The sequence below is a fragment of the Nocardioides sp. FY1077 genome (assembly GCF_058681775.1).
Genome location: NZ_JBZWDB010000003.1, coordinates 1,016,867 through 1,128,787, shown reverse-complemented (window position 1 = coordinate 1,128,787; position 111,921 = coordinate 1,016,867). Strand labels below are relative to the sequence as shown.

102 protein-coding genes (2 of these 102 only partly in view) are annotated in these 111,921 nt (G+C 75.2%); 50 read left to right on the top strand and 52 right to left on the bottom strand.

Translation table 11 applies throughout. The features are described 5' to 3' along the window. Window positions 1-466: the 3' end of a WD40 repeat domain-containing protein gene (locus AC4OR8_RS14970; RefSeq protein ID WP_492166358.1), read on the top strand. Its footprint begins 665 nt before the window's first position; 466 of the gene's 1,131 nt are visible here — the last part of the coding sequence; its start codon lies beyond the left edge, outside the window; it ends in the stop codon at window positions 464-466. A gap of 9 nt (window positions 467-475) precedes the next feature. Here AC4OR8_RS14970 and AC4OR8_RS14965 read toward each other — a convergent pair whose 3' ends face one another. After that, on the bottom strand, window positions 476-1,135 hold the full coding sequence (locus tag AC4OR8_RS14965; protein ID WP_492166357.1) for an endonuclease: 660 nt from the start codon (window positions 1,133-1,135) through the stop codon (window positions 476-478). A gap of 20 nt (window positions 1,136-1,155) precedes the next feature. Beyond that, window positions 1,156-3,306 (bottom strand): hypothetical protein, encoded by a 2,151-nt coding sequence (locus AC4OR8_RS14960; protein ID WP_492166356.1) that lies wholly within the window; start codon window positions 3,304-3,306, stop codon window positions 1,156-1,158. Between the two features lie 190 nt (window positions 3,307-3,496). Here AC4OR8_RS14960 and AC4OR8_RS14955 point away from each other — a divergent pair, with 190 nt between their 5' ends. Together AC4OR8_RS14955 and AC4OR8_RS14950 are read left to right on the top strand one after the other, a co-directional pair. Further along, window positions 3,497-4,780: a T3SS (YopN, CesT) and YbjN peptide-binding chaperone 1 gene (locus AC4OR8_RS14955; protein WP_492166355.1), complete on the top strand. Its 1,284-nt coding sequence runs from the start codon at window positions 3,497-3,499 to the stop codon at window positions 4,778-4,780. 91 nt (window positions 4,781-4,871) lie between these two features. Continuing rightward, window positions 4,872-5,855, top strand: a complete 984-nt coding sequence (locus AC4OR8_RS14950; protein WP_492166354.1) for a nuclease-related domain-containing protein — start codon at window positions 4,872-4,874, stop codon at window positions 5,853-5,855. Window positions 5,856-5,879: 24 nt separating this feature from the next. Here AC4OR8_RS14950 and AC4OR8_RS14945 read toward each other — a convergent pair whose 3' ends face one another. Further along, window positions 5,880-6,551 (bottom strand): hypothetical protein, encoded by a 672-nt coding sequence (locus AC4OR8_RS14945; protein WP_492166353.1) that lies wholly within the window; start codon window positions 6,549-6,551, stop codon window positions 5,880-5,882. Between the two features lie 892 nt (window positions 6,552-7,443). Then, window positions 7,444-8,187: a hypothetical protein gene (locus AC4OR8_RS14940; protein WP_492166352.1), complete on the bottom strand. Its 744-nt coding sequence runs from the start codon at window positions 8,185-8,187 to the stop codon at window positions 7,444-7,446. A gap of 193 nt (window positions 8,188-8,380) precedes the next feature. On the opposite strand from AC4OR8_RS14940, the gene AC4OR8_RS14935 reads away from it, so the two are divergent. Next, window positions 8,381-9,976, top strand: a complete 1,596-nt coding sequence (locus AC4OR8_RS14935) for an alkaline phosphatase D family protein (RefSeq protein ID WP_492166351.1) — start codon at window positions 8,381-8,383, stop codon at window positions 9,974-9,976. Between the two features lie 89 nt (window positions 9,977-10,065). Here the strand turns inward: AC4OR8_RS14935 and AC4OR8_RS14930 are convergent, their stop codons facing one another. Further along, entirely contained in the window at window positions 10,066-10,464 is a 399-nt protein-coding gene (locus tag AC4OR8_RS14930; protein ID WP_492166350.1) for a VOC family protein, read from the bottom strand. Window positions 10,465-10,801: 337 nt separating this feature from the next. Here AC4OR8_RS14930 and AC4OR8_RS14925 point away from each other — a divergent pair, with 337 nt between their 5' ends. The 3 genes from AC4OR8_RS14925 (at window position 10,802) to AC4OR8_RS14915 (ending at window position 14,296) form a co-directional block, all read left to right on the top strand. Next, the gene (locus AC4OR8_RS14925) at window positions 10,802-11,368 is read left to right on the top strand and encodes a C40 family peptidase (RefSeq protein ID WP_492166349.1); all 567 of its coding nucleotides are present in this window, start codon (window positions 10,802-10,804) and stop codon (window positions 11,366-11,368) included. Window positions 11,369-11,533: 165 nt separating this feature from the next. Then, window positions 11,534-12,979, top strand: coding sequence for a hypothetical protein (locus AC4OR8_RS14920; RefSeq protein WP_492166348.1), 1,446 nt, complete (start codon window positions 11,534-11,536; stop codon window positions 12,977-12,979). An 87-nt stretch (window positions 12,980-13,066) separates the two neighbouring features. Continuing rightward, entirely contained in the window at window positions 13,067-14,296 is a 1,230-nt protein-coding gene (locus tag AC4OR8_RS14915; protein WP_492166347.1) for a fatty acid desaturase family protein, read from the top strand. 107 nt (window positions 14,297-14,403) lie between these two features. Here AC4OR8_RS14915 and AC4OR8_RS14910 read toward each other — a convergent pair whose 3' ends face one another. After that, window positions 14,404-14,892 (bottom strand): DUF4383 domain-containing protein, encoded by a 489-nt coding sequence (locus tag AC4OR8_RS14910; RefSeq protein WP_492166346.1) that lies wholly within the window; start codon window positions 14,890-14,892, stop codon window positions 14,404-14,406. A gap of 109 nt (window positions 14,893-15,001) precedes the next feature. On the opposite strand from AC4OR8_RS14910, the gene rlmC reads away from it, so the two are divergent. Continuing rightward, the gene (gene rlmC / locus AC4OR8_RS14905) at window positions 15,002-16,147 is read left to right on the top strand and encodes a 23S rRNA (uracil(747)-C(5))-methyltransferase RlmC (RefSeq protein ID WP_492166345.1); all 1,146 of its coding nucleotides are present in this window, start codon (window positions 15,002-15,004) and stop codon (window positions 16,145-16,147) included. Between the two features lie 22 nt (window positions 16,148-16,169). Then, complete coding sequence (locus tag AC4OR8_RS14900) at window positions 16,170-17,165, top strand: aldo/keto reductase (RefSeq protein WP_492166344.1); 996 nt, start codon at window positions 16,170-16,172, stop codon at window positions 17,163-17,165. A gap of 309 nt (window positions 17,166-17,474) precedes the next feature. Here the strand turns inward: AC4OR8_RS14900 and AC4OR8_RS14895 are convergent, their stop codons facing one another. Then, the gene (locus tag AC4OR8_RS14895; protein WP_492166343.1) at window positions 17,475-19,100 is read right to left on the bottom strand and encodes a catalase; all 1,626 of its coding nucleotides are present in this window, start codon (window positions 19,098-19,100) and stop codon (window positions 17,475-17,477) included. Between the two features lie 211 nt (window positions 19,101-19,311). Here AC4OR8_RS14895 and AC4OR8_RS14890 point away from each other — a divergent pair, with 211 nt between their 5' ends. Next, complete coding sequence (locus AC4OR8_RS14890; protein ID WP_492166342.1) at window positions 19,312-19,773, top strand: winged helix-turn-helix domain-containing protein; 462 nt, start codon at window positions 19,312-19,314, stop codon at window positions 19,771-19,773. Window positions 19,774-19,818: 45 nt separating this feature from the next. On the opposite strand, the gene AC4OR8_RS14885 is transcribed toward AC4OR8_RS14890, so the two are convergent. Beyond that, a complete protein-coding gene (locus AC4OR8_RS14885; RefSeq protein ID WP_492166341.1) occupies window positions 19,819-20,439 on the bottom strand; it encodes a hypothetical protein in 621 nt (206 codons plus the stop codon). Between AC4OR8_RS14885 and AC4OR8_RS14880 the strand changes: the two genes are divergently transcribed. The 4 genes from AC4OR8_RS14880 (at window position 20,438) to AC4OR8_RS14865 (ending at window position 22,849) form a co-directional block, all read left to right on the top strand. Continuing rightward, on the top strand, window positions 20,438-20,785 hold the full coding sequence (locus AC4OR8_RS14880; protein ID WP_492166340.1) for a hypothetical protein: 348 nt from the start codon (window positions 20,438-20,440) through the stop codon (window positions 20,783-20,785). The two genes, AC4OR8_RS14885 and AC4OR8_RS14880, sit on opposite strands and share 2 nt — an antisense overlap. A 10-nt stretch (window positions 20,786-20,795) precedes the next feature. After that, a complete protein-coding gene (locus tag AC4OR8_RS14875; protein ID WP_492166339.1) occupies window positions 20,796-21,461 on the top strand; it encodes a SprT-like domain-containing protein in 666 nt (221 codons plus the stop codon). Between the two features lie 134 nt (window positions 21,462-21,595). After that, entirely contained in the window at window positions 21,596-21,931 is a 336-nt protein-coding gene (locus tag AC4OR8_RS14870) for a TraR/DksA family transcriptional regulator (protein WP_492166338.1), read from the top strand. 93 nt (window positions 21,932-22,024) lie between these two features. Beyond that, window positions 22,025-22,849 (top strand): hypothetical protein, encoded by an 825-nt coding sequence (locus tag AC4OR8_RS14865; protein WP_492166337.1) that lies wholly within the window; start codon window positions 22,025-22,027, stop codon window positions 22,847-22,849. 59 nt (window positions 22,850-22,908) lie between these two features. On the opposite strand, the gene AC4OR8_RS14860 is transcribed toward AC4OR8_RS14865, so the two are convergent. From AC4OR8_RS14860 to AC4OR8_RS14850, 3 genes are read right to left on the bottom strand one after another with little or no spacing between them, the layout of a single operon-like run. Beyond that, a complete protein-coding gene (locus AC4OR8_RS14860; RefSeq protein ID WP_492166336.1) occupies window positions 22,909-23,313 on the bottom strand; it encodes a DUF2237 family protein in 405 nt (134 codons plus the stop codon). Window positions 23,314-23,352: 39 nt separating this feature from the next. Further along, the gene (locus AC4OR8_RS14855; protein ID WP_492166335.1) at window positions 23,353-24,645 is read right to left on the bottom strand and encodes a DUF1501 domain-containing protein; all 1,293 of its coding nucleotides are present in this window, start codon (window positions 24,643-24,645) and stop codon (window positions 23,353-23,355) included. A 5-nt stretch (window positions 24,646-24,650) separates the two neighbouring features. Next, on the bottom strand, window positions 24,651-26,114 hold the full coding sequence (locus tag AC4OR8_RS14850) for a DUF1800 domain-containing protein (RefSeq protein ID WP_492166334.1): 1,464 nt from the start codon (window positions 26,112-26,114) through the stop codon (window positions 24,651-24,653). A 431-nt stretch (window positions 26,115-26,545) separates the two neighbouring features. On the opposite strand from AC4OR8_RS14850, the gene AC4OR8_RS14845 reads away from it, so the two are divergent. Next, complete coding sequence (locus AC4OR8_RS14845) at window positions 26,546-27,151, top strand: DUF4234 domain-containing protein (RefSeq protein ID WP_492166333.1); 606 nt, start codon at window positions 26,546-26,548, stop codon at window positions 27,149-27,151. 106 nt (window positions 27,152-27,257) lie between these two features. Next, window positions 27,258-28,388 (top strand): NADH:flavin oxidoreductase/NADH oxidase, encoded by a 1,131-nt coding sequence (locus AC4OR8_RS14840; RefSeq protein WP_492166429.1) that lies wholly within the window; start codon window positions 27,258-27,260, stop codon window positions 28,386-28,388. Between the two features lie 87 nt (window positions 28,389-28,475). On the opposite strand, the gene glgA is transcribed toward AC4OR8_RS14840, so the two are convergent. Beyond that, window positions 28,476-29,684, bottom strand: a complete 1,209-nt coding sequence (gene glgA / locus AC4OR8_RS14835; protein ID WP_492166332.1) for a glycogen synthase — start codon at window positions 29,682-29,684, stop codon at window positions 28,476-28,478. 60 nt (window positions 29,685-29,744) lie between these two features. Here glgA and AC4OR8_RS14830 point away from each other — a divergent pair, with 60 nt between their 5' ends. Next, a complete protein-coding gene (locus AC4OR8_RS14830; RefSeq protein WP_492166331.1) occupies window positions 29,745-30,107 on the top strand; it encodes a DUF427 domain-containing protein in 363 nt (120 codons plus the stop codon). Here AC4OR8_RS14830 and AC4OR8_RS14825 read toward each other — a convergent pair. Beyond that, window positions 30,074-31,138 (bottom strand): aminoglycoside phosphotransferase family protein, encoded by a 1,065-nt coding sequence (locus AC4OR8_RS14825; protein ID WP_492166330.1) that lies wholly within the window; start codon window positions 31,136-31,138, stop codon window positions 30,074-30,076. The genes AC4OR8_RS14830 and AC4OR8_RS14825 overlap by 34 nt on opposite strands. Before the next feature lie 161 nt (window positions 31,139-31,299). On the opposite strand from AC4OR8_RS14825, the gene glgC reads away from it, so the two are divergent. Then, the gene (glgC, locus tag AC4OR8_RS14820) at window positions 31,300-32,544 is read left to right on the top strand and encodes a glucose-1-phosphate adenylyltransferase (protein WP_492166329.1); all 1,245 of its coding nucleotides are present in this window, start codon (window positions 31,300-31,302) and stop codon (window positions 32,542-32,544) included. A 269-nt stretch (window positions 32,545-32,813) separates the two neighbouring features. Here the strand turns inward: glgC and AC4OR8_RS14815 are convergent, their stop codons facing one another. The 4 genes from AC4OR8_RS14815 to AC4OR8_RS14800 are packed head-to-tail and all read right to left on the bottom strand — an operon-like array spanning window position 32,814 to window position 37,357. Next, window positions 32,814-33,416, bottom strand: coding sequence for a mismatch-specific DNA-glycosylase (locus AC4OR8_RS14815; protein WP_492166328.1), 603 nt, complete (start codon window positions 33,414-33,416; stop codon window positions 32,814-32,816). A 12-nt stretch (window positions 33,417-33,428) separates the two neighbouring features. Further along, window positions 33,429-34,736 (bottom strand): phosphodiester glycosidase family protein, encoded by a 1,308-nt coding sequence (locus tag AC4OR8_RS14810; protein WP_492166327.1) that lies wholly within the window; start codon window positions 34,734-34,736, stop codon window positions 33,429-33,431. 18 nt (window positions 34,737-34,754) lie between these two features. After that, window positions 34,755-36,389 (bottom strand): alpha/beta hydrolase family protein, encoded by a 1,635-nt coding sequence (locus AC4OR8_RS14805; protein WP_492166326.1) that lies wholly within the window; start codon window positions 36,387-36,389, stop codon window positions 34,755-34,757. 59 nt (window positions 36,390-36,448) lie between these two features. Continuing rightward, on the bottom strand, window positions 36,449-37,357 hold the full coding sequence (locus AC4OR8_RS14800) for a matrixin family metalloprotease (RefSeq protein ID WP_492166325.1): 909 nt from the start codon (window positions 37,355-37,357) through the stop codon (window positions 36,449-36,451). 57 nt (window positions 37,358-37,414) lie between these two features. Between AC4OR8_RS14800 and AC4OR8_RS14795 the strand changes: the two genes are divergently transcribed. Further along, window positions 37,415-38,617, top strand: coding sequence for a site-specific DNA-methyltransferase (locus AC4OR8_RS14795; RefSeq protein ID WP_492166324.1), 1,203 nt, complete (start codon window positions 37,415-37,417; stop codon window positions 38,615-38,617). A gap of 3 nt (window positions 38,618-38,620) precedes the next feature. Here the strand turns inward: AC4OR8_RS14795 and AC4OR8_RS14790 are convergent, their stop codons facing one another. Continuing rightward, window positions 38,621-40,027 (bottom strand): WS/DGAT/MGAT family O-acyltransferase, encoded by a 1,407-nt coding sequence (locus AC4OR8_RS14790; RefSeq protein WP_492166323.1) that lies wholly within the window; start codon window positions 40,025-40,027, stop codon window positions 38,621-38,623. Between the two features lie 331 nt (window positions 40,028-40,358). Here AC4OR8_RS14790 and AC4OR8_RS14785 point away from each other — a divergent pair, with 331 nt between their 5' ends. The 4 genes from AC4OR8_RS14785 to AC4OR8_RS14770 all read left to right on the top strand — a co-directional run bounded on the left by AC4OR8_RS14785 (window position 40,359) and on the right by AC4OR8_RS14770 (window position 43,467). Next, window positions 40,359-40,787: a hypothetical protein gene (locus tag AC4OR8_RS14785; protein WP_492166322.1), complete on the top strand. Its 429-nt coding sequence runs from the start codon at window positions 40,359-40,361 to the stop codon at window positions 40,785-40,787. Between the two features lie 8 nt (window positions 40,788-40,795). Continuing rightward, entirely contained in the window at window positions 40,796-41,176 is a 381-nt protein-coding gene (locus AC4OR8_RS14780) for a hypothetical protein (RefSeq protein ID WP_492166321.1), read from the top strand. Between the two features lie 69 nt (window positions 41,177-41,245). Then, window positions 41,246-42,346 (top strand): FUSC family protein, encoded by a 1,101-nt coding sequence (locus tag AC4OR8_RS14775; RefSeq protein ID WP_492166320.1) that lies wholly within the window; start codon window positions 41,246-41,248, stop codon window positions 42,344-42,346. Then, on the top strand, window positions 42,343-43,467 hold the full coding sequence (locus tag AC4OR8_RS14770) for a DNA polymerase IV (protein ID WP_492166319.1): 1,125 nt from the start codon (window positions 42,343-42,345) through the stop codon (window positions 43,465-43,467). Before AC4OR8_RS14775 ends, AC4OR8_RS14770 begins: the two co-directional genes overlap by 4 nt. Before the next feature lie 72 nt (window positions 43,468-43,539). Here AC4OR8_RS14770 and AC4OR8_RS14765 read toward each other — a convergent pair whose 3' ends face one another. From AC4OR8_RS14765 to AC4OR8_RS14750, 4 genes are all read right to left on the bottom strand, one after another. After that, window positions 43,540-44,670 carry a glutamate--cysteine ligase gene (locus AC4OR8_RS14765; protein WP_492166318.1) on the bottom strand — a complete coding sequence of 377 codons (1,131 nt, stop codon included), beginning with the start codon at window positions 44,668-44,670 and terminating at the stop codon, window positions 43,540-43,542. A 47-nt stretch (window positions 44,671-44,717) separates the two neighbouring features. Then, window positions 44,718-45,254, bottom strand: a complete 537-nt coding sequence (locus tag AC4OR8_RS14760; protein WP_492166317.1) for a DUF402 domain-containing protein — start codon at window positions 45,252-45,254, stop codon at window positions 44,718-44,720. 178 nt (window positions 45,255-45,432) lie between these two features. Continuing rightward, window positions 45,433-46,275, bottom strand: coding sequence for an SDR family NAD(P)-dependent oxidoreductase (locus AC4OR8_RS14755; RefSeq protein WP_492166316.1), 843 nt, complete (start codon window positions 46,273-46,275; stop codon window positions 45,433-45,435). Then, window positions 46,272-47,831: a flavin-containing monooxygenase gene (locus AC4OR8_RS14750; RefSeq protein WP_492166315.1), complete on the bottom strand. Its 1,560-nt coding sequence runs from the start codon at window positions 47,829-47,831 to the stop codon at window positions 46,272-46,274. The genes AC4OR8_RS14755 and AC4OR8_RS14750 overlap by 4 nt, the downstream gene beginning before the upstream one ends. A gap of 49 nt (window positions 47,832-47,880) precedes the next feature. On the opposite strand from AC4OR8_RS14750, the gene AC4OR8_RS14745 reads away from it, so the two are divergent. Next, window positions 47,881-48,483 (top strand): TetR/AcrR family transcriptional regulator, encoded by a 603-nt coding sequence (locus AC4OR8_RS14745; protein ID WP_492166314.1) that lies wholly within the window; start codon window positions 47,881-47,883, stop codon window positions 48,481-48,483. A 20-nt stretch (window positions 48,484-48,503) separates the two neighbouring features. Here AC4OR8_RS14745 and AC4OR8_RS14740 read toward each other — a convergent pair whose 3' ends face one another. The 4 genes from AC4OR8_RS14740 to AC4OR8_RS14725 form a co-directional block, all read right to left on the bottom strand. Further along, complete coding sequence (locus AC4OR8_RS14740) at window positions 48,504-50,402, bottom strand: ArnT family glycosyltransferase (protein ID WP_492166313.1); 1,899 nt, start codon at window positions 50,400-50,402, stop codon at window positions 48,504-48,506. A 253-nt stretch (window positions 50,403-50,655) separates the two neighbouring features. After that, a complete protein-coding gene (rocD, locus tag AC4OR8_RS14735) occupies window positions 50,656-51,882 on the bottom strand; it encodes an ornithine--oxo-acid transaminase (protein ID WP_492166312.1) in 1,227 nt (408 codons plus the stop codon). Window positions 51,883-52,133: 251 nt separating this feature from the next. Beyond that, the gene (locus AC4OR8_RS14730; protein WP_492166311.1) at window positions 52,134-53,666 is read right to left on the bottom strand and encodes a sensor histidine kinase; all 1,533 of its coding nucleotides are present in this window, start codon (window positions 53,664-53,666) and stop codon (window positions 52,134-52,136) included. A gap of 11 nt (window positions 53,667-53,677) precedes the next feature. Further along, a complete protein-coding gene (locus AC4OR8_RS14725) occupies window positions 53,678-54,388 on the bottom strand; it encodes a response regulator transcription factor (protein WP_492166310.1) in 711 nt (236 codons plus the stop codon). A 124-nt stretch (window positions 54,389-54,512) separates the two neighbouring features. Here AC4OR8_RS14725 and AC4OR8_RS14720 point away from each other — a divergent pair, with 124 nt between their 5' ends. After that, window positions 54,513-54,878 (top strand): hypothetical protein, encoded by a 366-nt coding sequence (locus AC4OR8_RS14720; RefSeq protein WP_492166309.1) that lies wholly within the window; start codon window positions 54,513-54,515, stop codon window positions 54,876-54,878. A gap of 41 nt (window positions 54,879-54,919) precedes the next feature. Here AC4OR8_RS14720 and AC4OR8_RS14715 read toward each other — a convergent pair whose 3' ends face one another. Beyond that, window positions 54,920-55,375 carry a GNAT family N-acetyltransferase gene (locus AC4OR8_RS14715; protein WP_492166308.1) on the bottom strand — a complete coding sequence of 152 codons (456 nt, stop codon included), beginning with the start codon at window positions 55,373-55,375 and terminating at the stop codon, window positions 54,920-54,922. A gap of 97 nt (window positions 55,376-55,472) precedes the next feature. Between AC4OR8_RS14715 and hrpA the strand changes: the two genes are divergently transcribed. From hrpA to AC4OR8_RS14695, 4 genes are all read left to right on the top strand, one after another. Beyond that, window positions 55,473-59,471 carry an ATP-dependent RNA helicase HrpA gene (gene hrpA, locus AC4OR8_RS14710; RefSeq protein ID WP_492166307.1) on the top strand — a complete coding sequence of 1,333 codons (3,999 nt, stop codon included), beginning with the start codon at window positions 55,473-55,475 and terminating at the stop codon, window positions 59,469-59,471. Window positions 59,472-59,516: 45 nt separating this feature from the next. Then, the gene (locus AC4OR8_RS14705) at window positions 59,517-60,113 is read left to right on the top strand and encodes a hypothetical protein (RefSeq protein ID WP_492166306.1); all 597 of its coding nucleotides are present in this window, start codon (window positions 59,517-59,519) and stop codon (window positions 60,111-60,113) included. A 188-nt stretch (window positions 60,114-60,301) separates the two neighbouring features. Then, on the top strand, window positions 60,302-60,805 hold the full coding sequence (locus tag AC4OR8_RS14700) for a type II toxin-antitoxin system PemK/MazF family toxin (protein ID WP_492166305.1): 504 nt from the start codon (window positions 60,302-60,304) through the stop codon (window positions 60,803-60,805). Window positions 60,806-60,967: 162 nt separating this feature from the next. Further along, a complete protein-coding gene (locus AC4OR8_RS14695) occupies window positions 60,968-62,293 on the top strand; it encodes an ABC transporter substrate-binding protein (RefSeq protein WP_492166304.1) in 1,326 nt (441 codons plus the stop codon). 54 nt (window positions 62,294-62,347) lie between these two features. Here the strand turns inward: AC4OR8_RS14695 and AC4OR8_RS14690 are convergent, their stop codons facing one another. Both AC4OR8_RS14690 and AC4OR8_RS14685 read right to left on the bottom strand, forming a co-directional pair. Continuing rightward, window positions 62,348-63,676 carry an HRDC domain-containing protein gene (locus tag AC4OR8_RS14690; RefSeq protein ID WP_492166303.1) on the bottom strand — a complete coding sequence of 443 codons (1,329 nt, stop codon included), beginning with the start codon at window positions 63,674-63,676 and terminating at the stop codon, window positions 62,348-62,350. Beyond that, on the bottom strand, window positions 63,676-64,302 hold the full coding sequence (locus tag AC4OR8_RS14685; protein WP_492166302.1) for a DUF3000 domain-containing protein: 627 nt from the start codon (window positions 64,300-64,302) through the stop codon (window positions 63,676-63,678). The genes AC4OR8_RS14690 and AC4OR8_RS14685 overlap by 1 nt, the downstream gene beginning before the upstream one ends. 71 nt (window positions 64,303-64,373) lie before the next feature. On the opposite strand from AC4OR8_RS14685, the gene hemE reads away from it, so the two are divergent. Continuing rightward, a complete protein-coding gene (gene hemE, locus AC4OR8_RS14680; protein WP_492166301.1) occupies window positions 64,374-65,435 on the top strand; it encodes a uroporphyrinogen decarboxylase in 1,062 nt (353 codons plus the stop codon). 28 nt (window positions 65,436-65,463) lie between these two features. Here the strand turns inward: hemE and AC4OR8_RS14675 are convergent, their stop codons facing one another. Next, window positions 65,464-66,324: an NYN domain-containing protein gene (locus tag AC4OR8_RS14675; protein WP_492166300.1), complete on the bottom strand. Its 861-nt coding sequence runs from the start codon at window positions 66,322-66,324 to the stop codon at window positions 65,464-65,466. Window positions 66,325-66,387: 63 nt separating this feature from the next. Continuing rightward, window positions 66,388-67,392, bottom strand: coding sequence for a DUF4349 domain-containing protein (locus tag AC4OR8_RS14670; protein ID WP_492166299.1), 1,005 nt, complete (start codon window positions 67,390-67,392; stop codon window positions 66,388-66,390). Window positions 67,393-68,036: 644 nt separating this feature from the next. Here AC4OR8_RS14670 and hemG point away from each other — a divergent pair. Together hemG and hemQ are read left to right on the top strand one after the other, a co-directional pair. Continuing rightward, window positions 68,037-69,515, top strand: a complete 1,479-nt coding sequence (hemG, locus tag AC4OR8_RS14665; RefSeq protein ID WP_492166298.1) for a protoporphyrinogen oxidase — start codon at window positions 68,037-68,039, stop codon at window positions 69,513-69,515. A gap of 7 nt (window positions 69,516-69,522) precedes the next feature. Next, the gene (gene hemQ, locus AC4OR8_RS14660) at window positions 69,523-70,233 is read left to right on the top strand and encodes a hydrogen peroxide-dependent heme synthase (protein ID WP_492166297.1); all 711 of its coding nucleotides are present in this window, start codon (window positions 69,523-69,525) and stop codon (window positions 70,231-70,233) included. Window positions 70,234-70,283: 50 nt separating this feature from the next. Here the strand turns inward: hemQ and AC4OR8_RS14655 are convergent, their stop codons facing one another. The 3 genes from AC4OR8_RS14655 to msrB are packed head-to-tail and all read right to left on the bottom strand — an operon-like array spanning window position 70,284 to window position 72,367. Beyond that, complete coding sequence (locus tag AC4OR8_RS14655; RefSeq protein ID WP_492166296.1) at window positions 70,284-71,183, bottom strand: aminotransferase class IV; 900 nt, start codon at window positions 71,181-71,183, stop codon at window positions 70,284-70,286. Continuing rightward, window positions 71,183-71,917, bottom strand: a complete 735-nt coding sequence (locus AC4OR8_RS14650; RefSeq protein ID WP_492166295.1) for a sulfotransferase-like domain-containing protein — start codon at window positions 71,915-71,917, stop codon at window positions 71,183-71,185. The genes AC4OR8_RS14655 and AC4OR8_RS14650 overlap by 1 nt, the downstream gene beginning before the upstream one ends. A gap of 42 nt (window positions 71,918-71,959) precedes the next feature. Continuing rightward, window positions 71,960-72,367: a peptide-methionine (R)-S-oxide reductase MsrB gene (msrB, locus tag AC4OR8_RS14645; RefSeq protein ID WP_492166294.1), complete on the bottom strand. Its 408-nt coding sequence runs from the start codon at window positions 72,365-72,367 to the stop codon at window positions 71,960-71,962. A 112-nt stretch (window positions 72,368-72,479) separates the two neighbouring features. On the opposite strand from msrB, the gene AC4OR8_RS14640 reads away from it, so the two are divergent. From AC4OR8_RS14640 to AC4OR8_RS14630, 3 genes are all read left to right on the top strand, one after another. Continuing rightward, window positions 72,480-73,553 carry a ferredoxin reductase gene (locus tag AC4OR8_RS14640; RefSeq protein ID WP_492166293.1) on the top strand — a complete coding sequence of 358 codons (1,074 nt, stop codon included), beginning with the start codon at window positions 72,480-72,482 and terminating at the stop codon, window positions 73,551-73,553. Window positions 73,554-73,634: 81 nt separating this feature from the next. Beyond that, window positions 73,635-74,861 (top strand): fatty acid desaturase family protein, encoded by a 1,227-nt coding sequence (locus tag AC4OR8_RS14635; protein WP_492166292.1) that lies wholly within the window; start codon window positions 73,635-73,637, stop codon window positions 74,859-74,861. Continuing rightward, window positions 74,861-75,319, top strand: coding sequence for a hypothetical protein (locus AC4OR8_RS14630; protein ID WP_492166291.1), 459 nt, complete (start codon window positions 74,861-74,863; stop codon window positions 75,317-75,319). Before AC4OR8_RS14635 ends, AC4OR8_RS14630 begins: the two co-directional genes overlap by 1 nt. A 3-nt stretch (window positions 75,320-75,322) precedes the next feature. Here AC4OR8_RS14630 and AC4OR8_RS14625 read toward each other — a convergent pair whose 3' ends face one another. Next, window positions 75,323-76,600 (bottom strand): GNAT family N-acetyltransferase, encoded by a 1,278-nt coding sequence (locus AC4OR8_RS14625; protein ID WP_492166290.1) that lies wholly within the window; start codon window positions 76,598-76,600, stop codon window positions 75,323-75,325. A gap of 70 nt (window positions 76,601-76,670) precedes the next feature. On the opposite strand from AC4OR8_RS14625, the gene AC4OR8_RS14620 reads away from it, so the two are divergent. From AC4OR8_RS14620 to AC4OR8_RS14580, 9 genes are all read left to right on the top strand, one after another. Further along, window positions 76,671-77,768 carry a DNA polymerase domain-containing protein gene (locus tag AC4OR8_RS14620; protein ID WP_492166289.1) on the top strand — a complete coding sequence of 366 codons (1,098 nt, stop codon included), beginning with the start codon at window positions 76,671-76,673 and terminating at the stop codon, window positions 77,766-77,768. Continuing rightward, entirely contained in the window at window positions 77,765-78,304 is a 540-nt protein-coding gene (locus tag AC4OR8_RS14615) for a hypothetical protein (protein WP_492166288.1), read from the top strand. Before AC4OR8_RS14620 ends, AC4OR8_RS14615 begins: the two co-directional genes overlap by 4 nt. Continuing rightward, window positions 78,301-78,567, top strand: coding sequence for a DUF4031 domain-containing protein (locus AC4OR8_RS14610; RefSeq protein ID WP_492166287.1), 267 nt, complete (start codon window positions 78,301-78,303; stop codon window positions 78,565-78,567). The genes AC4OR8_RS14615 and AC4OR8_RS14610 overlap by 4 nt, the downstream gene beginning before the upstream one ends. 159 nt (window positions 78,568-78,726) lie before the next feature. Next, complete coding sequence (locus AC4OR8_RS14605) at window positions 78,727-79,515, top strand: helix-turn-helix transcriptional regulator (protein ID WP_492166286.1); 789 nt, start codon at window positions 78,727-78,729, stop codon at window positions 79,513-79,515. Between the two features lie 60 nt (window positions 79,516-79,575). Further along, window positions 79,576-81,120 (top strand): sugar transferase, encoded by a 1,545-nt coding sequence (locus tag AC4OR8_RS14600; RefSeq protein WP_492166285.1) that lies wholly within the window; start codon window positions 79,576-79,578, stop codon window positions 81,118-81,120. A 47-nt stretch (window positions 81,121-81,167) separates the two neighbouring features. Then, window positions 81,168-81,602: a UDP-N-acetylglucosamine--LPS N-acetylglucosamine transferase gene (locus AC4OR8_RS14595; RefSeq protein WP_492166284.1), complete on the top strand. Its 435-nt coding sequence runs from the start codon at window positions 81,168-81,170 to the stop codon at window positions 81,600-81,602. Then, complete coding sequence (locus tag AC4OR8_RS14590; protein WP_492166283.1) at window positions 81,599-82,147, top strand: glycosyltransferase; 549 nt, start codon at window positions 81,599-81,601, stop codon at window positions 82,145-82,147. Before AC4OR8_RS14595 ends, AC4OR8_RS14590 begins: the two co-directional genes overlap by 4 nt. A 75-nt stretch (window positions 82,148-82,222) precedes the next feature. Beyond that, on the top strand, window positions 82,223-85,351 hold the full coding sequence (locus AC4OR8_RS14585) for a PKD domain-containing protein (RefSeq protein WP_492166282.1): 3,129 nt from the start codon (window positions 82,223-82,225) through the stop codon (window positions 85,349-85,351). Then, window positions 85,348-86,286 carry a sulfotransferase domain-containing protein gene (locus tag AC4OR8_RS14580; RefSeq protein WP_492166281.1) on the top strand — a complete coding sequence of 313 codons (939 nt, stop codon included), beginning with the start codon at window positions 85,348-85,350 and terminating at the stop codon, window positions 86,284-86,286. Before AC4OR8_RS14585 ends, AC4OR8_RS14580 begins: the two co-directional genes overlap by 4 nt. A 33-nt stretch (window positions 86,287-86,319) precedes the next feature. Here the strand turns inward: AC4OR8_RS14580 and AC4OR8_RS14575 are convergent, their stop codons facing one another. Together AC4OR8_RS14575 and AC4OR8_RS14570 are read right to left on the bottom strand one after the other, a co-directional pair. After that, entirely contained in the window at window positions 86,320-87,231 is a 912-nt protein-coding gene (locus AC4OR8_RS14575) for a glycosyltransferase family 2 protein (RefSeq protein WP_492166280.1), read from the bottom strand. Continuing rightward, window positions 87,228-88,562: an O-antigen ligase family protein gene (locus AC4OR8_RS14570; protein WP_492166279.1), complete on the bottom strand. Its 1,335-nt coding sequence runs from the start codon at window positions 88,560-88,562 to the stop codon at window positions 87,228-87,230. Before AC4OR8_RS14570 ends, AC4OR8_RS14575 begins: the two co-directional genes overlap by 4 nt. A 161-nt stretch (window positions 88,563-88,723) precedes the next feature. Between AC4OR8_RS14570 and AC4OR8_RS14565 the strand changes: the two genes are divergently transcribed. Next, the gene (locus tag AC4OR8_RS14565) at window positions 88,724-90,370 is read left to right on the top strand and encodes a GumC domain-containing protein (protein ID WP_492166278.1); all 1,647 of its coding nucleotides are present in this window, start codon (window positions 88,724-88,726) and stop codon (window positions 90,368-90,370) included. After that, window positions 90,367-91,317 (top strand): sulfotransferase family protein, encoded by a 951-nt coding sequence (locus AC4OR8_RS14560; RefSeq protein WP_492166277.1) that lies wholly within the window; start codon window positions 90,367-90,369, stop codon window positions 91,315-91,317. The genes AC4OR8_RS14565 and AC4OR8_RS14560 overlap by 4 nt, the downstream gene beginning before the upstream one ends. A 108-nt stretch (window positions 91,318-91,425) precedes the next feature. Here the strand turns inward: AC4OR8_RS14560 and AC4OR8_RS14555 are convergent, their stop codons facing one another. Further along, on the bottom strand, window positions 91,426-92,328 hold the full coding sequence (locus AC4OR8_RS14555) for a hypothetical protein (RefSeq protein ID WP_492166276.1): 903 nt from the start codon (window positions 92,326-92,328) through the stop codon (window positions 91,426-91,428). Continuing rightward, a complete protein-coding gene (locus AC4OR8_RS14550) occupies window positions 92,325-93,689 on the bottom strand; it encodes a hypothetical protein (RefSeq protein WP_492166275.1) in 1,365 nt (454 codons plus the stop codon). The genes AC4OR8_RS14555 and AC4OR8_RS14550 overlap by 4 nt, the downstream gene beginning before the upstream one ends. Before the next feature lie 318 nt (window positions 93,690-94,007). Here AC4OR8_RS14550 and AC4OR8_RS14545 point away from each other — a divergent pair, with 318 nt between their 5' ends. Further along, on the top strand, window positions 94,008-95,468 hold the full coding sequence (locus tag AC4OR8_RS14545; RefSeq protein WP_492166274.1) for a lipopolysaccharide biosynthesis protein: 1,461 nt from the start codon (window positions 94,008-94,010) through the stop codon (window positions 95,466-95,468). Between the two features lie 76 nt (window positions 95,469-95,544). On the opposite strand, the gene AC4OR8_RS14540 is transcribed toward AC4OR8_RS14545, so the two are convergent. The 6 genes from AC4OR8_RS14540 to AC4OR8_RS14515 all read right to left on the bottom strand — a co-directional run bounded on the left by AC4OR8_RS14540 (window position 95,545) and on the right by AC4OR8_RS14515 (window position 101,807). After that, window positions 95,545-97,245 (bottom strand): glycoside hydrolase family 16 protein, encoded by a 1,701-nt coding sequence (locus tag AC4OR8_RS14540; protein WP_492166273.1) that lies wholly within the window; start codon window positions 97,243-97,245, stop codon window positions 95,545-95,547. Window positions 97,246-97,548: 303 nt separating this feature from the next. Beyond that, window positions 97,549-98,178 carry an HD domain-containing protein gene (locus AC4OR8_RS14535; protein ID WP_492166272.1) on the bottom strand — a complete coding sequence of 210 codons (630 nt, stop codon included), beginning with the start codon at window positions 98,176-98,178 and terminating at the stop codon, window positions 97,549-97,551. Window positions 98,179-98,304: 126 nt separating this feature from the next. After that, window positions 98,305-99,195, bottom strand: coding sequence for an oxygenase MpaB family protein (locus tag AC4OR8_RS14530; protein WP_492166271.1), 891 nt, complete (start codon window positions 99,193-99,195; stop codon window positions 98,305-98,307). A gap of 86 nt (window positions 99,196-99,281) precedes the next feature. Then, window positions 99,282-100,481 carry a phosphoglycerate dehydrogenase gene (gene serA, locus AC4OR8_RS14525; protein WP_492166270.1) on the bottom strand — a complete coding sequence of 400 codons (1,200 nt, stop codon included), beginning with the start codon at window positions 100,479-100,481 and terminating at the stop codon, window positions 99,282-99,284. Window positions 100,482-100,630: 149 nt separating this feature from the next. Beyond that, a complete protein-coding gene (locus tag AC4OR8_RS14520) occupies window positions 100,631-100,927 on the bottom strand; it encodes an RtcB family protein (RefSeq protein ID WP_492166428.1) in 297 nt (98 codons plus the stop codon). Next, window positions 100,878-101,807: an RtcB family protein gene (locus AC4OR8_RS14515; protein ID WP_492166269.1), complete on the bottom strand. Its 930-nt coding sequence runs from the start codon at window positions 101,805-101,807 to the stop codon at window positions 100,878-100,880. The genes AC4OR8_RS14520 and AC4OR8_RS14515 overlap by 50 nt, the downstream gene beginning before the upstream one ends. A gap of 120 nt (window positions 101,808-101,927) precedes the next feature. Between AC4OR8_RS14515 and AC4OR8_RS14510 the strand changes: the two genes are divergently transcribed. After that, on the top strand, window positions 101,928-102,656 hold the full coding sequence (locus tag AC4OR8_RS14510) for a hypothetical protein (RefSeq protein WP_492166268.1): 729 nt from the start codon (window positions 101,928-101,930) through the stop codon (window positions 102,654-102,656). Between the two features lie 71 nt (window positions 102,657-102,727). After that, window positions 102,728-105,175 (top strand): alpha/beta hydrolase, encoded by a 2,448-nt coding sequence (locus AC4OR8_RS14505; RefSeq protein ID WP_492166267.1) that lies wholly within the window; start codon window positions 102,728-102,730, stop codon window positions 105,173-105,175. Between the two features lie 264 nt (window positions 105,176-105,439). Here the strand turns inward: AC4OR8_RS14505 and AC4OR8_RS14500 are convergent, their stop codons facing one another. The 4 genes from AC4OR8_RS14500 to AC4OR8_RS14485 are packed head-to-tail and all read right to left on the bottom strand — an operon-like array spanning window position 105,440 to window position 109,060. Further along, window positions 105,440-106,138 carry a class I SAM-dependent methyltransferase gene (locus AC4OR8_RS14500; RefSeq protein WP_492166266.1) on the bottom strand — a complete coding sequence of 233 codons (699 nt, stop codon included), beginning with the start codon at window positions 106,136-106,138 and terminating at the stop codon, window positions 105,440-105,442. After that, window positions 106,135-106,923, bottom strand: a complete 789-nt coding sequence (locus AC4OR8_RS14495) for an ABC transporter ATP-binding protein (protein ID WP_492166265.1) — start codon at window positions 106,921-106,923, stop codon at window positions 106,135-106,137. Before AC4OR8_RS14495 ends, AC4OR8_RS14500 begins: the two co-directional genes overlap by 4 nt. Continuing rightward, window positions 106,920-107,936 carry an ABC transporter substrate-binding protein gene (locus AC4OR8_RS14490; RefSeq protein ID WP_492166264.1) on the bottom strand — a complete coding sequence of 339 codons (1,017 nt, stop codon included), beginning with the start codon at window positions 107,934-107,936 and terminating at the stop codon, window positions 106,920-106,922. The genes AC4OR8_RS14495 and AC4OR8_RS14490 overlap by 4 nt, the downstream gene beginning before the upstream one ends. 17 nt (window positions 107,937-107,953) lie before the next feature. After that, window positions 107,954-109,060 (bottom strand): FecCD family ABC transporter permease, encoded by a 1,107-nt coding sequence (locus tag AC4OR8_RS14485; protein WP_492166263.1) that lies wholly within the window; start codon window positions 109,058-109,060, stop codon window positions 107,954-107,956. A gap of 565 nt (window positions 109,061-109,625) precedes the next feature. On the opposite strand from AC4OR8_RS14485, the gene AC4OR8_RS14480 reads away from it, so the two are divergent. After that, complete coding sequence (locus tag AC4OR8_RS14480) at window positions 109,626-110,429, top strand: hypothetical protein (protein WP_492166262.1); 804 nt, start codon at window positions 109,626-109,628, stop codon at window positions 110,427-110,429. 37 nt (window positions 110,430-110,466) lie between these two features. On the opposite strand, the gene AC4OR8_RS14475 is transcribed toward AC4OR8_RS14480, so the two are convergent. The 3 genes from AC4OR8_RS14475 to AC4OR8_RS14465 form a co-directional block, all read right to left on the bottom strand. Continuing rightward, on the bottom strand, window positions 110,467-111,195 hold the full coding sequence (locus AC4OR8_RS14475; RefSeq protein ID WP_492166261.1) for a VOC family protein: 729 nt from the start codon (window positions 111,193-111,195) through the stop codon (window positions 110,467-110,469). Window positions 111,196-111,289: 94 nt separating this feature from the next. Further along, window positions 111,290-111,715, bottom strand: coding sequence for a hypothetical protein (locus AC4OR8_RS14470; protein ID WP_492166260.1), 426 nt, complete (start codon window positions 111,713-111,715; stop codon window positions 111,290-111,292). A 118-nt stretch (window positions 111,716-111,833) separates the two neighbouring features. After that, window positions 111,834-111,921, bottom strand: the end of a protein-coding gene (locus tag AC4OR8_RS14465; RefSeq protein WP_492166259.1) for a DNA repair helicase XPB. It continues 1,553 nt past the right edge of the window; 88 of the gene's 1,641 nt are visible here — the last part of the coding sequence; its start codon lies off the right edge, out of view — the gene reads right to left on this strand; the stop codon is at window positions 111,834-111,836.

The window sequence follows — 111,921 nt, the reverse complement described above, 5'->3', positions numbered from 1 at the left end:
GGTGTGGGACGTCGGGGCCGCGGAGCCCGTCGGCGTCCTGGGTGACGAGCCGCAGGGCCCGGTGGCCTATTCGCCCGACGGCGCCACCCTGGTCACCGCCACCCGCGCGGTGGACGGGGTCGCCAAGGTGCGTCGCTGGGACCCGGAGTCGCTCGACGAGCTCGACCCGCTGCCCGGCACGCGCGAGGTGTTCGCCCTCGCCGTCTCGCCCGACTCGACCCGGGTCGCGCTGGCGCTGAAGGACGGCGGCGAGGTGGTGGTCGAGCCGCTCGGCGCCGGCGGGGACGGTGACGACGGGGAGCCGCTGCGCCTGCCCGGGCACGACGACCTCGCGCGGGCCGTGCTGTGGTCGCCCGACGGCGCCGCGCTCTACACCGGCACCGCCACCCAGGGGTTCCGCGCCTGGGACGCCGAGACCGGCGCCGAGCAGCTCACGTTCGAGCTGCCGGCCGAGCCGTCGCCCTAGCCGTCCGCTCTAGCCGTCCGTCCCGTCCGGAGCCGCCCGGGCCGTGACGTCGTCGACCACGGAGGCGTCGCGCGCCGCACGCACGCACCCCGCGACCAGGCGGGGGAGGTCGGCGGGCCCGACCAGCGCGGCGAGCGCAGCGGCGGAGCGGGGCAGGCCCAGCCGCTCCGCGCCGTCGGCGGCGAGCCGGTCGACGTACGGCGCGACGTCGGGCCAGACGCCCTGCACCTCGCGCAGGAAGACCGACGCGCCGGCGGGACCGATGCCGGTGAACCGCTGCAGCGCCGCGCTGAGGTCGTCGACGCCCTCGCTGCGCGCGCGGAGCCGGCGCAGGTCGTCGCCGTACTCGTCGCGCACCCGGTCGGCCAGCGCGCCGAGCTGGGTGGAGGTGCGCTCGTCGTAGCGCCGGTAGCGGGCGCGGCCCAGCGCCCGCACGCGCTGCTGGCGGGTGGTGGCGCGGGTGCGGTCGGCCGTCGTGCACCCCGCGGCGAAGAGCTCGCGGGCGGCGGCGACGGCGATGTCGGAGCTGATCGGGGCGGAAATCAGCAGGCTCACCACCAGCAGCTGCCACAGCGGGGCCGGCGTGTCGGCCAGGTCGACCCCGGCCGCCTCGGCGTACGTCGTGCCGTGGCGCTCGAGCAGGGCCGCCACCACCTGTCGCTCGCTCATGGACGATCGGTACCCGTCGCTCAGCGCTCGACCCAGTAGGAGTCGACCACGACCCGACCGCCCGAGCCGCGCAGCACCAGACCGGCGTTGCTGCTGTGTCGGCGCGGGCCCACCAGGAGCGTGCGGACGACGGCGCGTGGCGCCTGCAGGTCGACCACCCGTCGAGCCCCGCCGTGCTCCACTCGCAGGCTCCCGCAGTCGGGGCAGGTCAGCACCCGCACGGCCCAGGTCGAGACCGCATGCCGGCCATGCGGGTTGGCCGCGCGGGCGACGGCGCCGGACCGCAGGGAGGTCGCGCTGCCGCCGGTCCACCGAGGGTCGCGCAGCGTCGGCCCGCCGCCGCGGAGGCTGCTGTCGTCGCTTGCGACGTTCGTGCAGGTCGCTGGACCGCCGGCACGGTACGACGGACCGGAGGCCGCCACCCGGACACAGGTGGTGGTCCCGGGGCGGAGACGCACCCTCGTCGACCGGGTGGCCGCGTCGAGCTCCCGGGTCGAGCTCGTCGTGGTCCCCGCCGTCACCGACGTGGTGACCTCCTGGCTCGTCACGCCGCCGGCCGGGTCGAGGTCCCACCGGTAGCGGTGGGGACCGGGCTGGGCCCAGCGGCTCGGGGCCGATGCAAAGCGGACGACGCCCCGTGTCGGCGTCGTCCACGCGTGCTCGACCGTGGTGGCGTGGCCGGCGCCGTCGACGACCGTGGCGACGAGCCGGTGGGGCCCGCCGGGCGGTGCCGGGCTGGTGCACGAACCGGTCGTGCGGGTGATCTCGACCCGCACCGCCACGTCGTCGACGGTGCAGGAGGTGGTCGAGGAGAGCAGGCCGTCGTCCTCGAACGCCACCGCGACCCGCTGCTCCCGCGCCCCCTCGCCGGGCTCGATCACCCGGGCCGTGGGCGGAGTGCGATCGACGAACCAGGTGGAGAAGCGTCCGAGGCCACGGAACACGAGGACATCGCCGTGGGCGGCCGCGGGCATCAGCGGAGGGCAGGACGTGCATCTCGACTCCACCGGCTGCGGGAGCACCATCGGGTGGCGCCACACGCCATCGGGGTCGAGGGTGTGCAGGCGGCCGCCGGCGACCTGGACGGCGTACGTCGAGCCCAGGGCCTCCAGCGCGACCTCGGTCGACACCTCCGGCGCCGAGGCGCTGGGGGTGGTCGGGACCGCCATGGGTGCGGGTGGCTCGGCGTCGTCCGAACGACCTGCCGGCACGGCGACGCTGAGGGGCATCGCGGGTCCGTCCACCGAGGTGCGGTGCATCCAGGCCGCGCGCACGGTGGCTCCGTCGGTGGCAGCGACCGCGAGGCCGTTCTCGGCGGCGGGCGGCGTGAGGTGGTCGAGCCGCACGGGCGGGGAGAAGCGCAGGCCCCGGTCGGCACTGGTGACCAGCGTGCCGGCCGACGTGGGCGTGCCGGCGGCCTGGTCGCGCACCACCACCCCCACCGCGCCGCCCTCCGCGGCGAGGGAGAGCGTCGGACGGCGGCCCGTGTCGGGGGCGCCGGCCGCAGCGAGCAGGTCGACGGGAGGCTCCCACGTGGTGCCGCGGTCGGTGCTGTGCAGCAAGGTCGCGGTGCGAGGGCCCTCGAGTGCGCCCTCGGTGACGCCGAGGTACAGGTCGTCGCCGGCGGCGGCGGCGACGACGCCCGCGTGGCTGTCGGTGCGCACGCGCGGCAGTACCGCAGGGGTCGTCGGCTCGAACGCCGTCGACTCGAGCGTGGCGACCTCGACCCGTGCCTCGACGGTCGACGCCGAGGTGGAGACCGTCTGCGCGATCGCGACGTAGTCCCCGGTGCCGCTCGAGGTGAGGGTGCTGCTGGCGGAGCGGGTCCACCGGCGGGGTGCGTGAACGAACGGCCCGGGCTCGCCGAGGCGCCTCGAGTAGAGCCCGTCGTTCGGGACGAGGTAGAAGACGCCGTTGCGGGTGACCTCGGCCGAGAGGACGAAGCTGCTGGTGGGCGGTTGCGCCCCGTCAGGCAGGTCGCGCACGTTGAGGCGTTCGACCGCCAGGTCGGCGACGAGGGCCGGGTCGGTGGCCCCCACAGGACCGGGCGCCCCGGACGTCGTGGGACGCGCCGCACCGGGCGGCGGCGCGGCGGTCGCCGCGACCGTGACGCCGGCCAGGGCCAAGGTCGCCGTCAGGGTCGTCGTCAGGGCGACGAGGGTGCTTCGCATCGTGCGTTCCTCCCGAGAAGGGTCGTGGACGCCGACCGCCGGTCGTCGGGCCGCATCCTCGCACCGCCCGCCCCCGCGACGTGGGCGTTTCCACGGCCCTGGCGGCGTCGGACAGGACTGTCGGTGGTCGTGCCTAGCGTCGGTCGCACCGGCAGACACCCGTCGACCGGACGTCGAGATCGGAGCTGCGTTGACCCCGCTGACCGCACCGTGGCGCGAGCTGCGCCGACGCCTCGGCGACCGCCTCGCCGAGATCGAGGACGACGAGGTGGTCTTCCTCGAGGTGGAGACCGAGGGCGAGGTCGACGCCGCCGCGCCCTACGTGCAGCTGAAGGGCTGGGGGGCCGGCATGGTGCGCGCGGAGGCGGTGGGCAACGCCTACCTCGACGCCCGCTTCGAGCTGTCGAGCGCCGACGAGCAGCGGCTGGTCGGCCTCGGCTGGCTCCCGCCCACCGGCCCGCCCGGCGAGGAGCTCGACGGGTCCCCCCACTTCCACCTCGACCTGCCCCGCGCGCGGGCCGACGAGCTGGCCGCGCTGTGCGTGACCACGCTGGTGGAGGTCTACGGCTGCCTCGACCCGGCGTTCCTCGAGTGCGACCTCGACCTGACCGGGCTCCAAGCCGCGGCCGGCCAGGAGCCCGACGTCGAGGTGGCGGAGCCCCTCGCGACGGTCCCCGAGGGCTCGGCCCACCTGCAGGACATGGTCGACGACGTGCTGCGCGACGTGCTCGGCACGCCCGCGCTGGACCACGACGAGGACGGCGACGTCGGCATCGGCATGGGCCTGTCCACCGTGTTCGTCCGCGTGCTCGACGAGGCACCGGTGGTGCGGCTGTTCGGCTGGCTGGCCGTCGACCTGCCCGACCACCAGGCCGCCCTGCGCGAGGTCGCCCTGCTCGCGGCGCGGTTGCCCTACCTGCAGCTGCGGGCCGTCGACGACCAGATCGAGTTCGGCCACGACCTCATCGCCCTGCCGTTCGCCCCGATGCAGCTGCGGATGCTGCTGGCCCGGATGCGCTCCGAGCTCGACGACGCCGCCCGCGACACCGTCACCCGCCTCGGCGGACGTCGGTTCCTCCAGCCGCCCAGTGAGTCCGACGAGCCGGCGCCGGGCGTCGTCGACCTCACGCTGGCCACCCCGATGACCGCGGTGGCCGAGCTGATGGTCGACGACGCGGTCGCCCCCGAGCTGCTCGCCGAGCTCTTCGGGCACGACCGCAAGCTGCTGGTGGCCCACCTGGTGGGCCTGCGCGCCGGCACGGTCGACCCCGCCGGCGTCCCGCTGCCCGAGCTCCTCCGCGCGCTGCGCAGCACGCTGCGCCTCGTGGTGTGGCGGGAGGCCCGCCGCCACGACACGGGCCTGACCCGGCCCACGCCCGCCCGCGCGCCGCGGGAGCGCCAGCTCTCGCTGCTCCCCGACGACGAGCCGGGCCTCGAGACGCTCGACCTCGACGGAGAGGTGCGCTGGGGCTGACCTGCCGCGTGGTTCGCCTCGAACGCTCAGGTCGATCCTCCGCCCGCCGATGAGGTGGGCGTCTGACGTCGACACGGAGCGGGAGCCGGCAGTGGCAGGGGAGTCAGCCGACGAGGTCGCTCGCCGGCACCGGGAGAAGATCCGGCGCCTCGAGGTGTCGGCGCAACGCTGGGAGAAGGGCGCCGCCGGGGAGCGGGCCACGGCGACCGCGCTCGCCGACCTGCCGGCGCCGTGGGCGGTGTTCCACGACATCCGGTGGCCCGGACGCCGCGCGGCCAACGTCGACCACGTGGTCGTCGGCCCCGGTGGCGTGTTCGTCATCGACAGCAAGAACTGGTCAGGGACGATCGAGGTGCGCGACGACGTCCTGCGCCAGAACGGCTACCAGCGGGAGCGCGAGGTGGCCGCGGCCGCTGACGCCGCCATCGCCGTCAGCCTGGCCACTCCTCACCTGTCCCCGCAGCACACCGTGCCGGTGCTGTGCTTCGTCCGTGACGACCGCGTCGCCGGATGGGCACGCGACGTGATGACCTGCTCCACCCCCACCCTCGTCGAGATGCTGCTGTCCCGCCCCGTCGTGCTGGGCCCCGCGCAGACCGCCGCCGTGCGCGACGCGCTCACCGCGCTGCCCCGCGCCGGAACGGCCGATGCAGGTCGAGGTGCCGACTCGGGGGCGACCGTGCGCCGCCGCACGGTGGCCGAGGACGCACCCCGACGGCCCACGCCGACCACCCGATCCGCCCGGTCGTCGGGATCGGACCGGCGGGCGGTGTCCGCCCGCAGCGGACACGGCTCGGTGGGGGCCGGGGTCAGCCGCTTCGTGCTCGCCCTGCTCCTGATCGCCGGCGGGGTGACCGCCGTGCGGGAGGTCGCCGGCAGCGTGGACACGGTCGTCCCGGTGCCGTCTCCGCGCGAGCCCACCAGCCCCGCCGAGACCGATCGACGCGACCGGCAGCGGGCCCGCCCGGCAGACGGCCCGTCTCCCGCCGGCCCGAGCGAGAGACCGCGCGACCGCACGCCGACCGGCGTCCGTCCGGGGCCGGACGCCGGCGCCGTGAGGTCGTCGGCTCCCTGAACGGCGTCGGTCGGGGGCTGCTGCTCAGCCGCGGCCGAGCGCCTCGGGCACCCGGTCGAGCAGGGAGGTGGCCAGCGCCTCGTGCGCGGCGCTGCGGGTGTCGGCAGCCGACGAGGCGACCTCGTCCTGGGTGACCACGACGCTGACCAGCAGGTCGCCGTCGGCCACGGTGTCGCTCGCGGCGTACCCCCGGCCGCGGTCGGCCGACCACGTGCCGACCCGGCGCTCGCCCCGCTCCCACCAGCCCGCCACCGGGTCGTCACGGACGACGAGCCCGCTGCCGTCACCGGCGTAGTTGGCGAAGCTGAGGTCGCCGGCGAGGTCGTAGGCCTCGTCGGGCGAAGCACCGCGGAACGTCTCCACGGTCACCGTCGCACCGATCGCGCCCTCGCCACGCGAGCCGCCGGGCGGCACCACCAGCTCACAGGTGGCGCTGTCGGCGGGCAGGTCGGGGTCGAAGGAGCTGGTCGAGCGGGCCCGCACCGCCCGTACGTCGTACGCCGCTCGCGCCAGGTCGGCGGCGGCCAGGCGCTGGCACAGGTCACCGTCGGGCACCCGCCAGGTGGGGGCGGTGTCGCCGGCGCACCCGGAGGCCGCCAGGACAAGCGCGGCCAGGCCTGCCGCGGCCGCCCGACGGGAGGTGGACCCGCCCGCTGCCCCGCCCGCTGCCCTGCGCGTCGAGCCCGGTGCGGTCATCCCCTCCACCGTACCGAGCGGCCCGGCGAGGGCCGGCGGGCCGGCGGGGAACCCCACGGGCCCCGCCGACGTCCGACCGGACGACCCCAGGAGGACAGATGTGGCGCACGGCAGTGGTGGTGGCGGCGACCCTGGCCCTGGTCGGCTGCGCCGGCCCGGGCGAGTCCGACGGCGGTCTGCGCGCCGACCCCGGGGCGGCCGGGCCCGGCGCGACGAGCTCGGCGGCCGCGCCGACGACACAGGCGCAGCGGACGCCGCTGCCGGCCCCACCCGCGGGACACCGGTGGGTGGGTGCTCGTGACGTCGTGGTCGCCGTGCCGCGGTCGTGGCCCGACGCCACCTGCTCGTCGTCGACCGGGCTGGTGGTGCGCGCCGACGTGCCCCGCGACGCCCGGTGCGAGCGCCGCGTGGTGCGGGGTGCCTCGTCGGTGCAGGTGGCGACCAGGCTGTCCGGGGCGAGCGCCACGTCCTGGTCGCTCGACCTCGGGGTGCGCTCCGACGCCGGACTGGTGCTCAGCAACGGCGGATCGTGCACCCGGGGCCGGCGCTCGTGCACCGAGACCGTGTCGCTGCGGGGCGTGGTGCTGCGGCTGCGGGTGGTCGGCCCTGAGGCACAGGCCGGCGTACGTCGCCTGCGGGACAGCCTGGCCCGCCTCCCGACGGGGTGGACCACCGTGCCGCACGTCCCGCTGGGCCTCCCGGTGGGCCGGGCCCGTGCCCGCCTGGCGCGGGCCGGGCTCGAGGGCCGGGCCCCGCAGGTGGCGTTCCCCCACTACGCCACGGGGACCGAGCCCGCAGCCGGCACGGTGGTGCCGAGGGCACCACCGTGGCCATCACCATCGGCGACGGCTGAGCCGGACGGCCCAGGCGACCGAGCGCGGTCAGGAGCGTCTCAGCCGCAGTTGTCGCACTCGCCGGTCGGCGGGATCGCCATGAAGCAGGTCGGGCAGATGTCGGGCTGCGCCTCCTCGCGATTCTTGCGGCGCTCGCGGGTGACGACCATGTCGTAGCGCGGCGACAGGGCGGCGTTGCCGCCGTCGGCGGGCAGGGTGGCGTCGGCCCAGCGGTAGCAGTCCATGCGGGCGGCGGCGGCGTGCTTCTCGCGGGCCAGCTCGTTGATGATCGGGTCGCGCTCGTCGAGGCGCAGCACCTCGTCGTAGGCGGGGCCGACGGTGCCGTGCACCGCGTGCACCACGAGCGAGGTCAGCGGCGGCTCGCCGTGCTCGCGGGCCTCGGCGGCGGTGCGGGCCAGCACGCGGCCGATCCAGTTGCTCGGGTTGCTGCGGGTGCGGACGCCGGTGGCGGCCTGCAGGCGGGCGGCGAGCTCGGTGTGGGTGATCAGGCCGTGGTAGGTGCCGGCGATCTCGGTGAGCACGGGGCGCGCGGCGGCGACCCAGACGTCCTCGCCCTCGGCGGCGGTGACCGGCTCGCTGGGCACGGCCTCGGCCTCGACGGACTCGTCGGTCTCGGTCTCGTCGGCCTCGTCGGCCTCGTCGGACTCGGACCCGAGCTCCGCGGTCTCGACGTCGGCGGTCTCGTCGGTCGCGCTCTCGTCGGTCGACCGGGGCGCGGCGTCCTGGGTCTCGAGGTCGTCCTCGAGGTCGGTGTGGCTGGGGGTCGTCGTCTCGGTGGTCATGACGTCCGAACTGGAGCTGGCACGTGTCGAGCGTGGTCGCGCGGCGCCGTGCCCCGGCTCCCTCACCTCCAACTGTACGGCGAGCACGGCGGCACCGCCGAATACGCCGACGCCCCCTGGGGTCGGGACGGCGCCCCCGCAGCGTTCACCCGGACGACGGCGCTGCTCCACCTCGGTGGTGTGGCATCGAGGCATGAGCGATCTCGGACAGCCCCTCGACCGTCGTACCGTGCTGCGCGCCGGCGCCCTGACCACCGGCGCCCTGACCACCCTCGCCACCACCGCCGGCCTGGTGGGACCGTCGCTGGCCGCGACGCCCGGCGGGCTGGTCAGCCGCCGCCTCCAGCTCACCTCGGGCGTGCAGAGCGGCGACGTGACCACCCGCAGCGCGGTGCTGTGGGCCCGCTCGAGCGGGCGCGGGCGGCTCGTCGCCCAGGTGCGCAGCGGCCGGCAGCGTCGCGTCGTGCGCGGGCCGATGGCCACCCCCACCTCCGACCACACCGCCAAGATCCTGCTCGGCGACCTCGCCCCCGGCCGCGAGCACGAGGTGGAGCTGGCCTTCGAGGACGACCGCGGTCGCCTGGGCGAGTCGAAGGTGGCGCGGTTCTCGACCCCCTCGCTCCAGCCGCGGCGCACGACGTTCGTCTGGACCGGCGACACCTGCGGCCAGGGCTGGGGCATCAACCCCGACCTCGGCGGGCTGCGGGGCTACGCCGCGATGCACGCGACCGAGCCCGACCTGTTCATCCACGCCGGCGACACCATCTACGCCGACGGGCCGATCGCCGAGAGCGTCACCGAGGCCGACGGCCAGGTGTGGCGCAACCTGGTGATCCCCGAGGTGACCAAGGTCGCCGAGACCCTCGCGGAGTTCCGCGGCCGCCACCGCTACAACCTCCTCGACGCCAACGTGCGCCGGTTCTACGCCGACACCCCCGTGGTCGCGCAGTGGGACGACCACGAGACCACCAACAACTGGTGGCCCGGCGAGGTGCTCACCGACGAGCGCTACACCCAGGAGCGACGCGTCGACGTGCTGGCCGCTCGCGGTCGCCGCGCCTGGCAGGAGTGGCAGCCCATCGCCGACCCCCGCGCCCACCGCCGCGGCGACGGGTTCGCGCCGGCCCGCATTTACCGCAAGATCTCCCGCGGCCCCCACCTCGACGTGTTCTGCCTCGACATGCGCACCTTCAAGGACCCGAACACCCCAGGCCTGGAGCAGGAGCGCACCAGCATCCTCGGCGACGAGCAGCGCGAGTGGCTGATCCGCGAGGTACGCCGGTCGCGTGCCACCTGGAAGGTCATCTCCGCCGACCTGCCGATCGGCCTGGTCGTGCCCGACGGCACCGCCCAGGAGAGCCTGGCCAACCGCGACCCGGGCGCCCCGCTGGGCAAGGAGCAGGAGATCGCCGCCGTGCTGTCGGCGTTCAAGCGCCACGGCGTGCGCGGCACCGTGTGGATCACCGCCGACGTGCACTACTGCGCGGCCCACCACTACGACCCCTCCCGCGCCGGGTTCACCGACTTCGACCCCTTCTGGGAGTTCGTCGCCGGGCCCATCGCCTCCGGCACCTTCGGGCCCAACGACCTCGACGGCACCTTCGGCCCTGAGGTGGTCTACAGCAAGGTCGCCGGCCGGCCGGGGGAGTCGCCCCGCGCGGGCAACCAGTTCTTCGGCCACGCCGACATCGCCCGCTCGGGCCTGCTCACCATGAGCCTGCGCGACCAGTCGGGCGCGGTGCTGTTCACCAAGGAGCTCGAGCCCGAGGTCGGCCCGGCCCGCTCCTAGCCGGCCACCGCACCACCTGCACGGAGCCCGGAGGGGACGTTCCCCACCGGGCTCCGTGCCGTCCTGGCCCTGTCTGGGGAGGCCTGGCCTCAGCCGATGTTGACCATCCAGCGCACGCCGAAGCGGTCGGCGAGCTGGCCGAACACGTCGCCCCACATCTGCTTCTCCAGCGCCACGTGCACCTCGCCGCCCTCGGCCAGCGCCGCGAACCAGCCGCGCAGGGTGGCGTCGTCGTCGCCGGTGAGGCTCAGGGTGGCGCGCTGGCCGTCGGTGAACGTCTCGCCCGGCGGGGTGTCGGAGCCCATCAGCACCAGCCCGTGGGCCGTGGTGAGCTGGGAGTGCATGACCTGGTCGGCCACGTCGCCCTCCGCGCCCATCTCGGCGAACGTCGTCACCTGCAGGTCACCGCCGAGCACCGACTGGTAGAAGGTCATGGCCGCGCGGGCGTCGGCCTCGAAGTGCAGGTAGGGGTTCAGCTGGACGGTCATCGCGGTCTCCTCGCTCGGGACGCCCGGCACGGTGCGGGCACCTGCTCCGACCGGCCGCGGTCACCGGACTCATCGGTGGCCGCGCGGGTCGGGCGTTTTGGTCGCGAGGCGGGGGCTCGTGGCAGCCTCGTCGGGCCCTGGGGACCCCCGGGGCTCCCAGCCCGAGCCGAGGCCCGTCACGGCGCTGGGGACACGGAGCAGCACGCAGTGACGGGCGCGGGAGACCCGAGCAGCACGCCCCACGGACGTCGTACGTCGCACCGGGGGCTGGGGGTGGAGCCGAGCAACCTCGGCCGGGCACAGGCGCTCGAACCCGACAGGACACCTTCCGCAGGCGATGCCTGAGGACCTCATGACCGACACCCGTCGGGCCGCGTCGACGCGCGCCCGCACCCTCGTCCCCTCGCTGGTGGCCGCTCTGGCCGCCAGCACCGTGCTCGGCACCGGGCTGAGCGTCGACACCGCCCGCGCCGCCGACACGACCTCCGCCAGCAGCACGACGGAGCGCACCGCCGAGCGCACCACGGAGCGGACGGCCGAGCGCCGGGTCAGCCGCGGTGAGCGCATCCTGCGCGTGGCGCGCGCCCAGGCCGGTGACGCCTACCGCTACGGCGCCGCCGGGCCCGACGCCTTCGACTGCTCGGGGCTGACCCAGTTCGTGTTCCGCAAGGCGGTGGGGGAGCAGCTGCCGCACTCCTCCAGGGCGCAGGTCAGCCGCACCAAGCGGATCGCGCCGGGCGACGCCCGCCCCGGCGACCTGGTCTTCTTCCACAACAGCGGTGGCGTCTACCACGTCGGCATCTTCGCCGGGCGCGGCCACTTGTGGCACGCGCCCAACTCCGACAGCCGGGTCGAGCGGGCCCGGATCTGGACGAACCAGCGGTTCTTCGGTCGCGTGCGCTGAGCCGCGACGCGACCTGACCGGCACTCCCGCCGGCACCCGAGAGGCCCGCGACGGCGTCCCCGCCGCGGGTCTCTCGGCGGTCTCGCAGCGGTGCTCTCTGGGGCCGCTGAGGCCGGTGTGACAGGAGTGACTCGCCTCCCGAGGCGGGCCGCGTCCCGGAGTTCGGTGAGTTCACCGCCCGGCCTCCCGGACGTCGCCGACCCCGCCTACAGTGAGCCCACACCGGCTCCTGCCGGCTCGTCGTCCCTGATCCCGGAGTCCCTCACCGTGCGCCGTTCCCCCCGCCGCCTCGTCGCCCTCGCGGCGGTGCTCGGCACTGCGTCCCTGGTCCCCGTCGTCTCCGGCTCGGCCTCCGCCGTCCCGCAGGGCAGCGCGGCAGCCTCCGGCACCACCGTGGTCGTGCGCGGCACCGACCTGCCCAGCGACGGCCCGATCGAGATCTCCTACCTCGGCTGCGAGCAGCTCTACGAGCGCACCTCCGAGGTGCCCCAGCCGTTCGTCGGCGTCGGCCCCGGTGAGGTGCCCGCCGGTGAGCGCACGCTGCGCTACGACCTGGCCGGCGGCAACGCGCTCGGCACCCTCAGCTACGCCCGCTCGATGGCCTCCACCACGGTGGCCGGGCTCAGCGTGAGCGCGGAGGCCGGTGGCTCCGGCGTCGCCTGGGTCGGCTACCAGGAGCCCGCCGACCGCGGCTCCACCACGTACTGGTTCGGTCGCGCCGAGGTGAGCGTCCCCGAGGAGACCTGGACCACCCTCGACGCCACCGCGCTCACCTACACCTGGTCGCGCTGGGACATGCGCACCCGCCAGCCGGTGCGCGGCACCACCGCCGCGCCCGCCACGGTCGCCGACATGGTGGCCGCCCGCGGCGGCGACGGTCCCGGGTTCTGGGCGCTCGGCATGGGCTGCGACGGCAACCGCTTCGCGATGGACGCGATGTCGTTCGGCGACGCCTCCGGCACCACCCTCTACGACCTCGAGGGCCTCGACACCTCCACCGCGATGGCGGCCGACCCGACCGCCGGCGGCGCCCGCCTGACCGGCGCGCTGCGCGACAGCCTCGGCGAGCGCGTCGTGCGCGGCACGCTCGTCCTCGAGGCACTCACCGACGCCGGTGACTGGCGCACCGTGCGGGTCGTCGACGCCGAGACCACCGACCCGTCCGTCGCGGTCAGCCCGCGGCGCACCACCACCTACCGCTGGCGCTTCGCCGCCCGGCCGCTGGCCGAGGGCAGCGTCTCCGAGGCGTACGTCGTCACGGTCGCCGACCCCGCGTCCCAGGGTGACGCCCGGCAGGCCGACGCCCCGCGCCAGCAGGCCGACCCGCAGCGCGAGCGCCCGCAGCAGCCGGCGCGCACCCCGGCCCGCAAGGCCGCCGAGCGCCCGGAGCCGGCCCGCGACACCACGCGCGCCGACCGCACCCCCGACCGCGACCGCACCCCGGACCGCTCGGACGAGCCGGCCAAGCAGCCCACGAAGCAGCCGACGAAGCAGCCCACGGAGCAGCCGACCGAGCAGCCGGCGACCGAGCCCACCGACGAGCCCACCCCGAAGCCCGCCGACGCGTCCGACGCCCCCACCGGGCAGCAGGACGCCGTCGCCGCGCAGTGACCAGCACCCCGGTCGGCAGGCCGGTGGACAGGTCGGCAGCGGGGCCGGTCGGAGCATGAGCGCCGCACCGGCGGGTACCGGCCCACGGTGAGTCTCGCCCCCGTCACCACCTCGTCCCCCGCCCGCCCCGCGCCGGCGTCCGCCCCCATCTCGCCGCCTCCGCGCGAGCGCAACGGCCCCGCCCAGCACCTCTCGGCGGCCGACGTCGAGCGCCTCGGGCGCGACCTCGACGCGATCCGCGAGGCGGTGCTCGCCGACCGCGGCCAGCGCGACGCCGACTACATCCGGCGCGTCATCGCCGTGCAGCGGCGCCTCGAGCTGGGCAGCCGCGTGGTGCTGCTGGCCGGCGGGCGCCACCGCGGCGCCTGGGTGCTCGGCACCGCCATGCTGGCGGCGGCCAAGGTCCTGGACAACATGGAGATCGGGCACAACGTCCTGCACGGCCAGTACGACTGGATGCGCGATCCCAAGATCCACTCGATGACCTGGGACTGGGACCACGCCTCGCCGCCCGAGCAGTGGAAGCGCGCCCACAACGAGGTGCACCACACCTTCACCAACATCCGCGGCAAGGACAACGACCTCGGCTACGGCATCCTGCGCGTCGACGAGGAGCAGGAGTGGGAGCCCCGCCACCTCGTCCAGCCGTTCTGGAACGCCCTCACCGCCTGCGTCTTCGAGTGGGGCATCGCCACCTACGACCTCGAGCTCGGTGACCACCTGCGCTCGCGTCGCGGCCTGTCACCGGAGAAGAAGAAGGAGGTGCGCCGCGCGGTGGGCAAGGTCCGCGAGCTGCTGGTCAAGGACTACCTCGTGCACCCGCTGCTCTCCGGCCGCGGCTGGCGCGCCACCCTGGCCGCCAACGCCACCGCCAACCTCACCCGCAACATCTGGTCGCACTCCATCATCATGTGCGGTCACTTCCCCGAGGGCGTGCAGACCTTCGACCAGCCCGAGCTCGACGCCCGCGAGAGCCGCGGTGAGTGGTACCTGCGCCAGATGCTCGGCTCCGCCGACATCTCGGGCTCGCCGCTGCTGCACGTGATGGCCGGCAACCTGAGCCACCAGGTCGAGCACCACCTGTTCCCCGACCTGCCCAGCAGCCGGTACGCCGAGATCGCGGTGCAGGTGCGTGCGGTGATGGAGCGCAACGGCCTCACCTACCACGTCGCGCCGCTGCCGCAGCAGGTCTACAGCGCCTGGCACAAGGTGGTGCGGCTCTCGCTGCCGCCGGGCGGCGTCGCCGAGGTGCGCGACCGCGCCCGCGCCGCCGTACGCCGCCGCCTGTCGCGGGGCGCCGTGCCGCAGCCGGCCTGAGCGCCACCGCGACCCCGGTCGCAGACGACGACACCCGCGCCGCCCGAGGGCGACGCGGGTGTCGTGCTGCTGTGCGGGTGGTGAGGGTGGAGCAGGTGTCGGGGTGGTCAGCGCGGGGCGTGGGCCACCGAGGCGGTCTCGTTGCGGATGCGGCCGATGACGAAGGCGCCGAGGGCGATCATGGTCACGGCGAGCACGAGGTGCAGCCAGTCGTCGGCGTCGTTCAGCGGCACGAAGTTGGCCTGCGAGTCGTTGTCGGTGGCCAGGCCGTAGATCCACACGACGGCGTAGACGAGGCCGCCGAGCAGGAGGTAGTAGCCGGCGGTGACGCCCTTGCGGGCCAGCGCGAGGCCGGCGACGCCGTAGGCGAGGTGGACGAGGTTGTGGAGGACCGACACCTGGAAGATGTCGAGCAGCTTGGCGTCGCTGTGGTGACCGGCGAGCATCAGGTCGTCGTAGTTCGTGGTGATGCCGGGGATGAAGCCGGCGATGCCGACGAGCAGGAAGACGACGCCGTAGATCGTGGCGAGCAGGCGGCCGAGCTTGGCGCCCTTGGTCCGCTCGGGGTCGGTGGTGGACTGGTGGTGCTGGGACATGGTGGCTCCTCGGGGAAGGGGATGGCGGAATCCGGTACCCACGGGTAGGGACGCCACGCGGGCGGTCTGCCGGGCTGGCCGCTGGGCCGACCCCGTAGCGTCGTGGGCTGTGCAGTGCCACCACTTCGACGCCGGCCGCTGTCGCTCGTGCGCCTGGATGGGCCAGGCCTACGACGACCAGGTGGCCGCCAAGCAGCGTCACGTGCGCGGGCTGCTCGCCGCCTGGCCCGACCTCGCCTGGCTGGCGCCCCACCGCAGCGCCGAGGAGGGCTTCCGCAACAAGGCCAAGATGGTCGTCGCCGGCACCGTCGAGGCCCCGACGCTGGGCATCCTCGACCCCCGCAACGGCGGCATCGACCTGCGGGACTGCGGCCTGCACGAGCCGGTGCTGGCCGCCGCCCTGCCGGTGCTGGCCGACTTCGTCACCCGCGCCGCGCTGACGCCGTACGACGTGGCGAGCCGGCGCGGCGAGCTGAAGCACCTGCTGGTCACCGCCTCGCCCGACGGCGAGCTGATGGTGCGTCTCGTGCTGCGCTCCACCGAGCCGGTGGCGCGGCTGCGCAAGCACCTGCCGGCCCTGCACGCGGCGCTGCCGCACCTCGCGGTCGCCTCGGTCAACCTGCAGCCGGAGCACAAGGCGGTGCTGGAGGGTGCCGAGGAGGTGCTGCTCACCGCGCAGGAGACGCTGACGATGCGGGTGGGTGACCTGGTCCTGCACCTGCGTCCCCAGGGCTTCTTCCAGACCAACACCGCGGTCGCCGCCGGGCTCTACGCCCAGGCCGCCGCGTGGGTGCGGCGGGAGGCGCCGGCCTCGGCGTGGGACCTGTACTGCGGCGTCGGCGGCTTCGCGCTGTCGGTGGCCGCGCCCGGACGCCGCACCACCGGGGTCGAGGTGAGCGAGGAGGCGGTGGTCGCGGCGCGGCAGAGCGCGGCCGACGCCGGCCTGGTCGGCGTCGGGTTCACCGCCGCCGACGCCACCGCCCACGCCCTGGCCCACACCGAGGAGGCGCCCGAGCTCGTGGTGGTCAACCCGCCGCGGCGCGGCGTCGGGCCCGCGCTGTGCGACTGGCTCGAGGCGGCGCCGGTGGCCCGGGTCGTCTACTCCAGCTGCAACGCCACCTCGCTGGCGCGCGACCTGGCCGCGCTGCCGTCGTACCGGCCGGTGGAGGCGCGGCTCTTCGACATGTTCCCGCAGACCACCCACCACGAGGTGATGGTGCTCCTCGAGCGCACCCGGCCGTCGCCGAGCCGCTGAGCGGGCTGGCTACAGTCGCGCCATGAGCATCGAGCACCGCCCCCTCGGACGCACCCACCGCGACGTCTCGGCCGTCGGCCTCGGCACCTGGCAGCTCGGCGCCGACTGGGGCGAGGTCAGCGAGGACGACGCCCTCGCCGTCCTGGAGGCCTCCGTCGAGGCGGGCGTGACCCTCTTCGACACCGCCGACGTGTACGGCGACGGGCGCAGCGAGCAGGTGATCGGCCGCTTCCTCGCCCAGCACGACGGGATCACCGTGGTCACCAAGATGGGCCGGCGCGCCGAGCAGGTGCCGGAGAGCTACGTGCTGCCGCACTTCCGCGAGTGGGTCGACCGCTCGCGGCGCAACCTCGGCGTCGACACCCTCGACCTCGTGCAGCTGCACTGCCCGCCCACCGCCACCGTGACCGACGACGCCACCTACGACGCCCTCGACACCCTGGTGGCCGAGGGCGCGGTCGCGGCGTACGGGCTCAGCGTGGAGACCGCCGACCAGGCCCTCGCCGCCATCGCCCGCCCCCACGTCGCGAGCGTGCAGATCATCCTCAACGCCTTCCGGCTCAAGCCGCTCGACGCCGTGCTGCCGGCCGCGGCCGCCGCCGGCGTCGGCATCCTGGCCCGGGTGCCGCTGGCCTCCGGCCTGCTGACCGGGAAGTACGACGAGACCACCACGTTCGCCGCCGACGACCACCGCACCTACAACCGCGACGGCAGCGCCTTCGACGTCGGCGAGACCTTCTCCGGCGTCGACTACGCCACCGGGGTCGAGGCCGCCCGCGAGTTCAGCGCGCTGGTCGCCGAGCACGGCCCCGACGGCGCCACCGCCGCCCAGGTCGCGCTGGCCTGGGTGTGGCAGCAGCCCGGCGTCACCTCGGTCATCCCCGGCGCCCGCAACCCCGAGCAGGCCCGCGCCAACGCCGCCGCCGGCGCGCTGCCGCCCCTCTCGCCCGCGCTGCTCGACGGCGTGCAGCGGCTCTACGACGAGCGCTTCCGCGAGGCCGTGCACCACCGCTGGTGACCCGGCCTCCTCAGGGGGTCTCGATACACCTCGTCGCCGGCGCTCCTCGGCACTCGACCACCGATGGGCTGGGGTCGTCGTCGGTCGAGCAGCGAGCGCCAGCGAGCGTTTCGAGACCCCGCGCGGGCGGTGGTCTCGATGCACCTCGTCGTTGGCGCTCCTCGGCACTCGACCACCGAGGGGCTGCGGTCGTCGTTGGTCGAGCAGCGAGCGCCAGCGAGCGTATCGAGACCCCGCGCGGACGGTGGTCTCGATAACCTCGTCGCTGGCGCTCCTCGGCACTCGACCAACGAGGGGTGCGCCTGCGGGTCAGCGGTCGACGACGACCCGCTCGTTCGGCACGCAGTGGGTCATCGTGTGGCCCTCGACGTCGCGGGGGCCGTTCTTGCCCAGCGAGGCGACCCGGGCCAGCTCGTCGGCGTCGAGCTGCTGGGTCGCCAGCGGCTCGAGGTGGCGCACGTCGTCGGCGGTGATGCCGAGGCCCTCGCCCACGCGCTGGCCGAGCTCGTCCTCGCACATGAAGAAGTGCCAGACCATGCGCTCCTGCACCTCGCGGGTGGCCTCGGAGATGTTGGTGACCAGGTTGCCCACCAGGTCGTCACGCTCCCAGTCGTGCATCAGGCGGAAGCGCTCGCCGGCCTGCTGGTAGTCGGCGGTGCGGGGCAGCTGCGCCTGGGTGAGCCGGCCGGTGAGCTCGGGGCCGACCTCCGCCGGACCGGGCCGCTCGGCCTCCTGCAGGCCGCCCATGGTGGACGGCTCGTAGTTGACGTGGGGGTTCTGCCCCTCGGCCAGGTCGACGCCGTACGACATCTGCCCGCCGCGCTGGTTGGTGGCCACCGTCGCGTTCTTGGCGCTGTTGACGGGCAGCTGCAGGTAGTTCGGGCCCACGCGGTAGCGCTGGGTGTCGCTGTAGGAGAACGTGCGCCCCACCAGCATCTTGTCGTCGGAGAACTCCAGGCCGTCGACGAGCACGCCGGTGCCGAAGGCGAGCTGCTCGTTCTCGTCGTGGAAGTCGGCGACGTTGCGGTCGAGGGTCATCGTGCCGACCAGGCGCGGCGCGAAGACCTCCTCGGGCCACACCTTGGTGTCGTCGAGGGGGTCGAAGTCGAGCTCGGGGTGCTCCTCGTCGCTCATCAGCTGCACGTAGAGGTCCCACCGGGGGTGGTCGCCGCGCTCGATGGCGTCGTACAGGTCCTTCGACGCGTGGCCGAGCTCGAGGGCCTGGATGTTGGCGGCGTCGGCCTCGGTGAGGCTCTTCACGCCCTGGTGGGGCATCCAGTGGTACTTCACCAGGTGGGAGACGCCCTCGGCGTTGACCCAGCGGTAGGTGTTGACCCCGAAGCCCTGCATGTGGCGGTAGTCCGACGGCAGGCCGCGCGGGCTGAACAGGTTGACCAGCATGTGCATCGCCTCGGGCGTCTGCGACATGAAGTCGAAGATGCGGGCCGGCTCCTGGCGGAAGGTGACCGGGTCGGGCTTGAGGGAGTGGATGACGTCGGGGAACTTGATGGCGTCGCGGATGAAGAAGACGCCGAGGTTGTTGCCGACGAGGTCCCAGTTGCCGTCCTCGGTGTAGAACTTCACCGCGAAGCCGCGGGGGTCGCGGGCGGCCTCGGAGGAGTCGCGTCCACCGATCACGGTGGAGAAGCGGATCGCCACGTCGGTGCGCTTGCCGGGCTCCTGGAAGAGGCGGGCACGGGTGTACGTCGACACCGGCTCGTCGCCGCAGCTGCCGGTGGCCTCGAAGTAGCCGTAGGCCACGGCGCCGCGGGCGTGCACGACGCGCTCGGGGATGCGCTCGCGGTCGAAGTGGCTGACCTTCTCCAGGAGGTGGTAGTTCTCCAGCGTCGCGGGGCCGCGGGCCCCGACGGTGCGGGTGTGCTGGTTGTCGGAGACCGGGTGGCCCTGGCGGGTGGTCAGGTGGCGGTCGGTCATGTGACGTCCTCTCGGTGGGGCACTACGGGGGTGGTCCACCGACCATGCCACGCCCGGGCGTCGCGCGGTGGGCCCCGCCGGGGTGGTCTCAGCAGCGGACCCCGAGTGGCCGTCGGGTCGGCTGTCGGGCCGGCTGTCGGGCCGGCTGTCGGGACCGTGTCGCGGTGGGGCGGCGCCACGTCGTACGGTCGTGCGGTGAGGCGAACGCGACGTGGCTGAGGACTACTGCGAGCTGTGCGACCTGCCGTTGAGCACCTGCGTGCACGGCATGCCCCCGCCGCCACCGGCCCCGCCGGCGCCGGTGAAGGCCCCGCCGGTGCGGCGCAGCACGGCTCCGCGGGTGCCCGGCTCGTCGCGGCCCGCCGCGGAGCCGGCCCGTCCGCGGCTGCGCACCCACCAGGACGACTTCAAGCCCTGGATCGTGCGGGTGCTGCAGGACACCGACGGCGAGCGCGACGCCGAGGCGGTGCTGCTCGAGCTCGAGCAGCGGATGGCCGACGTGCTGCTGCCCGGCGACCTGCAGGTCGGCCCGACCGGTGAGGTGCGCTGGCGCACCGCGGCGCGGTGGGCGCGCAAGGCGCTGGCCGACGACGGGCTGCTGGTGGCCCCGCGTCCCGGCGTCTGGCAGCTCACCGAGGCCGGCCGCGAGCTGCCGGCCGCCGGCCTCGGCTGATCCGCGGTGACCGGCGCCGACCGGCGATGACCGGTCGGTGGGCGCTCAGCCCACCGCCACCGCGATCTCGTCGCCCAGGCGTGCCCCGCGCTCGAGCCCGAGGTCGTCGCCCGACCAGAACATGCCCGGGTCGTAGTAGTTGGTGGGGCGCTCGTCGTCGAGCAGGCCCATCGCGGTGTACGTCGCCGCCACCACCTCCGCGCAGTAGGTGAGCTCGGCGGGGGCGGCGCGGCGCACGCGGCCCCGGGCCCAGCGACCCGCCAGCGCCACGGTGGAGGGGAACGGCGTGCCGTCGAGGCGCGCGATGGTGCGCAGCACGGCGTCCTCCATCTTCCGGGTGACCTCCGCGTCGAGCTGGCGCAGCCAGGCCCGCTGCTCGTAGCGCCCGCACCACTGCTCCACCGCGCCCTGCAGGTCGTGCAGCTGCACCCCGCGCTGGTGCTGGCCGGTCCACACGTCACGCAGGCCCTTGCCGAGCTCGGCGTGCCACATCAGCGGGGGCAGGTCGTCGAGCACCACGGCCATGCCGACGTGGTTGACCGGCGCGTTGGTCAGCACCCGGATAGCGTGGTCGGCGGTCGAGCGGCCACGGAACAGCCACAGGTCGCCGGTGCGGGTCAGGTCCACCGCCTCGTCGAGGCGCAGGGACGCGGAGGGGGACGGCATGGCAGGAGTCTGGTCGATGAGGTCGGCGAAGGTGTGGAGGCTGCTCGGGGTGGCCGGGCTGGCCGGGGTCGCCGCCACCGGCGTGGTGGTCGCGCGCGACCAGCGGCGGCGCTCCGCGCTGGGCGCCGACGAGGTGCGCGACCGGCTGCACGAGCGGCTCGCCCAGGCCGACGGCGCTGCGGTCGGCGCCGTCGCTGCGGTGGACGACGGGGCGGACGACGAGGCGGACGACGGGGCGGCGTACGGCTCCGTGCCCGACCCGGCTCTCCGCTCGGCCGTCACCCGCTGGCTCGACCTGCGCCGCGGCTCCGCCCGCCACCGGCGGGCTGTCGGCGGTCCGTCGTAGGTTCTCGGCCATGGACCTGCACGACGCCCACGCCCTCGCCGAGCAGCTGCTCGCGCGGCACGGGCCGCCCGGCTGGAGGGTGCGGCTCGACGGCGCCAAGAGCCGGGCGGGGGTGTGCCACTACGGCTCCCGCGTGATCGGCCTGAGCGCGCCGCTGACCGTGCTGCACTCCGAGGCCGAGGTCACCGACACCGTGCTCCACGAGATCGCCCACGCTCTCGCCGGTCCCCGCCACGGCCACGACGAGGTGTGGCGGCGCACCGCGCTCGCGCTCGGCTCGTCGGGGCGCCGCTGCGTGGCCGCCGACGCCCCGCGGGTGGAGCCGGCCTGGCTCGGCGTGTGCCCCGCCGGCCACACCACCGGTCGCCACCGGCGCCCGGAGCGGGTGGTGACCTGCGGGCAGTGCGCCCGCCGCTTCGACCTCGCCCACGTGCTCACCTGGACCCACCACGGCCTGCCCGCCGAGCACCACCCCAACTACGAGGCCGAGCTGGCCACCCTCCGCGCCGGCGGACGGCTGCGCCGGCTGGGCGTCGGCACCCGGGCCCGCGTCACGGTGCCCGGCGAGCACCACGGCCGCACCGGCGTGGTGGTCAAGATCGGGCGCACCAGCTACCACCTGCGCGCCGGCCGACAGGTGCTGCGCGTCCCCTTCGCGTACGTCGAGGCCGCCTGACCCGCTCGCGGCGCGGGGTCTCGATACGCTCGCTGCTCGACCAGCGGCGCGGGGCGGGTGGTGCGGTGCCGCGGGCGGTGGTAGCACTGGCGTGTGCGCTCCTCGCTGCAGGCCGACCCGGTGGGGAGCCCGTCGTGAGCGACGGGCCGCGCGAGCGGCTGCTGGCGGAGCGGGAGCGGGTGGTGCGACGGCTCCGCGACCTGGAGCAGGACCACCGCGGGGTGGTGGACGCCTCACGCGACACCAACGCCGACGACGAGCACGACCCCGAGGGCGCCACCATCGCCTTCGAGCGCTCCCAGGTCGACGCGCTGGCACGGCAGGCCCGTGCCCACCTCGAGGAGGTCGACGCCGCGCTGGGCCGCTGGGCCGACGGCACCTGGGGACGTTGTGCGCGGTGCGGGCGCGACGTACCGCCCGAGCGGCTCGAGGCGCGGCCCACGGCCCGCACCTGCGTCGGCTGCGCCTGAGCCACCGCGCTCCCGGTGATCCGCGCCACGGGTGGCCGACGCCACGGCGCCCCGGGGTTGGCTGGGCGCGTGGCGACGGCACACTGGACGGCAATGGCTGAGGACAACGAGAAGCTCGACATCGACTGGCTGCGCACGGCGGCGGGGGCCCTGGCGGCCGTCACGTCGGCGGTGCTGCTCTCCACCCTGGGCGCCGCCGGCACCCTGGTGGGCGCCGCGGTGGGGAGCATCGCCGCCACCGTCGGCACCGCCCTGTGGTCGCAGGGGCTGGCGCGCAGCCGGGCCACCGTGGCCAAGGCGCAGGAGGCGGCGCTGCAGAAGGTGGGGGTGGCCCAGGCCGAGGTGCGCCGGGCCGGACGGCGCCAGGGCGAGGACACCGCGGTCGTCGCGGCCCACCTCGACCACGCCGAGGCCCGGCTGGCCGACGCCCGCGCCGATCTCGACGAGGCGCTCGACCCCGCGGACCACGGGACCGACCCCGGCTGGCGCGAGCGCCTCGGCGCCCTGCCCTGGCGTCGGGTCGCGATCGTGGCGGGCGGGCTCTTCGTGGTCGCCGTGGTGGTGCTCTCGTTGTTCGAGCTGGCCACCGGCCGCTCGGTGTCGTCCTACACCGGCGGCAGCGACCGCGACGGCGGGACGACGATCTCGCGGCTCACCGGCGGCGACTCCGCACCCCAGGACGAGCAGCAGACGCCCTCGCAGGACCCCGGCACCGACGGGTCCGACGGGGGCGAGCCCACCGCCGAGCCGACCGACGGCTCGACCGAGCCGGCGCCCCCCGAGGCCCCGAGCAGCGACGTGCCGACCGACGAGCCCAGCGCGGAGCCCAGCGAGGAGCCGACCACCGCGCCGAGCCCCACCGCGCCGGTGCCGTCGGGCACCCCGGTCGCCCCGGCCCCGGTGGCACCCGCCGAGTAGCGCCGGCCGGCTCACGACCCGGGGGGCTCAGCGCCTCGACGGCTCAGCACGCCGACGGCTCAGAGGAGCTCACCGGGGTCGGCCGGCACGTCCACCGACTGCGCGCGCAGGGCGGCGAGCGGCACGATCTCCAGCGCCCGGGCGCTGGTGGCGGCCAGCACCACCGGCGCGGCGACGCCGTCGTGGTGGGCCTGCAGCCACCGCACGGCGACCACGCACCACCGGTCGCCCGGGTGCAGCCCCGGGAAGCCCCACTGCGGGCGCGGGGTGACCAGGTCGTTGCCCACGCCGCGCTGGTGGGCCAGGAAGTCCTCGGTCATCACGGTGCAGACCGCGTGCAGCCCGACGTCGGCCGGCCCGCAGGTGCAGGTGCCGTCGCGGTGGAAGCCGGTGACCGGGTCGGTGCCGCAGGGCTCCAGCACCCCGCCCAGCACGTTGCGCTCGGGGCTGACGTCCGGGTCCATGTCCCCACTGTGGCAGAGCGGGGGTCCGCGCGACCGGGGTCAGAGCCGGGTCATCACCCCGACCGGCTCGGGGGTGAAGCCCGGGAACACCTGGGCCACCGACGCGTCGGTGCGGGCGGTGACCACCTCGGAGAGCACCGAGCGGAAGTCGGTGGTGACGGTGAGGTCGGAGTCGGCGCTGTTCTGCAGCCCCGGCCAGCGGCCGTAGTAGCGCCCGCCCTTGACCCCGGCGCCGGCCAGGAACATGACGTTGCCCCACCCGTGGTCGAGGCCGTAGTTGGCGTTCTCGGCGGTGCGCCGACCGAACTCCGAGATGGTGAGCAGGGTGACCCGCGGCCGCACCGGTCCCAGGTCGGCGAAGAACGCCGCGATCGAGCGGGCCAGGTCGTCGGCGTTGTAGGTCATCCCGCCCCAGTCGAGGGTGCCGAGGTCGGTGTGCATGTCCCACTCGCCCTGGTCGACGGTGACCAGCGAGACGCCGACGTCGCCGCGCAGCGTGCGGGCCACCCCGGCCAGTGCCCGGCCGAGGTCGCTGTCGGGGTAGGAGGCGCGCTGGTCGGCGGCGTCGCGGGCGGGCTGCAGGTCGGCCACGGCGGCCATCGCCGAGCGGATCCCGCGGCCCATCGGTGCTGTCGAGCCCGCCCACATCGCGGAGAGCGAGCGCAGCCGGGCGTCGTCGGTGTCGTTCTGGTCGTTGCCGGCCACCACCGCGTCGGAGAGGTTGCGCAGCGACATGGTGGGCGCCTCGCCGTACAGCGAGGCCGGCGGCGCCGAGCTGCCGAAGCTGAGGCCCTGCAGCGGGGAGGTGCCCTCGAGGCCGCCGAGCAGCCGGTTCAGCCAGCCGCTGCGCTCGGCGGAGCCGGGGTCGGCGTCCTCGACGAGCTCCATGGCCTGGAAGTGCGACCGGTTGGCCACCTGCATGCCGGTGGCGTGCACGGCGGCGAGCTCGCCGGCCTGCCACATCGGCACCAGCGGGGCCAGGCGCGGGTGCAGCCCGAAGAACCCGTCCTTGGCCAGCAGCTGGGCCGCGGGCACGCCGATGCGGGGGCGGGCGGCGTAGTAGGCGGGGTCGCCGTGGGGCACGACCAGCGACATCCCGTCGGCGGCGCCGCGCATCGACAGCACCACCAGCACCGACCCGGCGGGGGCCGGGGCGACCCCGGCGGCCATCGCCGGCGCCGCGCCGTACGACACCATCGCCGAGCCGACGGCGTACGACGCGCCGGCCAGCCCCAGCCCGCGCAGGAAGCCGCGCCGCGACAGCGAGGTGGCGGTGTACTCGGGGCAGGTGCAGGGGGCGGCGGTGCGTGCCGCCGCGGAGGTCATCGTCATGGCGGTCACCGGAGGTAGTGGTTGGGGTGGTCGAGGAAGGCCGCGAGCAGGCGCGGGAAGTGCCACTTCACGAGCCGGTGGTCGGCGGTGATCTGCTCGTCGGGGGCGACGCCGGTGGCGATCGAGGCGCCCTTGAGCAGCGCCGGGGCCGACGGGCGGCCGTGGATCTCGCGCGACATGTGGTCGACCAGGTCGCGGAAGACGATGGGCAGCTCGGGCGCCCACTGCTGCGGCGTGCGGTAGGTGGTGCCGTGGTTCGGGTACCACCCGCCCGACATCGACCAGTGCATCGCCATCGAGGCCAGCGCCCGTGCGGGGTTGTCCCACGCGTCGTTGGTCAGCGGCTGGCCGTCGGGACGGGGCCAGGCGAAGGGCTTGAGCCCCACGGTCTCGGCCTGCCAGATCGTCGCGTTCGAGGCGGCCTCGCCGTCGGTGGGCGGCTGCATCGGCAGGCCCAGGGCGCGGTAGGTGGCCACGACGTCCTCGGCGGGGTCGCGCAGCTTGACCCGCTTGGCGGCGCGGAACTCCTGGGTGCGCACCAGCGCCTGCAGCACCGGCACCACCGCGGTGTCGTGGGCGAGGTAGACCGACGCCAGCCTCTCCACCAGCGCCTCGCTGGGGGAGTCGCTGACGAAGCGCAGCGCCAGCTTGCGTGCGATCCGTCGCGCGGTGCTCGGCTGGTGGGCCAGGTGGGTCAGGTACGCCGCCACGGCCGCGCGGCCGTCGGGGTCGCTGTTGGCGTGGGTGAACGAGCCGACCTGCACCGCGCCGGTCCAGTGGTCCTCGGGACGGTAGGTGGCGTTCCAGGTGCGCCACAGGTCGACGCGGTAGCCGGTCAGCAGCTTCGCCGAGGCCTTGACGTCGTCCTCGGTGTAGGCGCCGACGCCCACGGTGTGCAGCTCGAGCAGCTCGCGGCCGTGGTTCTCGTTCGGGGCGCGCTTGGTCGAGGTGGCGCCGTCGAGGAACACCAGCATCGCCGGGTGGGTGGTGGCCTCCACCAGCATCTCGTCGAAGCGGCCGAGGGCGTGGCGGCGGATCACGTCGCCGTACGGCGCGCGCCACACGGCCTGCGCGTCGCCGGTGGCCGGCACGTGCAGGTGGCCCTCCCAGAACTCCGTCATCACCTCCAGCACCTGGCGCGGCGAGGTGATCCGACGCGCCATCACCCGCCGGCCGTAGTCCCACATCACCTCCCAGGTGCCGCGCACGTCGCTGACCTGGCGGTTCCACAGGTCGGCGGGCTGGCGGTGCAGGTCGGGCCACCAGTCGGCGAGCCGGGCGTCGGCCTCGGGGTCGGCGTAGGCGGTGTCGAGCTGGTGCTGGAACCACGCCGCCCCGCCGCCGGCGGCCTTCACCTCGGCGGTGAGGCCGGGGGTGACGCCGTAGGAGAAGCGGGAGACGAGGTGGCGGGCGGCGGCGCCCAGGACGGGGGTCCTGGCGTACCTGCCGGGGGCGTAGGTGGCACTCACGAGCGGGGGGTCCCTCTCCGGGATGGAGGAGCACGGGGGTGGTGGTGCGGGCCTGGAACGGGTGGTGCGGGTCCTGCGGGTCGTGCTGGCGGATCTGGGGGATCCGGGGGTCCCCCCGGTGGGGCCGGGGGGGTGTCGAGGGGGGCGACAGGTCGATCTTCGGTGGTCGTGAGCCGTTCCCAAGGGCTCCCGGGGAAGTCGGGCCGAAGGGCTGAGAACGGTGTCGCGCCGGACCACCCCCCATGGCCCGGACGGGCCATGCGTCGACGGGCCGTTCGGGCCATCGACGCGCGGCGCCCCGGGTGCAGGTGGGCTTCCCGGTCCGCCTGCGACGGGACGAACGGGTGAATTCGTCGCGAGCCCGCGGCATGACCTGGCCGATCGTGGGTACGTTGCCCCCCGTCCCACCACCCACGTCCCGAGGGAAGCCGATGTCCGAGACCACCCCGCCCACCGACCAGCCCGGTCAGCCGCCGGTGGGCTCGGGCCCGCCGCCGCCCCCGCCGGCCCCGTCGTACGACCCCACCCCGACCGCGCCGTACGGCGCGCCGGGCCAGGCCTCCGCGCCCCCGGCGTACGAGCCCCAGGGCGGCCCGCCGTCCTACGGCGGCGGCTACGCGCCGGCGGCGTACGGCGGCGCCCCGGTCGGCTACGGCCAGGCCCCGGGCGCCGGCCCGCTGGGCAAGGTCCGCGGCACCGGCCTCGCGATCGTGCTGGCCATCGTGACCTTCGGCATCTACCCGATCTACTGGTACTACAAGGTGCACGAGGAGATGAAGCGCCACAGCGGACAGGGCATCGGCGGCGGTGTCGCGCTGATCCTGGCGCTCTTCGTGGGCGTCGTGTCGCCCTACCTGTGCTCCAGCGAGGTCGGCGGGCTCTACGAGCGCCGCGGCCAGGAGAAGCCGGTCAGCGGCATGACCGGCCTCTGGTACTTCCCCGGCATCTTCATCCTGGTCGGCCCGATCGTCTGGTTCGTCAAGACCAACGGCGCGCTGAACCGCTACTGGGAGTCGCTCGGCGCCACGAAGGCCTGAGCCCCGCCCGGCACCCTCCACGGAACACCGGGGGCGCTCCTGCGGTTGGACGACGACGTACCCGCCGTCCCCGATCAGCAGGAGCGTCCTCCCCGTGCCCAGCCCCGTGTCGAGCCCCGCGCCGAGCCCCGTCACCAGTGCCGTCGCCGGCCCCACCGACGGGCAGCCCCGGCTCTTCCGCCCGCTGACCCTGCGCGGCGTCACCGCTCGCAACCGGGTGTGGGTGGCGCCGATGTGCCAGTACTCCGCCACCGACGGGCTGCCCGACGACTGGCACCTGGTCCACCTGGGGGCGCTCGCCCGAGGCGGCGCCGGCCTGGTGATGACCGAGGCGGCGGCGGTCGTGCCCGAGGGCCGGATCACCCCGCAGGACGCCGGCATCTGGAACGACGCCCAGCGCGACGCCTGGGCCCGCATCGTCGACTTCGTGCACGCGCGCGGCGCGCTGGCCGCCGTGCAGCTGGCCCACGCCGGGCGCAAGGCGTCCTCGGCGCGGCCCTGGGACGACGCCGTCGTGGTCGACGACGCCGACGGCGGCTGGACGCCGGTCGGCCCCTCCGAGGTGGCCTACCCCGGCCTGCGCGACCCCCGCGGGCTCTCCCTCGACGAGGTCGCCGCGGTGGGCGACGCGTTCGCCGAGGCCGCCGTGCGTGCGGTGCAGGCCGGCTTCGACGTGCTCGAGCTGCACGCCGCCCACGGCTACCTGCTCCACGAGTTCCTCTCCCCGCTGTCGAACCACCGCGACGACCAGTACGGCGGCACCTTCGACAACCGGGTCCGCCTGCTGCTCGAGGTGGTCGCCAAGGTGCGCGCCGTCGTCGCCGACGACGTGCCGCTGCTGGTGCGGCTCTCCGCCACCGACTGGACCGAGGGCGGCTGGGACGTCGACCAGTCGGTGCGCCTCGCGGTGCTGCTGCGCGACGCCGGCGTCGACCTCGTCGACACCTCCTCGGGCGGCAACGCCCGTGCCTCGATCCCGGTCGGCCCGGGCTACCAGGTCGACTTCGCCGCGCGCATCCGCGCCGACGCCGGCGTGCCGGTGGGGGCGGTCGGCCTGATCACCGAGCCGGCGCAGGCCGAGCAGGTGCTCGCCGACGGCTCGGCCGACGTCGTGCTGCTCGCCCGTGAGCTGCTGCGCGACCCGAACTGGCCGCTCCGCGCCGCCCACGAGCTCGGCCTCGAGCCCGACGCCGCACCGTGGCCGGTGCAGTACGAGCGGGCCGCCGGCGGCTTCTGACCCGTTGCGGCTGCGCCGGGGCCGTGGGGCGCAACTCCCCACGGCCCGAACCGGCGACCGGCCAGCCGGCCAGGTCGGCCAGCCCGGTCAGCCGGCGAGCGCGGAGCGGTAGACCTCGACGGTGCGCTCGGCGATCGCGCCCCAGCTGAACGACGCGGTGGCGCGCTCGCGCCCGGCGCGGCCCATCTGCGCGGCGCGGTCGGGGTCGGCGACGACCTCGTTCAGCGCGGCGGCGAAGTCGGCGACGTACTGCTCGGGGTCGAGCGGGGTGCCGCTGCCGTCGTCGGACTGCTCGATCGGCACCAGCCGGCCGGTCGCGCGCTCGTCGCCGGAGTCGACGACCACCTCGGGGATGCCGCCGGTGGCGGTGGCGACGACCGCGGTCTCGCAGGCCATGGCCTCGAGGTTGACGATGCCGAGCGGCTCGTAGATCGACGGGCAGGCGAACGCCGTCGCGGCGCTGAGCAGGGCCACCACGTCGGGGCGAGGGAGCATCTCGCTGATCCACACCACACCGCTGCGGGAGGCGGCCAGGCCGGCGACGAGGGTCTCCACCTCGGCCAGGATCTCCTGGGTGTCGGGGGCGCCGGCGCACAGCACCACCTGCACCTCCGGCGGCAGCTGCGCCACCGCGCGCAGGAAGAGCGGGAGGCCCTTCTGCCGGGTGATCCGCCCGACGAACACCACCGACGGGCGGTCGGGGTCGACGCCGAGGGCCCGCACGCGGTCGGGCGCGACGACCGGTGACCACAGCGTGGTGTCGATGCCGTTGTGCACGGTGTGCACCCGGTCGGGGTCGACCGCGGGGTAGCAGCGCAGCACGTCGTCGCGCATCGCCGCCGACACCGCGATCACCGCGGCGGCCGCCTCGTACGACGTGCGCTCCACCCACGACGACAGCGCGTAGCCACCGCCGAGCTGCTCGGCCTTCCACGGCCGCAGCGGCTCGAGGGAGTGCGCCGAGACGACGTGCGGCACGTCGTGCAGCAGCCCCGCGAGGTGGCCGGCCATGTTGGCGTACCAGGTGTGGGAGTGCACCAGGTCGGTGCCGGCGCAGCCCTGGGCGACGGCGAGGTCGACGCCGAGGGTCCGCAGCGCGGGGTTGGCCGCCTCGAGGCCGGCCAGGTCGGCGTACGACGCCGTGCCGGGCTCGTCGCGCGGGGCGCCGAAGGCGTGCACCCGGGTGTCGGGGTCGCCGCCGCGTGCGCGCAGCGCGCGCACCAGCTCGGCGACGTGCACCCCCGCACCGCCGTAGACCTCGGGCGGGTACTCCTTGCTGACCACGTCGACTCGCACGCAGGTGAACCTACTCGTCCGCGCGGGAATCGGCCCGCCGCAGGCGCGGTTGTGGCACGCATGAGCGACTCCACCCCGCACGCCGGCCACCGCATCACGATCACGCCCACGCCCGGTCGCGTCGTCGTCCGGCTCGGCGACACCGTGGTGGCCGAGACCGACGCCGCGCTGAGCCTGGCCGAGGCCACCTTGCCGGTGGTGCAGTACGTGCCGCTGGCCGACGTCGCCGACGGCGTGCTGGAGCGCACGACCCGCACCACCCACTGCCCCTTCAAGGGCGACGCGTCCTACTACTCCCTGGTCGTCGACGGCGTGACCCGCGACCACGCGGTGTGGACCTACGAGCAGCCGTTCGACGACGTCGCGGCCATCGCCGGGCACGTCGCGTTCTACCCCGACGTGGTCGACGTCAGCATCGGCTGACCCGGGCCCGTGCCCCGGCCCCGGCCCCGGCGGTCCGCGCAGCGCGACCTGTCGCGCCAGGGGGTGGCGCGGGCGTCGTCGAGCACGACCTGCACCACGCGCCTCGCCTCGGTGAGGTCGTCGGCGGCGTCCGGGTCGTCCGGGTCGTCCAGTGCGTCGTGGGCGTGCCAGCAGGTGGCGACCGCCTTCCACAGCGCCCAGCCGCGCCCGCGCGCCCAGGTGTCGGCGTCGACCGCCAGGTGCTCACGCAGGGCGAGCCGGCCCTCGGCGTCGAGCAGGGTCCAGGCGACGGCGAGGTCGCAGGCGGGATCCCCCACGCCGCAGGTGCCGAAGTCGATGACGGCGCACAGGCGGCCCTGCTGGTCGAGGAGGAGGTTGCCTGCGGCCACGTCGCCGTGCAGCCACCGGGCGACCCCGTCCCAGGGCACCTCGAGGGCCGCCGCCCACACCGCCCGCGCGAGCTCGACGTCGACGACCCCGCCGGCGGCGGCGAGGGCGTCGAACGCCTGCCGGGTGGAGGGGTCGAACGTGCGCAGGCCGCCGCCGCGGAACCAGTTGTGGAGTCCCGGGCCCGGGCCGTCGGTGGGGTCGACGGCCTGCAGGGCCGCGAGGAACTCCGCGAGGTCGCCGGCGAAGCGACGGTGGTCGTCGATGCGGGCCGCGGAGGCCGGGCGGCCGTCGATCCAGCGGTAGACCGACCACGGGTGCGGGTAGCCCCTGTCGGCCCCGTACGGCCCGTCCGCGTCGTCCGCCTCGACCCTGGCCAGCGGCACCGGCACGGGCACCGGCAGCTGCGGGGCCAGCACCGGCAGCCAGCGGTGCTCCTTCTCCACGGCCAGGGCGTACGCCGCGGCGCTGGGCAGGCGCACGACCTTGTCGGCTCCGAGCCGGAAGGTGTGGTTGTCCCACCCGCCCCTGTCCACCGCCCGGACGGGCAGGTCGGCCCACCGGGGGAGCCGTCGGGCCACGAGGCGGCGGACCAGCTCGGCGTCGACGGTGGTCCGCTCCGGAACGGGGCCCAGGTCGGTCACGTCGTCGGCCCGGGGCTGCGCTCGCTCGGCACACCCCGAGGCTAGCGAACGCGGCGCCCGGGCGGTGGGGCCGGACGCGTCGCCGGGGCGACCCGCGGCGTCGGCGTACCGGGCCGCAGTTCGTCTCCGTCGCCACGCCGGCGAGGGTCTACGGTGAAGCCATGAGCGCCTCCCGCAAGAAGGTCCTGGCCATCGTGCTCGCCGGCGGGGAGGGCAAGCGGCTGATGCCGCTCACCGCCGACCGCGCCAAGCCCGCGGTGCCGTTCGGGGGCATCTACCGGCTCATCGACTTCGCCCTGTCGAACGTCGTGAACTCGGGCTACCTGCAGGTCGTGGTGCTCACGCAGTACAAGAGCCACAGCCTCGACCGGCACGTCACCCAGACCTGGCGGATGTCGACGATGCTCGGCAACTACGTCACGCCGGTGCCGGCCCAGCAGCGCGTCGGCAAGCACTGGTACCTCGGCTCGGGCGACGCGATCTACCAGTCGCTGAACCTGATCAAGGACGAGAAGCCCGACATCGTCGTGGTGGTCGGCGCCGACCACGTCTACCGCATGGACTTCTCGCAGATGGTGGCCCAGCACGTCGACAGCGGCGCCGCCTGCACCGTCGCCGCGATCCGCCAGCCCATCGCCCTGGCCGACCAGTTCGGCGTCATCGACGTGGTGCCCGACGAGCCCAGCCGCATCCGCGACTTCCTCGAGAAGCCGACCGACCCCGTCGGGCTCCCCTCGAGCCCGCACGAGGTGCTGGCCTCGATGGGCAACTACGTCTTCGACGCCGACGCGCTCGTCGAGGCCGTCACCCGCGACGCCACCACCGACGGCTCGAAGCACGACATGGGCGGCGACATCGTGCCGGCGTTCGTGCGCCGCTCGCAGGCCGGCGTCTACGACTACCAGGACAACGTCGTGCCCGGCGCCACCGACCGCGACCGCGGCTACTGGCGCGACGTCGGGACGCTCGGCTCCTACTACGCCGCCCACATGGACGTCGTGTCGCCGCTCCCGGTCTTCAACCTCTACAACTTCGACTGGCCCATCTACACCGCCTACGGCCCGCAGCCCCCGGCCAAGGTCGTGCAGGGCAGCGACGGCACCAAGGCGGTCGTCGACGAGGCCGTGCTGTCGCCGGGCGCGGTGGTCACCGGCGGCGCGGTGACGCGCTCGGTGCTGTCGCCGGCCTGCCGCGTCGACAGCGGTGCCGAGGTCACCGGCTCGGTGCTGATGAACGGCGTGCTCGTGGGCGCCGGCGCGGTCGTGCGCAACGCGATCCTCGACAAGAACGTGGTCGTGCCCCCGGGCGCCGCGATCGGTGTCGACGCCGACGCCGACCGCGCCCGCGGCTTCGTCGTCGAGGAGGGCCTCACCGTCGTCGGCAAGGACCAGACCTTCCCCGCCTGACCGCGCTGCCCCCGGTCGCCCGTGCCGGGTGGTCTCGAGACGCTCGCTGGCGCTCGCTCCTCGACCGCCGTGTCGCTCCGGGTGGTCTCGAGACGCTCGCTGGCGCTCCTCGACCACCACCGGTGGTCGAGCAGCGAGGAGCGCCAGCGACGAGCGTCGTCGAGACCCCTGACCGGTGCGCGGGGAGCCGTGGGATCCGGTGGCGTCGAGGACGGTCGACCGCCCCTGCCGCTCGTCCACCGTGCGGCCGGGGCCGGTCAGGGGACCGCTCAGGGGAGCAGGCCGGCGCGGCGGGCGGGCTCGGCGTACGCCAGCGCCAGCGAGGCGGCGGTCTCGTGGGCGTTCAGGCCGCTGGGGTTCGGCACGACCCACAGCTCGGCGCCGGCCAGCGGCTCGGGCTGACGGCCCTGCGTCGCGCGGGGCTGGTCGAAGGCGAGGCGGTAGGCGGTGACGCCGGCGACCGCGACGACCCGCGGGCGCACCCGCGCCACCAGCTCGGCGAGCCGGCGTCCGCCCTCGCGCAGCTCGTCGCGGGTGAGCTCGTCGGCGCGGGCGGTGGCGCGGGGCGCGAGGTTGGTCAGGCCGATGCCGCGCTCGCGCACGCGCGCCACGTCGTCCTCGTCGAAGCCGGCCGCCGGGTCGACCGGTTCGGTGATCACGCCGGCACGCAGCAGGGCCGGCCAGAACCGGTTGCCGGGGTGGGCGAAATGGGTCTGCGTCGCGGCGGTCCAGAGCCCGGGGTTGATGCCGACGAACAGCAGCCGCACCGGGTGGTCGGCGTCGCCGACGACGTCGGCCACCGTGGCGTCGCGGAACCCCAGCAGCTGCTCGCGGGTGTACGACGGCCGCGGCCGCGCGCGTTCCTCGCCCATCCGGCTCGCCGCTCAGCCGGCGGGGGCGTCGTAGGTGACGACCAACGCGTTGGCCACCTGCCGCAGCACGCCGTCGGAGGGGTCGTTGACCACCCGGCGCGTGCCGGAGGACGAGGCCACCATCGTGGTCGACCCGCCGCCGTCGAGGTTGAGCGCCTCGTCGGCGCCCAGCTCCATCATCAGGTCGGCCATCTCGACCATGGTCGCGCCGCGGCTGGCCTCCGAGCGGCCGTCGACGGCGAGCAGCAGCACGTCGCCGGTGTCGGTGTCGATGCCGACAGCGGTGCGGGGGTGCATCTCGCGGTCGTCGACGACCTCGACCACGCCGTCGTCGACGAGGAACTTGTTGCCGGTCATCACCATGCGGGGCCCGCCGGCCAGGCGCCACTCCGCCGCCGCGCGCGACCCCACCCGCAGCGCCCGCAGGGCCCGGGCGCCCGCGCCGCGGCCGACCAGCAGGGTGCCGTCCACGCGGTCGCCCGGGGTCAGCCGGGCGCGGTTGGCGACCACGCGGCCCCCGCGCAGGACGACCTCGCGCACGTCGTCGCGCTGGCCCTGGGTGACCTCGTACCCCGGCGAGGCGCCCCACCGCGAGGTGTAGGCGCCGATCCCGCCGGGGGCGACGAAGTGGGAGTTCAGGTTGGTCAGGCGCAGGCCCGGGCGGTCGACCACGCCGCCGCGCAGCTCGACCGGGCCGACCTGGGGGCGACCCTGGCGGTCGAGGTAGAAGGCGGAGTTCCAGCCGCCGGCCCGGGCGTGCAGCAGGACGCCGCCGGCGGCGCGGCCCACGCCGAGGGGCGCACCGGTGCGGCCGATGTCGTAGAAGTCGCCGTTGACCGCGGCCACCGCGTCGCGCCGCGCGGCCAGGGCCGGCACCGTGGCGACGTCGGCGACCTGGCCGGGTCCGGCGTAGTCGAGACTCAGCCCGGGCCGGTCGACGTCCACCACCAGCAGGTGGGCGCGCTGCGCGCCGCGCGCGTCGCTCTGGGTCCACTGCCGCAGCTGCACCCCCGGCGCCACCCGGCGCACCGCGACCGTGCTGCGCACCGCGAACCGGTCGGCGCCGGCCTGCGCCCGGGGCGCGAGCAGGCCCGCGACGCCGTCGGAGGTCTGCCGCGACCGGCCGCCACCGGCCGCGGTGCCGGGTCGCGTCGCCGGGGCGCCGTCGGGGTCCACGACCGGGACCACGTCGGCCCCGGCGAGGTCGGCGGAGGCGCCGGGGGAGGGCGCGCCGGTCGGGTCGGTGGCCAGCGTCGCGGCGCCGAGGGCGAGGGCCCCGCTCAGCGCGGCGGCGGCCAGCAGGGGGCGGGAGACGGGCACAGCAGAGAGGCTAGGCGCTCAGCGACCCTTCTGCGGCAGATGCACCACAGTTCCCTCCAGCACCACCAGTCCCGGCGTCCGGCTGCCCGTGCCGGCGAACACGTCGCTCACCGGGCTCGCGAGCAGGTACAGCCGCTTGCCGCGCGGCACCCGCACCGCCACCGACGGCAGCGCGATGCGCCGCGCCACCGAGGTGACCGGGGCAGGCTCGCGCAGCGGCAGCACGTTGTTCTGCACCAGGCGGGCGTCGGCCGGCGACGTGCCGACCGCCAGGCCGTAGAACGCCCGGTTCTCCACGCCCAGGGCGGTGACGTCGGCGGTGAGGTACGGCGTCCCGGCGAGCGTCAGCGGGCCGCGGGCGACCTCGGTGGCCACCGGCGCGCCGACCGCCTCGGGGGTGACGACCGTGCCGATCGCGCGGGTCGTGGTGGCCGCCACCGAGCCCGTGGTGAGGCAGGCGCCGCCCGGGGTGGCGAGGTGGTAGCGGCCGTAGCCGTCGAGGGTGCGCCGTCGGCCCTGCAGGGCGTGGTCGAAGAACCGGATCGTCAGGTCCCCGAAGTCGCCGCCGGCGAGCTCGCGGCTGCACGGGTCGGACGTCACCTCGATGCCCCGGGGCAGCAGGGCCGGCAGCACGTGCCCGCCGTTGTAGCCGACCACCATGCTGCGCTCGCGCGCCTGCGGGGTGAGCGCGCGGCGGAACGTGCGCAGGGCCTGCTCGAGCGGGAACAGCGAGTCGGTCGTGCCCTGGCCGAGCAGCACCGGGACGTCGAGGCGGCGGCCCTGTCGCACGTGGTGGAGCGGGCCGTTGTCGGCGAAGTCGGCGGCGAGGTCCTCCCCGCCCGGCAACGAGCCGTCGGGCCACCTGCCGGTGGCCGCACCCTCCACCAGGGCCTTGTAGACCGCCGGCGGCAGCGCGTCGCTCGGCACCGCCGCGGCGGCGAGGGCGGCGGCCCACGTGGTGCGGACGACGCCCTCGGGCGCCAGGCTCTGGCTGAGGTCGTGCCAGGTGATCTCGGGGGCGAGCGCGTCGAAGACCGGCTCCCCGCGGGTGCGCAGCTCCTCGAACGCGCCGACGAGCTGGTAGCCACCGCCGTACGACCCGCCGATCGCGCCGAGCCGCGGGTCGCCCGGGCCGTCCTGCTCCACCCAGGCCAGCCGGCTCACCATCGCCACCAGGCGGCGCACGTCGACGCCCTCCAGCGCGGGGTCCTCCACGTGGGCCTGCCCGCCTGACTCGCCCCAGCCGCGCTGGTCGAAGGAGACCACGCCGTAGCCGGCGTCGGTGAGGTCGGCGAAGGCCGCGGCGTCGGTGGTGCGGCTGCCACCCCAGCCGTGGCTGTGCACCACCATCGGCACCGGCGTGCGGCGCGAGGCGCCGGCCGGGCGGAACGACGTCCAGCAGATCGCGACCGGCTCGGTGCCGCCCGGCTCCGGGACGCTTTCGAGGCAGCCGTCGGTCACGGTCACCGCGCCGGCCCGCGGGGCCCGGTCGGCGGCCGGACCGGTGGCCGGACCGGTGGCCGGACCGGTGGCCGGACCGGTGGCCGGACCGGTGGCGGCGCCGAGGGGCGCGGTGAGCAGCGTGCCGGCCAGGCCGGCAGCGACGGCGGCGGCCAGCGCGGTGGCCGCAGGACGGCGGGGACGGCTGGTCATGAGGGCTCCCGGGGTGAGGTCGACCCCCTCTCAACTACGGGGCGTGACGATGGTCACGCTCAGCAGGGCACCCCGCCGAGCCGGGCCAGCCCCTCGCGGTCGCCGACGCCGAGGTCGGTGCGCCCGACGTTGTCGGCGTTCATCAGCTCCTGCTCGTCGTCGACGTGGTCGAGCCCCACCACGTGCCCGAGCTCGTGGGTGATGATCGCGCGCATCTGCAGGCCGCCGCCGGGCTGCAGGGCGAGGCGGTCGAAGACGTCGGTGTCGAGGGCGATCATGCCGGTGACGTAGTGCTGGCGGCCCAGCCCGGTGCTGGCCGCGCTGCCGCCGAGGCCGGCGACGTCGCCGGCCAGCCGCGGCAGCTCGCTCTCGTCCGACCAGCCCACCAGCACCGGGGCCGGTCGCCCGAGCAGGCTCCGGCGACGCTCGAAGTCGCGGTCGTCGGTCTCGCCGTCGTAGGTGAACCGGAAGCCGGTGGCCTCGGAGATGTCGTCGACCGACTCCTCCACCAGGTCCTGCCAGCCCTCCGGCGCGCCATCGGGGTTGACGACGTAGGTGATCGGGTCGCAGGGGCTCCAGCTCACCGGTTGGCGGGTGCCGCGCTGGGTGAGGGAGAAGGCGTAGGAGCCGTCGCCGTCCTCCACGTCCACCAGCCCGGCGAGGCGGTCGTTGCGCCCCAGCAGGTCGCGCACCCGGTCGCCGAACGCCCCGGGGTCGCGCAGCAGCACCAGCGTCGTGACGATCACCGCGATCATCAGCCCCGGCAGCACCGGACCGTGCTCCCGCCGCCCGCCGCGGCCCGTTGTGCGCCGGGCGGCCGAGCGCCGGGGGCGGCGCGGCTCGCGCACCGGCCGGTGGGTGGGGCCGGCGCCCAGGCCGTGGGCCTGGTCGAGACGGTCGAGCTCGCGCAGCCGCCGCTCCATCTCCCGTGCCCACCGGCGCTGCGCACGACGCTGCGAGAAGCTCACCGCGCCATTGTGCCCAGGCCACCCCACCCACGACGCGGGGTGGCCTAGGGTCGGGCCGTGCCGGCCTGGAACACCTTCGTGGAGGGTGACAACCTCGAGGTGCTCGAGCGCTTCGCGGGCCGCGGTGACGTCGTCGACCTGGCCTACGTCGACCCGCCGTACAACACCGGCAACGACTTCTCCTACCTCGACCGCCGCGGCGCGGGGCCGAGCCGCCACGACGCCTGGACGGCCTACCTGCGCCCGCGCCTGGTCGCGCTGCGCGAGCTGCTGGCACCGACCGGGGCGGTCGCGGTGAGCATCGACGACCACGAGGTGGCCCACCTGCGGCTGCTGCTCGACGAGGTGTTCGGCGAGGGGTGCTTCCTGGCGCAGGTGGTGGTCAACCTCAACCCGAAGGGTCGCCAGCTCGGCCGCGGGTTCGCCACCAGCCACGAGTACCTGCTGCTCTACGCCCGCGACGCGCGCCGCTGCGGGCTCGACGCCAGCAGCGCCGACCACGTCGACCCGCGCGACTTCCCGCTGACCGACCCCGCGAGCGGCCGGCGCTTCCGCCACCTGCCGCTGCGCAACACCAACAAGAAGTTCACCCCCGCGACGTCGCGCACGCTGCACTACCCGCTGTGGGGCGACCCCGTGGGCGGACGGGTCGCCACGACGCCGTTCGCCGGCGCGGTCGAGGTGACGCCGGTCTTCGGCGACGGCCGCCCTGCGGTGTGGCGCTGGAGCGCGCCGCTGGTCGACCAGCGCCCCGGCGACCTGGTGTGCCGCACCGTCAAGGGGGTGCTCGGCGACCGGGTCGACGTCTACCAGCGCGACTGGCTGCACGCCGGTCGCCGCAAGAAGCTGACCACGATCTGGCTCGCCGAGGAGGTGGGCTCGACCGACACCGCGGTCGCCGAGCTGAAGGACCTCGTCGGCCACACCTTCGAGTCGCCGAAGCCGACCGGCCTGCTGCGCCGGCTGCTGGCCACGATGCCTCCCGACGCGCGGGTGCTCGACCCGTTCGCCGGCAGCGGCACCACCGGCCACGCGGTGGCCCTGGCCAACCTCGAGGACGGCGGCACCCGCACCTGCCTCAGCGTCGACGTCGCCGCGCCGGTGCGGCCCGGCTCGCGCGCCCACGCCGCCGGGCTCGCGACCATGGCCGACGTCACCCGCGCCCGGCTGCGCGCCGTCGACGTCCGCCTGGGCGGTGGCCTCGAGGAGCGGGTGGTCGCCGACCTGAGGGTCGCCGGGCGGGCCGCCGACGGGGACTGAGCGCTACTCGACGCCGGCGGCCTTCTCCAACGCCGCGACCTCGTCCTCGAGGAACGTCAGCAGCCGCTGCAGGTGGGGCACGGTGCGGCGGCAGCCGGTCAGGCCGAACGCCATCTGACCGGCGTAGGAGGTGCAGGTGATGTTCAGCGCCATGCCGTTGATCGGGATCGACAGCGGGTAGATGCCGGTCATCCGGTTGCCGTTCCAGTAGTGCTGCTCGGTGGGGCCCGGCACGTTGCTGATGATGAGGTTGTACGGCGCCCGCACGATCCCCTGGAGCCGCAGCAGCGGCGGGATGATCGCCGGCGCCTGGCCCAGCGCGGTCATCGCCATCACCTGCGCCGGGGTCATCGACGACAGCGCCTGCTTGCCGTCCTCCATCGAGCTGTGGATGCTCAGCAGCCGCTCGCCGGCGTCGTCGAGGTGGGTGGCCAGCTGCACCAGCACCGCCGCGATCGCGTTGCCGCCGGCGGCCGAGGGGACGTGGGACTCCCGGGCGTTCAGGCCGACCGGCACCATCGCCACCATCGGCTGCTCGGGCAGCGCGTCGAGCTCGCGCAGGTAGGAGCGCATCGCGCCGCTGCACATCGCCAGCACGACGTCGTTGAGGGTGGTGCCGGTGGCCCGGCCGATGGCGTGCAGCCGCTCCAGCGGCCAGTCCTGCGCCGCGAAGCGCCGCGACCCGGTGATCGAGCGGTTGAACATGGTGCGGGGCGTGTGCAGCGAGACGGTGGTGGTCTCGTTGCGCACCCCGCGGGCCAGCGTCCGCACCAGCGCCGACGGCATCCCGGCGGCCTCGGCCGCCACGCCGAGGGCGGTGCGCACCAGTCGCGCCGGCAGCTCGGTGAGGTCGCGGTCGGCCCCGGTGGTCGCCAGCGCGGTGCTGCGGGGAGCGGGCCGGTCGGCCCACATGGCGGGCATGTCGCGCTCGTCGGGGTCGGTGCCGAGGGCGCTGCGCAGCAGCCGCATCGCCGCGACGCCGTCCACCAGCGCGTGGTGGGTCTTGGTGTACATCGCGACCTTGCCGTCGGCCAGGCCCTCGATGACGTGCGACTCCCACAGCGGGCGCTCGCGGGCCAGCCGCGTCGAGTGCAGCCGTCCGCACAGGTCGAACAGCTCGCGGTAGCGCCCCGGCTCCGGGAGCGCGCTGTGCCGCACGTGGTGCTCGATGTCGAAGTCGTCGTCGGGGGTCCAGACCAGCTGGCCGGCGGTGGCCAGCGAGCGGTGCGGACGCTTGAGGAACAGCGGCGACAGCTCGTCGACCGCGCGCAGCTGCTCGACGATCTCCCGCACGTGGTGGGGGCCGTCGTCGGCCGGCTCGAACAGCTGCAGGCCGCCCACGTTCATCGGCATGTGCCGGTTCTCCGCGAGGAGGAACGCCGTGGACGTGGGGTCGATCGGAGTGACCACGTGGGGCCTTTCGCTGTCGGACGCTGCAGGAGGCGGCGTCGGGACAGGATGACTCGCCGTGACCGCCGCCACAAGGAGAACGGTGAACCGGCGGTGACGTCACGGGGTGTCCGGGGGTGTCCGGCTGGTGACCGGGTGGTGTGCCCGGCCGCGCCGGCCGGCGTCGCCGAGAGGGTCGCCCCGGCGCTGCGGCAGCCACCAGTCGTCCACAGGTGGGCGTCGGCGCGGGCTGTCCCCAGGCGGGATCGCGGCGGCCCCGCGCCGGGTCGCCGCTGCCTAGCGTCGTCGTCGACACCGGGACCCACCGGTGCACGACAGCTCGGGAGACCCCATGACGCCGACCAACCCCACGACCACCGGCCCCACGACAGGCAGCGCCCGCGGCCGCGCCGCGACCGTCCGCTCCACGTCCCTGCGCCTCGCCGTCGCCACGGCCGGGCTCGCCGCGGCCGCTGCGGCCGGCTCGCTCGTCGGCGTGGCCGGCGCCCAGGCCGACGGGCCCACCCCCGGCGCCCGAGCCGCCAGCCCCGCGCCCGACACGATCGTGAAGGTCACCGGTGACGCCCGCAACGGCTTCGGCATCAAGCACCACGACGGCAGCGCCGAGTTCCCGCCGGCCCTGCGCGACGCCCTCGACGCGTGCGGCGACTTCCCCGCCCGCATCGGCCAGGCGCGCTGCCGCACCGAGGTCCGCACCTGGTACCGCGACCTCGGCGACACCAAGCAGGCCCTCAAGTGGGCCCACGCGAGCGCGGCGTGAGGCGGGCGGTGACGACCACCGGCCCGGCGACCGGGCGCCGGCGGGTGCGCCCGGCTGCGGGCCTCGCGCTGGTCGGCGTGCTCGGGCTCGGCGCCGTGCTGGCCGCCCCGGCCACCAGCAGCCCTGCGCCGAGCGCGCCGGCGCCCGACACGATCGTGGAGGTCACCGGTGACGCCGCGAACGGCTTCGAGGTGCACTTCCACGACGGCAGCGCGATCTTCCCGCCCACCGACTCCGAGGCGGCCGCGGAGTGCGGTGAGCACGACACCCGGGTCGCCCGGGTGCGCTGCCGCACGGAGGTGCGGGTCTGGTACCGCGACCTCGGCGACCTGCAGCAGGCGCTCGACTGGGCCCACCAAGGGGCCCACCACGGGGACCACCAGGGGTGAGGACCGCGCCCGCCCACGGCGGCGCCGTGGGCGGGCGCGACCCCTCGGGTTCTGGCACCATCAGGTGCCATGGAGGCTGTCGCGCTGGACGCGGTGTGGCGACGCAGTCGCACCTCGGCCCGGGCACGGGTGGCGCGGTGGCGCTCGAAGCGCTGGCAGATCCTGCAGTGCGCCGTCGCGGCCGGGGTGGCCTGGCTGATCGCCAGCGACCTCCTGGGCCACAGCAACCCCGTGTTCGCGCCCATCGCCGCCGTGGTCAGCCTCGGCACGTCCTACGGCCAGCGGCTGCGTCGGGTGGCGGAGGTGACCGCCGGGGTCGCCATCGGGGTGCTGCTCGCCGACCTGCTGATCGTGTGGCTCGGCGGCGGCGCCTGGCAGCTGGGCCTGATCGTGGCGCTCGCGATGACCGCCGCCGTGCTGCTCGACGCCGGCACGCTCTTCGTGAACCAGGCAGCGATCCAGTCCATCTTCGTGGTGGCGCTGCTGCCCGGCGCGGGTGCGTCGCTGACGCGCTGGACCGACGCGCTGATCGGGGGAGCGGTGGCCCTGGTGGCCGCCACGGTGGTGCCCGCCGCCCCGCTGCGGCGCCCGCGCGAGCAGGCCGCAGTGGTGCTGCGCAAGGTGGCGGCGCTGCTGCGCGGTGCTGCCGACACGATGGACGACGGCGACGTCGACCGGGCCTTCGCGCTGCTCGACGAGGCCCGCAGCACCGACGGCCTGCTCCGGCAGCTGCAGGCCGCCGCCGACGAGGGCATGGCGGTGGTGACCTCCTCGCCGTTCCGGGTGCGCCACCGCCCGGGCATCCGGCGGATGGCCGAGCTGGTCGGCCCGATGGACCGGGCCATGCGCAGCACGCGCGTCCTGGTGCGCCAGGCGACCGTGGCGGCCTACCACCACCGGCCGGTGCCCCCGTCCTACGCCACCGTGGCGCGCGAGCTGGCCGACGCCGTCGACCTGGTGGTCGGCGAGCTGGTGGCCGACCGCACCCCCGTGGCGGCCCAGCCCGCCCTGCTCGCCGTCGGCTGGACGACCGGGTCGGTGGAGCGCGCCGAGGAGATGACCGCCGAGGTGGTGCTGGCCCAGCTGCGCTCGGTGGTGGTCGACCTGCTGATGCTCACCGGCCTCGGCCAGCTGGAGTCCACCGACGCGCTGCCCCCGCCGCCGCGATGAGGCCGACCGCCGCGATCCGCCGTCCGGCCGGTCCGGGCGGGTGGGTCCTGCACGTCGACCTCGACGAGTTCATCGCCGCGGTCGAGCGGCTGCGCCGGCCCGAGCTGGCCGGGCGTCCGCTGGTGGTGGGAGGTCGCGGCGACCCCACGGAGCGGGGCGTCGTCGCCACCGCCTCCTACGAGGCGCGCGCCCACGGCGTCGGCTCCGGGATGCCGCTGCGGGTGGCGGCGCGCCGCCTCCCCGACGACGCGGTGTGGCTGCCGGTCGACAAGCCGGCCTACGACGAGGTCAGCGCCCGCGTCATGGACGTGCTGCGCGGGCTGCGGTGGGGAGGGCTGCCGGTGCTGGTGGAGGTGCTGGGCTGGGACGAGGCCTTCCTCGCCGCCGACCCCGCCGCCGACGCGCCGCCGGCCCCCGACGACGAGGCGGGCGCCACGGCGTACGCCGAGGAGGTGCGCGCGGCGGTGCTGGCGGCCACCGGGCTGCACTGCTCGGTGGGGGTGGGCGAGAACAAGCTGCAGGCCAAGACCGCGACCGGGTTCGGCAAGCCCCGCGGCGTCGGGGTGCTCACCGCTGCGCAGTGGTCGTCGGTGATGGGCCCGCGGCCCACCCGCGAGCTGTGGGGCGTGGGCAGCCGCACCGCGCAGAAGCTCGCCGCGCTCGACGTCCACACGATCGCCGAGCTGGGCGCCGCCGACGACGCGGCGCTCGCTGCGGTGCTCGGGCCGACGACCGGACCGTGGTACGGCCGGCTGGGCCGCGGCACCGACACCTCCGCGGTCGACCCGACGCCGTGGGTGCCGCGGGCGCACGGGCGCGAGACGACGTTCCAGGTCGACCTCGTCGACCCCGCCGAGGTGGCCCGCGAGGTGCGGGCGCTCACCGCGCGGGTGCTCGCCGACATCGAGGCGGAGGGCCGAGACGCCGTCCGCGTCGTGCTGAAGGTGCGCCTGCGCCCGTTCCAGACGGTGACCCGCAGCCGCACCCTGCCCGCGCCCACCCGCGACGAGGGCGTGCTGGCCGACGCGGCGGTCGCGCTGCTCGACCGCGTGGAGGCCGGTCGGCCCGTGCGGCTGCTGGGCGTGCGCCTCGAGATGGTGCCGCCCGAGGGCGGCTACTGACCGCTCGCCGGCACGGGTGCCGGTCCGTCGTGGGCGGCGTGGGGCGTGGGGCGTGGTGACGGGGGGCGCGGCTCAGCCGAGGTCGTCGCGCAGCTCGCGCACCACCGAGTCGACCACGGCCACCAGGTCGCCGTCGGTGGCGGCCGCGACCGCCCGCTGGCGCTGGTACGACGCGCCGTGCGCCACCACGTCGGTCACCTGGGCCAGCTCGGCGGAGCAGCCGAGCCGCTCCGCCACCGGCGCCAGCCGCTCCACGAGGTCGGCGAGGTCGTCGGTGACCGGCCGCTCGGTGCAGTGCTCGTCGAGGATGACGATGGCGTCGAGGCCGTAGCGCGCGGCGCGCCACTTGTTCTCCTGCACGTGCCACGGCGCCATCGTCGGCAGCGTCTCGCCCGCGGCCAGCCGGGTGTCGAGGTCCACGACCAGGCAGTGGGTGAGCGCCACCAGCGCCCCGAGGTCGGTGAACGTGGAGACGCCGTCGCACACCCTGCTCTCCAGCGTGCCGAGGTGGGCCGCGGGACGCACGTCCCACCGGATCTCGGAGAGGTCGTCGATCACCCCGGTCGTGAGCTGGTCCTGGGCGAAGCGCTCGAAGCCCTCCCAGGTGTCGAACTGGAACGGCAGGCCCGCCGTCGGCAGCTGCTGGAACATCAGCGCGCGGTTGGAGGCGTAGCCGGTGTCGACCCCGGCCCAGATCGGTGACGACGCCGAGAGCGCCTGCAGGTGGGGGTAGTGGTTGAGCAGCGACGACAGCACCGGCATCACCCGGGAGCGCTCGGGAAGCCCGACGTGCACGTGCACCCCCCAGATGAGCATCTGCCGGCCCCACCACTGGGTGCGGTTGATCAGCTCCTCGTAGCGGTGGCCCTCGCTGAGCTGCTGGTTGGTCCACGACGCGAACGGGTGGGTGCCGCCGCCGTAGAGGTCGACGTCGAGCTCGTCGGCCGCCGGCACCACCGCCTCCAGGGTGCGGCGCAGGTCGGCGAGCGCCTCGCCGACGGTGCCGCAGATCCCGGTCACGGCCTCCACGGTGTTGCGCAACAGCTCCTCGTGGAGGCGGTCGGGGTGGGGCAGGCCCGGCGAGGCCAGCGCGAAGAGGTCCGCGGCGCAGTTGGCGAGGTCGCGGTCGGTGCGTCCGACCAGCGCGAGCTCCCACTCCACCCCGAGCGTCGGGGTCGGCGAGCCGTGGAAGTCGATGCGCACGCCACCAGCGAACCACACGCGCGATCCGCCCCGGCCCTCCCCGTGGGTCAGCCGGGCTGCCCGACCAGGTCGAGCCAGCGCTGCGCGGCCCCGTCGTACGGCGGCGCGCCGGCCCGCACCGCGGCGTGCACCGCGGCGCACGACCGCTCCGCGTGCGCGACCACCTCGGCGGGGTAGTCGAGGGTGACCCGGTGCTCGGCGAACTCGTCCTCGTCGTCGACGTACACCTCGCCGTCGGCGCGGCGCACCACGTCGAGGTCGAGGTCGACCGCGGCGACGACCGGTCCGGCGGGCCCGGCCACCCACCGCGGCGGGGTCGTCACGTCGACATAGACGTCGCACCAGATGCCGGGGGCGTGGAACGTGGCCGCCCAGCCGGCGTCCGGGTCGGCGGGCAGCAGCGTCACCGAGTCGACGTCGGAGCGGAACTCCAGGCCCGGGCGGGCGTGGTGGGTGCCGCGCGGCACGCCGACCCAGTCACCGTGCGCGTCGCTGCCCAGGTAGGTGCCGGCCAGCTGCCAGTGGGGCCGGTCGCTCCACTTGGTCATCTCGATGCGGACGGGCGCTCCCGGACTCGGCCTCATACGGCCCATCGTGCCCCACCCGGGGGCCGGGCGGGGTCGGGCGGTTTCCCCGGCCGGCCGGGGAAACCGGCACTGGGTGGCCGAAATGTCAGCCACCCAGTGGCAGTTTCCGCCTGCCAGTCACTGCCGCACGCCCCCCGGCCCGGTGTGCCGCCCGGGCTGGAGGTCGAGGAGAAGCTCAGACGACCTGGGTCTTGGCGGGCAGGACCTTCTTCGAGACCCGCGCGATGACGTCCTGGTAGCGCGAGCCGGCGAGCTTGCCGAAGGTGTGCAGCGCGTGGGCGTCGAGCCCGACGAGCACCCGCGCCTGGTTGCGCAGGATGCCGCGCACAATGATCTCGGCGGCCCGCTCGGGGGTCATCTTCGCCAGCTTCTCGTCGAAGAACTTGGCGGTGGCGGCCTGGTCCTCCTGGGCGGAGACCCGGGAGTTGCGGGCGATCGCGGTCTTGATGCCGCCGGGGTGCACGGCGGTGACGCCGACGGGGTGGCCCGCGATCAGCATCTCCTCGCGCAGCGCCTCGGTCATCCCGCGCACGGCGTACTTCGAGGCGTTGTACATGCTCTGCCCCGGCATGGAGATCAGGCCGAAGAGCGACGACAGGTTGACGACGTGGCCGTCGCCGGAGGCGATGAGGTGGGGCAGGAACGCCTTCGTGCCGTGCACGACGCCCCAGAAGTTGATCCCGATGATCCACTCCATGTCGTCGTGCTCGAGGTCGAGGAAGTCACCGGCCAGCGCGACGCCGGCGTTGTTGACGACCACGTTGACCCGGCCGAAGTGGTCGGCGACGCTAGCGGCGTAGGCCTCCACGGCGGCGCGGTCGGCGACGTCGAGGCGGTCGGAGCGCACCTCGCGGGCCCCGGCGCCCTGGACGAGGCGCACGGTCTCGGCGAGACCGGCCCCGTCGACGTCGGAGAGGGCGAGCAGCGAGCCCTTCCCGGCGAGGTCCAGGGCCAGGGCCCGGCCGATGCCGGAGCCGGCACCGGTGATCACGACGACCTTGTCGGCGAGCGTCTTCATGCGTTCACGTCCTCACGTGTGGGGGTGTGCGGGGTCTGCGGCACGTCGGGCCCGGCCGGGTCGGTCGGGCCGGTGACGGCGTAGGCGGCGGGGTCGAAGCGGGCGAGCAGGCGCCGGAAGCCGAACGTGGAGCGCGGCCACAGCGTGGTGTTGCGCCCGTGCTCGTCGAGGTACCAGCTCGAGCACCCCCCGGTGCTCCACACCGTGCGCTCCATGCGCCGGTGGAGGCTGTCGTTCCACTCGCGGGTGGCGCGCTCGGTCGGCTCGACGGCGGCGTAGCGGTGGCGGCGCATGGTGCGGATCGCGTCGCGCACGTAGGCCACCTGCGACTCGATCATGAACACCATGCTGGAGTGCCCGAGGCCGGTGTTGGGCCCCACCATCATGAAGAGGTTGGGGAACTCCGGCACGGTCGTGCCCTTGTACGCCGCCATCCCGCTCTCGCGCCAGCGCGCGGCCAGCGTGCGACCGGTGCGGCCCGTGAGGTGCTCGGTGATCGGCAGCTCGGTGGTGTAGAAGCCGGTGGCCACGATCAGCACGTCGATCTCGCGCTCGGTGCCGTCGGCGGTGACGATGCCGCGCTCGGTGACCCGGGCGATGCGGTCGGTGACGACCTCGGTGTCGGGTCGCGCCAGCGCGGGGTAGTAGCGGTTGGAGATCAGGATGCGCTTGCAGCCGATCTGGAAGTCGGGGGTCACCGCAGCGCGCAGCGCCGGGTCGTCGATGGCCTTGGCGATGTTGGCCTCGGCCATCTTGCGCGCCGGCGCCAGCACGGCGGGCGCCAGCGTGAACGGCGGCACGTACGACTCGCGGCCCCAGTAGATCGCCGTGCGGTAGGCCTTCTGCAGGCCCGGCACGCGCCGCAGCGCGGTCTTCTCGAGACGGCCGTAGCGCCGGTCGTGGCGCGGCATCACCCAGGGCGCGGTGCGCTGGTAGACGTCGAGGTGGGCGGCCTGCTCGGCCACCTCCGGGACGATCTGGATGGCCGAGGCGCCGGTGCCGATGACCGCCACCCGCTTGCCGGTGAGGTCGGTGCGGTGGTCCCAGCGCGCGGAGTGGAACAGCTCGCCGCCGAAGCCCTCGATGCCCTCGATGTCGGGCAGGCGGGGCTCGGAGAGGCCGCCGGCGCCGACGACGAGCGTGGTCGCGAGGTAGTCGCCATCGCTGGTGCGCACGAGCCAGGCCTGCTCGGCGTCGTCCCAGGAGGCGTCGTCGACGGTGGTGTCGAACACGAAGCGGTCGAGCACGCCCGACTCGCGCGCCACCCGCCGGATGTAGGCCTGGATCTCCGGCTGCGGCGAGAACGACATCGACCAGTCGGGGTTGGGCGCGAAGGAGTAGGAGTACAGCTGGCTCGGGACGTCGCACGCCGCGCCCGGGTAGGTGTTGTCGCGCCAGGTGCCGCCGACGTCGGAGCCCTTCTCGACCACGACGAAGTCGCGCTCGCCGTCCTCGTCGAGCTTGATGGCCGCGCACAGCCCTGCGAAGCCGGCGCCGACGACGAGGTGGTCGACCCGACGGGGGGCGTCGCTGCGGTCGGAGGGGGAGGAGGTCATGGCGAGGACCGTACTGGCGCTATTGAACAAGCGTCAATAGAGTGGCCACGTGAGCAGCAGCACCAGCCCCCGCACCCGTCTCAGCCCCGACGAGCGTCGTTCGCAGCTGCTCGACCTCGGCGTGCGGCTGCTGGCCACGCGCTCGGTCGACGAGCTGAGCATCGACCTGCTCGCCGAGGAGGCCGGCATCTCGCGGGGGCTGCTGTACCACTACTTCGGGAGCAAGCACGCCTTCCACGAGGCCGTCGTGCGCCGGGCGGCCGACGACCTCGTGGAGCAGACCGCGCCGCCGCAGCAGGGCGACCCGATCGAGCGGCTGCTGCTGTCGATCACGGCCTACCTCGACTACGTGGAGGCCAACCACGAGGGCTACCTGTCGCTGGTCAGGGGCGCCGCGCGCGGCAACGACACCCTGCGCGCGGTCTACGAGGAGGCGCGCTCCGCGCTCACCGACCGGCTCTTCCGCGAGGACGCCGAGGGCCGGCTGCTGCCCGACACCCCCGCCAGCCGGCTGCTGGTGCACGGCTGGGCGGCGATGAACGAGGACCTCGTGCTGGCCTGGATCGACGACCCCGGCGAGGTCACCCGCGAGCAGCTGCTGACGATGCTGACCATGTCGCTGCCCGCCCTGGTGACCACCCTCCCCGGCTGACCTCCCCGGCCGGCGTCCCGCTACTCCACGCCGGTGGACAGGTCGTACAGGGTGACGCCGTCGACCACCTGGGCGGTGAAGGTCTCCTCGACCCACGCGCTGATCTGCGCCGAGGTGCCGGAGTCGCCGCCCATCATGGAGCCGCCGCTGATGAACCAGTGCACCTCGCCGTCGGCGACGTAGGTCTGGAACTGCGCCAGCGTGGGGCTCGGGTCGGTGCCGTTGAACCCCCCGATCGCCATGACCGGCTGCTCGGTGGAGAGCTGGTAGCCCGCGGCGGTGTTGGACCCCACCGCGGCCGCCACCCAGGTGAAGGAGTCGGCGTCGGCGACCAGCAGCGCGTCGACGGCGGCGCTGGACGTGCTGCCCTCGAGCAGCCCGCCGGGGCTCGCCGCGCCGGGCGTGGTCCCCGTGGTGCCGGGGAAGCCGCCCCCCGGCATGCCGCCGGCCGGCGGCGTACCGCCACCGGGGAAGCCGCCCGCGCCCTCCGACGTGGGCCCGGCGGTCGGGACGGAGCCGGTGTGGGGCGTGCCGGCGGTGGCCAGCGACCACGCCGTGGGCCCGGCGAGCGTGGCGACCAGCGCCGCGGCGGCCACGGCCGCGGCGGCCCGCCGCGGGAGGTGGCGCACCCCGGCCAGCAGCACCGTCGCGACGACCCCGACGACCCCGACGGCCCAGGGCAGCCACGGGTGCCAGTCGTCGGTGCGGCGCAGCAGGACGACGGCGAGCGCGGTGGTGAGCGCGGTGGTCGTGGCGAGCACCGCGGAGGCCACCAGCGAGTCGCGGTGCTGCCACACCGCCCACGCCCCGGTGCCGACGAGCGCGGCCAGGGCCGGCGCCAGTGCGACGGAGTAGTAGGCGTGGAAGATCCCGCTCATGAACGAGAAGGTGGCGGCGGTGACCACCAGCCACCCCAGCCACACCACGAGCGTGGCGCGCAGCACCCGGGCGCTGCGGGCGGGTGTCGCACCGGTCAGGCGCCCGCGGCCGGCGAGCACCAGCGCGGCCACGCCGAGCACCAGCGCGGCCGGCAGCAGCCACCCCGCCTGCCCGCCGTTCTCGCTGTCGAGCAGCCGCAGCACCCCGGTGCTGCCCCAGCCGCTGGCGCCGCCCACCGAGCCGGTCTCGTCGCCGGTCAGCCGGCCCAGGCCGTTGTAGCCCAGCGCGAGCTCGAGCACGGAGTTCTCCTGCGAGCCGCCGACGTAGGGCCGCGACGACGCCGGCACGAGCTCGACCACCGCGACCCACCAGCCGCCGGCCACCACCATCGACGCGAACGCGACCAGCAGGTGCGCCAGGCGGCGCCGCAGCGGCACGGCGGCCAGGAGGGCGTAGGCCAGCGCGAACGCCGGCAGCACCAGGAAGGCCTGCAGCATCTTGGCCAGGAACGCCAGCCCCACGAGCGCGCCGGCCAGCGCGAGCCACCGCACCGGGTGGCCGACCACCGCACCGGCCGGGCCCACGGTGGCCTCGACCGCCCGCTGCACGCCGTACGCCGCCCCGACCAGCAGCAGGACCAGCGCGGCGTCGGGGTTGTCGAAGCGGAACATCAGCACCGCCACCGGCGTCAGCGCCAGCACCGCGCCGGCCAGCAGACCGGCCCCGGCCGAGCCGGTGACGCGCCGGACCAGCGTGTGCAGCAGCGCCACCGACGCCACGCCCATCAGCGCCTGCGGCACCAGCACCGCCCACGACGACAGCCCGAAGACGCGCACCGAGAGCGCCATCGGCCACAGCGACAGCGGTGTCTTGTCGACGGTGACGGAGCCGGCGGCGTCGGAGGCGCCGAAGAAGAAGGCCGACCACGACTGCGAGCCGGCCTGCACGGCGGCGGCGTAGAAGGAGTTGCCCCAGCCCGACGCGCCGAGGTCCCAGAGGTACAGGACGGCGGTGGCGCCGAGGAGCAGGGCGAGCGCCACGCGCTCCCGGGGGAGTCTCAGGACCCCGGGAGCGGTGGCGCCCGCGTCTGGGTGCGGTCCGCCGGGCTGCGGCGGGACCGGGCGGGAGTGCTCGTGCAGGACGGAGGAGGGACGGCTCGACATGCCCGCCACGTTCCGCCCACCGGCTGGCACGGCCTCAGGTCGAGGCTGTCAGCCGACTGTGAGCCTGTAGGAGCGCTCCCACCGCCGATGGTACGACGCCGTGCCCCGGGTGCCAACGGGGCCCGGGTGCTCAGTCGCCGCGGACGACCTCGGCGAGCTGGTCGAGGCCCCACGTGAGGTCGGCGGCCTCGACCACGAGCGGCGGGGCCAGGCGGATCGTGGAGCCGTGGGTGTCCTTGGCCAGCACGCCGCGGGCCATCAGGGCCTCGCAGACGTCGCGACCGGTGCCGACGGCGGGGTCGATGTCGACCCCGGCCCACAGCCCGCGGGTGCGCACGGTGAGCACACCGTGGCCCACCATCGCGTCGAGCCGCTCGCGCATCACGACGCCGAGCTCGGCGGCGCGCTGCTGGTGCTCGCCGGTGGCCAGCATCCGCACGACCTCCAGGCCCACCGCGCAGGCCAGCGGGTTGCCGCCGAAGGTGGAGCCGTGCTGGCCCGGGCGGAGCACGCCGAGCACGTCGCGGTCGGCGACCACGGCCGAGACCGGGACGATGCCGCCGCCGAGGGCCTTGCCGAGCACGTACACGTCGGGCACGACGTCCTCGTGGTCGCAGGCGAAGGTGCGCCCGGTGCGGCCGAGGCCGGCCTGGATCTCGTCGGCGACCATCAGCACGTTCTCGCGGGTGCACACCTCGCGCAGGCCGCGCAGGAAGCCGTCGGGGGGCAGCACGACGCCGCCCTCGCCCTGGATCGGCTCGATGAGCACGGCCACGGTGTCGGCGTCGATGGCGGCCTCGACCGCGGCGAGGTCGCCGTACGGCACCAGCTGGAAGCCGGGCGCGAAGGGACCGAAGCCGTTGTGGGCGTCGGGGTCGTCGGAGAAGCCGACGATGGTGGTGGTGCGGCCGTGGAAGTTGCCGGCGGCGACGATGATCTTGGCCTGGCCGGGGGTCACGCCCTTGACCTCGTAGCCCCACTTGCGCGAGACCTTGATGGCGGTCTCGACGGCCTCGGCGCCGGTGTTCATCGGCAGCACGAGCTCCTTGCCGCACAGGTCGCCGAGCTCGGCGCAGAAGTCGGCGAACCGGTCGTGCACGAACGCCCGGCTGGTGAGGGTGAGCCGGTCGAGCTGCTCGTGGGCCGCGCGGAGCAGGCCGGGGTGGCCGTGGCCGAAGTTGAGCGCGGAGTAGCCCGAGAGCAGGTCGAGGAAGCGCGTGCCGTCGACGTCGGTCATCCAGGCGCCCTCGGCGTGCTCCACCACGACCGGCAGCGGGTGGTAGTTGTGCGCCGTACGTGCCTCGGCGCGCTGGTAGAGCCCGGTGCTGCGGGGGGTGTCGGTCAGGGATGCCGTCATGGCTCGTCTCCTCCTGGTGGCCCGCGGCGGGAGGCGGCGGGTCGGGGGCGGGTCGGGCGGGTCGTGGTGCCGGTGGTGCGGGGTGCCGGGGCGGGCACCCGGGCCAGCCCACCAGGCCAGGCGAGGCCTGGCCGAGGATTGTCAGACAATCTCAGGGTGAGGGTATCTCCCCACCGGGCGCCGCGCCGATTCCGCGCGCGGGCCCGTCGTGCCCCTGCCTGCGGGTCGTGCGTGCGGGTCCTGCGTGCGGGTCAGGAGCGGGGGAGGTGCACCTCGACGGTGGTGTCGCCGGGCCGGCTGGTCAGGTCGACCCGGCCGCCGTGGGCGGCGACGATCGCCTCCACCAGCGCGAGGCCCAGCCCGGCGCCGCCGGCGGCCTGCGCGTGACCCCGGGTGCGGGCGGTGTCGCCGCGGGCGAAGCGCTCGAAGGCGTGGTCGAGGAGCTCGGGGGCGAAGCCGGGGCCGTCGTCGTGCACCGCGAAGCCGTCGGCCAGCGCGGTCACCGTGACGGTGGAGCCGGGCGGGGTGTGCTTGCGGGCGTTGGTGAGCAGGTTGGTCACCACCTGGTGCAACCGCTGCTCGTCGCCGGGCAGCTCCACCGGCTCGTCGTGGGGCAGGTCCAGGCGCCAGTGGTGCTCGGGGGCCACCACGCGGGCGTCGGAGACGGCCTCCAGCAGCAGGCGGGTCACGTCGACCGGCGACCGGTCGAGCGGACGCCCGGCGTCGAGGCGGGCCAGCAGCAGCAGGTCCTCGACCAGCGAGGTCATCCGGGCCGACTCCTCCTCCACCTTCACCAGCGCCGTCCCGACGGCCGCGTGGTCGTCGGGACGCCGGCGCGCGAGCTCGGTGTAGCCCGCGATGGTGGCCAGCGGCGTGCGCAGCTCGTGGGAGGCGTCGGCGACGAACTGGCGCACCTGCTGCTCGCTGCGGTGGCGCGCCCCGAGCGACGACTCCACGTGGGCGAGCAGGGTGTTCAGCGCCGCCCCCACCTGGCCGACCTCGGTGCGCTCGTCGGTGAGGTGGTCCGGCACCCGCTCGGTCAGGTCGATCTCACCCTCGGCCAGCGGCAGCGCCGCCACGCTGTGGGCGGTGGCCGCCACCTCGCGCAGGGGGCGCAGCTGGCGTCGTACGACGACCAGCCCGGCCGCGCCTGCCACGAGCGCGCCGAGCAGCACCAGCACGGCCTCGGTGGTGACCAGCGTCGACACCACGCCGTCGACGTCGTCGGTGGGCAGGCCGGCGGCCACCCGGAACGTGCCCTGCTCGTTGTCCTCCACCGCCACCCAGTAGGTGCCGACGCCGGGGAGGCCGACGCGGCGCGCCTCCCCGTCGGCGGGGAGCTCGGCCAGCACGTCGAGCGCGGCCGACGACAGGGTGCGCTGGCCCGGACGGCCCTCCTCGCCGGGGGTGAGCACCGCCCCCGACCGGTCGCCCTCCGCCGCGCCGACGAGCGCGACGTAGGCGGTCAGCGTGCCGACCTGCTGGCCGCGGCCGGGGTCGCCGCGGCCTTCGTCGTCCTGGCCGTCGTCCTGGGTGTCGGTGCCGTCGCCCGGGAGCACGGGGTCGAACGGGGGAGGCGACAGCGGGCTGTCGGGGGCGAAGAGCGGGTCCTGGGTGACGAACGCCGCGCGCTGCAGGGCCGCGCGCACGTCGTCGTCCACCTGGTCGCGCAGGTAGGACCGCACCGACAGCGTGGCGATGGTGCCGATCAGCAGGGAGACCAGCAGCACCAGCGCCACCGCGGTGACGACGAGGCGGGCCGTGAGGGAGGCGGGGCGGCGCACGCGCGGGCCGCTCAGGCCGTCGGCTTGAGCACGTAGCCGGCGCCGCGCATGGTGTGGATCATCGGCGCGCGCCCGGCGTCGACCTTCTTGCGCAGGTAGGAGATGTAGAGCTCGACCACGTTGGCCTGCCCGCCGAAGTCGTAGTTCCAGACCCGGTCGAGGATCTGGGCCTTGCTCAGGACCCGGCGCGGGTTGCGCATGAGGAAGCGCAGCAGCTCGAACTCGGTGGCGGTGAGGGTGATCTCGGTGCCGGCGCGGAAGACCTCGTGGCTGTCCTCGTCGAGGCTGAGGTCGCCGACCTGCAGCACCGACGACTCGGCGGCGGCCTGCGCTCCGGCGCGGCGCATCAGCCCGCGCAGCCGGGCCACGACCTCCTCCAGCGAGAAGGGCTTGGTGACGTAGTCGTCGCCGCCGGCGGTCAGGCCGGCCACACGGTCCTCCACGGCGTCGCGGGCGGTGAGGAACACGACCGGCACGGCGGGGTCGTGGGCGCGCATCCGGCGCAGCACCTCGAGGCCGTCGAAGTCGGGCAGCATCATGTCGAGCACCACCGCGTCGGGGCGGAACTCCTTGGCCGTCGCCACCGCCTTCGTGCCGGTGTGGGCCGCGCTCACCTCGAAGCCCTCGTAGCGCAGGGCCATCGAGATCAGCTCGGCGATGTTGACCTCGTCGTCGACGACGAGGACGCGCAGCGGGGTGCCGTCGGGTCGGGTGAGCTCCATGGCACCACTGTGGCCGTGGTTCCTGTGCGACGCCTGTGTGTCTGCTGGGTGGGCGCCCATCACTCGTCGCTGCGGCACGGCCCGCCCACAGGCCCGGCACAGCCGACCGGGTCAGCGTGGCGCCATGGACTCCGACCAGACCCCCGCCCCCGCCCCCGACCCGGCGCCCTCGCCGTCGCCCTCGCCGGACGCCGCCCCGGCCGCCGAGGGGGGCGGCTGGCGACGGCGCCTGCTGGCCGCGCGCGGCGTGGTGGCCGTCGCCGCGGCCAGCCTGCTCCTCGGCGGCGCCGGCGGGGCGGCCCTCGGCCTGGCCGCCGGCTCGGGTGACGACGACGAGCGCGGGCCCGGGGGGCCGGGTGGGTTCGGCGGTCGCGGCAGCGTGCCCGGGCAGGTCGTCCAGCCCGGAACCCAGCCCGGCGTGCCGAGCGACCCCGCCGCACCCGACCTCGGCGACAACACCGACGACAGCACCGACGCCGACCCGACCTGAGCGCCTCCGACCTCAGAGGGAGCGACCGCGCCGGCCGGCGATCAGGTGCCTGCGACGGCCCCCAGGTCCTTGCGCAGGTGCACGTCGGCGTGGCCGGGCGTGGGGACGGCCTCCCAGCGGGCGATCTCGACGTACCCGTGCCGCTCGTAGAAGCCGGGGGCCTGGAAGGTGAACGAGGTGGTGAAGGCGTGGGTGCAGCCGCGGCGCACCGCCTCGGCCTCGACGTCGGCGAGCAGCCGGGCGCCCACCCCGCTGCCGCGGGCGTCCTCGCGCACCCACACCATCGCCAGACCGGCCGCGCTGCCCCAGGTCCAGCCGCTGATGCCGCCGACGAGGTCGCCGTCGTCGTCACGCACCTGGGCGGTGAGCTCGCGGGCGGGCTCGACGCCGGCGGTGGCTGCGGCGTTCACCTCGTCGAGCCGGTCGGAGAGCTGTTGGTCGAGGTCGGGATCGGCGCCGCCCACCTGGGTGGGACGGTCGTGCTGGTCGCGGGTCACGCCCGATCCTCACCCGCCGGCCCCGCGGGTGACAACGCCGTCCCTGCCGCGGCCGGTGCGGCGGGCTCACCCGGGCGCAGGCAGAATGGAGGGCACCATGTCGTCCCCCAGCCCGGCCCCACCGGAGCAGCCCGAGCAGCCCGAGCGGGCAGACCCGACCGAGCAGGTCGAGCAGGTCGAGCAGGCGGCGCAGGTCGAGCAGGGCGGTGACGCGGTGCAGCCGGCCGAGGCCGACCAGGTCGCGCTCACGATCACCTATCCGCCCGAGCTGCCGGTCACCCAGCGCCGCGACGACATCGCGGCCGCGATCCGCGACCACCAGGTCGTGATCGTGGCGGGCGAGACGGGGTCGGGCAAGACCACCCAGCTGCCCAAGATCTGCCTCGAGCTCGGCCGCGGACGGCGTACGACGCGGCGCGGGCGCGACGGCAAGCAGCACACCTCCGGCGGCCTCATCGGCCACACCCAGCCGCGGCGCATCGCGGCGCGCTCCGTGGCCGAGCGCATCGCCGACGAGCTGGGCCAGCCGCTGGGTGAGCGCTCGGTGGTGGGCTACCAGGTGCGCTTCACCGACCGCACCACCCGCGACACCCGAGTCAAGCTGATGACCGACGGCATCCTGCTCGCCGAGCTGCAGCGCGACCGGATGCTGCGCCGCTACGACACGATCATCATCGACGAGGCCCACGAGCGCAGCCTGAACATCGACTTCCTGCTCGGCTACCTGCGCCGGCTGCTGCCGAAGCGTCCCGACCTCAAGCTCGTCATCACCTCCGCGACGATCGACCCCCAGCGCTTCGCGGCCCACTTCGCCGACCGCCACGGCGAGCCCGCGCCGATCATCGAGGTGTCGGGACGCACCTACCCCGTCGAGGTGCGCTACCGCCCCCTCCTGGAGCTGCCGGAGGACGACGAGGACGGCGAGCCGATCGTGCGCGACCAGACCGAGGCCATCGTGGAGGCGTGCCGCGAGCTGGCCGCCGAGGGCCCCGGCGACGTGCTGGTCTTCCTGCCCGGCGAGCGCGAGATCCGCGACACCGCGGACGCGCTCACCGAGGCCACCCGCGGCACCCGCGGCGGCGGCACCGAGGTCGTCCCGCTCTACTCCCGCCTCTCCGCCGCCGAGCAGCACCGCGTGTTCTCCTCCCACACCGGGCGCCGCATCGTGCTGGCCACCAACGTCGCCGAGACCTCCCTGACGGTGCCCGGCATCCGCTACGTCGTCGACACCGGCGTCGCCCGGATCAGCCGCTACTCCCTGCGCACCAAGGTGCAGCGGCTGCCGGTGGAGCCGATCAGCCAGGCCTCGGCCAACCAGCGCTCCGGGCGCTGCGGGCGCGTCGCGGCCGGCGTCGCGATCCGGCTCTACTCCGAGGAGGACTACACCGGCCGCCCCGAGTTCACCGACCCCGAGATCCTGCGCACCAACCTGGCCAGCGTCATCCTGCAGATGACCAGCCTGGGCCTCGGCGACGTCGCCCGCTTCCCGTTCGTCGAGCCGCCCGACCGGCGCAACGTGCAGGCCGGCGTGCAGCTGCTGGAGGAGCTGGGCGCGCTCCCGGCCACCGGCAGCCCCGAGGCCCGCCGGCTCACCCGCCTCGGCCAGCGCCTGGCCCGCCTGCCCATCGACCCCCGCCTGGGCCGGATGATCCTGGAGGCCGACCGGCTCGGCTGCGTCCGTGAGGTCGTGGTGATCGCGGCCGCCCTCTCGCTGCAGGACCCCCGTGAGCGCCCCGCCGAGCAGCAGGCCCAGGCCGACCAGCTGCACGCCCGGTTCAAGGCCGAGTCGTCGGACTTCCTCACCTGGCTGACCCTGTGGCGCCACCTCAAGGAGCAGCAGCGCGAGCTGTCGAGCAGCGCGTTCCGCCGCATGTGCAAGCGGGAGTTCCTCAACTACCTGCGGGTGCGCGAGTGGCAGGACTTCGAGTCGCAGCTGCGCCAGGTCTGCAAGGAGATGGGCATCGACGTCGGGCACCCGGCCGACGAGCCCGACGCCGACGGCATCCACCAGGCGCTGCTGTCGGGCCTGCTCAGCCAGATCGGGCTGCTGGAGGAGCGCGAGAAGGAGGGCGGCGCCCGCACGGGCCGGCGTCCGATGCGGGAGTACCTCGGCGCGCGCGGCGCCCGGTTCGCGATCTTCCCCGGCAGCGGGCTGGCCAAGAAGCCCCCGCAGTTCGTGATGGCCGCCGAGCTGGTCGAGACCGGCCGGCTCTGGGCCCGGCAGAACGCCGCGATCGCCCCGGAGTGGGCCGAGCGCCTCGGCGGCGACCTGGTCAAGCGCACCTTCTCCGAGCCCCACTGGAGCAAGAAGCGCGCCTCGGTGATGGCCTACGAGCGCGCCACCCTGTACGGCGTGCCGCTGGTCGCCGACCGGCTGATCGCCTACGGCAGGGTCGACCCGGCGCTCTCGCGCGAGCTGTTCATCCGCCACGCCCTGGTCTACGGCGAGTGGCAGACCCGCCACCGGTTCTACGCCGAGAACCTCCGCCTGCTCGAGGAGGCCGCCGAGCTCGAGCACCGCGCGCGACGCCGCGACATCGTGGTCGACGAGCACACCCTGTTCGACTTCTACGACGCCCGCGTGGGCGCGGAGGTGGTGAGCGGGGCGCACTTCGACACGTGGTGGAAGCAGGAGCGCCGGCAGCGCCCCGACCTGCTCACCTTCGACCCCGCGATGCTCACCCACGACACGGCCGGCGAGATCAGCGAGGCCGACTACCCGGAGCAGTGGTCGAGCGGCGAGGGCCTCACCTTCCCGATCGCCTACCACTTCGAGCCGGGTGCGGCCGACGACGGCCTCACCATCGACGTGCCGGTCACCACGCTCAACCGCGTGGAGGCCGACGACTTCTCCTGGGTGGTGCCGGGCCTGCGGGAGGAGCTGGTGACCAGCCTGGTGCGCAGCCTGCCCAAGCACCTGCGCACCAGCTTCGTGCCGGCCCCCGACACCGCGCGCGACTTCCTGCGGGCGGTGCCCGCGGGGGAGGAGCCCCTGCTCGACGCCCTGGAGCGGTGGTGCCGCGCGACCACCGGGGTGGTGGTGCCCCGCGAGGCCTGGGACTGGTCGAAGGTCCCCGAGCACCTGCGACCCACCTACCGCGTGGTCGACGACGGCGGTCTCGAGCAGGCCCGCGGCAAGGACCTGGAGGCCCTGAAGGAGCCGCTGCGCCCCCGTTTCGCCCAGGCCATGGCCGAGGTGGCCCACGACTCCGGGGTCGCCCGCACCGGCGAGACCCGCTGGGTCTTCGCCACGATCGAGACGTCGTTCACGCAGACGCGGGCCGGCCACGAGGTGCGCGGCTTCCCCGGCCTCGTCGACGAGGGCGCCACCGTGGGCCTGGCGGTCGCCGGCTCCGAGGACGAGCGCGACGCCCGCCACCGTCTCGGCGTCGCCCGGCTGCTGCTGCTCGACCTCGCCCGCGCCGACCAGCGCGGCGGGCCCGTGAAGGCGGTGCTGGACTCGCTCACCAACGCCGAGAAGCTGGGGCTGGCGGGCTCGCCGTACACCTCCGTGGCCGAGCTGCTCGACGACTGCCGCGCCGCGGTGGTGCGCGCCGTGGTCGACGCCCGTCCGCCCGCGCGCACCGAGCAGGCCTACGCCGCCCTCCTCGCCGAGGCCGGACGCGACCAGGAGGCCCACCTGCGTGCCGTGCTCGGCGACGTGGTGCGGGTGCTCGAGGCGTGGCGGCGCACCGAGAAGTCGCTGTCGGGGCGCGCCGAGATGGCGCTGCTGCCCGCGCTGACCGACATGCGTGCGCAGGTCGGGCGGCTGGTGCACCGCGGGTTCGTGGCCGAGGCCGGCACCACCTGGCTGCGCCGCTACCCGACGTACCTCGCGGCGCTCGACCAGCGCCGCGCGCGCCTCGAGCAGGGGAACGTCGCCGTGGGCCGCGACCGCCAGCTGATGGACCAGGTGGCCGACCTGCAGGCGGCGTGGCTCCACCGCGTCGAGGCGCTGCCGCCGGGGCGGCCTCCCGGCGAGGCGCTGCGCCAGGTGCGCTGGCTGCTGGAGGAGTGGCGGGTCTCGCTGTGGGCCCAGCAGCTCGGCACGGCGGTGCCGGTCAGCGACCAGCGCATCCGCAAGGCCCTCGGCTGACCACGTCGGCCGGCCCCGCGGGGGTGGCGGCGTAGCCTCGGCGAGGTGACCTCACGCCCCCACCACCGGCCGATGCGCAAGGCCTCCGCCTACTTCGACGAGTTCACCGGCGGCACCGACCCGGCCCAGGTCAGCGAGGCCGCCGACCGCGCCGCCCACCTGCTGGTGCGGGGGCCGCACGGCGACGACGAGGACGCCGTGGCCGAGCGGCTGCTGCGCCTCGCCGAGACCGAGGGCATCGAGGCCATCGCCGAGGTGTGGTCGGGCTCGCCGGCCGACTCGCTCGCCGGCTGCCTGTGGCGGCTGTTCCTGCTGCGCCAGTGGGTGCACGCCGACCCGCTGGCGGTGGCGCGGGAGTTCGAGGCCGGGCGGGCGCGGGCGCAGGTGGCCCGGGTGCTCGCCGGCGTGGCCGACCCGCCCACCCCCGAGGGCTTGCAGACGATGGTCGACGAGGTGCTGCGCGGGGTCGTGGTCGGCGAGTTCGCCGACGTGCTCTTCCGCGCGGCCGCCTTCGCCCGGGTGGTCGCCACCGGTCGCGCCGCGCTGCCCGAGCGCAGCGACGCGGAGGTCTCGCGGATGCTGGTGCTCTCGGAGCAGGTGGAGGCGGCGGGCCACCTCGAGCTGGCCCACCGGCTGGGCTGAGGCCGCGCCGGAGCGACGTACGTCTCTTGAGGTGAGGGGCGGGCGCGTTAAACTGTCCGTGGAGCACGTCGCACCGCGGCAGCCCCGGGTCCCACATCAAGCCGCCACGAGCGGCCACGCGCCGTGAGGCGCTCCCGGTGCGGCGTGCTCCGCTCACTGCTCGGCCACCGGTGTCCTACGGTGGCCCGGTGAGGACCCGCCTGCGTGCCGCCCGTCGTGCCGTCTCCCGACTGGCTCCCCGCCTGGCACCCCGCCTGGCCGATCGACCGGGCCGCCGCCGTCCCCGCGTCGACTACGCCCCGCGTGCCGACGGCCGTCCCGACCCCGGTGAGGTCGTCTGGGCCTGGGTCCCCTACGAGGAGGAGGACGGGCGCGGCAAGGACCGTCCGGTGCTGGTGCTGGCCCGCACCGGTCGCGGCGCGGGTGGCGCGGCCGGTGGCGAACGGCTGCTGGCCCTGATGCTCACCAGCAAGGACCACGACCGCGACGCCGCCGACGAGGCGCGCCACGGACGGCACTGGATGGACGTCGGCACCGGCGGCTGGGACCGCGAGGGCCGGCCCAGCGAGGTGCGCCTCGACCGGCTGCTCGACCTCGACGCCGGCGCCGTGCGCCGCGAGGGCGCTGCGCTCGACCGGGCGCGGTTCGACGCGGTGGTCGCACAGGCGCGCCGTCTGCACCCGTTGGGGTGAGCGGCGCTGCGCCGCCGTGAGCAGGGCGGTAGTCGGTAGGGTGGCCCGAGTCCAGGCGCTCGGGGCCCGCCGTGGGTCGTCGGGTCGTGTCGGGAGCAGCAGGACGGGGTGTCGGTGAGCAGGTCGGGTGCAGCGAGACGGCGTACGTCGTGGGTGGTCGCCGTGGCGCTCGGGACCACCCTCAGCCTGGGGCTCGCGGCGTGCAGCGACGGTGAGCCCGGCGAGCCGGAGCCCGCGCCCTCGCCGTCGGCCCCGGCGGGCAAGGCCGAGCTGACCTTCGGTGTGTGGGGCGACCCCGAGGAGGTCGCGGCCTACCGCGAGGTCGCCCGGCAGTTCGACGCCACGTCGCAGGAGAGCACGGTCGAGGTGGAGTCGTGGCGCACCCGCGAGGACTTCGTGGCCGCCCTGCGCGACGGCGAGCCGGTGCCCGACATCTACCTCGCCGCACGCCGCGACCTGGCCTGGCTGCGCGAGCAGGGGTGGACCCGTCCCGTCGACGAGCTGCTCGACGAGCGCGACGTCGACTTCGGCGACGTCTACTCCCGCGACGCCCAGGAGGCGTTCTCCGCCGACCTCAAGCTGCAGTGCATGCCCTACGGCGTCTCGCCGATGGTGCTCTACTACAACACCGAGCTCGTCGACCTGGAGCGGATGGCGCAGCGCGGTATCTCGGTGCCGCCCGAGACGCACTCCCGCTTCACCTTCGACCAGTTCCGCGCCGCGGCGGAGTTCGCCGCCAAGCCCCGCCAGGGCACCCGCGGCGTCTACGTCGACCCGTCGCTGCGCGGCCTGTCGTCGTTCGTGTACGCCGGCGGCGGCCAGGTCTTCGACGACGCCGACGAGCCGACGTCGACGGCCTTCTCCTCCGACGAGACCCGGGAGGCCCTCGAGCCCATCCTGGAGGTGCTGCGCGACCCGCGGCTGACCCTCTCGGAGGACCAGCTCGACCGGGCGACGGGCCTGGAGTGGTTCGAGCGGGGCAAGGTCGGGATGATCGCCGGCTTCCGCGACCTGGTGCCGCGCCTGCGGGAGGTGCCGGGCCTGGAGTTCGACGTGCTGCCGATGCCCACGATCGACACCACCGCCACGATCGGCGACCTCACCGGGCTCTGCATCTCGCCCGACACCGAGAGCATCGTGGAGTCCGCCGACTTCCTCGTGCACGCCATCTCCTCACCGGAGGTCGCCGTGGTCACCCGGGCCGGTCACCTGGTGCCGGCCAACCAGCAGGTCGCGCTCTCGGAGGACTTCCTGCAGACCGACCAGGAGCCGCTGAACGCCGGCGTCTTCACCTTCAGCAACCGCTACGTCGTGCTGCCGCCGCTGCTCGACACCTGGACCGAGCTGCAGGCCGCGGTCGACCCCACGATCGAGGAGCTGGTCTCCGCGCCGGGCATCCTGCCGCTCGAGGAGCTCACCGTGCAGGTCGACGAGGAGTCGCGCACCGTGCTGGAGCAGCCCGAGGACGCCGAGTCCGACGAGGAGTGACCCTGGTCGGGGGCCTGGTCGGGGGCCAGGTCGGGGGCCAGGTCGGGCGCCGGGTCAGGCGCCGGGCTGCTCGCCCGCGGGCAGCGGCTCGTCGGCGGCCAGCACCGCGGAGGTGAGCACGGGGGTGGCCAGCGCGACCTGCCAGGGGCGGGCGCCGTGACCGGCGAGCCGCTCGGCGACGGCCGCGGCCAGCGCCTCGGGGTCGCGGGTGGCGGGCGGGTCCCAGAGCGTGCGCCGCAGGTAGTCGGGCGTCAGCACGTTCTCCACCGGCAGGTGCTGCTCCTCGGCCAGGGCGAGCATGGCCTCGCGGGCCAGCTGCAGGCGCCGGGCGGCCACGGGGTCGCGCTCGGCCCAGGCCCGCGGCACGGGCGGGCCGTCGGAGCGCGGCGAGCGCGCCGGCAGCTCGCCCTCCGGTGCCTGGGCGACGGCCTGCAGGGCGGCCAGCCAGCGCGAGGAGTAGCGCTCGGCGCCGCGGCCGTGGAAGCCCTTGGTGGCCAGCAGCGCGGCGCGGTCGGTGGGCATCGCCGCGGCCGCGGCCACGATCGCGGCGTCGGGGACGATGCGCCCCGGCGTCACGTCGCGCTGCTCGGCGATCTCGTCGCGCACCTCCCACAGCGCCTTGGCGGCACCGAGCGAACGGCGTCCGCGCACCCGGTGGAGCCCGGAGAGCCGGCGCCAGGCGTCGACGCGGGGCGTGGGGGTGAAGCCGCGCAGCGCGTCGAACTCCTGGCGGGCCCACTCGTCCTTGCCGGTCTCGACCAGCTCGGCGGCGAGGTGGTCCCGCAGCTCGAGGAGCACCTCCACGTCGAGCGCGGCGTACTCGAGCCACGGCTCGGGCAGCGGGCGCGTCGACCAGTCGACGGCGGAGTGCTCCTTCTTCATCCGGAAGCCCAGCAGCGTCTCGACCAGCGTGGCCAGGCCGACGCGGGGGTGGCCCAGGAGCCGGCCGGCGAGCTCGGTGTCGAACAGTGCGGTGGGGTGCAGGCCGAGCTCGGTGAGGCAGGGGAGGTCCTGGGTGGCGGCGTGCAGGATCCACTCGGTGCCGACCAGCGCCTCCTGCAGCGGCGCCATCGTGGAGGGACCGATGGGGTCGACGAGGAAGGTGGTCGAGCCCTCGCGCCGCAGCTGGATCAGGTAGGCCCGCCCGGAGTAGCGGTAGCCCGACGCGCGCTCGGCGTCGATGGCCACCGGGCCGGTGCCGGCCGCCAGCGACGCGCACACCTCGCGCAGGCCGGCGTCGGTGTCGACCACCGCGGGCAGGCCGTCGCGCAGGGTCAGCAGCGGCAGCGGCGGGCCCTCGGGCTCGGCGGGCTGCTCGGGCTCGGTGAGGACGACGGCCGCCTCGGTGTCGTCGGCGGGGTCGGGCGAGGTGGGGTCGGGCATCAGCGTGCGGGGCCGCGCTGCCCGCGCCGGCTCGGCATCATCGTGACGCCCTCGGGCACCGGCGGCAGGCCCGCCGCGGTGCACAGCAGCTCGCCCCAGGCCTCGACGTGCGGTGCGAGGTCGGGGGAGCCGTCCTCGCCGACGACCGGCGTCCACGACGCGCGGACCTCGATCTGGGCGGTGCGGCCGTCCTCCGACATGCCGCCGAAGCTCTCGGTGGCGACCGTGGTGACGGTGCCCGACGGGGCGACCACCGCGGCGTCGTGGGCCTCCAGGGCCTCGGCGAGCCAGGACCAGCCGACCTCGGCGAGCAGCGGGTCGGTGACCAGGTCGACGTCGATGTCGGCGCGCGCGTAGGCCACGCAGCGGAAGGTGCCCTCCCACGCGTCGTTGCCGGCCGGGTCGTGGAGCAGGATGATCCGCCCGGTGCCGACGTCGGTGTCGTCCACCGTCACGTCGGCCGACAGGGCGGAGGAGAACGGCGCGATGCGCTGCGGCGCCGGCATGGCCTCCACGAACAGCTCGGGGCGCAGCCGGGCCGCCTGCATGCTGGCGACCGCCCGGACGAACTCCGGGGGCTGCGCGTCGGCGCCCGCACCGGGGCGCGTCTCCTGGCGGACGACCATGGGCCCACAGTAGGTCGCAGCCTCTCGAACCGGTGTGCGAACACGCCGGGAGGGGTGGGACCCTTGTCTGCGTGACGACCGCCACCGGACCCGCCAGCGCCACCTCCCACGCCGTGCGAGACAGCGCCTTCCTCAAGGCGACCCGCGGCGAGGCCGTGCCCCACACCCCGGTGTGGTTCATGCGCCAGGCCGGCCGGTCGCTGCCGGAGTACCTGCGGGTGCGCGAGGGCGTCGGCATGCTCGAGGCCTGCATGGACCCCGCCCTGGTCCAGGAGATCACCCTGCAGCCGGTACGCCGCTACGGCGTCGACGCGGCCATCTTCTTCTCCGACATCGTGCTCCCGCTGAAGGCCGTCGGCGTCGACCTCGACATCGTGCCGGGCGTCGGCCCGGTGGTCGCCGCGCCGGTGCGCACCCTCGCCGACGTCGCCGCCATCCCCGACCTCACCCCCGAGCACGTCCCCTTCATCACCGAGGCGGTGCAGGGCCTGGTCGCCGAGCTGGGCGCGACCCCGCTGATCGGGTTCGCCGGCGCGCCGTTCACCGTGGCCTCCTACCTCGTGGAGGGCGGGCCGTCGAAGGAGCACGCCCGCACCAAGGCGATGATGTTCGGCGCCCCCGAGGTCTGGGACGCGCTGATGCACAAGATCGCCGGCATCGCCGCGGCGTACCTGGAGGTGCAGGTGGGTGCGGGCGCCTCCGCGGTGCAGCTGTTCGACTCGTGGGCCGGCGCGCTCACCCCGCCCGACTACGTCGAGCACGTGATGCCCCACTCCGCGCGGGTGCTGGAGCGCGCCGGGGCCCTGGGCGTGCCGCGCATCCACTTCGGGGTCGGCACCTCCGACCTGCTCGGCCTGATGGGCGAGGCCGGCGCCGACGTCGTGGGCGTCGACTGGCGCACCCCGCTCGACCGCGCCCTCGGGCGGGTCGGCGACCGGGCCGTGCAAGGCAACCTCGACCCCACGCTCGTCTTCGCCCCCACGGACGTGATGACCGCCCGCGCCGCCGAGGTGATCGAGGCCGGCCGCGCCGCCCGCGGCCACGTGTTCAACCTCGGTCACGGCGTCATCCCGTCGACCGACCCCGACCAGCTGGCCCGGCTCACCGACTTCGTGCAGTCCTACCCGCTCTGAGCCGCGCCCGCCTCGACGGCGGCGGTGGTCACCGGTCCTCGAGGTGGCGCCGGCTCGGGCCCGAGCGGGCCGACCGGGTCGGTCGGGTGCGGACCTTCACGTCGCCGGCGTCGGTCTGCTGCACCTCCACGTAGTCCTGTGCGCGGGCCAGGCCGACCAGCTTGGCGAAGCCGTAGTGCCGCGCGTCGAACGACGGGTGGGTCTTGCCCAGGTAGGCACCGACCTGCCCGAGGTGCGACCACCCGTCGTCCTGGGAGGTGGACTCCACGGCGTCGAGGAAGATCGTGCGCAGGTCGGGCAGCTCGCTGCTCTCGCCGTCGTCCTCGTTGCCGTCCGCGCTGCCCGCGGCGGCGGCAGCCGTGGCGGCGGGCTCGGCCGCCGCGAGGGGACGGCCGGCGGTCGCGGGGGGCCGCTCGGCGGTCGCGGCGGCGTCGGTCGCGGCCGGCGCGGCCTCCAGCACCTCCAGGAAGATGAACCGGTCGCAGGCGTTGACCAGCGCCGTCGGCGTGGTGCGGCGGCCCAGGCCGTAGACCGTCTTGCCCGACTCGCGCAGGCGGATGGCGAGCCGGGTGAAGTCGCTATCGCTCGACACGAGGGCGAACGCGTCGATGTTGCCGGAGTAGAGCAGGTCCATCGCGTCGATGATCAGCGCGGAGTCGGTCGAGTTCTTGCCGACGGTGTTGGCGAACTGCTGCACCGGCGAGATGGCGTGGCGGGGCAGCTGACCCTTCCAGCCGACGAGCTGTTGGGTCGTCCAGTCGCCGTAGGCCCGCTTGACCGTCGGCACGCCGTAGCGCGCCACCTCGCGCAGCACCGCGCCGGCGTGGGTGGGCGAGATGTTGTCGGCGTCGACGAGCACCGCCATGCGGGTGCTGGTGGGGTCGGGCACGGCGTCTCCTGTGGGTCGGGTGGGGATGTGCCCATCCTGCCCCGGCCCGCCGGCCACCGGGGCTCAGCCCTCCGAGGCCATCACCGGTGCCCCGCGACGGCGGCGCTGCGAGCGCACCAGCAGGGCGATCGGCACCCCGAGCACCAGGCCCACCACCGCGAACGGGAGCACGGCACCGGCCACGGTGGCCGCGCCGACGGCGAACCCGGACAGCCCGTCCCACCCGGCCCGGAGCCCGGCGAGGAAGCCGGCCTCGTCCGGCTCGTCGGCCCGCGGCGGCGCCACGTCGTCGGGGGTGCGCTCGATCGAGACGTTGATCGTGGACAGCGAGGTCTGGTCGGTGAGGTAGGCCTGCTGGCGCAGCAGGGAGTTGAGGTCGGCCTGACGACGGGTGAGCTGGCTCTCCACCGAGATCACGGCGCCGATGGTCTGCGCCCGGGCCAGCAGTGCCTCGATGCGGGCGATGCTGGCCCGCTGCACCCGGATGCGCACGCGGTTGTCGACCACCTGGGTGGTCACGTCCTCGCTGTCGGTGTTCGACACGACCAGGTCGGCGACCTCCTCGAGGTCGGTCATCGTGGCCTCGAAGTCGTCCGACGGCACCCGCAGCACGAGGCGGCTGGTGCGCAGGGCACCGGCGTCGTCGGTGCGGGTCTGCTCCTCGGCCACCTGGCCGCCCACCCGGTCGACGAGCCGCTGCACGTCGTCGGCGGCGGCGCCCACGTCGTCGGCGCGCACCTCCACGCTGCCGGTGCGGATCAGCGCGGCCTCCATCGGGGCGACCCCGGGCGCGGGGCGGGCGCGGTCGACGGCCCCCGAGCGCAGCGCCGACATCGACGAGTCCGACGCCGCGCTCTCGAGGTCGGCGTCGCCGCGGGCGGCCTCCTCCGGCGCCGACTCGGCCACGGAGCCCGCGGCGCTGTCGCTGGTCGAGTCGAGCGACTCCTCCGACGAGCCCGAGCAGGCCACGGTGCCCGAGGCGAGGGCGAGGGCGGCGAGGAGCGCCGCGGCGCGGGTCGCCGTGCGGCGACGGGTCGGGCCGAGGGCCCGCGAGGGGGTGCTGGTCATGGGGCTGTGACGTCGTCCGGCGCCGGCCGGTTCCGCCCGGCTCCGGTCCGTTCCGGTCGGCTCCGGTCGGTTCGCCCGTTCCGCATGGGGTCGTGTGCCCCACGACGCGGCCCGGCGCGTCCTCAGGCACACGACCCGTCTCGCCCTGGCTGCACCGCTGACTCCGGCTCGTCTTCGATCAGGTCGTGTGCCCCACCACGCGGCCCGGCGCGTCCTCGGACACACGACCCCGCCCCGGTGGGCCGCCCGGCGCGGCGCGGGCCAGTTCCGAAGTGTCCGGTCCGGTCCGGTTCGATCCGCTCCGGTCCGCTGGGGGTCGTGTGCCCCACGACGCGGTCCGGCGCGTCCTCGGATACACGACCCCGCCCCGGTGGGCCGCTCGGCGCGGGCCAGCTCCGAGGTGTCCGGTCCGGTCCGGTTCGATCCGCTCCGGTCCGCTGGGGGTCGTGTGCCCCACGACGCGGTCTGGGGCGTCCTCGGGCACACGACCCGTCTCGCCCTGGCTGCACCGCTGACTGCGGCTCGTCTTCGCCCGGGGTCGTGTGCCCCACGACGCGGTCCGGCGCGTCCTCAGGCACACGACCCCGCCCTGGCTCGCCTCGTCCCGCCCGGCCCCGGGGCGGTATGCGACGTAGGCTCGGACCATGCGCAGCGTGGTGGTCGGCGGAGGCGTGGCCGGCCTGGCCGCGGCCCGCGACCTGGCCGCGGCGGGCCACGACGTGGTGGTGCTCGAGGCGGCCGACCGCGTGGGCGGCAAGCTGCGCAGCGCCGAGGTGGCGGGTGCGGTGGTCGACGTCGGCGCCGAGGCGATGCTGCACCGCCGCGCCGAGGGCGTCGACCTGGCCCGGGCCGTGGGTCTGCAGGTGGAGCACCCCGCCGTGGTGAGCTCGCGCATCTGGAGCCGTGGCGCCCTGCGGGCGCTGCCGCGCTCGCTGATGGGCGTGCCGCTCGACCTCGCCGCGCTGGAGGCCTCGGGCGTGCTCTCCGCCGACGGCCTCGTCCGCGCCGCCCGGGAGCCCGGCCTGCCGCCCACCGAGCTGGCCGACGACGCCGACCTCACCGTCGGCGACCTGGTCGACGCCCGCTTCGGACCGGAGGTCACCGACCGGCTCGTCGAGCCGCTCCTCGGTGGGGTCTACTCCGGGCGCGCCCGTGCGATCTCGGCCCGCGCCGCCGTGCCGCAGCTGGTGTCGCTGGCCACCCGCGGCTCGGTGGTCTCCGGCGGGGGAGCCGTGCCGACGACGTACGCCGGGCCCGTCTTCGCCGGCATCGTCGGGGGGATGGGGTCGCTGCCCGGGGCCGTGGTGGCGGCGGGCGGCTTCTCGGTGCGCACCGGTACGACGGTGCGCGGCCTGCGCCGGGTGCCCGAGGGCCTCGAGCTGATGCTCGGGCCCACCACCGCGCCCGAGCTGCTGGTCGCCGACCTCGTGGTGCTGGCCACGCCGCCCGCCCCCACCGCGCGGCTGCTCGACGACGTGGCACCACCGGCGGCCGCCGAGCTGGCGGCGGTGGAGACGGCGTCGGTGGCGGTGGTGACGCTCGCCGTGCGCGCCGCCGACGCGCCGGGCCTCGCGGCCACCGAGACCTCGGGCTTCCTGGTGCCACCGGTGGAGGAGCGCCGCATCAAAGCGGCCACCTGGTCGTTCTCGAAGTGGGCGTGGGTGGCCGAGGCCGGACGCGGCCTCGACAGCGGGGGCGACGTGCTGCTGCTGCGCACGTCGCTGGGCCGCCACGGCGACGAGGTGGCCCTGCAGGCGGGTGACGACGAGCTGGTGGCGGCGTCGCTGGCCGACCTGCGCGACCTCGCCGGCCTCGACGCCCGCCCCCTCGACACCCACGTGCAGCGGTGGGGCGGTGGCCTGCCGCAGTACACCGTCGGCCACGTCGCCCGTGTCGCGCGGGTGCGTGCGGCGGTCGCGCAGGTGCCGGGGCTCGCGGTCTGCGGCGCGGCCTACGACGGCGTGGGCATCCCCGCCGTGGTCGGGTCGGCCCACCGCGCGGTGCGCGAGCTGCTGGCCGCGCTCCCGGCCCCCGACCGGCCGCCGGTGGCCACCGCGACCACCGCCGACGAGACGGTCACCACGTCGGCCCGACCTGGGGCGGCCCCGGGCGGCGCGGCATGATGGAGCCATGAGCGACACCCAGACGAACGCCGCCCGGCTGCGCGAGATCAACGACGCGATCCGCTACACGATGTGGTCGGTGTTCCGCCTCGACGACGTGCTGGGCGACGCCGCCGACCGCACCGCGGAGGGCGCCGAGGTGGAGCGGCTGCTCGCCGAGCTCGACGCGGCCGGCGTGGTGGTGCGCGGGGTGTACGACGTCTCCGGCCTGCGCGCCGACGCCGACGTCATGGTCTGGTGGCACGCCGCCGACTCCGAGGCCCTCCAGCAGGCCTACCACCGGCTGCGGCGCACCGCCTTCGGCCGTCGGCTCGCGCCGGTCTGGTCGCAGATGGCCCTGCACCGCCCGGCGGAGTTCAACAAGTCCCACGTGCCGGCGTTCCTCGCCGACGAGGAGCCCAAGCGCCACGTCTGCGTCTACCCGTTCGTCCGGTCCTACGAGTGGTACCTGCTGCCCGACCAGGAGCGCCGCGACATGCTCAAGGAGCACGGCATGCAGGCGCGCCCCTACCCCGACGTGCGCGCCAACACGGTGGCGTCGTTCGGGCTGGGCGACTACGAGTGGATGCTGGCCTTCGAGGCCGACGAGCTCTACCGCATCGTCGACCTGATGCGTGACCTGCGCGCCTCGGCCGCCCGCCGCCACGTGCGCGAGGAGGTGCCGTTCTACACCGGTGCTCTGGTGCCGGTGGCCGAGCTGGTGCAGCGCCTGCCCTGACCTCGACCGCCGGGTCGGCGCCGCGACCGGTGCCGGGTCGGGCGCGGTGGTCAGGCGACGACGGTGCCGGCGCCGGCGGTGAGCTCGGCGTACGCCGCGGCGATGCCGGCGGCGACGGGGCCGGGGGCGCCGGTGCCGATGGTGCGGCCGTCGACGGCGACGACGGGGGTGACCCCGCCCATCGTGCCGGTCACGAAGACCTCGTCGGCGGTGTAGAGCTCCACCAGGGAGTGCTCGGTGACCTCGGTGGGCTGGCCCAGGTCGGCGCACAGCTCGAGCACGGTCTCGCGGGTGATGCCCTCGGGGCAGGCACGGGTGGTGGGGGTGCGCACCAGCCCGCGGGCGACGTGGAAGACGTGGGTGGCGTTGGTCTCGGCCACGAACCCGGCGTCGTCGAGCATCAGCGCGTCGTCGGCGCCGGCGAGGGTGGCCTCGATCTTCGCCATGATCGAGGTCAGCAGGTTGTTGTGGTGGATCTTCGGGTCGAGGGAGTCGGCGCGGTGACGGCGCACCGACGAGGTCGCCAGCGTGATGCCGGAGTCGTCGTAGACCGGCGACTTCCACTCCGCGAGCACGATGAGCGTCGGGCCCGACTGGTTGAGCCGCGGGTCCATGCCGCTGGTGATCTTGACCCCGCGGGTCAGCGTCAGTCGCACGTGCACGTCGTCGTGCATGTCGTTGGCCGCGAGGGTGCGCCGCAGCTCCTCGACGAGCTCGTCGGCCGGCGGGATCTCGGTGAAGCCGAGGGCCTGCGCCGAGCGGCGCAGGCGGGCGAGGTGCTCGTCGAGCTTGAAGATGCGTCCGCCGTGCAGCCGCAGGCCCTCCCACACGGCGTCGCCGCCCTGCACCACGGAGTCGAACGGGCTCACCGCCGCCTCGTCGCGGTGGGTGATCCGCCCGCCCACGTTGACCATCAGGTCGCGGTTGCGGGGGTCGAAGGTCTGCAGCATCAGCTCTCCAGGGTGGGGTCGGCCGCGGGCCGCAGCCGGTGCGGGGCGAGGGCCTCGTAGTAGGGACGGCAGCGCGCGAGCAGCGGCTCGAGGTGGGCCGGCAGCGGGTCGCCGCTGCCGGGGGAGTCGGAGGCGAAGCCGGTGGAGGCCTCGACGCCGGCGTACCAGTGCGGCGCCCAGACGCCGTCGGTGTCGCGGGGCCCGGCCGGCCAGGCCAGCATCGCCTCGTCGAAGGGCAGGTCGAGCGCCGCGCACAGCAGCCCGAGAGTGCCGCGGGGGTCGCGCAGCACGTCGGCGGCGTCGACCACGGGCCCGCCGAAGCGCTCGTATAGCGCGAGCTGCTGGGGCAGGCCCAGGTCCTCGAGCGTCGGCTCCTCGCGCACCTTGGCGTAGGAGGTGAGCACCCGCTCGGGGTCGCGCACCAGGAACGCGTGGCGCAGCCCGGCGAGGGCGGCGAGATCGAGGTCGGGCAGCACGTGGTGGGTCATGTGCTTCTGGTACTGCACCGGGGTGGTCACCGCCCCGGCGGTCAGCCCGCGCGCCACGACGGCGGGGTCGGTGGGCTGGGAGGCCACCACCTCGTCGCGCCCGGGGTGGTCGAGGCCGGTGGCGGCGAGGTACGCGGCGTACAGCGGCTCGTCGACCACGGTGCAGTCGGCACGGTTCTCGAAGCTGCGCATCAGGGCCGTCGACAGGTTGCGCGGGCCCGACCACATGGCGATCCGGAGGGTCATCGCGCCCAACCTAGTGGGTGCTCGCCGCGCGATGGTGGGAGGTCAGGCCCCGGCGGGCCTCTCCTCCAGCGTGAGGCTGACGGAGTTGATGCAGTAGCGGTCACCGGTGGGGGTGCCGTAGCCGTCGGGGAAGACGTGGCCGAGGTGGGAGCCGCAGCTCGCGCAGCGCACCTCGACGCGCTTCATGCCCATCGTGGTGTCCTCGATGTACTCGATGGTGTCGCTGATCGGCTGGTAGAACGACGGCCAGCCGCACCCGGAGTGGAACTTGGTGTCGGACTCGAACAGCGTGGCCTCGCACGCCTTGCAGCGGTACACGCCCGTGGTCTCGGTGTCGTTGTACGCGCCGGTGAACGCCCGCTCGGTGCCGGCCTTGCGCAGCACGGCGTACTCGGCGGGGGACAGCTGCTCGCGCCACTCGGCGTCGGACTTCTCCACGGAGTAGGTCATGGTGGAAGCCTACGTCGGCGCGGGTCACCGACCCGTCGTCTCACCCCCGTCCACCGCGGGTTCACCCCCGCGAACCGTTGACGTACTCGGAGAACATCTGTTCACTGGGCTGATGGCAGGGACGATCCCGTGGGAGCGGGTCCGCAAGGCGGGCTCGAAGCTGACCACCCCGTTGCACCCGGACGACTACCTCTCGCTGGTCAACCCCCTCTGGAGCTCGCGCGAGCTGCGCGGGCGCGTGGAGGAGGTCGTGCCCGAGACCGAGGACGCCGCCACACTGGTGATCCGGCCCGGCTGGGGGTGGCGCTACGACCACAAGCCCGGTCAGTACGTCGGCATCGGCGTGCGGGTGGACGGCAAGTTCCAGTGGCGCTCCTACTCCGTGAGCTCGGCGCCGCTGCGCAGCCGGCGCACCATCTCGATCACCGTGCGCGCCATGCCCGAGGGGCTGCTCTCCTCGCACCTGGTGAACGGTCTCGAGCCCGGCACGATCGTGCGCCTGGCGCTGCCCGAGGGTGACTTCGTGCTGCCCGACCCGCCGCCGGCCAAGCTGCTGTTCCTGGTGGCCGGCAGCGGCGTGACCCCGGTGATGGCGATGCTGCGCACCCTCGACCGCCGCGGCACCATGCCCGACGTCGTCATGCACTACTCCTCGCCCACGGCGGAGCGGATGATCTTCCGCGACGAGCTGTCGGCGCTCGACGAGAAGCACGACGGCCTCACGCTGCACCGGCTGCACACCGACGACGACGGCATGCTCGACCTCGCCGACCTCGACCGCGTGTGCCCCGATTGGCGCGAGCGCGAGACCTGGGCCTGCGGGCCCGGTCCCATGCTCGACGCCGCCGAGGAGCACTGGGAGGCCCGCGGCGTCGAGGAGCGGCTGCACCTCGAGCGGTTCTCGCTGCAGCTCGGCGGCGACGGCGGCGAGGGCGGCACGCTCACCTTCCGCAACTCCGGCAAGTCCGTGGACGTCGACGGCGCCACGACGGTGCTCGAGGCCGGTGAGCAGGCCGGGGTCGGCATGCCGTACGGCTGCCGGATGGGCATCTGCCACACCTGCACCGTCACGCTGGTCTCCGGCACCGTCCGCGACCTGCGCAACGGCGACGAGTTCGGCCAGCCCAACGAGCCCGTGCAGACCTGCGTGACCGCCGCCGTCGGCGACTGCACCCTCGACATCTGACCCGCAGCACCACCCCCAGCACGACCACCCAGCACGACCACCCAGCAGCACCCACCGACACACGCCACAACAGGGAGACCCATGGCCATCGCGGACGTGAAGGAGTACACCCACCTCAGCGAGGAGGAGGTGGAGCAGCTCGGCCGGGAGCTCGACGCGATCCGCGCCGACGTCGAGGAGTCGCGCGGCGCGAACGACGCGGCGTACATCAACCGGATCATCCGGGTCCAGCGCGGCCTGGCCGCCGCCGGCCGGCTGACGCTGTTCGCCTCGAACCGCAAGCCGGCCTGGGCCGCCGGCGCCGCGATGCTCGGCGTGGCCAAGATCCTGGAGAACATGGAGATCGGCCACAACGTCATGCACGGCCAGTGGGACTGGATGAACGACCCGGAGATCCACTCCTCCAACTGGGAGTGGGACACCGCGCAGCCGGCCGAGCAGTGGAAGCACTCGCACAACTACATCCACCACCAGTTCACCAACGTGCTCGGCCACGACAACGACATCGGCTACGGCATCCTGCGGATGGCCCGCGAGCAGAAGTGGCACCCCGTCTACCTCGGCCAGCCGGTCTACAACGCGCTGCTCGCCGGGCTCTTCCAGTGGGGCGTGGCCCTGCACGACCTCGACCTGGAGCGCATCCGCAAGGGCGAGAAGGACCCCAAGGAGATGAAGCGGCAGCTGCGCCAGATCGGGCGCAAGGGCCGCAACCAGATCCTCAAGGACTACGTGGTCTACCCCGCGCTGGCGGGCAAGAACTGGAAGTCGACGCTGTCGGCCAACGTCAGCGCCAACCTCGCGCGCAACCTGTGGTCGTACATGATCATCTTCTGCGGCCACTTCCCCGACGGTGCGCTGCACTTCACCGAGGAGGAGCTCGAGGACGAGACCCGCGCCGAGTGGTACCTGCGCCAGATGCTGGGCTCGGCCAACTTCGGGGGCGGCGACCTGCTCCACATCATGTCGGGCAACCTGGGCTTCCAGATCGAGCACCACCTCTTCCCCGACCTGCCCAGCAACCGCTACGCCGACATCTCGGTGAAGGTGCGCGCGCTGTGCGACAAGTACGACATCCCCTACACGATCGGCCCGCTGCACCGTCAGTACGCCCAGGTGCTGCGCACGATCATGAAGCTGTCGCTGCCCAACGGGATGACCTCGAGCGACGACCCGGCCCCGCCGGAGCGCCCCGACACCGCGAACGAGCCCGCGCGCGACCGCCGTCGGCGCTCCGACGCCGAGCGCCAGCCGCGTCGTTCCGAGCTGGGTGCCTGGACCCGCAGCCCGCAGGAGAGGAGCCACGACTGATGGATCCTGCTCCTCGGGCCTTCGCCGACCTCCCGGTCGACGCCGGCCTCGGCGTCCCGGTGCCCTTCGCCTGCGGCACCTCCGACGGGTACGACGGGCGCGTCGCCGGCGCCGCGTCGGCTCGGCAGCTCGACGGACGCCGGGTGACCCAGTGCGCCCTGAGCCGGGTGTGCGGCGTCTGCGGCGCCGGCCTCGGCCGCCCGATCGCGTTCGTGGGCAGCGAGGTGGAGCAGGGGCGCAACGCGTTCCACTTCCCCCCGTCGCACGTCGAGTGCGCGCAGGGTCTCCTCACGGCGTACGACGGGGTCACCGAGCCCGTGCTGGGCCAGGACGACGTGGTGTCGTGGGTGCTGGTGACCACGGCGAGCTTCGAGTTCGTGCGGCCCGCCAAGGAGGACCTCGACCGGCGCCCGACGTTCCAGCCCAACGCGCTGCTCAGCGAGACCCACGCGAGCTGAGGTCTAGAAGCCCGTAGAGCACCACGGCGTGGGCCCGGCGTGGTCGGCCATCGCGGCGAGCACGGCCACGTCGGGCCCGGTGACCCGCCCGGCGGCGGCGAGCGTGGTCACGGTGCGGTCACCGAGGTACAGCGCACCGAGCGTCTCCACGTCGAGGCGGACGCCGGGCGCCTCCTCGGTGCGCGCCACGTCGGCGCGCCCGTCGCGGGTGGTGACCCGGAAACGGCCGGCGGCGTGGCCGAGGGCGTCGTCGATCTCCACCACCACGGTCGCGTCGGCGCGCCACGGCCGCGCCTCGAGGGCGGCCACGGGGTCGAGCACGCGGAGCCACAGGACGTCGCGCACCTCGGTGGTGGCGACGACGCGGGGGTCGGTGACGGCGGCGTCTAGCACGTCGTCGAGCGGCAGCACGGCGCGCGCCGTCGCGGTGAGGTCGATGTCGGCGAGGAAGCGCCACAGGCGCAGGTAGGCCGAGGTGGTCAGCGCCTGCAGGTCGCGCACCGCCACCACGCCGCCCTTCTCCTCCTTCACCCGGTAGCGCGCGTAGCCGTCGGGGGTGCCGGCGGCGTCGAGGTGCACGACCACCTGCGAGGCGCGGTCGGGCGTGCCGGTCTCCCAGTCGTAGGTGCCGGTCTCCGCGACCTCGTGCAGCGCGGGGCGGGCCACCTGGCCGCGGGTGGTGGCCAGCACCTGCTCCCACACCGCCCGGCAGGTCGCGAAGCCGTCGGCGAGGCCGACCACCTCGAGGCTGCCGTCGTCGTCGAGGTGGCGCAGGCCGAAGCGGGCGGTGACGTCGACGTCGACGGTGCGCCGGCGGGTGGCCACCCCGAAGCCGTAGCGGCCGTAGATGCCGCCCTCCGAGACCGTCAGCGCTGCGAGCGGCAGCCCGCGCGCGGCGGCGTCGGCGAGGTCGTCGCCCATCAGCCGACGCAGCACGCCGCGGCGGCGGTGGGTGGGCGACACGGTGACGTCGGTGATCATGTGCAGCGGCAGCTGCCGGCCGCCACCGACGTTGACCGACTGCTCCCAGCTGGTGAACGTGCCGACCGGGGCGGGGGTGCCGGCCACCACCCGGTCGCGCGGCCAGGCGGCGCGCAGCACGGCGCCGTCGGCGCGGGTGCCGGCGAGCCAGCGGGCGTACTTGTCGTCGTCGAGACCGCCCTCGTGGAAGCCGCGGCTCCAGGCGTCGGCGTAGGCCCGAAGCCGGGCCTGCTCGGCGTCGTCGGTGGCGTGCACGTCGAGGAGGTCGAAGGCGAGGTCGTCGTGCTGGGGGGAGGTCACCGCCCCAACGTACGGCGCCGCCGTCCCGCGGCTCGACCGGTTTCGTCGGGCGCTCCACTACGGTGGCGCCATGGCGAAGGCGAGCGCGGCCGAGGTGGAGGCGGGTGGTCGCGTCGTGCGCGTCTCCAGCCCCGAGCGGGTCGTCTACGAGGCCACCGACCGCACGCCCGAGGTCACCAAGCTGATGGTGGCGCAGTACGTCGCCTCCGTCGACGAGGGCCTGATGCGGGCGCTGCGAGGGCGCCCCACGGCGCTGGAGCGCTGGACGTCGGGCGTGCGACCCGGCATGCGCCTGGCCACCGGCCCGCAGGACAAGGACGCCGACGCGTTCTACCAGAAGCGGGTGCCGAAGGGCGCTCCCGACTACCTGGAGACCGCCCGCATCACGTTCCCCTCCGGGCGCACCGCCGACGAGATCTGCCCCACCGAGATCGCCGTGCCGGTGTGGTGCGCCCACATGGGCACGATCACCTTCCACCCGTGGCCGGTGCGCCGCGACCCCGCGTCCGACACCTGGCAGGACCATCCCGACGAGCTGCGCATCGACCTCGACCCGCAGCCCGGCACCACCTTCGCCGACGCCGTGCGCGTGGCCGGCGTGGCCGACGAGCTGCTGCGCGAGCTGGGCCTGGTGGGCTACCCCAAGACCTCCGGCAACCGCGGCATCCACGTCTACGTGCGCATCCGTCCCGAGTGGGACTTCGTCGACGTGCGCCACGCCGCCATCGGCTTCGGGCGAGCGCTGGAGCGCCGCGACCCGGGCGTCACCACTGCCTGGTGGAAGGAGGAGCGCGGCGAGCGGATCTTCGTCGACTACAACCAGAACTGCCGCGACCGCACCATCGCCTCGGCCTACTCCCTGCGCCCCCAGCCGGGCGCCCCGGTCTCCACGCCGCTCTCGTGGGCCGAGCTGGCCGAGCTGCGCGACCCCCGCGAGCTCAACCTGTTCACCGTGCCCGACCGGCTCGCCGACGGCGACCCGTGGGCCGGCATCGACGACACCCCCCACTCCCTGCAGCCGCTGCTCGACCTGTGGGAGGAGCTGCCCGGGGGCGAGCTGAACTACCCGCCCGACCACCCCAAGATGCCCGGCGAGCCGCCGCGGGTGCAGCCGTCGAAGAAGGTGGCCTCCCACTGGGACGACGCGGGCAACCGGGTCGACGGATGAGCCGTTGGGATCCCGCCGACGACCCGGTGCAGCGCCTCGTCGCGCCGCTGCGGCGGTGGTCGGTGCCCCTCAGCGTGGTCCTCGTGGTCTGGGGCGCAGCGGGCGCCGTGGCGGTGGTCGCCGCGGCGTCCACCGTGCAGGGGCTGGTCCTCGGCATGCTGCTGCCCCTCGGTGCGGTGGTCACCAGCACGACGCGCGTGGTGCGGGCCGCGCGGGGCCTGCCGCCCGCGCACGCCGGCCTCGACGCCCTGCCCGAGGAGGAGCGCAAGGCGGTGGCCCTCGACCTGCTGTGGCGCCAGCAGCGCACCGCGGCCGCCTCGCTCGCGGTGGTCGCGGTGCTCTACGTCGTGCTCGCGGTCCTCGACGACGACCGGGCCCGGGCGCTCGGGGTGGCCGCGGCCGTCATGGGTGCGCTCGCCGTGGCGTTCCTGCTGGTGGGCCTGCTGGCCCGGTCGTCGTCGCGACGACGGACCGACCAGGCCGCCGACCAGCCCGCCGACCGCCCGGTCGACCCGGCCCCGCAGGCGGCGCCGTGATCCTCATCGACCCGCCCAACGCCGCGGGCCACGGCCGGCTGTGGTCCCACCTCGCCAGCGACACGTCGTACGACGAGCTGCACGCCTTCGCCCGCGCCCAGGGGTTCACCGAGCGCGGCTTCGACCGCGACCACTACGACGTGCCGTCGCACTGGTACGACGCGGTCGTGGCCGCCGGCGCCACGCCGGTCAGCAGTCGCGAGCTCGTGGCGCGGCTGCGGGCCGCCGGGCTGCGCACCACCGAGAAGCGTCGGCGCGGCTGAGGCGGCCGCGCCGTCCCCCGCCGCGGGACGCGCTGGAGCCGCCGTCCCCAAGGAAGGGGACGTCGGGCGCGTGAGCGCCACGCACGGCCCGGTCGCGCCCACGATGACGGCGACAGGTGAGTGCTCGCAGACGGGCCGGGGTGGCGGAGGACGTGCGGTGTGGACACGACTCGGCAGGGCGCTCGGCGCGACCCGGTGGTCATCGGCATCACCTCCGACCACATGCTGGTCGCGGAGTCGGTGGGCGCTGCGCTCATCGGCCGCGGCCTCGACGTGCGGGTGCTGGCGTGGCCGAGCCACGTCGACCCCACCGTCGGCCCCGGACGGGTCGCCGGTCCCGGCACGGGCGACGCCGGTGAGGTGCGGGCCGGGCTGCTCCTGTGCCACCTCGAGCCGGCGGAGCGCCTCGGGGAGGTGGCCCACGTGGTCGCCTCGGTGCCCGCGCCCTGGACGGTGCTGACCCCGGCACCCCGCGGGCCACGCTGGGGCGCCCTGGTCGACGTCGGTGTCGAGAGCGTGCTGCCCGAGACCACCAGCCTCGACGAGGTCGTCACCGCGCTGCGGTGCGCCGCCGCCGGCGACCCGGTGATGTCGGCCGACGAGCGTCAGGTCCTGCGGCACTCCTGGCACGCCGTGCTGGCCGAGCAGCGGCTGCTGGTCGGGCGGATGAGGTCGCTGGGCCCACGCGAGCTCCGGGTCATCGGCCTGCTGTACGCCGGCGACTCGCTGGCGAGCATCGCCGTGCAGCTCGGCGTGTCGGAGGCGACCGTGCAGTCGCAGGTCCGCCAGGTGCTGCGCAAGCTCGACGTCAACTCCCAGCTGGCGGCGGTGGCGGCGTACTCCGCGGTGCTCGAGGAGGTCGCGGGGCCCGGGCCGGAGGGCTCACCACTTTTCAGTAAAGCCTCCGGCGTGCCCGGGGTGCCCCCGTCGGGCGACGTCAGCCTCTGACCCCACGAGCAGCGCGCGGACCCGTGTCACGGGGCCGCTCCCGGAGGTCAGGAGCCAAGGGTGAGCACAACAGTCACGGACGAGACGCTGGGCGAGATCGTGGGCGACATCGTGGGCGTGGGCGACGCCGTCGGTGACCGGGTCAGCGACGTGGTGAGCGAGATCGCCGGCGTGGGTGACGTCGTGGGCGAGGTCGTCGTCGAGGCGGTGGAGACCGCGGCGGTGGCACTGCGCGGCGGGGTCCGGGCCACCCGGGCCACCCGACGCCGGCTGGTCCGGCGTACGCCGGTGCCGTTGGGTCTCGCCGCCGCTCCCGCCTGTGGCGCCGTCGGTGCCGTCCTGGTGCAGGCGCCCGCCTGGCTGGTCGTGGCCGACCTCCTGCTGTGGGTGGCTGCCACGGCCTGGCTCGCCGGGCCGGTGCTGCGCCGCCACGCCACCGACCTGCGGGCGCTGGTGGTGCCGATGAGCGTCCCGGTGCTCGCGGTGGCGGTGGTCGGGGCGATCGACGGGTGGGAGCAGGCGCTGGTGCTGCAGACCGTCGTGACCGTGGGCCTGTCGACGCTCGTGCTCGCCGCCCTGCTGGCCCACCGGCGCCCCTGCCCCGCACCGCGGGTCGCGGTCGCCGGCGACAGCCGGGTCGTGCAGGCCCACGTCGACCGGGTGCGCAGCCGCACCGACCTGCTCGTCGTGGGTGCGCTGGTCGTGCCCGTCCCGGACGGCGACACCCTCCTCGACGTCGACTGCGGCGTCCCCCTGGTCGAGGTGGGTCCGGGGGACGCCGGCCGGGAGGCCGTCGCGGCAGCCGTCGCCCACTGGCAGGTCGGCGCCGTGGTCGTGCTGCCCGGGCTGTCAGCCCCGGCCCTCGACCGGCTCTGCTGGGCCCTCGAGGACGTCGACGTCCGGGTGGCCCTGAGCACCGGCCTCGACCCCGTCGCCCCCCACCGGCTGCGCCTGGGCCACCTCGCCGGCCTGGTCGTCGCCGACGTGCGGCCGAGCCGCCCCCCGGCCGGCGTGCGCTGGGTCAAGGCCGCCCTCGACCGTGCCGGTGCCGCGCTGCTGCTCCTCGTGCTCGCACCGCTCCTGCTGGCCCTGGTCGCCGCGGTGCGCCTGGACACCCCGGGACCGGCGGTGTTCCGCCAGGTGCGCGTCGGCAGGGGGGGACGGACCTTCACGATGTACAAGCTGCGCACCATGACGGTCGGCGCCGACCGTGAGCTGCCCGGCCCGACCGGCGACCGGGGCAACGCGGTGCTGTTCAAGCTCGCCCACGACCCCCGGGTCACCCGGACCGGCCGCGTCCTGCGCACCACCTCCCTCGACGAGCTGCCCCAGCTGGTCAACGTGCTGCGTGGCGAGATGTCGCTGGTCGGACCACGACCGGCGCTGCCCTGCGAGGTCGCGACGTACGACGAGCGGGCGCGGCGCCGGTTGTGCGTGCGCCCCGGGCTCACCGGGTCGTGGCAGGTCAGCGGTCGCTCCGACCTGGGCTGGGAGGAGTCGGTGGCGCTCGACGTCGGCTACACCGACAACATCACCCTCGGCCGCGACCTCGCGATCTGTGCGGCGACCGTGCGCGCCGTCGCCTCCCGGCGCGGGGCGTACTGATGCGCACCGCGGCGGCGCGTGTCGTCGGGGAGCGCCCGGTGCTGCTGGTGAGCACCCAGGGGGGTCACCTGGCCCAGCTGCTGGTGCTGCGCGGGTGGTGGGGGTCGCGCCAGCGGGTGTGGGTGTGCCCCGACACCCCCGACGTGCGCGACCGGCTCGCGGAGGAGCGGGTCGTCACGTCGTACTCACCGACCACCCGCGACCTGGGCAACCTGGCCCGCAACGCGCTGCTGGCCTGGCGCGTCGTGCGCCGCGAGCGTCCGGCCATCGTGGTCAGCGCCGGGGCCGGGGTCGCCGTGCCGTTCTTCGTCGTGGCCTGGCTGATGCGGGTGCCGACGGTCTTCATCGAGGTCTACGACCGCGTCGACAGCCCCACCGTCACCGGTCGGCTGTGCGGCCCCTTCACCACCCGCCGCATCGTGCAGTGGGAGGACCAGCTCGCGTTCTACCCCGACGCCCACCTGGTCGGACCGCTGCTGTGAGCGCCCTGGTCCTGGCCCTGGTCGGCACCGACCACCACCGGTTCGACCGGCTCGTCGACTGGCTCGACGCCGTCGCGGTGCACCACCCGCAGGCGCGGGTCGTGGTGCAGCACGGCACCAGCCGTCCGCCGCTGGTCGCCGAGGGGCGCCCCTACCTCGCCCACGACGACCTGGTCGACCTCGTCGACCAGGCGGCCCTCGTGGTCTGCCACGGCGGCCCCGGCACGATCATGGACGCCCGCGACGCCGGTCACGTGCCGGTCTGCGTGCCGCGCGACCCCGCGTTGGGCGAGCACGTCGACGGCCACCAGCTGCGCTTCGCGCGCCTGGTGGCCCTCGCCGGCGTCGTCCGCAGCGTCGTCGGCCCCGACGACCTGTGCGACGTGGTCGGCCGGGAGCTGGCGCACCCGGCGGCCCACGGCGCCGGCACGGCGCGGCGCGACGACGCCGCCGAGCTGGCGCGCCTGCGCCTCGTCGACGAGCTCGACGCCCTGGTGGCCTCCCACGCGCCGCGCGGACGCCGTGGGCGTCCGCGCCGCTCCTGAGCCCGCTACCCGGTTGTGGGTAGCCCTCCGCCTGCCCGACTCCCCGCCCCACGCGGCGTTGAAAGGTTCCCTGCCATGACGACCACCCGGACCCGGCGGCTCCTCGCGAGCGCGACCACCGCCCTGCTGGCCCTGCCGCTGCTCGCGGCCCTCACCCTGACGGCGCCGCCCGCAGCGGCCGCCGCGGGCGACCAGGCGCTGAGCGGCACGACGTCGCCGATGTGGCAGACCAACAACACCGTCGACGCCCTCGCGGTGTCGGGGGGCGTGGTCTACGCCGGTGGAGCGTTCACCCGGGTCCGGCCACCGGGCGCGGCGGCCGGCACCAACGAGGTCACCCGCACCTACCTCGCCGCCTTCGACGCCGGCACGGGTGCGCTGGTGGCCGGCTTCAACGTCACGTTGAACGGGCAGGTCGACGACCTGGCGATCTCCCCCGATGGCACCACGATGTACGTCGTGGGTCGCTTCACCACGGTCAACGGGGTGGCGCGCGGTCGGCTCGCCGCCATCGACCTCCCCAGCGGCCGGCTCGACACCGGCTTCACGGCCAACGCCAACGCCGGGGTCGTCGGCGTCGACGCGAGCTCCACCACGGTCTACGTCACGGGCGACTTCACCACGATCCGCGGCGCGGCCAAGCCCCACTTCGCTGCGGTGGACGCCACCACCGGCGCGTTGCGCACCGGCTTCGTCGCCGACCTCGACGCCCGCGGCTACACCGTGGAGGTCACCCCCGACGGCAGCCGGGTGCTGGTGGGGGGCAACTTCTCGACCGTCAACGGCACGACGACGGGCGCGATGGCCTCGGTCAGCCCCACCACGGGCGCGCTGCAGTCGTGGCAGGCCAACACCGACCAGCCGATCAACATCAACTGCGCGGCGCGGGTCACCGACATCATCGCGGTGGGCAGCACCGCCTACGTCACCGCCGAGGGCGACCCGCCCGGCTGCTACGAGGGCACCTACGCCGCCCGCGTCAGCGACGGGAGCCTGCTCTGGAACAGCACCTGCCTGGGCGCCTCGCTCGGGCTCGCCGTGGTCGGCGGCGTCCTCTACAAGGCCTCCCACCAGCACGACTGCGCCTTCACCCAGGGCGACGCCCGCGGCGGCTACGTCGGCGGCACCTCCCGCGACTCGTTCATCTGGTGGCGCCTGGTCGGGCAGGACGTCGACGACGGCTCGTTCGTGCACTGGTCGCCGAACACCAACGTCGGCACCGGCTCCAACCCGGTCGGCCCCCACGTGCTGGCCACCGACGGCAGGCAGCTGTTCGTCGGCGGCGACTTCACCCGGGTCGACAACGCCGGCCAGCAGGGCCTGGCCCGCTACGCGCCGGGCAACGGCGCCGCGCCGAACCGACCCGAGGCGCCGACGGTGCAGTCCAACACCGTGGGCGGGACGACGGTCATCTGGCCCGCCACCTACGACCGCGACAGCGGGACGCTGACCTACCGGCTCTACCGCGGCAACACGGTCATCCACACCGTGACCGCGGAGTCCTACCCCTGGAGCCGGCCCACCCTGCGCTACGACGACACCGGGCTCACGCCCGGCGCCTCCTACGGCTACCGCGTCGTGGTCACCGACGGCGCCCGCACCAGCGCGAGCTCGACGACGACCACCGCCACCGTCCGCACCAGTGCGCCGCCGGCGTACCGCGACCTGGTGCGCTCGATGGGCGCCGACCTCTACTGGCGCCTCGGTGACCAGGGCACGACCCTGGCCGACTCCTCGACCAGCGGTGCCCGTCCCGGGGAGAAGGTCGGGGGTGTCTCGAGCACGGCCGGCGCCCTGGCCGGCGACGGCGCCGTGGCCCTCGACGGCACGACCGGCCACCTCACCTCCCGCGACAGCCTCGACCTGAGCGCCGGCTTCACCCAGTCGGCGTGGTTCCGCAGCACCTCCACCACGGGCGGCTCCCTGCTGGCCGTCACCGACGCCAAGACCGGCGTGGGCACCTTGTCAGACCGCGCGGTCACCATGGACAACAACGGCAACGTGGTCTTCTCGGTGCACCAGCCGCCGCGCGCCGGCAGCCCCGACCCGCTCGGCCCACGCCTGAACAACGTGCGCCAGCAGGGCCTCACCTTCAACGACGGCCGCTGGCACCAGGTGGTCGCGACCTGGAGCGGCACCGTCGCCTCGCTCTACGTCGACGGCAGGCTGCTCGGCACCTACGAGGGCACCGCGGGCGGGCTCACGAACGCCTACCAGCGGGTCGGCTACACCGACCTGACCAACGAGCAGGCCGTCTTCGGGCGCAACTACTACGACCAGAAGTGGCCGCTGACCGAGCACCTGACCGGCAGCATCGACGAGGTCGCGACCTTCCCCCACGCCCTAGCGGCCGACCAGGTGAGCCGGCTGTGGGCCTCCGGTGTGGCCGGGGCGACGGCGGGACCGGCCCCCCAGGCCCCGACGGCCCGGTTCACCAGGACCACGGCGGGCCTGACCGCCTCCTTCGACGGGCGCGGCTCCACCGACGCCGACGGCACGGTCAGCGGCTGGGCCTGGGACTTCGGCCACGACGGGGCCACCGGCACCGGGTCGACGACCACCCACACGTTCCCGGCCCCCGGCACCTACCCCGTCACGCTGACCGTGACCGACGACGACGGTCTCACGGCCCGCACCACGGCCTCGGTGAGCGTGTCGACGACGCCCTCCGAGCCCACGACGACGACGGTCGTGGCGCGCGGGTCGAGCTGGCGTTGGCGCTACGAAGCCGGGGAGCCGCCGACGACCTGGCGCACGACGGACTTCGACGCGTCGGCGTGGAGCGAGGGACCGGCGTCGCTCGGCTTCGGCACCACGGTGCCGCTCGGCACCGACGTCGACACCTTCGCCACCGCGGCCGAACGGCCGCTGGCGGCGTACTTCCGCCGGTCGTTCACCGTGCCCGACGCCTCCGCCGTCACGTCGCTCGTGCTCGAGACGGTGGCCGACGACGGGGTGGTGGTCCACGTCAACGGCACCGAGGTCGGGCGCTCGAACATGCCGGCCGGGGCCGTGACCTCCAGGACGTACGCCGGACCCGCGCGAAACAGCACCACCGCAGCGGCCAGCCCGGTCCGCATCGAGGTGCCGGTGTCCCTGCTGCGCGACGGTGTCAACGTGGTCGCGGCCGAGACCCACCTCAACCACCGCTCCACCCGCGACATGGGGTTCGACCTCCTCGCCCGGCTCACGGCGACGTCGTGACCCCAGGCGGGATGCCGGGCTTCCTGGTCATCGGCGCCCAGAAGTCGGCCTCGACGTACCTGCAGGACATGGTGGCCCAGCACCCGGGGGTCGAGGTCGCGACGGGGGAGGTGCGGGTCTTCGAGGACCCCTTCCACAGCGACGCCGCGGTCGCCGCGCTGCCCGGCCTCTTCACGGGTCGACCCCACCTGCTGCGCGGGATCAAGCGGCCCGACTACCTGGCCCGCCCGGAGGTGCCGGCGCGGGTGCAGCGCCACCTCCCCGACGCCCGGCTGCTGGTGGTGCTGCGCGACCCCGTGGCGCGGGCGGTGTCCGGCTACTACCACCACGTGCGTCACGGGTTCCTCCCCCTCCTCCCGGTCGAGGAGGCCTTCACCCGCCTGCTCGACGGCGACCTCGAGGTCGAGCACCCACGGGCCTGGGAGGTGCTCGGCTACGGCCGCTACGCCGACCACCTCGAGCGGTGGCTGCAGCACGTGGACCCCGAGCGCCTGCTGGTGCTCGACCAGCGCCAGCTGGTGAGCCGCCCCCGGCAGGTCGTGCGGCACACCTTCGAGTTCCTCGGCGTCGACCCGGCGTTCGCGCCCACGGTCGAGAGGGTGGCCAACAAGGGCGTCTACCACCCCGCCCGGCTGCGGCTGCTGCGCACGAAGAACCGGGTGACGCACCGCTACAGCGCCGACGGCGGGGTGCGCGAGCCGCGCCGGGCCGGTCCGGTCGGTCGGTGGTGGAACACCGGGGTGGTCGGGCTCGACCGCGTCGTGCTGGCGCGCCTCGACACGGGCCGGCCGCCGGCGCTGCCGCCGCAGCTGCGGGCGCGGCTCGAGGAGCTGTACGCCCCCGACCAGGAGCGCCTGCGCGCGCTCGGGCTCGTCGCCGACGTCGCCGGCTCGGCAGACGTCGGCGACGTGGCGGGCCCGGTCGGCGGCGGGTGAGCCGGCTGCGCGCGGCCGGTGGCCACGGACGGCTCAGATGCCGCGACCCCGGCGGTGCAGGGCCTCCATGACCCGGTCGGGACCGACGGCGTGGGAGGCGACGGCCATCGCCAGGAGCGCCCTGGGCTCGCGGGGGTTCCGCCGCAACGCCCGACCGGCCCAGCCGACCGCGGCCCGCCGGTGGCCCATCGCAGCCTCGGCGAAGGCGATCTGGCCGTGCACGCGTGCGGAGCCGCGCGCCGAGGTCTCGAACTCCGGGTAGCGACGCAGCAGCCAGGACAGCCCGGCGGCCATGGTCTCCCAGCGGCGGAAGAAGTAGGACTGGGTGCCCCAGCGCACCACGGCGAGCGGCTCGGGGACGTTGACCACGGGGTGCGCGCGCGAGCACCGCAGCAACAGCTCGTAGTCCTCGCCGAACCCACCCGGCACCTCCTCCTCGACCAGCCCGACGTCGAGCAGACGGGAGCGGCGGGCCAAGAAGGTCGAGGGGTGCAGCTCGGTGTGGCGGTCGGCGAGCAGGTCGGCGAAGGCGATGCGGTCGCGCTCCAGCGCGCGCGGGTGCCGGCGGCCGTCGTGCTCGACGAGGATGCCGGTGGTGCACAGCACCGCACCGGGCTCGGCCTCCAGCGCCTCGACCTGGCGGGTCAGCTTGGTGGGCAGCCACCAGTCGTCGTCGTCGCAGAAGGCGACGTAGGCGCCGCCGGACCCCGTGATGCCGCAGTTGCGTGCGCCGGCCAGGCCGGCGCGCCGGTCGTTGCGCACGACCCGCACCGATCGCAGCGCGCCGGTCAGGACCAGGCGGCGGTCGGGCTCGCACTGGTCGGCGACCACCACCACCTCGACGGGGCCGTCGTAGTCCTGGGCCAGCACCGACCCGATGGCGTCGCGCACCATCTCGGGACGGTCGCGGGTGGCGATGACGACGGAGACCAGGGGGCTGCTCATGCGTGCTCCTCGAGGCGACGGGTGGGGACGGGGTCGGGGGGCTGCGGATCGGGGTCGCGCAGGCCGAGGGCGGCGGCGACCATCATCAGCGGCAGCCCGTAGGGCAGCACGCCGTAGTAGAGGAGCTCGAGGGTGCCGACGAGCAGCGCCGTGCTGCAGGCCAGGCCTGTCGGGTCGAGGCGCCGCAGGCACCCGCCGAGGGCGATCAGGAACCAGCCGACGAAGCACGCCGTGGCGACCGGGCCGTGGGCGACGAGCACCATCCAGACCTGTCCCTGGGTGCCCACCGGCACCGCGTCGGGGTCGAGGCCGTCCTGCGGCACGGCGTGGCCCAGCACGGGTGAGGAAGGCACGAGCGCCACCGCCTCGCTGTACAGGCGGGCCCGGGTGTCGGTGCTGGTGGCGGCAGCCGAGTCGCTGAGCCGGTCGTCCTGGCGCTCCTGCACCGGGAGGGCCTGGAACAGCGCCGTCGCCACGGCGACCGCCGCCAGCAGGGCCGCCACGGTGCGCCAGCGGCCGGCCAACGCCGCGCGCAGCCCGACGTAGGCGATCGCCACCGCGACCCCGAGGACCATGCCGCGGTTGAGGGTGAGCAGGGCCGGCACCGCGGAGAGCGGCAGCAGCAGGAGCAGCGCTCGGCGACGCCACCGGTCCCCGCGCAGCAGCGCGAGGTGTGCCACCACGAACGGCAGCAGGAGGGAGTACACGTTGCCCCAGTTGTTGGTGTAGAGGAACGGCGCGCTCGGGCGGGGGGCGACCTGCAGGAACGACTCCGGGTTGTACTGGGTGAGCCGGCGCACCACCATGTGGTGCACCAGGTCGTTGGCCAGCAGGCCCTGGGGGAGCACCAGGCTCATCGGGGTGTGCACCACCGTGTCGGGCAGCAGCAGGGCGAGGTAGCCACCGACGACGGTGACGACCCACCACACGGTCAGGCAGGCGCCCATGCGGCGGGCGGTGAGCCGGGTGCGGGCGTTGTGCACGTACAGGAACAGCACGGTGGAGCCGAGGTAGATCGACAGCCGGTAGGCGAAACCCACTGCGTCACCGGCGGAGACGAGCATCACGGCGGAGGCCGCCGACCACGCCAGGAAGAGCAGCCACACCCCGAAGCCCCGCGGTGCCCGGACGCCGTCGCAGCGCCCGAGGAAGGCGAGCATGACGACGGCGAAGGGCACCAGCACCACGTCGAGCACCCCGAGCGCCCACCACACCGGCAGACCCGTGAGCAGCACGGTGACCGGCCACGCCGGGAGGTCCTGCACCGCCGCCCGCCCGGGCCGCGGCACGCCGGGCGCGTCCTCGGGGGCGAGGTGGAGGGTGCTGCTCACCCCCGCACCCTGGAGGCCGGGCCTCGGCCCGGGGGCGCACCGTCGACCACATACCCCATGTGGGGGAACCGCCGCAGCGGCAGGGGAGCCGGGGGACCCCGGGCTCGGAGGATGACCGGGCCGGTGCCGCGCCGTGCCCCGCCCACGAACTGGAGCCCCGCATGCCCGTCTCCGATGCCGCCGTCGACCCCCTGGCCGCCGGCCGCTACCTCCGCGTCGTGGTGCGCCGGTGGGCCGTGGTCGTGCTGGTGACCCTGCTCGGGGCGGGCGCGGCGGTGGCCTTCCTCGCGCTGCGACCCGCCACCGCGACGGCCTCCACGCTGGTCAACCTCAACGTCATCGCCCAGGACCCGTTCGACATCGACCGCCAGCCCTCGGGGCTGATCGACGCCCAGACCGAGACCCAGACCGCGCGTTCCTCCACCGTGGTCAGCCGGGCGGCCGAGCGCCTCGACGGGCCGACGGCGGGCGAGCTGCGCGCCGGCCTCGACGCGCAGATGCTCCCCGATGCCACGGTGCTCCGGCTCTCCTACACCGCCGCCGGTGTGGACGAGGCGGTCGCCGGTGCCGACGAGATCGCGCGGCAGTTCCTCCTGTACCGCACGGCGCTGGCCGACCAGCGCGTGGAGAACGTGGAGGAAGGCCTCACCACGCGCCGCGACCTCTTGCGCGACGACCTGCAGCGCCTCGACGAGGAGCTGGCCGCGTCCCGGCCCGGCAGCCCCGAGGCGGTGCAGTCGCGCAGCGACCGCGCCCTGGTGCAGGCCGAGCTCGACGGTCTGCTGGTGCAGATGTCCGCGGTGGGCAACATCGACACGACCGGCGGGACCGTGCTGACCACGGCCGCGGACGTGGGGGCGTTCGTCAGTCCGCAGCCCTGGATGGTGCTCGCGGTGGGGCTGCTCGGAGGCTTCCTGGTCGGGCTGGTCGCCGCCTTCGTCCGCGAGGGCCTCGACCGCCGCCTCCGCGATGCCGGCGACCTGGAGGCGGCCGGCGCGCGTCCGCTGCTCGCGAGGGCGCCGGCCCGGCTCCCGGTGCCGGCCCGGGGCGTCGAGCTCGACGCCCTGTGCAGCGTGTGGGAGCGGCTCGAACGCCGGCCGCAGGCGGGGGCGCCGGTCGTCGCGGTGCTCGACCTCGGCCACCCCGGCGCGCCGTACGCCGTGGCCGCCGACCTGGCGTGCGTGCTGGCCGACCGGGGCGACCGCGGCGACGAGGTGCGGCTGGTGCTCGCCGGGTCCGGGCGGCTCGCGGTGCGTCACCTCGAGGACCAGCTGGCCCTCACGGTCGTGGGCGAGACGGACCGGTTCCTGCTGCTGCGCTCCGCCACCCACCCACGGCTGCGGGTGTCGTGGTTGCGCGACCGGCGCGACGGCGCCGAGCACCTGGCGGACCTCGAGCGGCTGCTGGTCGACGACGGGGCGTCGCCGTGGCCGCTGGTGGTGGCGGTGGCCGCCACCGCGGGGCGGTCCCTGCGGATGGCCGCGGGGCGGTCCAGCGACGCCTGCGTCCTGGTCGTGCCCGAGCGCCGGGTGCGCACCAGCGTCGTGCGCGCCGCCTGCGACGACCTGCGCGCCGTGGGTGGCGACCTGCTCGGCACGGTGCTCGTGCACGGCCGCCCTGGGCCGGCGTGGCGCCCGTCCCGCACGGACGAGCAGGCCGAGGAGCGGCCCGTGGACCGGCCCGCTGAGCGAACGGGCGGGCGGGCCCTCCTGCGCCGTCCCGTGGTGCCGCGACGCCACGACGTCCACGCCCACGCACGCGGCACGGCCCCGGACCACGCGCCCGCCCAGGCCACGGACCCGGCATGAGCCGCGCCGTGCTCGCCGACGCCAAGGACCGCTCGCCGCGGTGGCTCAAGGACACCGCGAACGTCGCCACCCGCGCCTACGGCCTGGCCACCAGCCCGCTGCGACCCGTGCCCGACTTCCTCGTCATCGGGACCAAGCGGGGCGGCACCACCTCGCTGCACCACTACCTCCTGCAGCACCCGGGAGTCCTCGGGCTCTACCCCCAGAACCGCGGCAAGAAGAGCACCGACCACCACTTCGCCGGGCCGGTGCAGCACAGCGACCGGTGGTACCGCTCGCACTTCCACACCCGGCCCTACCGACGCGCGCTGCAGGCACGCCTGGGTCACGCCCCGGTCGGTGGCGAGGCGTCGCCGTACTACGTGTGGGACCCGCGCATCGCGGGCCGCGTGCGCGCGCTGGCCCCGGAGACCCGCGCGGTGCTGCTGCTGCGCGACCCCGTGGAGCGAGCGTGGTCGCACCACCAGGAGCGGGTGGAGAACGGCGTCGAGCCGCTGTCGTTCCGTGACGCCCTCGCCGCCGAGGCCGACCGCACCGACGGCGAGCTGGAGCGGATGCGCGCGGACGCGACCTACCACAGCACCGCGCACGACTGGTACACCTACCGCGCCCGGGGGGTCTACCTCCCGCAGGTGCGCAACTGGCTGGACGCGTTCCCCTCCGAGCAGCTGCTGGTGCTGCGCAGCGAGGACATGTACGACGACGTGCAGCAGGTGGTCGGGCAGGTCTGCGGCTTCCTGGGGCTACCGCCGGTCGCCCTGGCCGAGACCCGGCCGTTCAACTCCAGCCGGCCGCGCCACGAGATGGCGCCCGACCTGCGCGAGGAGCTCACGGCGTTCTACGCGCCGCACAACGCCGCGCTGGAGTCGTTCCTCGGCAGGCCCATGCACTGGGGTGGTGACCGCCCGCGAGCCGCCGCGACCAGCACGGTGAGGGGTGCGCGGTGACCTCACCGGCACACCTCGAGCAGCGGGCCCGGTCGGCCGCGGCCTGCCTCCTGCGGCGGGCCGGCTGACGCGGCACCGGGCCGAGGACGGACCCGCCCCGACGGGTCGTCAGTCGACGTAGGCGAGGTAGGCGTGCGCCACCACGCCGTTCAGCTGGTCGGTGGCGTCGCGGATGATCCGTCCGTCGGCCCCCACCTTCCCGCCGACGGTGAACGCCGTCGTGCGCTCGGCGAACCGCACGTCGCCGATGTCGCCGTCGGCGTGGCTGGCGTAGGTGCGCACGGCCCCGTCCGGTGAGGTCTCGGTGACCGACACCAGCAGCTGGTCGCCCTGGCGGGTGCAGCGCACGTGGTACCACCAGCCGGGCCGCACGAGCTCGCGCGCGCGCACCGTGACCGTGCCGTCGGCGCCCGTGACGGTGCAGCTCGCGCGCCGCATGTCGAGCTCGGCCTTGAAGAACGCGTCGTGGCCGTGCAGGCCGCGCTGCACGAGGTTGTCACCGTTGTCGAGGAGGGTGCCGCCGGAGCGTTCGTCGAGGCGGAGCTCGGCGCCCCACGCGAAGTCGCGGCCGCGCGGGTTGAGCGGGTCGGGTCCCGCGCCCGCGGGGGTGGCGGCCAGCACGGCACGGGGATAGCGCTCGCCCTCACGCAGGTCGGGCAGGTCGATGCCGCGGCTGCGCGGGGGTGCCGCGCCGGTGTCGACGACCCGGAGGTCGCCGCCGTCCGCGGACAGCACCTCCACCCGCACGGCGGCCCACCCCAGCTGGTCGGTGACGCGCCCGCCGGTGCCGGGCTCGAGGCGCACCGCGGGGTGGGGCGGCACCTCGCCGGCCTCGGGGACGGCCGCCGGTTCGACGGGGCCGGCACCGGCGGGGCGCACGAGCTCGGCGGCGCACCCGGTCAGGCCGAGCACGCCGACGGCACCGGCCGCACCGAGGAGCAGCGCCGGCACGCCGGCCGGGCGGGTCGGCGCCGCACGCCGGCGCGGACGGCGCAGGCCCGGGTTCCTCATCGCCCCGCCCTGACGGTGGCGTGCCCGACCACGAGGCGGCGGGCGGCGCCGACGAGGTCGACCAGCTCGTGCGGGAGCACCCACGCCGCCTCCCAGTCGGTGTCGCCGAGGCGCAGCGTGCAGGCGCGCTCCGCGACGACGACCGCGGCGAGCGCGCCGACGACCGCCCGGTCGGCGGGGGACAGCCCGAACGCGGTCAGGGCGGGCGCGGCGCCGTCGAGCGCCCGCAGCAGGCCGGCGCCGTCCAGGCGCCCCCCGCGCTCACGCCCCACGGCGGCCTGCCAGTGCACGACGTCGAGCCCGGCCAGGGCGTCGGGCTCGCTGGACTCCCAGTCCCAGCACCACAGCGTGCCGTCGGCGTCGCGGGCGCAGTTCCACGGCGTCAGGTCGCCGTGCACCCGCGTCGAGACCGGCAGCCGCGTCGTCGTGGCCGCGAGCAGGCCGACCACCTCGCGGGCGGCGGCCACGATCGAGGCGGTCTCCGGCGAGGTCGGGAGCGCCTCGAGGCGGCGGCGCAGCTCCTGCAGGTGGCGCGTCTGCCCGACCGGTGCGCGGCGGTCGACCGGCAGCAGGGTGGCCAGCTCCTGGACGCTGGGCTCGGCCACCCCTGCCCGCAGCCCGCGGCACCGCGGCGGCAGCGGCGCGGTCACCACGTGCGTCCGGCCGCCCAGGTCGCCGTGGGACAGGACGTCCGGCACCCGCACGGGGCCGGTGTGCGGCCCGGCGAGCAGCGCCGCGGTCTCGCGCCGCACGCCCGCGTCGCTGGCGTCGTTCCAGGCCAGCTTGGCGAACCCGCGGGCGCCGCCCGTGGCGTCGACCAGCTGCAGCGTGGCCTTGCGGTTGGCGCCGGTGCGCACCCCGACGGAGGCGTGCAGCGGCCCTGCGGCGAGGGTGCGGGAGATGCGGGCCAGCGGAAGGTCGCGGCCCGCCCGGTCGTCGGCGACCTGCACCCACAGCCGGGGGAACGGCACCGGCACCCCGGAGCGGGCGAGGGCCCCCAGCGCCGCCCGCTGGAGGGCGACGTGACGGGGGCGCAGGCCGCGGTGGTTGAGCAGGGCGCCGGTCAGCGCCGCGCGGGAGGCGTGCGGCAGGAGCATGCTCGCGCGACCCAGCGTGGGCGCCACCAGGTAGCGCTCGGCGACGCCCCAGCCGGAGCGGACGTCCCCGGTGGTGGCGAGGTGCACGCGACCCGCGGCGACGTCGGGTCCCCACAGCTGCTCGACGAGGTGGCGCACCGGGCCCTCGGGGAGGTGGGGAACGACCACGGGCTCGTCCACGGGCTCGTCCACGGGCTCGTCCACGGGCTCGTCCACGGGCTCGGCGAGGGCGCCCGAGGACCGGGACGGGTGTGGTGCGGTCACGGTGGCCGCCTTCGTTGCGGGGGTGGTGCGTCGAGGGTGGTCACGCGGTGTCCCGCTCCGGGCCGGTCTTGCGACCACCTACCCAATTTGGGTGCCGGCCGCGGGGAGCGCGGTGTCGTCGCCCACGGCCACCGGAGGGTGGGCGCACGAGCGGGCGGAGGACGGATGACGGTGGAGGCACGGCCCGGCGGCCCGACGTGCCCCTCGACGCACGCGCCGGCGCCCCTGGCCCCGGCCACCGGGGGCCTGGGCGGTGAGCTGAGGGGGGCCGCCCGCGGGGGCGTGGTGAGCCTGGCGGGGTCGCTGGTGGGAACGGCCATGGGTTTCGTGCTCGTGGTGGTCCTCGCCCGGCAGCTGGGGGCGACCGGGTCGGGGGTGGTGCTGCAGTCCGTGGCCGTCGCGATGATCGCTCTCGGTGTCTCACGCTTCGGCATGGACACCACCGCGGTGTGGATCGTCCCGCGACTGCGGGTGGAGTCACCGGTCCTGGTGCGCAGCACCTGCCTGCTGCTGGTCGGGTGGTCGGCGGTCGCCGCTGCGGCGGTGCCTGTGCTGTGGTGGGCGCTGCGCCCCGCGCCCGGGCGGACGTCGGGCGGGCACGCCGCGCTCGTCTCGGCGGTCGACGCGGTCGTGTGGGCCGTGCCGCTCGGCGCGGTGTCGATGGTCGCGCTCGCGGCGACCCGCGGTCTGGGCAGCGTGCTCCCGCACGTCCTGGTGGGCAACGTGGCCGTGCCGGCGGCGCGGCCCCTCGGCGTCTGGCTGGTCACGGTCCTCGGCGGGTCGACGGTCGCCGCGGCGTGGGCGTGGGCCGCGCCGCTGGCTCCGGCCGCGCTCGTCGCGCTCGTGGTGCTCCACCGCCGGCTCGTCGCCCTCGAGCGCGGCACGGCCACGCCGGTGCGGTGGCGCCCCGACCCGACGGTGCACGCCCGCGTGCTGCGCTTCGCCCTGCCCCGCACCTTCTCGGCCGCCCTCGAGAGCGCGGTGGTCTGGCTGGGCGTCCTGCTGGTCGGCGTGCTGGCGGGTCCGGCGGCAGCGGGCCTGTACGGCGCTGCCACCCGGTTCGTCAGCGGCGGCACGGCGCTGCTCCAGGCGCTGCGCCTCGTCGTCGCCCCGCGCTTCAGCCACCACCTCGCGTCCGGTCGACCCGACGAGGCCCGGGGGCTCTACACGGTGACGACGAGCTGGATCCTGCTGGTGGGCGCGCCGTTCCAGGTGCTGCTCGGCGTGTTCGCACCGGCCTTCCTGGCCCTGCTCGGGCCGGACTTCGCCTCGGGCCGCACGGTGGTCGTGGTGCTGTGCGTCGGCGGCGTCGGGCTGCTGGTGGGCGGCAACGTGCAGTCGCTGCTGCTGATGGCCGGGCGCAGCGGGTGGGGGGCGATCGACAAGAGCATCGTCTTCGTGGTCAACGTGGTCGGCACCGTCGTCCTCGTGCCGTGGTGGGGGGTCGAGGGTGCGGCGGTCGCGTGGGCGGCAGGGGCCTGGCTCGACACCGTGCTCGCCCTGGTGCAGGTGCGCCGCTTCACCGGGATCACGCCGGCTCTGGGGTCGCTGCTGCGCTGCCTGCTCGCCGTGGCGTGCTGTGCGCTCGCACCGGCCCTCGCGGTCGCCGCCGTCGTCGGCACGGGCGGGGCCGGGCTCGTGGTGGCCACGGTCGTCGTGGCCCTCGCGCTGGCGGCGTACGTCGTCGCCGACCGGGAGCACCTGCACGCCGGCGAGCTGCGGGCCCTGCTGCCCGGACGCGGACGCGGACGTGGCCGCGGGCCCGGCCCCGACGCCTGAGCGCCGGGCCGGGCCCGCGGGTGGTGCCGGGGTCAGCCCCGGGTCACTCCCGGGTCACTCCCGGGTCACTTCCGGGTCACTTCCGGGTCCAGGTGTGGAGGTAGTCCACGACCATCGTGGTCTTCGACCAGTCGGTGCTGGCGTCGGGCAGGCCGCCCCAGTCGCCGCCGATCTGCATGTTGACGCGCATGTTCCACCGCTTGCCCGCCTCGTAGTAGCGGTCGAACCAGCCCGGGTCGCCCGAGGACCAGGTCATGGTGCGCACGCCGTCGACCCACATCACGATCTTCCCGGGCGTCTTCTCGACGGTGTAGGTGTGCCACGCCGTCGCGGGGGCGTCGCCGACGGCGGCGTAGCGCGTGCCCCGTGAGCTCTTCTGGTGCGCCGAGCCGTAGTCGGTGTGGATGGTCTGGTGGATCAGCGGGTCGTCCTCGTCGCGACCGTAGGTCTCGATCAGGTCGATCTCTCCACCGGAGTAGTCGGCGGGGCGGAACCACACCGGCGCGGCCCACATGCCCTGCTCCATCGGCACCTTCGCGCGGACCTCGGCGCGGAAGTAGTTCGGCAGCGAGTACTTGCTGTTGGTGTCGACGTACCCCGAGGTGTAGGCACGGCCGCCCGCGCTCTGCTTCCTGCCCTCGATGCGCAGCTCGCCCGAGGCGGTGCTGGTGTTGGCGGCGAGCAGGTAGCTGTCCTCGTTGCTGTTGTAGGTGCGGTCGCGCACGTTCCACGTGGCGCGGTCGAGGTCGTCGAAGTCCTCGACGAGGTCGACCTGCCAGCCGGCCGGCGTGCCGGGCGCCGGGTCGGCGGTGCCGGTGCCGGGGGTGGCGGGCGAGGTGACGGGCGTGGAGCCGCCCCCGCTGCCGGCCAGGCCCGCAGGCACGGGCACGCGGTGGACCGCACTCCGGGTGCCCTCGCTGCCGGCCAGGAGCGCCGTGCCCCTCCGGTCGACGGTCAGGGACTCGCCCTGGTCGCGCGCGGGGAGCTCGATGCGGACCGGGTCAGCGGCCAGGCCGCGGTAGCCCCAGGCCGCGGTGTAGGTGCCGAGGACGAAGTACGACCCGTCGCGCGAGAAGCTCGCGGAGGTCACCGCCGCCGGGGCGCTGGCGACCCGGGTGAGCCGGTTGACCCCGCTGGTCGACAGGGTGGCGGGGGCCTGGTAGATGCCGGCCCCGCTGTTGCTCTTGGTGATGACGAAGAGGCGACCGTCGCTGGGGCGCACCATGAGCGCCTCGGCGTCGTGGGACCCGTCGGGGTAGTCGAGCCGGAAGGACTGGGGGTCCAGGCTGCGGGACGTCAGCGCGCGGGGCTCGCTCACGCGGTGCACGACGACGGTGTCGCGCGAGCGGCCGTTGTCGCCGATGTCGCCGATCCACAGCTGGTGGTCCGGCCCGGAGGTCATGTCCTCCCAGTCGTGGGCGGTGGTGCCGCGCAGGTTCAGCACCGCACGGGTCGTCCCGTCGGCGCGCACGGCGAAGACGCGTGCGCTGTCGCCGCTGTCGTTGTGGGTCAGCAGCGCGGGGCGCCGGTAGGTGCTCCGCGAGAGTCCGCTGGACTCCACGATGCGCGGGTCCTGCAGCACCCGCTCGACCGAGGCGGCCACAGCGGTGCTCGTGGTGGTGCTCGTGGTCGTGCTCGTGGTGGTGGAACGGGGGGTGGTGGGCGTGCTGGGGGTGGGGGTGGCGACGGCCGGGGCGGCCATCAGTCCGAGCGCCGCGGCGACGGCCACGGTGGCTCGGACGGTCCGTCCCGGGAATCCGGGGGTCGGGGACAACATGTAGAGGATCTCCTCCTGGGGGGACCGCGCACGACGGAGGCGTGGCGCGGCGCGCCCCGAGACGGCCTCGCAGGGCCGTGCCGTGCTGCGGTCTTGAAGACGGACAGGCAGGTGCTTCTGCCGTCCCGCACGACGACGTCGTCGACGCTAACAACCCCAAATCGGGGTACGTCGCGGTTGCCGGGTGGTATTTGATCGCTCAAAGTCGCCTCAACGGCCACGTAGGCCCCAGGAACCTCACCAGCCACGTGCTGCCGTCCGGGCTGTGGCCCCGGTCACAGGGCGGCTCGGCAGTGGCGCGCGTCAGACGAGCTGGACGCCGAGCCGCTCGAGCTCGGCGTGGAGGTTGACCCGGGCGGGCCGCTCCCAGGCGGCCCGGGCGTGGGGGGTGTGGAAGAGCGTCGGCTTCTCGGCCAGGCCGGCCAGCACGCGGGCCCGGCCCTCGCGGAAGGTGTCGTCGTCGACGTGGGCGTACTCGCGGCGCACGGCGGCGACGTACTCCTCGTAGCGCCGCGGGGGAGCCGCGAGGATGGCGAGGTCGGCGTCCGACAGCGCGCAGCCGGCGGCGTCGGCGTCGTCGGGCTGGTGGGTCTCGGTGAGGCGCACCAGGCGCACCACCTCGGCGACCAGGTCGGCGGGCAGGTGGGGCGTGAGGGCGTCCTCGGCCCAGGCCGCCGAGCGCTCCTCGGCGTCGCGCTCACCGTCGTAGACCCCGTCGTGGAACCAGGCGGCCAGCACGACGGCGAGGCGGGCCGGTCCGCCGTCGGGTGCACCGGCGGCCAGCTCGTCGAGCCGGTCGAGGACCTCACCGAGGTGACGCAGGTCGTGGTAGCCGCGGGCGGGGTCGCCGTACGCCGCGAGCAGCGCGTCACGCACGTCGTCGGCCCCGGTGAGGGGCCAGCGCGAGGACAGGTCCGGATCCGGAGGTTCCATGGGCCCCATTCAACGCGCCCGCGGCCGGTCGCACCAGCACCGGGGGGTTCACCCGCACGACACCTGCCGGCCACCCGACGTCGGTGCGCGGTCGGTCGGCCGGTCGGTGCCCCGGTTGGTGTGCGGTCAGTGCGCGGCGGGCCCGGAGGCGGCGACGCGGGTCTGCTGCGGGGTCATCGCCCACCGGATGGTGCCCGTGGCGAGGGTGCCGAGCACCCGCACCACCGTGCGCTCGCTGACCGGCAGCCAGGGCAGGCGCAGCGGCAGCCGGGTCCACACCGGCATCAGCGCGATCGCAGCCGCGACCAGCACGCCGTACGGCGCCCGCGCGGCCAGCGGCAGCGGCGGCTTGAAGAGCAGGTAGCGCACCGCCTCGCGAGCGTGCGGGGTGCCGCGCAGCTCGGGGCGGAACGCGGCGAGCACCTCGCGCAGCTCGGCCTCGGTGGAGGGCGGGTCGACGACGCCGAGCTTCTCCGCGATCACCCCGACCTGCGCCACGTACTCGTCGCGGCCGGCCTGGTCGAGCGGGTGCTTGCCGTAGACCTGGTGGGTCAGCAGGAACGAGTCGACCTCGGCGACGTGCACCCACATCAGCAGGTGCGGGTCGGAGGCGGCGTACGGCGTGCCGTCGGGCATCGTGCCGACCACGCGCTGGTGGATGCGGCGCACGACGTCGACGGCGGTCTGCGCGTCGTCCGCGTGGCCGAAGGTGGTGGTGGCCAGGAAGGTGCTGGTGCGCGCCAGGCGACCCCACATGTCACCGCGGAAACCGGAGTGCTCCGAGACCGCCGTCATCGCGGCGGGGTGGAGGGTCTGCAGCAGCAGGGCGCGGATGCCGCCGACGAACATCGAGGCGTCGCTGTGCACCCGCACGATCGCGCTGTCGGGCTCGAACCACCGCGGCCCGGGCCGGGTGTGGATGCGCTCGCTCTGCTTGGCGCCGTCGGGGCCGGCGACGCGGTCGAACAGCGCCTGTCCCAGCCGGTCGCGCACCGACAGGTCGCGCAGGGTCACCATGCGTCGAGCCTACGGACGCGTCCTCGCCCGCCCTGGGCGAGCAGGGGGCCGCGACCCGCGGTGGGGCGGTGCCGCGGCGCCCGGGGTCAGGCCGACCAGGTGCGGACCCACAGCGTGTGCTCGGAGTCGGCGAGGGCCTTCAGGGCGGTCTCGGGCACCGGCTCGGAGGTGTCGGTGACGACGTACCCCTGCTCGCCGGAGGTCGCGAGGTACTGCCCGGTGACGTTGCTACCGGCCTCGGCGACGAGCTGGTTGACCTCGGCGAGGACGCCGGGCACGTTCACGTGGAGGTAGCCGAGACGGTGGCCCACCTGCAGGCGCGGGGCCGCGACCGCGGGCAGGTCGACGGAGAGCTCGGTGCGGCCCTCGAGCACGAAGCCGGCCAGCTTGGTGGCGACGAAGTGGCCGATCTCCTCCTGCGCCTCCTGCGTCGACCCGCCGACGTGGGGGGTGAGGATGACGTTGTCGAGCCCGCGCAGGGGCGACTCGAAGACGTCGCCCTGCGCCTTGGGCTCGATGGGGAACACGTCGAGCGCGGCGCCGGCGATGTGGCCCGACTGGATGTGGTCGCGCAGCGACTCGGTGTCGACCACCATGCCGCGGGCGGCGTTGATGAACAGCGAGCGCGGCTTCATCCGGGCGAACTGCTCGGGGCCGAAGAAGCCGGCGTTGCCGGGACGGCCGTCGACGTGCAGCGTCACCACGTCGGCCCGCTCGAGCAGCGCGTCGAGGCTCGGCATGCGCTGGGCGTTGCCGTGGGCGAGGCGGTCGGCGGTGTCGAAGAAGATGACCCGCATGCCCATCGACTCGGCGAGGTTGGACAGCTGGGTGCCGATGTTGCCGTAGCCGACGATGCCGAGCGTGCGCCCGCGGATCTCGTGGCTGCCCTTGGCCGACTTGTCCCACACGCCGGCGTGCATGCGGCTCGACTTCTCGTTGAGCCGGCGCGCCAGCGCGATGATCTCGCCGATCACCAGCTCGACGACGCTGCGGGTGTTGGAGAACGGCGCGTTGAAGACCGCCACGCCGCGTGCCGCCGCGGTGGCGAGGTCGACCTGGTTGGTGCCGATGCAGAAGCAGCCGACCGCCTGCAGGTCGGTCGCGGCCTCCAGCGCCCGCGCGGTGAGGTGGGTGTTCGAGCGGATGCCGAGCAGGTCGATGCCCGGCAGCGTCTCGACCAGCTCGTCCTCGGCGAGGGAGCCGGCGCGCAGCTCGACCTCGAAGCCCCGGTCCTCCAGGACCTGGACGGCGTGCGGGTGGATGTTCTCGAGCAGCAGTGCCTTCACCCCGACAAGGGTAGAGACCCCCGCCGTTCCTGCCGAACGGCCGATGAGGCGTGGACGGGCTCGCCCGGGGTGGGGGTGTCCGCGTGGTGCACGGAGGGGCACACGTGCGCCCCTCCGTGCACCAGCCGCGAGGCTCGACCCGGCGCTGCTCAGTCGCCCTTCACGTTGACGACCTGCCGCAGGGTGTGGCGCACCTCGACCAGGTCGGCGGCGTCGGCCATCACCTGGTCGATGTCCTTGTACGCCGCCGGGATATCGTCGAGGAAGGCGTCGGTGTCGCGGTACTCGATGCCGGCCATCGCCTCGCGCAGCTGCTCGCGGGTGAAGGTGCGCCGCGCCCGGTTGCGGGAGTACGCGCGACCAGCGCCGTGGGGGGCGGAGCGCAGCGCGTCCTCGTCACCGCGCCCGACCACGACGTACGACGCCGTGCCCATCGACCCCGGGATCAGGCCGGGCCGGCCGGCCTCGGCGTTGATCGCACCCTTGCGCGTCAGCCACCACGTCGCGGCCGGCGTGGTGCTCGCGCTCGGTGTAGTTGTGGTGGCAGTTGATCTCCTCCAGCCGCGCGACGTCGTCGGCCGAGCCTGCACCGACCCACTCCGCGAACTGGCGGACCACCCGGTCCATCATCTCCTCGCGGTTGAGCAGGGCGTAGTGCTGCGCCCACTGCATCTCGCGGACGTAGCGGTCGAGCTCGTCGGTGCCCTCCTCGAGCCAGGCGAGGTCGCGGTCGGGCAGGTCCAGGCCCTCACAGCGCCGGCGCGCCACCGCGATGTGGCGCTGCGCGATCTTGTTGCCGACACCGCGCGAGCCGGAGTGGAGGAACAGCCACACCCGCGACCGCTCGTCGGCGGTGACCTCGATGAAGTGGTTGCCGGAGCCGAGGGTGCCCAGCTGCAGCTCCCACCGCGCGGCGTACGCCGCGGGGTCGAACCCGGCGGCCTCGGCGAGCGCGCGCAGCTCCTCGAGCCGCCGCTCGGTGTGGGCGCGGCTGACCGAACGGTTGGCGGCGCCGGCCGAGAGCGGGACGGCCCGCTCGATGGCCTCGCGCACCGGACGGCGGTCGGCGGGCAGCTGCTCGAGGGTCCACGCCGTGCGCACGGCGATCATGCCGCAACCGATGTCGACGCCGACGGCGGCGGGCATGATCGCGCCGAGGGTCGGGATGACCGAGCCGACGGTCGCTCCCAGGCCCAGGTGGGCGTCGGGCATCAGCGCGAGGTGAGGGTGGATGAACGGCATGGTCGCCGTCCGCTCCGCCTGCGCGCGGGTGCCGTCCTCGAGGATGGACGCCCAGCTCAGCAGCGTCGGGGTGAGTCTCTCCATCGTCCTTTCCTGTCGTGCGGTCCTGTCTCGTGGTGACGGGCCGGACGGCCCGTCACCGGGGGAGACTAGGAGCCGGTTAACCCGTGGCACCCCCGGTTTCCCGTGTGCTGCGGTGGGCACGTGACTCCCACACCCGACCGCTTCCGCGCCTTGGCCCGCAGCTCGCCCTGGCGCTGGCGCACGGCGCACCTGCGCCACGAGGGCGGGCCCGGGACGCCGGTGGAGGCGTGGCTCGACCGGGGGCGTGGACAGCTCGACGTGCGGCTGCCCGCCGGCTCCGCTCACCAGGTGCGCGAGCGTCCACACGCCACGGCGCCGGCGGCTCCGCGCGCAGCCGGGACCCCTCGGCGGCGCGCGGCGCCGCGCACGTGGCGTCCGTGGGACGTGACGCCCCGGCTCGACGCCAACGGGCTCGTCGTGCAACGGCCGCCGTCGACGCGGGCGGGTGGGGCGGTCGACTACGACGACGCGATGTGGCAGTCCTACGGCTGGGTGGCGATGCTCGACCCGGTCGAGCTCGCGAGCGGGGTGGAGCTGAGCGACCTGCGCGCGGCCGAGGTCGCCGGGCGGGAGGTGTGGTGGGCCCGCGCGGTCGCCGTCGACGGCTACGACCCGAGGTGCTCCTGCTGCCCGCTGCTCTGGTCGGAGGTCAGCGACCGCCTCGAGCTCGGCGACGACGCCGACCTCCACGGCCGCGACCACCCGACCGCGCACGACGTGGCCCTCGACGTCGCCACCGGTGTGGCAGTGCGGGTGGTCCCGATCGACGGCGACCGGCGGGGTGCGCTGACGACCGACCTGCTCGCCGTCGACACGGACGCCGCGGCCCTCCCGGCCGTGCCCGACTGACCTGGTCCGCGGGTGCGCCGGATCGGTGGCCGGTCCGGTGCAACCAAACGGCGCCTGGAGGCGTCTAGCACGTGACGGACCCCACGTCCGTCCCCGGACGAATGGACGAGACCGTGCTCCTGCGCACCCCCCGACGCCGCATCCCCAGCCGCATCTCCAGCCGCCTCCCCAGCCGCCTCCCCAGCCGCCGCGCCGCCGTCGCCGCGCTGGCGATCACCACCCTCCTGCCCGCCGCTCTGGTCACCGGGCTGGCCGCCGGGCTGCCCGCCCAGGCCGCCCCCGACGAGCGCACGGGGTCCGCCGACGCCGGTCGCTGGCGCGTGGCGCCCTCGGGGGACGGCACGTGGCGCGTGTCGTGGACCTCCCCGACGCGGCTCCCGCTCGGCTCCGACCGGCCCACGCTGACCGGCGACGGGCTCGGCTTCGGTGCTCCCACGATCGGCGCCGACGGTCGCACCGTGACCGCGACGGTGCGCACCGCGCAGCGACCCGACCCCGCCGACCTCGACGTCCTGCTCTCCGGCGACCGCCTCGACGAGCCCGGCGCCGACGCCGCGCGCGCCACCGCCCCGCTCGCCACCGCCCGGGCGGTGACGGCGCCGTACACCGAGGGCTTCGCCCGGCTGGGTGCCGACCCGGGCGTGCCCGGGCCCGAGGAGGTCGTGACCAGCGACTACACCCTCGACCCGGTGCCGGTGAAGGGCCTCCCCGAGCCGGTCGAGGTCGTCGGCCACGTCGTGGAGCCCGCCGGCGACGCCACCGCACCGCGTCCGCTCGTGCTCTTCCAGCACGGACGCCACGGCGTCTGCTACGACCCCGACCGGCCGCGGGCGTGGTCCGACAGCTGGCCGTGCCGGGCGCCGTTCGAGGAGATCCCGAGCCACCTGGGCTACGACCAGACCCAGCGGCTGCTGGCCAGCCAGGGGTTCGTCACCGTCTCGATCCGGGTCAACGGCATCAACGCCCAGGACTACCGCCTCGACGACGGCGGGGCCGGCGCCCGGGCGCAGCTCATCGCCCACCACCTCGACCACTGGACCGACATCGCCGCCGCGCACGACGTCGACCTCGACCAGGTCGTGCTCGTCGGTCACAGCCGCGGCGGCGAGGGCGTCGACCGCGCCTCGATCCGGGTGCCGCTGTCCGCGCCCTACCGCATCGCCGGACAGGTGCTGATCGCCCCGACGAACTTCGGCACGCAGACCGCGCCGTACGTGCCGACCGTGACGCTGCTGCCGGCCTGCGACGGCGACGTCTACGACCTGCAGGGCCAGCGGTTCACCGACTACAGCCGCGACCTGGCCGCCGACGACACCTCGCTGAAGAGCTCGGTGATGGTGCTCGGCGCCAACCACAACTACTTCAACTCCGAGTGGACCCCCGGGGTCGCCGCGGCGCCGTCGTTCGACGACTGGTTCGGCGGGGAGCGCCGCTCCTGCGGCACCGAGGACCCGCGCCGCCTCGACGACGCCGAGCAGCGCGCCGTCGGCGCCACCTACGTCGCCGGCGCCGCCCGGCTCTTCACCGGCGAGCAGGCCTTCCTGCCGCTGTTCGACGGCTCGCGCGTCACCGTGGGCTCCGCCGGCGACGCCGAGGTGCTCAGCCACGCGCTGGGCGGTGGTCGCGACGTGCGAGCACCCGCCCAGGACGCCGGTCGGTCGCTGCCCGAGGGCGCCGACACCCGCTTCTGCCGCGGCGTCGCGGCGTACGACGGGCTGCTGGCGGCGTGCGGGCGCGACCTCCAGGGACAGGTGGCGCCGCACTGGATCCACCAGGGCGAGCGGACCCCCACACGGTCGTTCCTCGAGGTGGCCTGGGACGCCGTCGGCGAGCGGGGCGGGCTGCTGCTCGACGAGCCGCTCGACGTCGGCGCCGGCCGCCTGGAGCTGCGCACCCTGGTCGACCCGCGGGTCGGCGACGTGCAGGTCGACGTGCGGCTCACCGACGCCGACGGCGCCAGCGCCGTGCTGACCCCCGAGGGCGACGGCGTGCTGCGGGCGCTGCCGCGCGGCACCACCAAGATCTGGGGCCAGGCGCTGCTCGTGGACGCCGGCGCCGCCGAGGGCATCAACACCTCCCGCGTCACCGGCGTCGAGCTGGTCTCCCGCGACGACGCCGGCCGGGTCTGGGTGGCCGACGTCTCGGTCGCGCCGGCCGCGCCGGTGGCCGTGCCGCAGCGCCGGCTCGCCACGATCGACTTCGGCGACGTGCGCCAGCGCGAGGGGGACGGCCCCGGGGCCTCGGTGCTGGAGCTGCCCTACACGGTCACCGGTCTCCAGCGCCCCGGTCGCGTCGTGGTGGTCACCACCGGCGACACCCGGGGCTCGCGGGAGCGCCTGGTCATCGACCTGGCGCCCGGGCAGACCAGCGGCGTCGTCCCGGTGCGCTACGAGGCCGACCGCCGACGCGAGGCCCGGCGCACGATCGTGCAGCTCAGCGCCTGGGCGCTCGAGGGCCTGATGACCGACCGCTACGTCGCCCGGGGCGTCGTCGTCGACGACGACGGCCCCCGCGACTGACCGGACGGCCGCGCCCGGGCCGGGTCCGTCGGGGGGCGGATCCGGACCGGGCCGCGGTGAGCTCGCTGCTCGACCGCCGAGCCGAGCTCCGTTGGTCGAGTGCCGAACCCGCCTCGTTGGTCGAGTGCCGAGGAGCGCCAGCGACGAGGTGTATCGAGACCTCTGGCGACCGGTCTCCGTTGGTCGAGTGCCGAGGAGCGCCAGCGACGAGGTGTATCGAGACCTCTGGCGACCGAGCTCCGTTGGACGAGGTGCATCGACCTGTCAGCAGCGCGCGGTCAGCAGGTACTGCAGCTGCACGTGGTGACCCGGGCTCGCACCGTGCTCGCGGTCGAGCTCGAGCAGCGAGGTGAGCGGGGTGACGGTGACCTCGCCGAACCCGCCCGCCTCCAGCACCGCGGCGGTCGCGTCGATCGACGACGCCTCGGCCAGCGGCAGCGCGTCGCGCACCTGCGCGTCGTAGGCGCCGGTGAAGTCGGGGCTGCCGTGGGCGTCGAGCCCGTCGGGGAACCACGTGCTGTCGACCACGGCCAGCAGCCCGCCGGGGCGCAGCACCCGTCGCCAGGCCGCCACCGCGACCCGGGGCTCGCGCAGCGTCCACATCACGTAGCGCCCGGTCACCACGTCGAACGACGCGTCGGCGAAGTCGGGGGCCACCGCGTCGCCCTTCAGGATGCGCGGACCGCGGGGCATCGCGGCGGCCCGCTCCCGGGCGACGGCGAGCATGCCCTCGGCCAGGTCGGTGCCCGTCACCCGGTGGCCCAGCTCGGCGAGCAGGGTCGCGACGTACCCGCTGCCGGTGCCGACGTCCAGCACGTCGGCCGGCGCCGGGGGCAGCGCGGCCGACCACACCTGCGCCCACAGGTCGCGGTCGCGACCGGCGTGCTCGGGGCGGTGCTGCGCGGCGTCGTACGCCGGGGCGCGGCGGGTCCAGTAGTCGTCCATCCGGTCCTGCACGCTCATGCGGACCTCCTCTCGTGGGGGCCCGGATCGGCCCGGGGGCGGAACAGCAGGTGGATCTCGTCGTCGACGTCGAGGCGGCGCACCCCGATGCCGTAGACGCGCTCGAGCACGTCGGGGTCGAGCACGTGGCCGGCGGGCCCGGCGCGCACCACCCGTCCGTCGCCGAGCAGCAGGAGGTCGTCGCAGTAGCGGGCGGCCAGGTTGAGGTCGTGGAGGACCACGACCGCGGTGGTGCCGAGGTCACGCACGACCTGCAGGACCTCGTGCTGGTAGCGGACGTCGAGGTGGTTGGTGGGCTCGTCGAGCAGGAGGTGGGTGGCCTCCTGCGCGAGCGCCCGGGCGATCAACACCCGCTGGCGCTCGCCGCCCGACAGCCCGGCGAAGGCGCGCGCACCCAGGTGGGCGGCGCCGACGCGGCGCAGGCAGTCGAGGGCGACGGCGTGGTCGCGGGTGCCCGCGCGCTGGAAGGTCGCCAGGCGCGGGGTGCGCCCGAGCAGCACCATCTCGGCCACGCTCATCGTCGACTCCCCGCCGCCCTCCTGCACCACCACGGCGAGGCGTCGCGCCGCGGCCCGCGGGCCCAGCCCGGCGAGCGGCTCGCCGTCGACGTGCACCGACCCGGTGGGGGAGCGCAGTGCGCCGTGCAGCAGCCGCAGGAGCGTGGTCTTGCCGCTGCCGTTGGGTCCGACCAGCCCGAGCACCCGCCCCGGTGTCGCCTGCAGGTCGACGTCGTCCACCACGAGCCGGCCGCCGTAGGACCACGACACCGAGGTCGCGGCGATCACGGCTGCGGGCCGAGCCGGTCGACGATCGCCTCGAGCCCGTCGACGGCGAGCGGCGAGGGCGGCTCGGTGAAGTTGAACAGCTGCGTCATCACCTCGCCCTCGCGCACGGCGGTCAGCTCGTCAGCGCCCGGCAGGTCGGTGAGCGCCGCCTCCACCGCGGCCGGGTCGCCGTCGCCGTGCAGCAGCACGAGCACGTCGGGGTCGCGGCCGAGCAGCTCCTCCAGCGTCACCTCGAAGACCCGCTCGTCGACGTCGGCGAACACGTTGTCGAGCCCGGCGGCCTCGAGCTGCGGGTGGGCCATCGACCCGGTGCCGTAGGCGTACGTCGTGCCGCCCCCGACGGTGGGGTAGAGCACCGCGGCGGTGCGCCCGTCGGGCTCGCCGACACGCTCCCGCACCGCGGCGAGGCGGTCCTGCAGGTCGGCGACGGCCGCCTCGGCCTCCTCGGCACGGTCGAAGACCTCGCCGTAGAGCGCGAGCTGCGACCACACGTCGTCGAAGCCGGGCGCCGCGCCGGCGAGGTCGCACAGCGCCGGCTCCTCCAGCAGCGGGACGCCGACGGCGGCGAGCGTCTCGCGCGACAGGTTGTCGACCTCGCCGAGCACCAGGTCGGGGGCCTGCGCGAGCACCACCTCCTGCGAGACCTGCAGGTGGCCACCGGTGTCGGTCTCGTCGGTGAGCAGCGGGACCGCGTCGAGCTCGGCGAGCGTCGCGTCGTCGTAGTAGGCCTCGGGGTACTGCCCGGCGCGGGCCACCGCGCGGTCGAGCACCCCCAGCTCGTGGAGGAACGGCACGGCGGCGCTCTTGAGCAGCACGACCCGCGACGGCGGCGCGTCGAAGGCCACCTCGGCGCCGCAGTTGTCCACGACGACGGGCGCGCCGCCGAGCCCGGTCGTGCCGGAGGCGACGGCCCCGGGGTCGGCGCCGCAGCCGGTGAGCAGCAGGACGCCGGCGGCCGCGGCGGCGTACCTGGCCGGGCGGGTGGCGCGGGGAGAGCGGGCGGGGCGGGTCACGGGAGGCTCCTGGAGGGTCAGGCTGCTGCGGCGTGCAGACGGCGCACGAGCAGGAGGAGGAAGGGGGCGCCGACGACGGAGGTGACGATCCCGATGGGGACCTCCTGGGGCGCCAGCAGCGTGCGGGCGGCGACGTCGGCCCAGACGAGCAGGACCGCACCCATCAGCGCGGCCACCGGCACCACCCGGGCGTGGGTGGCGCCGACGGCGCGGCGCGCGAGGTGGGGAACGACCAGCCCGACGAAGCCGATCGCGCCGGCGGCGGCCACCACCACGGCCACGCACAGCGACACCACGACGAGCAGGAGGGTGCGCAGGCGGTCGGGGGAGGCGCCGAGCACGTGGGCGGTCTCGTCGCCGACGGCGAGCGCGTCGAGCGGACGGCCCCACGCGGTGAGCAGCAGCGTGGTCGCCACCACCACGAGGGCCACGACGGCGAGCTGGGCGTCCCAGCGCGCCAGGCCCAGCGAGCCCAGCAGCCAGAACATCACCGACCGGGCGCCCTCGGCCGAGCCGGAGGCGAACACGAGGAAGCTGGTGAGGCCCGAGAGGGCGTAGCCGACGGCCACCCCGGCCAGCAGCATCCGCACCGAGGTGATCCGCCCGGCCGAGCGGGCGACGACGAAGACCAGCAGGGACGCGGCCAGCGCCCCGGCGAACGCGCTCACCGGCAGCGCGTGCTGCCCGAGCCCGGCGGCCAGCCCGAACAGCAGCGCCGCGGCGGCGCCGCTGGAGGCGCCTGAGCTGATGCCGAGCAGGTAGGGGTCGGCGAGCAGGTTGCGCACCATGGCCTGCAGCGCGACGCCGCAGACCGACAGCCCGGCGCCCACGACCACCGCCAGCGCCACCCGCGGCAGCCGCACCTGCCACACGATCGCGTCGGAGGACGCGCTCCACGTCGCCTGTGCCGGCACGCCGACCAGGTGGTGGCCCACCACGCCGGCCACGGTGAGCGGGTCGACGGCGACCGCCCCGGCCCCGACGCCCACCAGCACCGTGGCGACCAGGACCACGACGAGGCCGGCCAGCCACCGCGTCGTACGCCGCCGTCGGGCGCGCAGACCGAGGGGGTCGCCGTCGGGCAGGGCGCCCGCGGCGACGTCCGGGGCGAGGAGCTCGGTCACCGACCCGGGCCCTTGTTGCAGATCATGCGCAACAACGTAGCAGTGGCGTTAGCGGTGCCGGAGGGCCGCCGCTGCGTTGGTCGAGCGCCGAGAAGCCGCCGCTTGGTCGGTCGAGTGCCGAGGAGCCGCCGCTTCGGTGGTCGAGTTCCGAGGAGCCGCCGCTTCGGTGGTCGAGTGCCGAGGAGCGCCAGCGACGAGGTGTATCGAGACCCCTGGCGGCCGAGAGGGGTCTCGATACGCTCGCTGGCGCTCGCTACTCGACCAACGAAGGGCCGTCGCAGAAGCTGGCTGTCGCCGACGAGAGCGGACTTCGTCGGTCGAGTGCCGAGGAGCCGCCGCTTCGGTGGTCGAGTGCCGAGGAGCGCCAGCGACGAGGTGTATCGAGACCCCTGGCGGCCGAGAGGGGTCTCGAACGCTCGCTGGCGCTCGCTGCTCGACCGACGAGGGGCTCGTGTCGAGGTCCACCGTGCCCGCACGGTGGTCTAGCCGGGGTGCCGTTCCACGCCGCGGGCGCCGCCGCTGCGGCACACTGGCGACCCCGTCACCCGGCCCCACGAGGACTCCCATGCGCCGCTCCGCCCTGCCGTCCCGCACCGCACGTCGCCGCGTCGCCGCCGTCCTGACCAGCGGGCTGCTGGCGCTGTCAGCGGCGGCCTGCGGGGGCTCGGAGGACTCGTTCGAGGGCGGTGACGCCGGCAGCAGCGAGGGCGCCGGGGCCTCCGGCAGCGACGAGGAGGTCGCGGTGCTGAGCGCGGAGCAGGCCACCGAGGCGATCCTGAGCCCCGAGAACGTCGGCAGCGGCTTCGTCGAGGCCGAGGAGGACGACGAGGAGTCCGACGCCGAGCTCGGCTGCCTCAGTGCGCTCGAGGACGTGGAGCGCGCCGACGCGCCGACCGACGAGACCCGCGACTACGAGGCCACCAACGACCTCGCGTTCCCGGCGCTCACCAGCAGCGTGTCGTCGTACCCCGGCGTCGAGGAGGCCGAGGCGACCTTCGAGGCCGTGCAGGGCGCGCTGGCCGACTGCACCGCGGTGGAGGAGACCGACGACGAGGGCACCACGGTGTCGTTGTCGGTGGAGGTCGACGACGAGACGTCGGCGGGCGGGGAGCAGCAGTTCAACCTGGTGGCGACCGGCTCGGTCGCCAGCGGCGGCTCCGAGCTGCCGTTCGGCCTGTGGGCCACCGCCTCGCGGGTCGGCAACCACGTCACGTTCGTCGGCTACACCGACTTCGACACCGCCTCGGGCGGGGACGCGATCGGGGCGTACGCCGAGGCCGCCGTCGAGCGACTGCGCGCGGTGGTCGAGGGCGAGACTCCCAGCGAGGAGCCCGTGGACGCCGGCGCGGGCGCCGGCTCCACCGCCTGACCTGCCGGCGCGACGGTGCACGCCGTCCGCGCCCGGCTCACCCGGGGGCGGGCAGCACGCAGAACTCGTTGCCGTCGGGGTCGGCGAGCACCACCCAGGCGACGTCGCCCTGGCCGATGTCGGTGTGCCGGGCGCCGAGCGCGAGCAGTCGCCCGACCTCGCCCGCCTGGTCGCTGCCGGTGGTCGGCACCAGGTCGAGGTGCCAGCGCACCTTCCCCGCCCGGGGCTCCACGGGCGGCCCGCCCCAGGTGAGCTTCGGGCCGCCGTGGGGGGAGCGGACCGCGGTCTCCCCGTCCTGGTCCCACACCAGCGGCCAGCCCAGCGCCTCGCTCCAGAAGTTGCCTACCTGCTGCGAGCCGTCGCCTGCCAGCGCGCCGACGAAGCCGCAGTCGGCCAGGAACGCGTTGCCCGCCTCGATCACGCACAGCTCGTTGCCCTCGGGGTCGGCGAGCACGACGTGCCCGTCCTCGGGGGTCTGCCCGACGTCGAGGTGTCGCGCGCCGAGGGCCAGGGCCCGCGCCACGGTCTGCTGCTGCTCCTGCGGCGACGCGCTCGTCAGGTCGGGGTGCATGCGGTTGGCCACCACCTTGGGCGCGGTGCTCGGTGCGAAGCGGAGCCGGAAGCCGGTGTCGTCGCCGGGCAGGAGGGCGGCGACCCCGGGGACGGGGTCGTCGGTGTCCTCCCAGCCGAGCAGACCGCCCCAGAAGCGCGCGAGTGCCCGGGGCTCGGCCGCGTCGACGGTGATCGCGTGCAGGTCGCAGGTCATGGCCGCTCCGGGGCTGCTCGGCGCTGGGCCTCGCACGCTAGGAGCTGACGGCGCCCACCGCAACGCGTGTGCGGCGTCGACCGCCGGCCGGTCGTCAGGGGAGCCAGACCAGGGGCTCGGCGGGCCGGACCTCCCACGGCACGTCGTCCCCGTCGGACGCCCTGACCCAGGCTTCGGCCGGGCCGTCGCGCCGCTCGACGTGCACCGTCACCGCCGTCGACCCCTCCTCGAGCCGGACGAGCGCGACGGCCAGCAGGCTGTCGCGCAGGGCGCGCACGGGCGCGAGCACCTGCGTCAGGTCGGGGTCGAGCGGGGCCTCGCCCGGTGCGAACCACGACATGCGCCACGACGGCCGACGTTGCGGTGCGCCCAGCACGGCCGACGGGCCGGCCACCGGCACGACCACCGCGAACGCCCGGGTGCGCATGCGGCGCCGCCACTCGCCGATCTCGCCCGTCGCCTCCGACCGGGCGATCCCGGCCGCCATGGCCGCGTCGTCGTCGTACCCCTCGGGATCCATGGGGCCAGTCTCGCCGTCGCCACGACACCCGGGACTGGGAGGCGGAAACTGCCACTGGGTGGCCGAAATTTCAGCCACCCAGTTCCGGTTTCCCCGGCCGGCCGGGGAAACCGCCCCGTCAGGCCGGCAGGTCCTCAGCGTCGACGATGCGGTAGGCGTACCCCTGCTCGGCGAGGAAGCGCTGCCGGTTCTGAGCGAACTCCGCG

Excerpts from the sequence above, each read along its gene's own strand:
- AC4OR8_RS14865 (WP_492166337.1), top strand. The coding sequence starts at position 22,025 with ATGGCTGAGGACAACGAGAAGCTCGACATCGACTGGCTGCGCACGGCG.
- AC4OR8_RS14540 (WP_492166273.1), bottom strand. The coding sequence starts at position 97,245 with ATGTTGTCCCCGACCCCCGGATTCCCGGGACGGACCGTCCGAGCCACC.
- AC4OR8_RS14760 (WP_492166317.1), bottom strand. The coding sequence starts at position 45,254 with ATGAGGCCGAGTCCGGGAGCGCCCGTCCGCATCGAGATGACCAAGTGG.
- hrpA (WP_492166307.1), top strand. The coding sequence starts at position 55,473 with ATGTCGTCCCCCAGCCCGGCCCCACCGGAGCAGCCCGAGCAGCCCGAG.
- AC4OR8_RS14775 (WP_492166320.1), top strand. The coding sequence starts at position 41,246 with ATGGAGGCTGTCGCGCTGGACGCGGTGTGGCGACGCAGTCGCACCTCG.
- AC4OR8_RS14805 (WP_492166326.1), bottom strand. The coding sequence starts at position 36,389 with ATGACCAGCCGTCCCCGCCGTCCTGCGGCCACCGCGCTGGCCGCCGCC.
- AC4OR8_RS14815 (WP_492166328.1), bottom strand. The coding sequence starts at position 33,416 with ATGGGCGAGGAACGCGCGCGGCCGCGGCCGTCGTACACCCGCGAGCAG.
- AC4OR8_RS14940 (WP_492166352.1), bottom strand. The coding sequence starts at position 8,187 with ATGACCACCGAGACGACGACCCCCAGCCACACCGACCTCGAGGACGAC.
- AC4OR8_RS14500 (WP_492166266.1), bottom strand. The coding sequence starts at position 106,138 with ATGAGCGTGCAGGACCGGATGGACGACTACTGGACCCGCCGCGCCCCG.
- AC4OR8_RS14960 (WP_492166356.1), bottom strand. The coding sequence starts at position 3,306 with ATGCGAAGCACCCTCGTCGCCCTGACGACGACCCTGACGGCGACCTTG.
- AC4OR8_RS14930 (WP_492166350.1), bottom strand. The coding sequence starts at position 10,464 with ATGACCGTCCAGCTGAACCCCTACCTGCACTTCGAGGCCGACGCCCGC.
- AC4OR8_RS14845 (WP_492166333.1), top strand. The coding sequence starts at position 26,546 with ATGTCCGAGACCACCCCGCCCACCGACCAGCCCGGTCAGCCGCCGGTG.
- AC4OR8_RS14875 (WP_492166339.1), top strand. The coding sequence starts at position 20,796 with ATGGACCTGCACGACGCCCACGCCCTCGCCGAGCAGCTGCTCGCGCGG.
- AC4OR8_RS14555 (WP_492166276.1), bottom strand. The coding sequence starts at position 92,328 with ATGAGGAACCCGGGCCTGCGCCGTCCGCGCCGGCGTGCGGCGCCGACC.
- glgC (WP_492166329.1), top strand. The coding sequence starts at position 31,300 with ATGAGCGCCTCCCGCAAGAAGGTCCTGGCCATCGTGCTCGCCGGCGGG.
- AC4OR8_RS14630 (WP_492166291.1), top strand. The coding sequence starts at position 74,861 with ATGGATCCTGCTCCTCGGGCCTTCGCCGACCTCCCGGTCGACGCCGGC.
- AC4OR8_RS14475 (WP_492166261.1), bottom strand. The coding sequence starts at position 111,195 with ATGACCTGCGACCTGCACGCGATCACCGTCGACGCGGCCGAGCCCCGG.
- msrB (WP_492166294.1), bottom strand. The coding sequence starts at position 72,367 with ATGACCTACTCCGTGGAGAAGTCCGACGCCGAGTGGCGCGAGCAGCTG.
- AC4OR8_RS14690 (WP_492166303.1), bottom strand. The coding sequence starts at position 63,676 with ATGCCCGACCCCACCTCGCCCGACCCCGCCGACGACACCGAGGCGGCC.
- AC4OR8_RS14770 (WP_492166319.1), top strand. The coding sequence starts at position 42,343 with ATGAGGCCGACCGCCGCGATCCGCCGTCCGGCCGGTCCGGGCGGGTGG.
- AC4OR8_RS14575 (WP_492166280.1), bottom strand. The coding sequence starts at position 87,231 with ATGAGCAGCCCCCTGGTCTCCGTCGTCATCGCCACCCGCGACCGTCCC.
- AC4OR8_RS14620 (WP_492166289.1), top strand. The coding sequence starts at position 76,671 with ATGGCGAAGGCGAGCGCGGCCGAGGTGGAGGCGGGTGGTCGCGTCGTG.
- AC4OR8_RS14855 (WP_492166335.1), bottom strand. The coding sequence starts at position 24,645 with ATGACGATGACCTCCGCGGCGGCACGCACCGCCGCCCCCTGCACCTGC.
- AC4OR8_RS14545 (WP_492166274.1), top strand. The coding sequence starts at position 94,008 with ATGGGTTTCGTGCTCGTGGTGGTCCTCGCCCGGCAGCTGGGGGCGACC.
- AC4OR8_RS14635 (WP_492166292.1), top strand. The coding sequence starts at position 73,635 with ATGGCCATCGCGGACGTGAAGGAGTACACCCACCTCAGCGAGGAGGAG.
- AC4OR8_RS14910 (WP_492166346.1), bottom strand. The coding sequence starts at position 14,892 with ATGTCCCAGCACCACCAGTCCACCACCGACCCCGAGCGGACCAAGGGC.
- AC4OR8_RS14900 (WP_492166344.1), top strand. The coding sequence starts at position 16,170 with ATGAGCATCGAGCACCGCCCCCTCGGACGCACCCACCGCGACGTCTCG.
- AC4OR8_RS14725 (WP_492166310.1), bottom strand. The coding sequence starts at position 54,388 with ATGGAGCTCACCCGACCCGACGGCACCCCGCTGCGCGTCCTCGTCGTC.
- AC4OR8_RS14830 (WP_492166331.1), top strand. The coding sequence starts at position 29,745 with ATGAGCGACTCCACCCCGCACGCCGGCCACCGCATCACGATCACGCCC.
- AC4OR8_RS14685 (WP_492166302.1), bottom strand. The coding sequence starts at position 64,302 with ATGGTCGTCCGCCAGGAGACGCGCCCCGGTGCGGGCGCCGACGCGCAG.
- AC4OR8_RS14895 (WP_492166343.1), bottom strand. The coding sequence starts at position 19,100 with ATGACCGACCGCCACCTGACCACCCGCCAGGGCCACCCGGTCTCCGAC.
- AC4OR8_RS14785 (WP_492166322.1), top strand. The coding sequence starts at position 40,359 with ATGACGCCGACCAACCCCACGACCACCGGCCCCACGACAGGCAGCGCC.
- AC4OR8_RS14565 (WP_492166278.1), top strand. The coding sequence starts at position 88,724 with ATGCCCGTCTCCGATGCCGCCGTCGACCCCCTGGCCGCCGGCCGCTAC.
- AC4OR8_RS14720 (WP_492166309.1), top strand. The coding sequence starts at position 54,513 with ATGGACTCCGACCAGACCCCCGCCCCCGCCCCCGACCCGGCGCCCTCG.
- AC4OR8_RS14470 (WP_492166260.1), bottom strand. The coding sequence starts at position 111,715 with ATGGATCCCGAGGGGTACGACGACGACGCGGCCATGGCGGCCGGGATC.
- AC4OR8_RS14750 (WP_492166315.1), bottom strand. The coding sequence starts at position 47,831 with ATGACCTCCTCCCCCTCCGACCGCAGCGACGCCCCCCGTCGGGTCGAC.
- AC4OR8_RS14530 (WP_492166271.1), bottom strand. The coding sequence starts at position 99,195 with ATGGTGACCCTGCGCGACCTGTCGGTGCGCGACCGGCTGGGACAGGCG.
- AC4OR8_RS14860 (WP_492166336.1), bottom strand. The coding sequence starts at position 23,313 with ATGGACCCGGACGTCAGCCCCGAGCGCAACGTGCTGGGCGGGGTGCTG.
- AC4OR8_RS14655 (WP_492166296.1), bottom strand. The coding sequence starts at position 71,183 with ATGCTGCAGACCTTCGACCCCCGCAACCGCGACCTGATGGTCAACGTG.
- AC4OR8_RS14755 (WP_492166316.1), bottom strand. The coding sequence starts at position 46,275 with ATGAAGACGCTCGCCGACAAGGTCGTCGTGATCACCGGTGCCGGCTCC.
- AC4OR8_RS14880 (WP_492166340.1), top strand. The coding sequence starts at position 20,438 with ATGGCAGGAGTCTGGTCGATGAGGTCGGCGAAGGTGTGGAGGCTGCTC.
- hemG (WP_492166298.1), top strand. The coding sequence starts at position 68,037 with ATGCGCAGCGTGGTGGTCGGCGGAGGCGTGGCCGGCCTGGCCGCGGCC.
- AC4OR8_RS14615 (WP_492166288.1), top strand. The coding sequence starts at position 77,765 with ATGAGCCGTTGGGATCCCGCCGACGACCCGGTGCAGCGCCTCGTCGCG.
- AC4OR8_RS14480 (WP_492166262.1), top strand. The coding sequence starts at position 109,626 with ATGCGCCGCTCCGCCCTGCCGTCCCGCACCGCACGTCGCCGCGTCGCC.
- AC4OR8_RS14935 (WP_492166351.1), top strand. The coding sequence starts at position 8,381 with ATGAGCGATCTCGGACAGCCCCTCGACCGTCGTACCGTGCTGCGCGCC.
- rocD (WP_492166312.1), bottom strand. The coding sequence starts at position 51,882 with ATGACGGCATCCCTGACCGACACCCCCCGCAGCACCGGGCTCTACCAG.
- AC4OR8_RS14885 (WP_492166341.1), bottom strand. The coding sequence starts at position 20,439 with ATGCCGTCCCCCTCCGCGTCCCTGCGCCTCGACGAGGCGGTGGACCTG.
- hemQ (WP_492166297.1), top strand. The coding sequence starts at position 69,523 with ATGAGCGACACCCAGACGAACGCCGCCCGGCTGCGCGAGATCAACGAC.
- AC4OR8_RS14945 (WP_492166353.1), bottom strand. The coding sequence starts at position 6,551 with ATGACCGCACCGGGCTCGACGCGCAGGGCAGCGGGCGGGGCAGCGGGC.
- AC4OR8_RS14515 (WP_492166269.1), bottom strand. The coding sequence starts at position 101,807 with ATGGAGAGACTCACCCCGACGCTGCTGAGCTGGGCGTCCATCCTCGAG.
- AC4OR8_RS14965 (WP_492166357.1), bottom strand. The coding sequence starts at position 1,135 with ATGAGCGAGCGACAGGTGGTGGCGGCCCTGCTCGAGCGCCACGGCACG.
- AC4OR8_RS14585 (WP_492166282.1), top strand. The coding sequence starts at position 82,223 with ATGACGACCACCCGGACCCGGCGGCTCCTCGCGAGCGCGACCACCGCC.
- AC4OR8_RS14925 (WP_492166349.1), top strand. The coding sequence starts at position 10,802 with ATGCCTGAGGACCTCATGACCGACACCCGTCGGGCCGCGTCGACGCGC.
- AC4OR8_RS14560 (WP_492166277.1), top strand. The coding sequence starts at position 90,367 with ATGAGCCGCGCCGTGCTCGCCGACGCCAAGGACCGCTCGCCGCGGTGG.
- AC4OR8_RS14640 (WP_492166293.1), top strand. The coding sequence starts at position 72,480 with ATGGCAGGGACGATCCCGTGGGAGCGGGTCCGCAAGGCGGGCTCGAAG.
- AC4OR8_RS14650 (WP_492166295.1), bottom strand. The coding sequence starts at position 71,917 with ATGACCCTCCGGATCGCCATGTGGTCGGGCCCGCGCAACCTGTCGACG.
- AC4OR8_RS14670 (WP_492166299.1), bottom strand. The coding sequence starts at position 67,392 with ATGACCAGCACCCCCTCGCGGGCCCTCGGCCCGACCCGTCGCCGCACG.
- AC4OR8_RS14535 (WP_492166272.1), bottom strand. The coding sequence starts at position 98,178 with ATGGAACCTCCGGATCCGGACCTGTCCTCGCGCTGGCCCCTCACCGGG.